Source organism: Rhizobium sp. M1, from assembly GCF_002531805.1.
GTDB classification, from domain to species: Bacteria; Pseudomonadota; Alphaproteobacteria; order Rhizobiales; family Rhizobiaceae; genus Rhizobium; species Rhizobium etli_C.
The window spans coordinates 1-111,147 of sequence record NZ_NWSW01000016.1 but is presented as its reverse complement, the minus strand read 5'-3'; the positions used below and the strand labels follow the sequence as shown (position 1 = coordinate 111,147).

The 111,147-nt window shown below is 62.1% G+C and carries 109 protein-coding genes and 1 pseudogene (1 of these 110 only partly in view); 53 read left to right on the top strand and 57 right to left on the bottom strand.

The features are described from left to right. Positions 1 to 502, top strand: partial view of a formate--tetrahydrofolate ligase gene (locus CO655_RS17155; protein WP_097604519.1) — the 3' portion only. 1,178 nt of this gene lie to the left of the window's left edge; 502 of the gene's 1,680 nt are visible here — the last part of the coding sequence; the start codon falls outside the window, past its left edge; its stop codon occupies positions 500 to 502. On the opposite strand, the gene CO655_RS17150 is transcribed toward CO655_RS17155, so the two are convergent. Next, complete coding sequence (locus CO655_RS17150; RefSeq protein ID WP_097604521.1) at positions 481 to 744, bottom strand: hypothetical protein; 264 nt, start codon at positions 742 to 744, stop codon at positions 481 to 483. The two genes, CO655_RS17155 and CO655_RS17150, sit on opposite strands and share 22 nt — an antisense overlap. Positions 745 to 942: 198 nt before the next feature. Beyond that, positions 943 to 1,956, bottom strand: coding sequence for an extensin family protein (locus tag CO655_RS17145; protein ID WP_348628170.1), 1,014 nt, complete (start codon positions 1,954 to 1,956; stop codon positions 943 to 945). Between the two features lie 8 nt (positions 1,957 to 1,964). On the opposite strand from CO655_RS17145, the gene CO655_RS33880 reads away from it, so the two are divergent. From CO655_RS33880 to queF, 7 genes are all read left to right on the top strand, one after another. Further along, positions 1,965 to 2,120, top strand: a complete 156-nt coding sequence (locus tag CO655_RS33880; protein ID WP_170964921.1) for a hypothetical protein — start codon at positions 1,965 to 1,967, stop codon at positions 2,118 to 2,120. Between the two features lie 101 nt (positions 2,121 to 2,221). After that, a complete protein-coding gene (locus tag CO655_RS17140; protein ID WP_245423848.1) occupies positions 2,222 to 4,447 on the top strand; it encodes a TonB-dependent hemoglobin/transferrin/lactoferrin family receptor in 2,226 nt (741 codons plus the stop codon). A 268-nt stretch (positions 4,448 to 4,715) separates the two neighbouring features. Next, positions 4,716 to 6,905, top strand: a complete 2,190-nt coding sequence (locus CO655_RS17135; RefSeq protein ID WP_097604528.1) for an anthranilate synthase — start codon at positions 4,716 to 4,718, stop codon at positions 6,903 to 6,905. Positions 6,906 to 7,004: 99 nt separating this feature from the next. After that, on the top strand, positions 7,005 to 7,244 hold the full coding sequence (locus CO655_RS17130; RefSeq protein ID WP_097605060.1) for a hypothetical protein: 240 nt from the start codon (positions 7,005 to 7,007) through the stop codon (positions 7,242 to 7,244). 14 nt (positions 7,245 to 7,258) lie between these two features. Continuing rightward, positions 7,259 to 7,927: a DUF2161 family putative PD-(D/E)XK-type phosphodiesterase gene (locus CO655_RS17125; RefSeq protein WP_010028176.1), complete on the top strand. Its 669-nt coding sequence runs from the start codon at positions 7,259 to 7,261 to the stop codon at positions 7,925 to 7,927. Positions 7,928 to 8,110: 183 nt separating this feature from the next. Further along, positions 8,111 to 9,025: a CDF family cation efflux transporter EmfA gene (gene emfA, locus CO655_RS17120; RefSeq protein WP_097604533.1), complete on the top strand. Its 915-nt coding sequence runs from the start codon at positions 8,111 to 8,113 to the stop codon at positions 9,023 to 9,025. Further along, on the top strand, positions 9,025 to 9,489 hold the full coding sequence (queF, locus tag CO655_RS17115) for a preQ(1) synthase (RefSeq protein WP_064684379.1): 465 nt from the start codon (positions 9,025 to 9,027) through the stop codon (positions 9,487 to 9,489). Before emfA ends, queF begins: the two co-directional genes overlap by 1 nt. 124 nt (positions 9,490 to 9,613) lie before the next feature. On the opposite strand, the gene CO655_RS17110 is transcribed toward queF, so the two are convergent. Beyond that, positions 9,614 to 10,396, bottom strand: a complete 783-nt coding sequence (locus tag CO655_RS17110) for a DUF2076 domain-containing protein (RefSeq protein WP_097665565.1) — start codon at positions 10,394 to 10,396, stop codon at positions 9,614 to 9,616. A gap of 229 nt (positions 10,397 to 10,625) precedes the next feature. Here CO655_RS17110 and CO655_RS17105 point away from each other — a divergent pair, with 229 nt between their 5' ends. The 3 genes from CO655_RS17105 to leuA all read left to right on the top strand — a co-directional run bounded on the left by CO655_RS17105 (position 10,626) and on the right by leuA (position 14,688). Beyond that, positions 10,626 to 11,210 carry an ATP-dependent Clp protease proteolytic subunit gene (locus tag CO655_RS17105; protein ID WP_010029790.1) on the top strand — a complete coding sequence of 195 codons (585 nt, stop codon included), beginning with the start codon at positions 10,626 to 10,628 and terminating at the stop codon, positions 11,208 to 11,210. Positions 11,211 to 11,348: 138 nt separating this feature from the next. Beyond that, positions 11,349 to 12,578, top strand: a complete 1,230-nt coding sequence (locus CO655_RS17100) for a benzoate/H(+) symporter BenE family transporter (RefSeq protein WP_097665564.1) — start codon at positions 11,349 to 11,351, stop codon at positions 12,576 to 12,578. A gap of 385 nt (positions 12,579 to 12,963) precedes the next feature. Then, complete coding sequence (gene leuA / locus CO655_RS17095; RefSeq protein WP_097665563.1) at positions 12,964 to 14,688, top strand: 2-isopropylmalate synthase; 1,725 nt, start codon at positions 12,964 to 12,966, stop codon at positions 14,686 to 14,688. Positions 14,689 to 15,044: 356 nt separating this feature from the next. Here the strand turns inward: leuA and CO655_RS17090 are convergent, their stop codons facing one another. The 4 genes from CO655_RS17090 to CO655_RS17075 all read right to left on the bottom strand — a co-directional run bounded on the left by CO655_RS17090 (position 15,045) and on the right by CO655_RS17075 (position 18,213). Beyond that, positions 15,045 to 15,887 carry an anti-sigma factor gene (locus CO655_RS17090; protein ID WP_097604544.1) on the bottom strand — a complete coding sequence of 281 codons (843 nt, stop codon included), beginning with the start codon at positions 15,885 to 15,887 and terminating at the stop codon, positions 15,045 to 15,047. Between the two features lies 1 nt (position 15,888). After that, positions 15,889 to 16,398, bottom strand: coding sequence for an RNA polymerase sigma factor (locus tag CO655_RS17085; RefSeq protein WP_097665562.1), 510 nt, complete (start codon positions 16,396 to 16,398; stop codon positions 15,889 to 15,891). Positions 16,399 to 16,584: 186 nt separating this feature from the next. Beyond that, entirely contained in the window at positions 16,585 to 17,145 is a 561-nt protein-coding gene (locus CO655_RS17080) for a hypothetical protein (protein WP_097665561.1), read from the bottom strand. A 159-nt stretch (positions 17,146 to 17,304) separates the two neighbouring features. Next, positions 17,305 to 18,213 (bottom strand): metallophosphoesterase, encoded by a 909-nt coding sequence (locus CO655_RS17075; protein WP_097665560.1) that lies wholly within the window; start codon positions 18,211 to 18,213, stop codon positions 17,305 to 17,307. 70 nt (positions 18,214 to 18,283) lie between these two features. Between CO655_RS17075 and CO655_RS17070 the strand changes: the two genes are divergently transcribed. Then, positions 18,284 to 18,763, top strand: coding sequence for an NUDIX domain-containing protein (locus CO655_RS17070; RefSeq protein WP_010030560.1), 480 nt, complete (start codon positions 18,284 to 18,286; stop codon positions 18,761 to 18,763). Positions 18,764 to 18,805: 42 nt separating this feature from the next. Here the strand turns inward: CO655_RS17070 and CO655_RS17065 are convergent, their stop codons facing one another. Beyond that, positions 18,806 to 19,813 carry a glutathione S-transferase family protein gene (locus CO655_RS17065; protein ID WP_097665617.1) on the bottom strand — a complete coding sequence of 336 codons (1,008 nt, stop codon included), beginning with the start codon at positions 19,811 to 19,813 and terminating at the stop codon, positions 18,806 to 18,808. A 264-nt stretch (positions 19,814 to 20,077) separates the two neighbouring features. Between CO655_RS17065 and CO655_RS17060 the strand changes: the two genes are divergently transcribed. Beyond that, complete coding sequence (locus CO655_RS17060; protein WP_097665616.1) at positions 20,078 to 20,641, top strand: N-acetyltransferase; 564 nt, start codon at positions 20,078 to 20,080, stop codon at positions 20,639 to 20,641. A 1-nt stretch (position 20,642) separates the two neighbouring features. Here the strand turns inward: CO655_RS17060 and CO655_RS34350 are convergent. The 5 genes and pseudogenes from CO655_RS34350 to CO655_RS17035 form a co-directional block, all read right to left on the bottom strand. Beyond that, positions 20,643 to 20,735 (bottom strand): annotated as a pseudogene (locus CO655_RS34350) (GNAT family N-acetyltransferase); the annotation flags it as partial. Then, positions 20,729 to 22,801, bottom strand: coding sequence for a hypothetical protein (locus CO655_RS17050; protein WP_097665559.1), 2,073 nt, complete (start codon positions 22,799 to 22,801; stop codon positions 20,729 to 20,731). The pseudogene CO655_RS34350 and the gene CO655_RS17050, both read right to left, overlap by 7 nt. Before the next feature lies 1 nt (position 22,802). Next, the gene (locus tag CO655_RS17045; protein WP_097665558.1) at positions 22,803 to 25,619 is read right to left on the bottom strand and encodes a DUF4159 domain-containing protein; all 2,817 of its coding nucleotides are present in this window, start codon (positions 25,617 to 25,619) and stop codon (positions 22,803 to 22,805) included. Continuing rightward, entirely contained in the window at positions 25,616 to 26,536 is a 921-nt protein-coding gene (locus CO655_RS17040; protein WP_097604556.1) for a DUF58 domain-containing protein, read from the bottom strand. The genes CO655_RS17045 and CO655_RS17040 overlap by 4 nt, the downstream gene beginning before the upstream one ends. 13 nt (positions 26,537 to 26,549) lie before the next feature. Beyond that, complete coding sequence (locus CO655_RS17035) at positions 26,550 to 27,560, bottom strand: MoxR family ATPase (RefSeq protein WP_097604558.1); 1,011 nt, start codon at positions 27,558 to 27,560, stop codon at positions 26,550 to 26,552. 158 nt (positions 27,561 to 27,718) lie between these two features. Here CO655_RS17035 and CO655_RS17030 point away from each other — a divergent pair, with 158 nt between their 5' ends. From CO655_RS17030 to CO655_RS17020, 3 genes are read left to right on the top strand one after another with little or no spacing between them, the layout of a single operon-like run. Then, positions 27,719 to 28,342, top strand: a complete 624-nt coding sequence (locus tag CO655_RS17030; protein WP_097665557.1) for a DUF1285 domain-containing protein — start codon at positions 27,719 to 27,721, stop codon at positions 28,340 to 28,342. Next, positions 28,339 to 28,989 (top strand): CoA pyrophosphatase, encoded by a 651-nt coding sequence (locus CO655_RS17025; RefSeq protein ID WP_010029294.1) that lies wholly within the window; start codon positions 28,339 to 28,341, stop codon positions 28,987 to 28,989. The genes CO655_RS17030 and CO655_RS17025 overlap by 4 nt, the downstream gene beginning before the upstream one ends. Continuing rightward, positions 28,986 to 30,263: a CCA tRNA nucleotidyltransferase gene (locus tag CO655_RS17020; protein ID WP_097665556.1), complete on the top strand. Its 1,278-nt coding sequence runs from the start codon at positions 28,986 to 28,988 to the stop codon at positions 30,261 to 30,263. Before CO655_RS17025 ends, CO655_RS17020 begins: the two co-directional genes overlap by 4 nt. A 71-nt stretch (positions 30,264 to 30,334) precedes the next feature. Here the strand turns inward: CO655_RS17020 and CO655_RS17015 are convergent, their stop codons facing one another. The 3 genes from CO655_RS17015 to hemF all read right to left on the bottom strand — a co-directional run bounded on the left by CO655_RS17015 (position 30,335) and on the right by hemF (position 31,912). Next, a complete protein-coding gene (locus CO655_RS17015) occupies positions 30,335 to 30,520 on the bottom strand; it encodes a DUF1059 domain-containing protein (protein WP_010029983.1) in 186 nt (61 codons plus the stop codon). Between the two features lie 113 nt (positions 30,521 to 30,633). Next, positions 30,634 to 30,897, bottom strand: a complete 264-nt coding sequence (locus CO655_RS17010; protein WP_097604564.1) for a hypothetical protein — start codon at positions 30,895 to 30,897, stop codon at positions 30,634 to 30,636. A 103-nt stretch (positions 30,898 to 31,000) separates the two neighbouring features. Continuing rightward, a complete protein-coding gene (gene hemF / locus CO655_RS17005) occupies positions 31,001 to 31,912 on the bottom strand; it encodes an oxygen-dependent coproporphyrinogen oxidase (protein WP_097604566.1) in 912 nt (303 codons plus the stop codon). A 176-nt stretch (positions 31,913 to 32,088) separates the two neighbouring features. On the opposite strand from hemF, the gene CO655_RS17000 reads away from it, so the two are divergent. Next, the gene (locus CO655_RS17000; RefSeq protein WP_010029910.1) at positions 32,089 to 32,349 is read left to right on the top strand and encodes a hypothetical protein; all 261 of its coding nucleotides are present in this window, start codon (positions 32,089 to 32,091) and stop codon (positions 32,347 to 32,349) included. Between the two features lie 3 nt (positions 32,350 to 32,352). On the opposite strand, the gene CO655_RS16995 is transcribed toward CO655_RS17000, so the two are convergent. After that, positions 32,353 to 33,999 (bottom strand): Na/Pi cotransporter family protein, encoded by a 1,647-nt coding sequence (locus CO655_RS16995; RefSeq protein ID WP_097665555.1) that lies wholly within the window; start codon positions 33,997 to 33,999, stop codon positions 32,353 to 32,355. 196 nt (positions 34,000 to 34,195) lie between these two features. After that, on the bottom strand, positions 34,196 to 34,657 hold the full coding sequence (locus tag CO655_RS16990; protein WP_097605063.1) for a tRNA (cytidine(34)-2'-O)-methyltransferase: 462 nt from the start codon (positions 34,655 to 34,657) through the stop codon (positions 34,196 to 34,198). Positions 34,658 to 35,043: 386 nt separating this feature from the next. Here CO655_RS16990 and CO655_RS16985 point away from each other — a divergent pair, with 386 nt between their 5' ends. From CO655_RS16985 to CO655_RS16975, 3 genes are all read left to right on the top strand, one after another. After that, entirely contained in the window at positions 35,044 to 36,900 is a 1,857-nt protein-coding gene (locus CO655_RS16985; protein WP_097665614.1) for an ABC transporter ATP-binding protein, read from the top strand. 99 nt (positions 36,901 to 36,999) lie between these two features. Beyond that, a complete protein-coding gene (locus CO655_RS16980) occupies positions 37,000 to 37,269 on the top strand; it encodes a type II toxin-antitoxin system ParD family antitoxin (RefSeq protein ID WP_097604574.1) in 270 nt (89 codons plus the stop codon). Continuing rightward, positions 37,266 to 37,580, top strand: a complete 315-nt coding sequence (locus CO655_RS16975; RefSeq protein ID WP_097665554.1) for a type II toxin-antitoxin system RelE/ParE family toxin — start codon at positions 37,266 to 37,268, stop codon at positions 37,578 to 37,580. Before CO655_RS16980 ends, CO655_RS16975 begins: the two co-directional genes overlap by 4 nt. Positions 37,581 to 37,616: 36 nt before the next feature. Here CO655_RS16975 and CO655_RS16970 read toward each other — a convergent pair whose 3' ends face one another. After that, positions 37,617 to 37,847 (bottom strand): CopG family transcriptional regulator, encoded by a 231-nt coding sequence (locus CO655_RS16970; RefSeq protein WP_097578977.1) that lies wholly within the window; start codon positions 37,845 to 37,847, stop codon positions 37,617 to 37,619. A 161-nt stretch (positions 37,848 to 38,008) separates the two neighbouring features. Here CO655_RS16970 and CO655_RS16965 point away from each other — a divergent pair, with 161 nt between their 5' ends. Beyond that, entirely contained in the window at positions 38,009 to 39,922 is a 1,914-nt protein-coding gene (locus CO655_RS16965) for an ABC transporter ATP-binding protein (RefSeq protein WP_097665553.1), read from the top strand. On the opposite strand, the gene CO655_RS16960 is transcribed toward CO655_RS16965, so the two are convergent. Beyond that, a complete protein-coding gene (locus tag CO655_RS16960) occupies positions 39,878 to 40,810 on the bottom strand; it encodes an endonuclease/exonuclease/phosphatase family protein (RefSeq protein ID WP_097604582.1) in 933 nt (310 codons plus the stop codon). The genes CO655_RS16965 and CO655_RS16960 overlap by 45 nt on opposite strands. A gap of 286 nt (positions 40,811 to 41,096) precedes the next feature. Here CO655_RS16960 and petA point away from each other — a divergent pair, with 286 nt between their 5' ends. The 4 genes from petA to CO655_RS16940 all read left to right on the top strand — a co-directional run bounded on the left by petA (position 41,097) and on the right by CO655_RS16940 (position 44,683). Then, the gene (petA, locus tag CO655_RS16955) at positions 41,097 to 41,675 is read left to right on the top strand and encodes a ubiquinol-cytochrome c reductase iron-sulfur subunit (RefSeq protein ID WP_010030308.1); all 579 of its coding nucleotides are present in this window, start codon (positions 41,097 to 41,099) and stop codon (positions 41,673 to 41,675) included. Positions 41,676 to 41,689: 14 nt separating this feature from the next. Then, positions 41,690 to 42,970 (top strand): cytochrome b N-terminal domain-containing protein, encoded by a 1,281-nt coding sequence (locus CO655_RS16950; RefSeq protein ID WP_097665552.1) that lies wholly within the window; start codon positions 41,690 to 41,692, stop codon positions 42,968 to 42,970. Between the two features lie 25 nt (positions 42,971 to 42,995). Next, positions 42,996 to 43,877 carry a cytochrome c1 gene (locus tag CO655_RS16945; RefSeq protein ID WP_097604585.1) on the top strand — a complete coding sequence of 294 codons (882 nt, stop codon included), beginning with the start codon at positions 42,996 to 42,998 and terminating at the stop codon, positions 43,875 to 43,877. A gap of 263 nt (positions 43,878 to 44,140) precedes the next feature. Continuing rightward, the gene (locus CO655_RS16940; protein ID WP_097578578.1) at positions 44,141 to 44,683 is read left to right on the top strand and encodes an adenine phosphoribosyltransferase; all 543 of its coding nucleotides are present in this window, start codon (positions 44,141 to 44,143) and stop codon (positions 44,681 to 44,683) included. 23 nt (positions 44,684 to 44,706) lie between these two features. On the opposite strand, the gene CO655_RS16935 is transcribed toward CO655_RS16940, so the two are convergent. Together CO655_RS16935 and CO655_RS16930 are read right to left on the bottom strand one after the other, a co-directional pair. Beyond that, entirely contained in the window at positions 44,707 to 45,174 is a 468-nt protein-coding gene (locus CO655_RS16935; protein ID WP_097604587.1) for a MaoC family dehydratase, read from the bottom strand. Beyond that, complete coding sequence (locus CO655_RS16930) at positions 45,171 to 45,659, bottom strand: MaoC family dehydratase (protein WP_097604589.1); 489 nt, start codon at positions 45,657 to 45,659, stop codon at positions 45,171 to 45,173. Before CO655_RS16930 ends, CO655_RS16935 begins: the two co-directional genes overlap by 4 nt. 194 nt (positions 45,660 to 45,853) lie before the next feature. On the opposite strand from CO655_RS16930, the gene CO655_RS16925 reads away from it, so the two are divergent. Further along, positions 45,854 to 46,933 carry a hypothetical protein gene (locus tag CO655_RS16925; RefSeq protein ID WP_097665550.1) on the top strand — a complete coding sequence of 360 codons (1,080 nt, stop codon included), beginning with the start codon at positions 45,854 to 45,856 and terminating at the stop codon, positions 46,931 to 46,933. A gap of 19 nt (positions 46,934 to 46,952) precedes the next feature. On the opposite strand, the gene ychF is transcribed toward CO655_RS16925, so the two are convergent. Continuing rightward, positions 46,953 to 48,056 (bottom strand): redox-regulated ATPase YchF, encoded by a 1,104-nt coding sequence (gene ychF / locus CO655_RS16920; RefSeq protein WP_097665613.1) that lies wholly within the window; start codon positions 48,054 to 48,056, stop codon positions 46,953 to 46,955. Between the two features lie 153 nt (positions 48,057 to 48,209). On the opposite strand from ychF, the gene CO655_RS16915 reads away from it, so the two are divergent. From CO655_RS16915 to clpS, 3 genes are all read left to right on the top strand, one after another. Continuing rightward, complete coding sequence (locus CO655_RS16915) at positions 48,210 to 48,488, top strand: AbrB/MazE/SpoVT family DNA-binding domain-containing protein (protein WP_097665612.1); 279 nt, start codon at positions 48,210 to 48,212, stop codon at positions 48,486 to 48,488. After that, on the top strand, positions 48,478 to 48,876 hold the full coding sequence (locus CO655_RS16910) for a type II toxin-antitoxin system VapC family toxin (protein ID WP_097665549.1): 399 nt from the start codon (positions 48,478 to 48,480) through the stop codon (positions 48,874 to 48,876). Before CO655_RS16915 ends, CO655_RS16910 begins: the two co-directional genes overlap by 11 nt. A 90-nt stretch (positions 48,877 to 48,966) precedes the next feature. After that, the gene (gene clpS, locus CO655_RS16905) at positions 48,967 to 49,278 is read left to right on the top strand and encodes an ATP-dependent Clp protease adapter ClpS (protein ID WP_004680128.1); all 312 of its coding nucleotides are present in this window, start codon (positions 48,967 to 48,969) and stop codon (positions 49,276 to 49,278) included. A 6-nt stretch (positions 49,279 to 49,284) separates the two neighbouring features. Here the strand turns inward: clpS and CO655_RS16900 are convergent, their stop codons facing one another. The 5 genes from CO655_RS16900 to CO655_RS16880 all read right to left on the bottom strand — a co-directional run bounded on the left by CO655_RS16900 (position 49,285) and on the right by CO655_RS16880 (position 54,485). After that, positions 49,285 to 49,746 carry a GNAT family N-acetyltransferase gene (locus CO655_RS16900; RefSeq protein ID WP_097604597.1) on the bottom strand — a complete coding sequence of 154 codons (462 nt, stop codon included), beginning with the start codon at positions 49,744 to 49,746 and terminating at the stop codon, positions 49,285 to 49,287. Continuing rightward, entirely contained in the window at positions 49,743 to 50,474 is a 732-nt protein-coding gene (pth, locus tag CO655_RS16895; RefSeq protein WP_097665548.1) for an aminoacyl-tRNA hydrolase, read from the bottom strand. Before pth ends, CO655_RS16900 begins: the two co-directional genes overlap by 4 nt. 77 nt (positions 50,475 to 50,551) lie before the next feature. After that, positions 50,552 to 51,265, bottom strand: a complete 714-nt coding sequence (locus CO655_RS16890) for a transporter substrate-binding domain-containing protein (RefSeq protein ID WP_097665546.1) — start codon at positions 51,263 to 51,265, stop codon at positions 50,552 to 50,554. A 24-nt stretch (positions 51,266 to 51,289) separates the two neighbouring features. After that, positions 51,290 to 53,641: an EAL domain-containing protein gene (locus CO655_RS16885; protein ID WP_097665545.1), complete on the bottom strand. Its 2,352-nt coding sequence runs from the start codon at positions 53,639 to 53,641 to the stop codon at positions 51,290 to 51,292. Positions 53,642 to 53,876: 235 nt separating this feature from the next. After that, positions 53,877 to 54,485: a 50S ribosomal protein L25/general stress protein Ctc gene (locus CO655_RS16880; protein WP_097604606.1), complete on the bottom strand. Its 609-nt coding sequence runs from the start codon at positions 54,483 to 54,485 to the stop codon at positions 53,877 to 53,879. Positions 54,486 to 54,892: 407 nt separating this feature from the next. On the opposite strand from CO655_RS16880, the gene CO655_RS16875 reads away from it, so the two are divergent. Next, positions 54,893 to 56,443, top strand: coding sequence for a hypothetical protein (locus tag CO655_RS16875; protein WP_097604609.1), 1,551 nt, complete (start codon positions 54,893 to 54,895; stop codon positions 56,441 to 56,443). Between the two features lie 375 nt (positions 56,444 to 56,818). On the opposite strand, the gene CO655_RS16865 is transcribed toward CO655_RS16875, so the two are convergent. From CO655_RS16865 to lgt, 6 genes are all read right to left on the bottom strand, one after another. Beyond that, a complete protein-coding gene (locus tag CO655_RS16865; protein WP_010035373.1) occupies positions 56,819 to 57,751 on the bottom strand; it encodes a ribose-phosphate pyrophosphokinase in 933 nt (310 codons plus the stop codon). Between the two features lie 105 nt (positions 57,752 to 57,856). Further along, complete coding sequence (locus tag CO655_RS16860) at positions 57,857 to 58,675, bottom strand: hypothetical protein (protein WP_097665544.1); 819 nt, start codon at positions 58,673 to 58,675, stop codon at positions 57,857 to 57,859. 102 nt (positions 58,676 to 58,777) lie between these two features. Then, positions 58,778 to 59,929 carry a Xaa-Pro peptidase family protein gene (locus CO655_RS16855; RefSeq protein ID WP_010035367.1) on the bottom strand — a complete coding sequence of 384 codons (1,152 nt, stop codon included), beginning with the start codon at positions 59,927 to 59,929 and terminating at the stop codon, positions 58,778 to 58,780. 5 nt (positions 59,930 to 59,934) lie between these two features. Continuing rightward, positions 59,935 to 60,729 carry a peptidoglycan editing factor PgeF gene (gene pgeF, locus CO655_RS16850; RefSeq protein WP_097665543.1) on the bottom strand — a complete coding sequence of 265 codons (795 nt, stop codon included), beginning with the start codon at positions 60,727 to 60,729 and terminating at the stop codon, positions 59,935 to 59,937. Positions 60,730 to 60,839: 110 nt separating this feature from the next. Continuing rightward, positions 60,840 to 61,940 carry a class I SAM-dependent methyltransferase gene (locus CO655_RS16845; protein WP_097665542.1) on the bottom strand — a complete coding sequence of 367 codons (1,101 nt, stop codon included), beginning with the start codon at positions 61,938 to 61,940 and terminating at the stop codon, positions 60,840 to 60,842. Between the two features lie 17 nt (positions 61,941 to 61,957). Next, the gene (gene lgt / locus CO655_RS16840) at positions 61,958 to 62,806 is read right to left on the bottom strand and encodes a prolipoprotein diacylglyceryl transferase (RefSeq protein WP_097665541.1); all 849 of its coding nucleotides are present in this window, start codon (positions 62,804 to 62,806) and stop codon (positions 61,958 to 61,960) included. Positions 62,807 to 63,009: 203 nt separating this feature from the next. Here lgt and CO655_RS16835 point away from each other — a divergent pair, with 203 nt between their 5' ends. The 4 genes from CO655_RS16835 (at position 63,010) to CO655_RS16820 (ending at position 65,342) form a co-directional block, all read left to right on the top strand. Continuing rightward, entirely contained in the window at positions 63,010 to 63,270 is a 261-nt protein-coding gene (locus tag CO655_RS16835; protein ID WP_064684479.1) for an accessory factor UbiK family protein, read from the top strand. Positions 63,271 to 63,659: 389 nt separating this feature from the next. Next, complete coding sequence (locus tag CO655_RS16830) at positions 63,660 to 64,160, top strand: YbjN domain-containing protein (RefSeq protein ID WP_004680153.1); 501 nt, start codon at positions 63,660 to 63,662, stop codon at positions 64,158 to 64,160. Between the two features lies 1 nt (position 64,161). Further along, positions 64,162 to 64,989 (top strand): pyrroline-5-carboxylate reductase, encoded by an 828-nt coding sequence (proC, locus tag CO655_RS16825; RefSeq protein WP_097604624.1) that lies wholly within the window; start codon positions 64,162 to 64,164, stop codon positions 64,987 to 64,989. Positions 64,990 to 65,000: 11 nt separating this feature from the next. Next, positions 65,001 to 65,342 carry a tRNA-binding protein gene (locus CO655_RS16820; RefSeq protein ID WP_097604626.1) on the top strand — a complete coding sequence of 114 codons (342 nt, stop codon included), beginning with the start codon at positions 65,001 to 65,003 and terminating at the stop codon, positions 65,340 to 65,342. 3 nt (positions 65,343 to 65,345) lie between these two features. Here the strand turns inward: CO655_RS16820 and CO655_RS16815 are convergent, their stop codons facing one another. Then, positions 65,346 to 66,041 carry an MBL fold metallo-hydrolase gene (locus CO655_RS16815; protein WP_097665540.1) on the bottom strand — a complete coding sequence of 232 codons (696 nt, stop codon included), beginning with the start codon at positions 66,039 to 66,041 and terminating at the stop codon, positions 65,346 to 65,348. 286 nt (positions 66,042 to 66,327) lie between these two features. On the opposite strand from CO655_RS16815, the gene CO655_RS16810 reads away from it, so the two are divergent. The 5 genes from CO655_RS16810 (at position 66,328) to CO655_RS16790 (ending at position 70,521) form a co-directional block, all read left to right on the top strand. Continuing rightward, positions 66,328 to 66,945 carry a DUF1236 domain-containing protein gene (locus CO655_RS16810; protein ID WP_097665538.1) on the top strand — a complete coding sequence of 206 codons (618 nt, stop codon included), beginning with the start codon at positions 66,328 to 66,330 and terminating at the stop codon, positions 66,943 to 66,945. A 293-nt stretch (positions 66,946 to 67,238) separates the two neighbouring features. Further along, complete coding sequence (locus tag CO655_RS16805) at positions 67,239 to 67,508, top strand: hypothetical protein (RefSeq protein WP_097605065.1); 270 nt, start codon at positions 67,239 to 67,241, stop codon at positions 67,506 to 67,508. Between the two features lie 363 nt (positions 67,509 to 67,871). After that, complete coding sequence (locus tag CO655_RS16800) at positions 67,872 to 68,363, top strand: MarR family transcriptional regulator (RefSeq protein ID WP_097604633.1); 492 nt, start codon at positions 67,872 to 67,874, stop codon at positions 68,361 to 68,363. Next, a complete protein-coding gene (locus CO655_RS16795; RefSeq protein ID WP_004680166.1) occupies positions 68,364 to 69,065 on the top strand; it encodes a response regulator transcription factor in 702 nt (233 codons plus the stop codon). Positions 69,066 to 69,144: 79 nt separating this feature from the next. Continuing rightward, a complete protein-coding gene (locus CO655_RS16790) occupies positions 69,145 to 70,521 on the top strand; it encodes an ATP-binding protein (RefSeq protein ID WP_097604635.1) in 1,377 nt (458 codons plus the stop codon). Here the strand turns inward: CO655_RS16790 and CO655_RS16785 are convergent. Beyond that, positions 70,518 to 70,976 (bottom strand): helix-turn-helix domain-containing protein, encoded by a 459-nt coding sequence (locus tag CO655_RS16785; protein ID WP_097665537.1) that lies wholly within the window; start codon positions 70,974 to 70,976, stop codon positions 70,518 to 70,520. The two genes, CO655_RS16790 and CO655_RS16785, sit on opposite strands and share 4 nt — an antisense overlap. 35 nt (positions 70,977 to 71,011) lie before the next feature. Between CO655_RS16785 and CO655_RS16780 the strand changes: the two genes are divergently transcribed. Continuing rightward, positions 71,012 to 71,884, top strand: coding sequence for an oxidoreductase (locus CO655_RS16780; RefSeq protein WP_097665610.1), 873 nt, complete (start codon positions 71,012 to 71,014; stop codon positions 71,882 to 71,884). Positions 71,885 to 71,947: 63 nt separating this feature from the next. On the opposite strand, the gene CO655_RS16775 is transcribed toward CO655_RS16780, so the two are convergent. The 3 genes from CO655_RS16775 to CO655_RS16765 form a co-directional block, all read right to left on the bottom strand. Beyond that, on the bottom strand, positions 71,948 to 72,409 hold the full coding sequence (locus tag CO655_RS16775) for a BA14K family protein (RefSeq protein ID WP_010028683.1): 462 nt from the start codon (positions 72,407 to 72,409) through the stop codon (positions 71,948 to 71,950). Between the two features lie 149 nt (positions 72,410 to 72,558). After that, a complete protein-coding gene (locus CO655_RS16770; RefSeq protein ID WP_003561293.1) occupies positions 72,559 to 72,774 on the bottom strand; it encodes a cold-shock protein in 216 nt (71 codons plus the stop codon). Positions 72,775 to 73,260: 486 nt separating this feature from the next. Then, positions 73,261 to 74,151, bottom strand: a complete 891-nt coding sequence (locus tag CO655_RS16765) for a DMT family transporter (RefSeq protein WP_097665609.1) — start codon at positions 74,149 to 74,151, stop codon at positions 73,261 to 73,263. 260 nt (positions 74,152 to 74,411) lie between these two features. Between CO655_RS16765 and CO655_RS16760 the strand changes: the two genes are divergently transcribed. Continuing rightward, complete coding sequence (locus tag CO655_RS16760; protein WP_245423846.1) at positions 74,412 to 74,813, top strand: hypothetical protein; 402 nt, start codon at positions 74,412 to 74,414, stop codon at positions 74,811 to 74,813. Between the two features lie 23 nt (positions 74,814 to 74,836). Here CO655_RS16760 and CO655_RS16755 read toward each other — a convergent pair whose 3' ends face one another. The 4 genes from CO655_RS16755 to CO655_RS16740 form a co-directional block, all read right to left on the bottom strand. Then, positions 74,837 to 75,979, bottom strand: coding sequence for a PQQ-dependent sugar dehydrogenase (locus CO655_RS16755; protein WP_097665535.1), 1,143 nt, complete (start codon positions 75,977 to 75,979; stop codon positions 74,837 to 74,839). Positions 75,980 to 76,037: 58 nt separating this feature from the next. Beyond that, positions 76,038 to 76,811, bottom strand: coding sequence for a class GN sortase (locus CO655_RS16750; protein ID WP_097604643.1), 774 nt, complete (start codon positions 76,809 to 76,811; stop codon positions 76,038 to 76,040). Beyond that, positions 76,801 to 79,182: a marine proteobacterial sortase target protein gene (locus tag CO655_RS16745; RefSeq protein ID WP_097665534.1), complete on the bottom strand. Its 2,382-nt coding sequence runs from the start codon at positions 79,180 to 79,182 to the stop codon at positions 76,801 to 76,803. The genes CO655_RS16750 and CO655_RS16745 overlap by 11 nt, the downstream gene beginning before the upstream one ends. Positions 79,183 to 79,428: 246 nt before the next feature. Beyond that, complete coding sequence (locus tag CO655_RS16740) at positions 79,429 to 81,102, bottom strand: glycosyltransferase family 39 protein (protein ID WP_097665533.1); 1,674 nt, start codon at positions 81,100 to 81,102, stop codon at positions 79,429 to 79,431. 237 nt (positions 81,103 to 81,339) lie between these two features. Here CO655_RS16740 and CO655_RS16735 point away from each other — a divergent pair, with 237 nt between their 5' ends. The 5 genes from CO655_RS16735 (at position 81,340) to CO655_RS16715 (ending at position 85,378) form a co-directional block, all read left to right on the top strand. Next, positions 81,340 to 82,542, top strand: coding sequence for a pyridoxal phosphate-dependent aminotransferase (locus CO655_RS16735; RefSeq protein ID WP_038690321.1), 1,203 nt, complete (start codon positions 81,340 to 81,342; stop codon positions 82,540 to 82,542). Between the two features lie 97 nt (positions 82,543 to 82,639). Next, positions 82,640 to 82,900 carry a type II toxin-antitoxin system prevent-host-death family antitoxin gene (locus tag CO655_RS16730; protein ID WP_097665607.1) on the top strand — a complete coding sequence of 87 codons (261 nt, stop codon included), beginning with the start codon at positions 82,640 to 82,642 and terminating at the stop codon, positions 82,898 to 82,900. A gap of 2 nt (positions 82,901 to 82,902) precedes the next feature. Continuing rightward, positions 82,903 to 83,289: a type II toxin-antitoxin system VapC family toxin gene (locus CO655_RS16725; protein ID WP_097665532.1), complete on the top strand. Its 387-nt coding sequence runs from the start codon at positions 82,903 to 82,905 to the stop codon at positions 83,287 to 83,289. A gap of 285 nt (positions 83,290 to 83,574) precedes the next feature. After that, positions 83,575 to 84,480, top strand: coding sequence for a glycosyltransferase family 8 protein (locus CO655_RS16720; RefSeq protein WP_097604660.1), 906 nt, complete (start codon positions 83,575 to 83,577; stop codon positions 84,478 to 84,480). A gap of 28 nt (positions 84,481 to 84,508) precedes the next feature. After that, positions 84,509 to 85,378, top strand: coding sequence for a 3-deoxy-manno-octulosonate cytidylyltransferase (locus CO655_RS16715; protein ID WP_097665531.1), 870 nt, complete (start codon positions 84,509 to 84,511; stop codon positions 85,376 to 85,378). Positions 85,379 to 85,403: 25 nt separating this feature from the next. Here the strand turns inward: CO655_RS16715 and CO655_RS16710 are convergent, their stop codons facing one another. Further along, positions 85,404 to 86,501 carry a calcium:proton antiporter gene (locus CO655_RS16710; protein WP_097665530.1) on the bottom strand — a complete coding sequence of 366 codons (1,098 nt, stop codon included), beginning with the start codon at positions 86,499 to 86,501 and terminating at the stop codon, positions 85,404 to 85,406. 231 nt (positions 86,502 to 86,732) lie between these two features. Here CO655_RS16710 and CO655_RS16705 point away from each other — a divergent pair, with 231 nt between their 5' ends. Then, on the top strand, positions 86,733 to 87,014 hold the full coding sequence (locus tag CO655_RS16705) for a DUF2188 domain-containing protein (RefSeq protein WP_004671042.1): 282 nt from the start codon (positions 86,733 to 86,735) through the stop codon (positions 87,012 to 87,014). Positions 87,015 to 87,016: 2 nt separating this feature from the next. Here CO655_RS16705 and CO655_RS16700 read toward each other — a convergent pair whose 3' ends face one another. Further along, positions 87,017 to 87,532 (bottom strand): GrpB family protein, encoded by a 516-nt coding sequence (locus CO655_RS16700; RefSeq protein ID WP_097665528.1) that lies wholly within the window; start codon positions 87,530 to 87,532, stop codon positions 87,017 to 87,019. A gap of 271 nt (positions 87,533 to 87,803) precedes the next feature. Further along, entirely contained in the window at positions 87,804 to 88,709 is a 906-nt protein-coding gene (locus CO655_RS16695) for a LysR family transcriptional regulator (RefSeq protein ID WP_097665527.1), read from the bottom strand. 93 nt (positions 88,710 to 88,802) lie between these two features. Between CO655_RS16695 and CO655_RS16690 the strand changes: the two genes are divergently transcribed. After that, positions 88,803 to 89,828, top strand: coding sequence for an NAD-dependent epimerase/dehydratase family protein (locus tag CO655_RS16690; protein ID WP_097665526.1), 1,026 nt, complete (start codon positions 88,803 to 88,805; stop codon positions 89,826 to 89,828). On the opposite strand, the gene CO655_RS16685 is transcribed toward CO655_RS16690, so the two are convergent. From CO655_RS16685 to trxB, 5 genes are all read right to left on the bottom strand, one after another. Next, positions 89,825 to 90,625 carry an aminoglycoside phosphotransferase family protein gene (locus CO655_RS16685; RefSeq protein ID WP_097665606.1) on the bottom strand — a complete coding sequence of 267 codons (801 nt, stop codon included), beginning with the start codon at positions 90,623 to 90,625 and terminating at the stop codon, positions 89,825 to 89,827. The genes CO655_RS16690 and CO655_RS16685 overlap by 4 nt on opposite strands. Before the next feature lie 77 nt (positions 90,626 to 90,702). Continuing rightward, positions 90,703 to 91,827 carry an alkene reductase gene (locus tag CO655_RS16680; protein WP_097665524.1) on the bottom strand — a complete coding sequence of 375 codons (1,125 nt, stop codon included), beginning with the start codon at positions 91,825 to 91,827 and terminating at the stop codon, positions 90,703 to 90,705. Between the two features lie 124 nt (positions 91,828 to 91,951). Then, positions 91,952 to 92,245: a metalloregulator ArsR/SmtB family transcription factor gene (locus CO655_RS16675; RefSeq protein WP_064684315.1), complete on the bottom strand. Its 294-nt coding sequence runs from the start codon at positions 92,243 to 92,245 to the stop codon at positions 91,952 to 91,954. A gap of 663 nt (positions 92,246 to 92,908) precedes the next feature. Then, the gene (locus CO655_RS16665; RefSeq protein ID WP_004671024.1) at positions 92,909 to 93,805 is read right to left on the bottom strand and encodes a LysR family transcriptional regulator VtlR; all 897 of its coding nucleotides are present in this window, start codon (positions 93,803 to 93,805) and stop codon (positions 92,909 to 92,911) included. Between the two features lie 22 nt (positions 93,806 to 93,827). After that, positions 93,828 to 94,802 (bottom strand): thioredoxin-disulfide reductase, encoded by a 975-nt coding sequence (trxB, locus tag CO655_RS16660; RefSeq protein ID WP_097665523.1) that lies wholly within the window; start codon positions 94,800 to 94,802, stop codon positions 93,828 to 93,830. Positions 94,803 to 95,033: 231 nt separating this feature from the next. Between trxB and CO655_RS16655 the strand changes: the two genes are divergently transcribed. After that, positions 95,034 to 95,501 (top strand): Lrp/AsnC family transcriptional regulator, encoded by a 468-nt coding sequence (locus CO655_RS16655; RefSeq protein WP_009992419.1) that lies wholly within the window; start codon positions 95,034 to 95,036, stop codon positions 95,499 to 95,501. A 1-nt stretch (position 95,502) separates the two neighbouring features. Here CO655_RS16655 and CO655_RS16650 read toward each other — a convergent pair whose 3' ends face one another. Beyond that, the gene (locus CO655_RS16650; protein WP_097665521.1) at positions 95,503 to 96,849 is read right to left on the bottom strand and encodes a sigma-54 dependent transcriptional regulator; all 1,347 of its coding nucleotides are present in this window, start codon (positions 96,847 to 96,849) and stop codon (positions 95,503 to 95,505) included. Positions 96,850 to 96,853: 4 nt separating this feature from the next. Next, positions 96,854 to 98,728 carry an ATP-binding protein gene (locus tag CO655_RS16645; protein WP_097665520.1) on the bottom strand — a complete coding sequence of 625 codons (1,875 nt, stop codon included), beginning with the start codon at positions 98,726 to 98,728 and terminating at the stop codon, positions 96,854 to 96,856. A 224-nt stretch (positions 98,729 to 98,952) separates the two neighbouring features. Between CO655_RS16645 and CO655_RS16640 the strand changes: the two genes are divergently transcribed. Next, on the top strand, positions 98,953 to 100,287 hold the full coding sequence (locus CO655_RS16640) for a dicarboxylate/amino acid:cation symporter (RefSeq protein WP_010032264.1): 1,335 nt from the start codon (positions 98,953 to 98,955) through the stop codon (positions 100,285 to 100,287). A gap of 232 nt (positions 100,288 to 100,519) precedes the next feature. Here CO655_RS16640 and CO655_RS16635 read toward each other — a convergent pair whose 3' ends face one another. Together CO655_RS16635 and greA are read right to left on the bottom strand one after the other, a co-directional pair. Next, the gene (locus CO655_RS16635; RefSeq protein WP_097665519.1) at positions 100,520 to 101,578 is read right to left on the bottom strand and encodes a glycosyltransferase family 4 protein; all 1,059 of its coding nucleotides are present in this window, start codon (positions 101,576 to 101,578) and stop codon (positions 100,520 to 100,522) included. Between the two features lie 27 nt (positions 101,579 to 101,605). Beyond that, entirely contained in the window at positions 101,606 to 102,082 is a 477-nt protein-coding gene (greA, locus tag CO655_RS16630) for a transcription elongation factor GreA (protein WP_010028762.1), read from the bottom strand. Positions 102,083 to 102,334: 252 nt separating this feature from the next. Between greA and CO655_RS16625 the strand changes: the two genes are divergently transcribed. Both CO655_RS16625 and CO655_RS16620 read left to right on the top strand, forming a co-directional pair. Continuing rightward, the gene (locus CO655_RS16625) at positions 102,335 to 103,567 is read left to right on the top strand and encodes a putative DNA modification/repair radical SAM protein (RefSeq protein ID WP_097665518.1); all 1,233 of its coding nucleotides are present in this window, start codon (positions 102,335 to 102,337) and stop codon (positions 103,565 to 103,567) included. Further along, positions 103,567 to 105,021 carry a UdgX family uracil-DNA binding protein gene (locus CO655_RS16620; protein WP_097665516.1) on the top strand — a complete coding sequence of 485 codons (1,455 nt, stop codon included), beginning with the start codon at positions 103,567 to 103,569 and terminating at the stop codon, positions 105,019 to 105,021. Before CO655_RS16625 ends, CO655_RS16620 begins: the two co-directional genes overlap by 1 nt. Positions 105,022 to 105,134: 113 nt before the next feature. On the opposite strand, the gene carB is transcribed toward CO655_RS16620, so the two are convergent. Continuing rightward, entirely contained in the window at positions 105,135 to 108,623 is a 3,489-nt protein-coding gene (carB, locus tag CO655_RS16615; RefSeq protein WP_097665515.1) for a carbamoyl-phosphate synthase large subunit, read from the bottom strand. Between the two features lie 171 nt (positions 108,624 to 108,794). Beyond that, positions 108,795 to 109,823, bottom strand: coding sequence for a zinc-dependent alcohol dehydrogenase family protein (locus CO655_RS16610; protein ID WP_097665514.1), 1,029 nt, complete (start codon positions 109,821 to 109,823; stop codon positions 108,795 to 108,797). Between the two features lie 234 nt (positions 109,824 to 110,057). Between CO655_RS16610 and CO655_RS16605 the strand changes: the two genes are divergently transcribed. Continuing rightward, the gene (locus CO655_RS16605; protein ID WP_097665513.1) at positions 110,058 to 110,972 is read left to right on the top strand and encodes a neutral zinc metallopeptidase; all 915 of its coding nucleotides are present in this window, start codon (positions 110,058 to 110,060) and stop codon (positions 110,970 to 110,972) included. Positions 110,973 to 111,147 lie beyond the last annotated feature (175 nt).

Here is a 111,147-nt window from a genome sequence, read left to right as displayed (position 1 = left end):
GGCGCTGAAGGAATTCGTCTCGCGGCTCGGCGCCGAGGCGATCCTTTGCCAGCACTGGGCGAAGGGTTCGGCCGGCATCGAGGAACTGGCGCACAAGGTGGTGGAACTGGCCGAATCGGGCCAGGCGAAATTCCAGCCGCTCTATGGTGACGATATTTCGCTGTTCGAGAAGATCGAGATCGTCGCCTCGAAGATCTACCATGCCGGCGAGGTGACGGCCGACAAGGCGGTGCGCGATCAGCTGCAGACATGGGAGGAGCAGGGTTACGGCAAGCTGCCGGTCTGCATGGCGAAGACGCAATATTCCTTCTCCACCGATCCAAACCTGCGCGGCGCGCCGGAAGGACATATCGTTCCCGTGCGCGAGGTGCGGCTTTCGGCCGGCGCCGGTTTCGTCGTCGCCATCACCGGCGAGATCATGACGATGCCCGGCCTGCCGAAATCACCATCGGCGGAGCGGATTTTCCTGAACGACCAGGGTTATATCGAGGGGTTGTTCTGATCGGTTGACAGATTGCCGGCGTACTTCGATAGAACGGCGGTGACCTCCTCATCGGAGGCGAAGTCGCCCTGATCGGCTTCGCAAACGGCGGCTTCGATCTCTGCGAGTTGCCATTCATCCCGTTCGATGAATTCCTCGATCGCCAAGGTCGCTGTCTCTGCTAGTGAAAGCTTTCGCTTTTCGGCAAGGCGATCCAGACGGGAAGCCATTGAATCGTTTATCTGGAAGCTCAACAACATCATGATAGGCACTCCCTGGGTCTTCAAGTGGCAATCCCCTTTGTTTGGCGTCATCCTCGGCCTTGTGCCGAGGATCTGCTGCCTATCGAACGAAGGCTGATGCTCGGGACAAGCCCGAGCATGACGAAAAGAGAGGTTGGCGAACTGCAGCGCTCTATTTCCTGGTCAACTTGATTCAAGCGAGGCTCAGCCACTCACTGATCAATGGCAGTAGCGATAGCCGCCCTTCCTTTCCATCACATCGAGATGGAAATGGGTCTCGTGGGCGGCGTCGCTTTCGGGGTCCAGCACGGTGGTGAAATAGAGGCATCCGGCGGCGCTGACGGTGCGCTGGAAGGCGCCGGTCAGCGTCGGGTCCTCGCGGCGGGAGCGGACGGCGACGTCTTCGCCTTTCTCGAAATGGAAGCTTGCAATGTCGATCGCATTGCCGCGGGCATGCTCGGAGATCTTGCCGGTTTCAGCGCCGTTGCGCAGACGGCACATATAGGACGTTGCCTGGTTGACGGTCGTGAGGCGCCCCTGTTCCGGCAGGGCAGCGGAGGCGGCCGGGATGACGCTGTCTTTCAGCCAGCGGGCGAGGGCGAGCGCCGCCGGACAGCGGATCGTCGCCTCCGGCTTGAGCGCAATGCCGGGCAGGGCTTCGGAGACGATGATCGGTTTGTCGATGCCACAGCCGTTGCCGTCGTCGATGCGCGGCGTGTCCTTGAAGACGACGCCCAAGGCTCGGAGTGCGGCGGTGCATTCTGCGTGTTCGGAGTCGCTTTCGGGTTCGATCGTCAGATGCTGCTCTTCGAGCGTCTGCTCGGCAGGCGGCTTGGTCTCTTCCGCCGGCGTCTGCGGGCCTTTTAGCCCGCCCGGCGGCAACGGCGGGCCTTGCATCGGTTCTGCCGGCTCCGGCTTTGCCTGTTCGGGCTTTGCCGGTTCGGACTTTCCTGGTTCGGTTTGGGGTGCCGCTGGCTGGTCCGGCGCCGGCGTCTCCGGCTTCACATCGAGCTTCGGCTGCGGTGCCGGCACATCCGCCGGCGCGGGTGGTTCAGTCTTGTCGGGAAGCGGAGTAGGACTGGCTGCAGCCCCGGTGTCGGGTCGAGGTTGGGGTAAAGGACCATGCAGGGGCAGGCGGGCGCCAGCAAGAAAGGCGGTAGCGGCGAGAAGGATCGCCAGTATCGAAAGTTTTCTCAACGCATCCGATTCCCTGGTGTCGATAGCGGAAGGGATAACGCATTATGGCGGGTTTCGTTGCAATTGCGCAACGTCGTGGAAGATCATTAAAACTTGAAAATAATATTCAACATAAATTGGTCGATTATGTTGACAATGTTTCTCATGTTTTTTATGCGGCAAAAAGAAGGCGGATTTCTGCTCCGTCTTATCCGCAATAGCCCAGCCAGCCCATCGAGCGTTCGACGCGCCACGACCAGCCAGCCCGGTAATCATCATGAGAGGGTAGGTTATGATCGTCCGGCATTGGCGCTCGGTTCTATTGGTCTGCACGGCAGTTGCAGCTGTTCTTCCTGTTTCGCAGTCTTTCGCGCAGAGCGCTCCGGCCACCACGCCGGAAGCGGCGGCGGATGACAGCACCGTGCTGCAGAAGATCGTCGTCAAAGGCAAACGCGTGGCGCCGGGCAGCGTCGCCGATACGCCGCTGGCGACCGAGGTCACCCAGAAGCAGCTGGAAGAGAAGCAGGTCACCAATTACGACGATATCGGCCGCAGCGTCGATGCGGGCGTGAACTATTCGCGCGCCGATGCGGGCTTCAACCTGCGCGGCCTTTCCGGTGCCCGCATCCTGACGACGATCGACGGCATTCCGATCCCTTACATCTCGAACAGTTCACGCCAGGGCGCTTTTGCGCCTGCCAACGCCAATGGCGGCGGCGACACTTTCGATTTCGATTCGCTGTCTTCGCTCGATATCGTGCGCGGCGCGGATTCGAGCAAGGGCGGCACCGGCGTGCTCGGCGGCGCCATTGTTCTCAACACGCTGGAGCCGGAGGATCTCATTCCTGAAGGCCGTGACTGGGGTGCGATCGTCAAGTCGACCTATGACAGCGAAGACAGGAGCTTTTCCGGCTCGGCTGCCGCTGCCAAGAAGATCGGCGGCATCTCGATCCTGTTCCAGGGCGGCTACCGCAAAGGCCATGAGCGGGCGAACATGGGCAACAATGACGTTTACGGTGCTCTTCGCACCGAGGCGAACCCGGCTGATTTCGACCAAAACAACCTGCTCTTCAAACTGCGCCAGGAGCTGGAAGGCGGTCATCGCATCGGCTTGACGGCGGAACGCTTCCGCCGCGACCTGGAAACCGACCTGCGCCACCTTCAGGGCGGAACCAGCCCTCGCAACTTCATGATCGACAATTATGACGGTCGCGAACAGCGTGACCGCGATCGCGTATCGCTCGACTATGATTATGAAGCGCAGTCGTCCGACGCGTTCTTCAGCAGTGCGCGCGCCACGCTTTATTGGCAGGATTTGAAGAAGGAAGCGGGCAGCGGGGGGCGTACGACCGCCAATGTTGCCTATGGCCGCAACAACGAGGTCGAAAACGAAACCTGGGGCTTCAGCGGCACCGCGACGAAGGATTTCGAATATTCCGGTCTCAGCCACTCCGTTCGCGTCGGCCTTGACGTCGGCGTCTCCAGCTGGAGCCAATATAGCTGGGCGCTTTGCCCCACATCGACAACATGCCCGGCACTGAACAATCAGGCGGAAGTGCCTGACGTCGACAGCCAGAACCTTGGGCTAGTTGTCGAAGACAAGATCGAGATCGGCAATACCGGCTTCACGCTGACGCCCGGCTTCCGCTTCGACTGGTTCAACTACAATCCCTCGACCGGCGGCGGTTTTTCCAACAATACCGGCCTTACCCGTTTCGGCGATCTTCGCGACCGGACGGAGGCCGCCATATCGCCGAAGATCCTTGCGACCTACGACCTGACGCCTGATGTAGAGCTCTATATGCAGCTGGCGGTCGGCTTCCGCGCGCCAACCGTCGACGAACTCTACAGCCGCTTCTACAACCCCACTAGCCGCTACGCCCAGCTCGGCAATCCTGATCTGGAACCGGAAATCGGCCGCGGCATCGAAATCGGCGCCAATTTCGACACCGGCGATTTTACCGGCAGGGTCGCGGCTTTCCACACGCGCTACCAAAACTTCATCGAGACGGTGACAACCACGGACGCAACCGGCTTTACTGAGTTCAATTACACGAACGTGGCAGCGGCGACGATCTCGGGCATTGAAGCCAGCGCCGTCAAGACTTTCAACAATGGCATCAATCTGCATGCTTCGCTTGCCTATGCCTATGGCAGGAATGAAGAAACCACGCAGCGGCTGCGCTCAGTGGCGCCATTCAAGGCAATTGTCGGCGGCGGCTGGAGCAATGAGACCTTCGGCTTCGATCTTTCCTCGACGCTTTCGGCCGGTATGCTGACCGACCACCTCAATACCGTCGGTACGACCCCCGATACGACCTTTGATGCGCCCGGTTATGCCATCGTCGATTTGACCGGCTGGTGGACGCCGGAACAGCTGCCGGGCTTGCGCGTTCAAGCTGGTGTCTACAACATCTTCGACCAGGAGCACTACAACGCGCTCGCCGTGCGCGACGTCAATCTCAACTCGGCGACGGCTTCGCAGCCGCGGGAGTGGTATTCCGAGCCGGGCCGCACATTCAAGGTCTCGCTCACCAAGACCTTCTGAGCCAGGCATGCCTTCAAGGCTGGGGGAAGGGGCGGCTTTCGGGCCGCCCTTTTCATTCGTGCGATCGCCTCTTGCGCGGCGGCTGATCTCAGGCTAACAATTTTCCCATGATCAAGTCTTTGAACATCGCTGTTTGGTGGTGGGCTCGCTGAGGCGGCCTCGACCAATCGTGTCCAAAGACGACGACGAGTGAGCCGCCCGAAACTTCGAGGCGGCTTTTTTGTTTTATCGCCGCCTGTTGTCCGGGCCCCGATAACGGAGTGGAATTATGGTAACGATCCTGCGGGATGATGGTGCGGAAATCTACGAGACCAAGGGCGGGATATCGGTCACGCGGCAGCGGCGGGCGATCCCCTACAGCGACGCGGTCTCCTCCTATGTCGACAAGCTCGATGAGCGCCGCGGCGCGGTGTTCTCGTCGAACTACGAATATCCGGGCCGCTATACGCGCTGGGATACCGCCGTCGTCGATCCGCCGCTCGGCATCTCCTCCTTCGGGCGCGACGTCTGGATCGAAGCCTATAATGAACGCGGCGAGGTGCTTCTCGGCTTCGTGACCGAGCGGCTGCAGACGGTGCCCGACCTTGTGCTCGGCGCTTCCTCCGCCCGCCGCCTCGACCTTTCCGTCAAGACGCCGGACCGGGTATTCACCGAGGAAGAGCGCTCGAAGATGCCGACGGTCTTTACCGTCCTGCGCGCCGTCACCGACCTCTTCTATTCGCAGGCGGATGCGAGCCTCGGGCTCTACGGCGCTTTCGGCTACGACATCGCCTTCCAGTTCGACGCGATCGATCTGAAGCTGAAGCGGCCTTCCGACCAGCGCGACATGGTGCTCTACCTGCCGGACGAGATCCTCGTCGTCGACAATTACGCTGCCAAGGCCTGGATCGACCGCTACGATTTCGAGAAAGGCGGCGTGACGACCGAGGGCAAGGCCGAGCAGATCGCGCCGGAACCCTTCAAGCAGACGGATGCCATTCCGCCGAAGAGCGACCATCGGCCGGGCGAATATGCCGAACTCGTCACCAAGGCGAAGGAAAGTTTCCGCAAGGGTGATCTTTTCGAGGTCGTTCCTGGGCAGAAGTTCATGGAGCGCTGCGAAAGCAAGCCTTCCGATATTTCCAAGCGGCTGAAGGCGATCAATCCGTCGCCCTATTCCTTCTTCATCAATCTCGGCCATCAGGAATATCTGGTCGGCGCCTCGCCCGAGATGTTCGTGCGCGTTTCGGGACGGCGCATCGAGACCTGCCCGATTTCGGGGACGATCAAGCGTGGCGACGATCCGATCGCCGACAGCGAGCAGATCCTGAAGCTTTTGAATTCCAAGAAGGACGAGTCCGAGCTGACCATGTGCTCGGACGTCGACCGCAACGACAAAAGCCGCGTGTGCGAGCCGGGTTCCGTCAAGGTGATCGGCCGCCGGCAGATCGAGATGTATTCGCGCCTCATTCATACCGTCGATCATATCGAGGGGCGGCTGCGCGACGACATGGATGCCTTCGACGGGTTCCTCAGCCACGCCTGGGCGGTGACGGTCACCGGCGCGCCGAAGCTCTGGGCGATGCGCTTCATCGAGAGCCATGAAAAGAGCCCGCGCGCATGGTATGGTGGGGCAATCGGCATGGTCGGCTTTAACGGCGACATGAACACCGGCCTGACGCTGCGCACCGTGCGCATCAAGGACGGCATCGCCGAGGTGCGCGCCGGCGCCACGCTGCTCAACGACTCCATTCCGGAGGAAGAAGAAGCCGAAACCGAATTGAAGGCCTCTGCCATGCTTTCCGCCATCCGAGACGCCAAGACCGGCAATTCCGGCAAGATCCAGCGCGACGTCGCAAGCGTCGGCAAGGGCGTCAGCATCCTGCTCATCGACCATGAGGACAGTTTCGTCCACACGCTCGCCAACTACTTCCGCCAGACGGGTGCGACGGTTTCGACCGTGCGTACGCCGGTGCCGGAGGAGATTTTCGACCGGTTGAATCCGGATCTGGTCGTGCTGTCGCCCGGGCCTGGAACGCCGAAGGATTTCGACTGCAAGGCGACGATCAAGAAGGCGCGGGCCCGCAACCTGCCGATCTTCGGCGTCTGCCTCGGCCTGCAGGCGCTCGCCGAGGCCTATGGCGGGGAACTGCGCCATCTGGCGCTGCCGATGCACGGCAAGCCCTCGCGCATCCGTGTGCTGGAGCCGGGTATCGTCTTCTCCGGCCTCGCCAGGGAGGTGACGGTCGGCCGCTACCACTCGATCTTCGCCGATCCTTCGACGCTGCCGGCTGAGTTCATCATCACGGCAGAGAGCGAGGACGGCACGATCATGGGCATCGAACATGCCAAGGAGCCGATCGCCGCGGTGCAGTTCCATCCTGAATCGATCATGACGCTCGGCGGCGATGCCGGCATGCGGATGATCGAGAATGTCGTGGCGCATCTGGCCCGCAAGGTGAAGACCAAAGCTGCTTGACGGGCCATTCTCTCCGCCCTTCCCGCCAGTGGGAAGGGCGGGTTGACTTTATCGGACAAATCAGAACATTTCCGGAACGATCAACCGGGAATTATCACCGTGGCCCAAGCTGAGAAGTTCATCGTCCTTCCTTATCGCAAGAACCGCGGCAATCTCGTGCCCGGAGAAATGCGGCAGGCATCGAATGCCGTCAGCGCGGAAAAGATTGCCTCGGCGATGGCCGAGCGTTTCGTCGGCGTTGCGGCCTATGCCGTGATCGTCGACGAGGAGACCGGCGACATGAGCTCGCCGCGACTGCTTGCCCGATATGGTGAGATTGCCGATCTCAACGCTGCCTGAGGCGCGATTTTCCGATGGAGACGTCGCTCTACCTGCCGGTCAAAGCGTTCCTGGAAGCGGCCGGTTATGTGGTCAAGGGTGAGGTCGGCGGCTGTGATCTCGTCGGGCTGAGCGATGGTGAGCCGCCGGTCGTAATCATCTGCGAACTCAAGCTCTCCTTCAATCTCGAACTGCTGCTGCAGGCGGTCGACCGGGCGGCGATGAGCGATGAAGTCTGGATCGCGGCGCGCGTTTCGGCCAAGGGGCGCGGCCGAGAGGCCGACAAACGCTACCGCGACCTCTGCCGGCGGCTCGGGATAGGCATGCTCGGCGTCTCCGATGGCGGCGAAGTCAGCGTCATCGTCAGTTCCGTCTCGCCGATGCCGCGCACCAATCCGAAGCGGCGCACGCGCCTTGTCAGGGAGCACCAGCGCCGGCGCGGCGATCCCGCTGTCGGCGGTGGCTCGCGCGCGCCGATCATGACCGCCTATCGCCAACAGGCGCTGCTCTGCGCGGCGGCGCTCGACCAGGGTGTGGCGCGGCCGCGGGATATGAAGGCGCTTACACCCAATGCCGGCCGGATCCTGCTCGACAATGTCTACGGATGGTTCGAGCGCAAGGAGAAGGGCGTCTACGCGCTGACGCAGGCCGGGCAGGCCGCTCTCCTGCGCTGGCCGCAGCCTGTCTGCGATCCCGCTCCCTAGAGCTGAAGCCGGATTCGCGTATCCGACGGCAACAGCTGTGAAGGACGCGTCATTCTCTTTGACAAATCCTGCATCATCGCCCATATCACCCTCAACTGGACCGCCTGCGCGACATTCGCGTGGGCGGTTTTGCATTTCAATGGCTTGGACCCTGCAATTCATTCGCAACCGCAGGAGGACGATATGAGCGACCACGGCGATCTTACGGTTCGGAAGCTGGCGATGTGGGGGATTCCGCTTTCGCTCGGCGTCATGGGGCTGAAGATGGTGGCCTGGTGGGTCACCGGATCGGTCGCGCTGCTGTCGGACGGGCTTGAATCGACGGTGAATGTCGTTGCCGCCTTCATTGCCTTCTTCGTCATCCGCTACGCCCAGAAGCCAGCCGATCACGACCATCCCTTCGGCCATCACAAGGCGGAATATCTGTCCGCCGTCACCGAGGGCGCGCTGATCGTGGTCGCGGCGCTGCTGATCGTCAACGAGGCGATCGGTTATCTCGCCGAACCGCGCATGCTCGATGCGCCGGTACTTGGCCTGGCGATCAATTTCGCGGCCGGCGTCATCAATGCGATCTGGGCGCGGCTGTTGATCCGGACAGGGCGCAAACATCGCTCGGCTGCCTTGGCTGCGGACGGGCAGCATATCATGTCCGACGTGGTCACCTCGATCGGCGTGCTCATCGGCCTGTTGTTGGCGCTGGCGACAGGCTATGCGATCTTCGACCCGGTGCTTGCCATTCTCGTTGCCGTCAACATCCTCTATCAAGGCTGGAAGGTGATCTCGCAATCGATCAGCGGCCTGATGGACCAGGCGGTCGATCCGCTGGAGGAGGAAGCGATCAAGCAGGCGATCGCCACCCATGCGGCGGGCTCGATCGGCGTTCATGATCTGAAGACCAGGCGGGCGGGTACCGTCACCTTCATCGATTTTCACATGGTGGTGCCGGGCACTATGTCCGTGCGGCAGGCGCACGATATATGCGACCGCCTTGAGGATGCCATCAGGACAGTGCATGAGGGCGCCAAAATAGCCATTCATGTGGAGCCGGAGGGCGAAAAGGCCCATGGCATCCGCGTCAAAGTCGTCAAGGAGGCATGATGCCGAATACCGATGTTTCCAGCCTGTCGATGCTGGGCCAGCAGACCGAAACCGCCCATTCGCCGGAGGAGGCAGTGCTTGAAAAAGTGCCGTCCAATCATGCCGGCACCGATTACGTCGTGCGCTTCACCGCGCCTGAGTTCACCTCGCTCTGCCCGATGACCGGACAGCCGGATTTCGCCCATATCGTTATCGATTACATCCCGGGTGAATGGCTGGTGGAATCGAAGTCGCTGAAGCTGTTCCTGCATTCCTTCCGCAACCACGGCGCCTTCCACGAGGACTGCTCGATCTATATCGCCAAGCGCATCGTCGAACTGCTCGATCCCAAATGGCTCCGGATCGGCGCCTACTGGTATCCGCGCGGCGGCATCCCGATCGACGTCTTCTGGCAGACGGGCAAGCCGCCGGAAGGCGTGTGGCTGCCGGAGCAGGGCGTTGCCACCTATCGTGGACGTGGGTGAGCTGCGGTCGGGCGCAGCCCGAGCAATCGATCCAGTGAATCGATTGCAGCAGCGAACGCCCTGAGCTTAAGCGAAGGGCCGGGATACGGTGCGGCAACCGCTGCCCGTCTCCAACCGCCAAGCCTCACACATCCGTGACGTCGTTGCCCGACGAGTCATCGCTGTAATCGGCGCCATCGTCGTAATCGGCCTGCTGCAGATTGCCGTCGTCGTTATTATCGGCAGCATTGTCTGAAGCCTGGCGGGTGTCGTCATTGCCGAAATAATTGTTGATGACGGTTTCCTCGGTGGGCGCGTTGGCGTTGCCGAAAGGATTGGCGCCGAAGGGCGAGCCCCAGCCGAGCGAGGACATATGGTTGCTGAAGATGCCGCTCAGCGAATTGGCAAGCAGCATGCCGCCGGCAACGCCCGCTGCCGTGCCGAGCGCGCCGCGCAGGAAGCTGCCGCCTGCCGATGGCGCATAGGCCTGCTGGCTCCAGGGGCCGGTCGGCTGCTGCGGCATTTGGCGAGTGCTGCTGTCGTAGCCGCGGGGTTCGTCATAGGCGCGGGAGGGCTGGCCCCAGGGACCGGGATTGGCCGGACTGGACGGAACCGGAGCGGGCTGCTGCGTCTGGGTATTGCCGAAGATCGAGCTCAGGAAGCCGCCGCCCTGTTCGGCCTGGCGGTGTTCGCTCGCGCCGGCTTCCAGCTGGCGGACGTGTTCCTCGAGTTCCTTGATATGGTTGGCGGCCGCCTCCAAGCCCTTTTCCTGAACGATCACGGCCTGAGCCAGATAATAGGTGGCGGAGGGCTGTTGCCGCGTCGCCTGGTCGATCAGGGCCTCGGCCTCGCTGTCGCGCGGCGTGGCCGCGGCGGTGCGCACGCGGTCGAACAGGGCGGTCAGCAATTGGCGTTCTTCGGGTGACATGTCTTGTCTCCTGTTATTTCGTACGGCATTGCCGCGTGAGGGGTGAGGTAGGAAGCGATTCAGGCTTTTCAAAGCCTTTCACCGTTACATTTCAGTAAGGCTTGCGGAACGGCGCGCGGCTTCTTAAGGATATCTCCACCGCTTCGGTGCCTTGTGTTTTTCCCGCATTGTTTTAGGCATTGAGTCGCACTATGTGCGAGGAACCCGAATTCATCTCCGAGAGGTTCGAATGAACGACGAAGAACAGGACGACAAGACGAAGGAACTGCCGCTCGGCAAGGAAACGGAGGCGAATCTTTTCAAGTCGCGTTCGATCTTCATCTATGGACCGATCAATCAGGAACTGGCGCAGAAAGTCTGCTCGCAGCTCGTGGCGCTTGCCGCAGCCAGCGACGAGGACATCCGCATCTATGTCAATTCGCCCGGCGGCCACGTCGAATCCGGCGATTCCATCCATGATATGGTCAAGTTCATCAAGCCGAAGGTCTGGATGATCGGCACGGGATGGGTCGCCTCGGCCGGCGCGCTGATCTATGTCGCGGCTCCGAAGGAGCGGCGCATCTGCCTGCCGAACACGCGCTTCCTGCTGCACCAACCCTCGGGCGGTACGCGCGGCATGGCATCCGACATCGAGATCCAGGCACGCGAGATCATCAAGATGAACGAGCGCCTGAACAAGATCATGGCGGCGGCCACCGGCCAGCCGCTCGACAAGATCGCCAAGGATACCGATCGCGACTACTGGCTTTCTGCCGAAGAGGCGAAGGACTATGGCCTCGTTTCGCGGATCGTGACGTCACAGGCCGATATCTGAGTTTTCTCAGCCAAAGCCGTCAAAACGCCCTTGCCTGCAGCAGCAGTCGAGGGCGTTTCTATTTCGCCGGCATGAGATGCGGGTGCTGGACGGAAAGGGCCTAATCCGGGCTTGCGTATACGACGGCCATCATGCTCCATGCGCCATTCCGCAGCTCGCGAGTCCGGCATGCTCAAAGATTTTTCCGTCCAGGCCCTGTTCATGGGGCTGCTGACCGCCTTCGTCGGTTCCGCCAGCTCCTTTGCCGTCGTCCTCCACGGGCTGCGGGCGGTCGGCGCGACGGAGGCACAGGCGGCCTCCGGGCTGATGGCGTTGTCGATCTCCATGGGCGTCTGCGCGATCGTCCTCAGCGCCGTGACACGATTGCCGATCAGCATCGCCTGGTCGACGCCCGGCGCCGCATTGCTGGCAAGCACCGGGGCGATCGAGGGCGGCTTCAATGCGGCGGTCGGGGCATTCCTGATTTGCGCAGTGCTGATCGTCATCGCCGGGCTGTTCAAGCCGCTTGGCCGCGCGGTCGCCGCCATTCCGGCGCCGCTCGCCAATGCGATGCTCTCCGGCGTGCTGATCGGCCTCTGCTTTGCGCCGGTAAAGGCAATCGGCTTCAATCCGCTGTTCGGCCTGCCGATCGTTCTTGCCTGGATCGTCGTCGGCGCCTTCAAGCGGCTCTGGGCGGTGCCGGCGGCATTGGCAGCCTTCGTGCTGGTTCTGGCCTTCGGCGTCGATATTCCCGATGGTGCGCTCAGTTCGCTCGAACGCTCGCTGGTGCCGGCGGCGGAAATCGTCCGGCCGGTGTTCAACCTTGCCGGTTTCATCTCGATCGCGCTGCCGCTCTTCATCGTCACCATGGCTTCGCAGAACATTCCCGGTATCGCGGTGCTGAAGGTCAACCACTACGACCCGAAGCCCGGCCCGCTCTTCGCCGTCACCGGCTTCTTTTCGCTGCTGTCGGCGCCGTTCGGCGGTCACGCCGTCAATCTGGCGGCAATCACCGCGGCCATGTGCGCCGGGCCGGATGCCCATGCCGATCCGAAGCGGCGCTATTGGGCATCGCTGATCGCCGGCGTCGGTTACATTGTCCTCGGGCTGCTTGCCGGCGCGGTGACGGCCTTCGTCGCCTTGGCGCCTCCCGTTCTGATCGAGGCGGTGGCGGGGCTTGCGCTGGTCGGCGCCTTCTCGTCCTCGGCAATGTCGGCCTTCCAGGCGCCGGAATCGCGCGAGGCGGCAGCGATCACCTTTCTCGTCACCGCATCCGGCGTTTCCTTCGGCGGCATTTCCGGCGCCTTCTGGGGCCTGGTCGCGGGCGGACTGATGCTCGCGCTGTCACAGCTGGTTAAGGCCTGGAGAGACCGAACCCAGCCAGGATAAGGCAAGGCGTCGCATTGCCGGACAAACCAACCCAGGTTCGGGAGCGACCAAAAGCCGAGACGAGGTCTTGCCAGCTCTGCCACTCAAGGTTATAAGCACGGCCATGAAGACCTCTGGCGCCAAGATTTCCGACACCATTGCAAGCGGCCGCATCGCTTTGCGTGACGTGTCGCGCGCCCTGACCTCGCTTCTTCTCCTCGGCCTTACGCGCGGTTGCCGGGTCCTTTGAGGAGCGCCCGGCGGCCGAAAGCCCGCCCGGCATCGCTCCTCGCGACTCACTTTCAAAATTGACGTAACGACCGACGAAGGTCCGCATTTGTTTATCGCCAAGCCCGATGCGATCGGCTAAGAGGCGGGACAAATGCCGGGACGAGGAGACAAGATAATGGACAACACCACCAGCCGATCCTCCGCAGGCGCCAAGGGCATGCCCGATGCCGCAGCGAAGTACCGGCCCTATCCACAGGTAAGCATCCCCGATCGCACCTGGCCAACCAAGACGATCACCAAGGCGCCTGTCTGGTGCTCGGTCGACCTGCGCGACGGCAACCAGGCGCTCGTCGATCCGATGGGCCACGACCGCAAGGCGCGCATGTTCCATCTGCTGCTGGAGATGGGCTTCAAGGAAATCGAGATCGGTTTCCCCTCGGCTTCGCAGACCGATTTCGACTTCGCCCGCTGGTGCGTCGAAGAGGGCAATGTTCCCGCCGACGTCTCGCTGCAGGTGCTGGTGCAGTGCCGGCCCGAGCTCATCACCCGCACCTTTGAAGCGCTGGAAGGGGCAAACCGGCCGATCGTGCATTTCTACAACTCGACCAGCGAGCTGCAGCGCCGCGTCGTCTTCGCCAAGGACGTCCAGGGCATCAAGCAGATTGCCGTCGATGCCGCCAAGATGATCACCGATATGGCTACCAAGGCCGGCGGCGGGTATCGTTTCGAATATTCTCCGGAGAGCTTTACGGGCACCGAGCTCGAGGTGGCGCTGGAGATCTGCAACGCCGTCATCGAGGTGGTGAAGCCGACGCCCGACAACAAGCTCATCATCAACCTGCCGTCAACCGTCGAGATGGCGACGCCGAACGTCTATGCCGACCAGATCGAATGGATGTGCCGCAACCTCGACAACCGCGAGAACCTGATCGTCTCGCTGCATCCGCACAACGACCGTGGCACTGGCATTGCCGCGGCCGAACTGGCCTTGCTGGCGGGCGCCGACCGCGTCGAAGGTACGCTCTTCGGCAATGGCGAGCGCACCGGCAATGTCGATGTCGTGACCATGGCGCTGAACATGTTCACGCAGGGCGTCGATCCCGGCATCGACTGCTCGAACATCGAGCACATCAAGGAGGTGTTCGAATATTCGAACCAGATGGCGATCAGCGAGCGTCACCCCTATGTCGGCGAGCTGGTCTATACGGCCTTTTCCGGTTCGCATCAGGATGCGATCAACAAGGGCATGAAGGCGGCGCAGGTCGCCAACCATCCGGTCTGGGAAGTGCCTTACCTGCCGATCGATCCGCGCGATGTCGGCCGCTCCTACGAGGCGATCATCCGGATTAACTCGCAGTCCGGCAAGGGCGGCATCGCCTATATCCTGCAGCAGGATTATGGGCTCAACCTGCCGCGTAATCTGCAGGTCGAGTTCCGCGAGGACATTCAGCGCATCACCGACGTCGAGGGCAAGGAGCTTCCGTCGAAGCGCATCTACGACCGCTTCATCGAGCGATACGTGACGCAGCCCGAAGCGCGTCTCAAATTCGTCGATCACCACACCTATCCCGATACGGAGCGCAGGGGTCAGCGGATCGTGGCGGCCGAGATATCAGACAATGGCGAGATCAAGCGCATCGAAGGGCGCGGCAACGGTCCGATCGACGGCTTCATCAACGCGCTGTCGCATTATCTCGGCATCGAGATGTCGGTCGAGGATTATTCCGAGCATTCTCTGCAGCACGGCTCGAACGCGGCGGCGATCTCCTACGTCGAGACCTCCTATCCCGGCGGCAAGCTCTTCGGCGCCGGCATCAATACCAACATCGTCGCGGCATCGCTGGAAGCGATCGTCTCGGCGGCCAACCGCGTGCTCGATCTGAAGGCCGGCAAGGCTTGATCAGATAGGCTTCAGGCCGCGATCGCATCGGTGCGGCGCGGCCTAATGAGGAGCTCGGCTACGTTGAGTCTTCGCTGGGCGCTGGCGAGACGCAATGAAAGGCGTGCCGGGCGGCCCGCTCATCCGCCCTGCGGGCACCTTCTCCCCGAGGGGAGAAGAGGAGAGCAAGCTTGTTGCCCTGACTTCCCACTGTAGAGGCTTCAGGAGCGAGACATTGCCGCATGTCTCTTCTCCCCTCGGGGAGAAGGTGCCGGCAGGCGGATGAGGGGGCTGCCAGTGCCGATGGCCACTTTCCATCCTGCCGCTGCCTTTCCGTCGGCGCATCACCGTCGGTAAAAGCGCGTCAATCTTATGTGTCAGATCGCCGTGGCGATCTCCATGGCGAGCTGGCCGAGTGTCGCTTCGGAGGAGGGGCCGGCAAGCACGTAGGAGGTGCCGGCATTGTGCCAGGTGACGAGGCCGATCTCGTCCCTGATCGTCTCCTTGAAGTCGTCGGTTTCCGGCGGTTGCGCGTCCTTGCGGAAGCAGATGGAGATGATGTCGCCGTCGGTGTTGGAATAGACGAGCTGGCCGACAGGGCGGTTGTCGCCGAGAATGACGCGGGCGCCCTGGAAGGTCCAGGCCTTGGCGCTCAGATCCGGCACGCGGAAGGGCACGCCGATCGCGGTCGTCAGCCAGCTGGAGATTTCCTCGGCCTGTGAGGCCGGCACTTCGACGAGGTGACGGGGCTGACGGATCAGCAGGCGCTGATAGGCGGTGACATCGCCCAGCCAGTCGCTCGTATTGGCCGGCGCCGTCGACGAGCTCGTGGTGGCGACCTCGTCGGCATCCGGTCCGATGCCGACGAAATAGCCGAGGCCGCAGCCGAGCACGAAGAGGATGAGGGCGGCAGCCAGCGCCTGCGGGCCGCTCGGCGCCAGCTTCACCTGCGGGCGCGTGGTGCGCTGGGCAATCGGCGTCTTCGGCGGCTGCGTGCTCTTGATCGAGCGGACGAGGGCGAGCGGCACCGGCTCCTTCAGGACGTCGTCGAGGCGGCGGCGTCCGAAATCGGCGCCGTGGCGCAATTTTTCATGCAGCCGGCGCGCATTCTCATCACTTGCCAGGCGCTGCTCCAATTCGTGACGCTGTTCAGGCGAGACTTCGCCATCGAGGAGGGCGGTGAGCTGGGCTTCGAGCGACAATTTCCTGAGATCGAGCAATTCAGTACCTGTGGATCGGGTGGGTGTCGGCAAGCTCGGCGAAATGCAGCCTTGCGGTGGCGAGCTGCGAGGCGACGCTCGCCGCCGGAATGCCCATGATGTCGGCCGCCTGCTGGTAGCTGTGGCCTTCGACGTCGACGAGCAGGAAGGTCGAGGAAACGCCGTCCGGCATATCGGCGATCATGCGATGGATGGCGTCGGGATCGACCGCGGCCGAGCGTTCGCGCGCGGCCTCACGAATATCGGTGACATTGCCGCGGGCCGACGCCTTCGGCTTGCGCTTGCGGCTGTCGTCGGCCCATTGCTGACGGGCAAGCGTATACATCCAGCTTTCCAGCCGGCCTTCGCCGCTCCACTGATGACCCCTGGAGATCGCCCGCTGACAGACGGCCTGGACCAGCTCGTCGGCCGCAGTCGTCTCACCCGCGAGCGTGATCGCGAAGCGACGAAGGCGAGGCAGTAGGCCGACGAGATCACGGCGGAGGTCGATGGTCGTTGCGGGCTGACGCATTGTCTATCCAGAAGCACTCACAGTGGTTTCGCGGACGGAGCTTCCGCCATCGGACGCGAATCCGGCCTTATTGTCGTCGGTGATGCATGCGCTTTATGGAACAACTCTCCTCCACTTCGCAAGCATCCGGTCGTTTCCAGTCCCCTTTCCCAGGGAATTTTCATAATCTAGCCCGCAAAGCTTGCGTCAATATGTTCTGTGGCCGTTCAAGCTTTGCAGCAGAGCGCGGTAGGCCCAGGTGCCTTCGCCGCCGCGATCACGGATTTCGACGAGCTGGACGCGGGCGCCCTGGATATCTCCCTGCTCGACCAGCGCCATGCCCATATAGGAGCGGGCGAGAATGTAGTTCTCATCGGCCTGCAGCGCCTTGCGGTAATAGGACATGCCGAGCTCCATGCGGCCGGCTTTCCGGTTGGCATGGCCGAGATAGTTCAGGATGCGAGGGTCGTTTTGATTGCGGGCGAGATTGAGCACGGTGATGGCGTTCTCATATTGGCCGGCATAGGCAAATTCGCGGGCGAAATTGTAGAGGTCGTCGTCGTTGAAGCTGCTCTTCTTCGGGGTGACGCATTCCTTCCTGGTCTTGTCCCAGACCTTGCCGCCGGTGCAGGTCTTGGTCGTCTCGGTCTTCGGCGGCGGGTTGGTGTCGTCGTTGCCGCCGCCGACCGCGAAAGCGGCCGTGGCGATGCCGAAGGCAAAGCCTGCGGCAAGCGAGATTCTGCCAAGGCGATGGAAGGAGAAGGTCATGGGCGGGCTCCGTTCTGAGGCGATGCAGTTGCGCGGATTGTACGCTTACCGCCGAAAATACCAAGAGGGTACGAAACCTCTATGGCAAATGTTGCGACGATGATCCGATGGCTTCGCAAATCGATTCAAGTGCTGGATGAAAGGAGTCCGGATACGTCGCTAAGGCGCGAAAATATCAACGCTTTCCTGAATCACCGCGTCGCCGGCCCGGTTCAGGCTGAAGCGCTCGCCACTCAGTTCCCAGGCACCGGGAGAGCCGTCGATGGAGAAGAGGTTGTAGGCTGCGGCCGGCTTGATGCTGCCCGGTCCCTGCGAGGCCGATGCGATGCCGACGACAGGCACCGGTTGCACCTGGCCGCGCAGCCAGTGCAGGGTATTCAGGTGCGTATGGCCGTGCAATACGAGTTCGGCGCCGCCGGTGGAAATTACGGCGGCGAAGCGGCGGATGCCGATCATCCGCTTGTAAAAGGTCGTGGCACCGCGGATCGGCGGATGATGGATCATGACGACACGAAAGAGACCGGCTTCGCCGGCCGCGCGCAGCATGTTCACCGTGTCGCGGGCCTGACGGGCGCCGAAGAAACCGGAGGCCGCGAAGGGAGGGGTGGCGACCGCCGTCGAGCAGCCGACGATCGCGACCTTGTCGCGGACGCGCAGATAGGGAAAGATGTGGCGGTCTTCCTGCCATTGCGGCGGGGCGAGATCGCCACGGACGTAGTCGTACCAGGCGCGCATCGATTTCTCATAGGCGCCCGGCACATAGGCGTCGTGATTGCCGGGAACGACCGATGTATCGGCGGGATCGCCGAGCGCGCGCAGCCAGGCGGCGGCGGCGCGGATCTCGATGCCGCTCGCCAGATTGACAAGATCGCCGGTGACGGCCAGATGATCGGCCTGATGGGCGCGGATGTCATCGAGCAGCAGATCGAGCGTGCTGCCGAAAAGGTGCTTGCGCCGATTTCGATGCCAGTTCACAAAGCCCGTTATGCGTTTTGAAAACAGCTCCTGGATGGAAAGACGGGGCAACGGCCCGAGATGGACGTCGGAGATATGCGCGAGCTTGAACATGCTACGAGACATAGACCAGCTTATTGACAAATCAAACACATCCGGCGCGATGAAGAGCTGAAACGGAGCGATGGTGGATAAAGAAAACCGGCCCCTTCATATCAGGGCGGCCCTGCGCCTTCTGCATGTCTATTTCTCTTTCGCCCGGAGCATGACGATGGGTGTCAGAGCCGCCTGCTTTGATGCGGAGGGGCGGATTTTTCTCGTGCGTCACAGCTATGTCGGCGGCTGGCATATGCCGGGCGGCGGGCTGGAACGCAACGAGACGGTCGAGGAAGCGCTGGCCAAGGAGTTGCGCGAGGAGGGCAACCTCAGGATCATCGGCAAGCCGCAGCTGGTCCAGGTCTATTTCAACACCTCGACCACACGGCGCGACCATGTCGTGTTCTATCGCGTAACCGTCGAGCAGACGGCACCACGTCCGCCAGACTGGGAGATTTCCGACAGCGGCTTCTTTTCGCTCGACAGCCTGCCCGCCGGCACGACCGAGGCGACGCATCGCCGTCTTGCCGAACTTCGCGGCGAACAACAACCCGACCATCGCTGGTGAGGGCAGCGCGGTTTTTTAGGCCGCGGCAAGCAATTTGAAGGCCTATAGCGTTCTCGCGTCTGAAAAGACACGCGGCGCTGTCGCACGTCCATGCGGGCTGTCGAGATCGAGCGCCGGGCCGACGGGAACGATGCCGGTCGGATTGATCGTCTTGTGGCTGCGGTAATAGTGCTGCTTGATGTGCGTGAGGTTCACCGTCTCGGCAATGCCTGGCGTCTGGTAGAGATCTCTTAGGTAACCGGAAAGGTTGCGGTAATCGGCGATGCGGCGGATGTTGCACTTGAAATGGCCGACATAGACGGGGTCGAAACGCACCAGCGTGGTGAACAGGCGCCAATCCGCTTCGGTCAGCCGGTCTCCGAAAAGGTAGCGGCCCTTGCCCAGGCGTTCGTCGAGCATGTCGAGCGTTTCGAACAGCTTGCCGACATTCTCGTCATAGGCTGCCTGGGCGGTGGCAAAGCCTGCCTTGTAGACGCCGTTGTTGACGGTGTCGTAGACGGTGGCATTCAGAGCATCGATTTCGACGCGCAGATCCTCCGGATAGAAATCTGCCTTCGACCCGGTTAGCCCGTCAAAGGCGCTGTTGAACATGCGGATGATCTCGGCGGATTCGTTGTTGACGATTGCGCCTGACTTCTTGTCCCAGAGGACGGGCACGGTCACGCGGCCGGAATAGTGTGGATCCGCCTTGACGTAGATCTGCCAGAGTGTCGCCGCGCCGAAGAGGTGATCGCCGGTGGCGCCGTCGCCGATCTTGAACTCCCAGCCGTTCTCGACCATCAGCGGATCGACGACGGAAACCGAAATCAATTCCTCCAGCTTCTTCAGCTTGCGGAAGATCAGCGTGCGGTGCGCCCAGGGACAGGCAAGCGAGACGTAGAGATGGTAACGGCCGGGTTCGGCCTTAAAGCCGCCGCTGCCGGTGGGGCCGGCTGCGCCGTCTGCCGTCACCCAATTGCGGAACTGCGAGGGCTGCCGCTTGAATTCGCCCTTGCTCTCCTTCATGTCGTACCAGACATCATTCCAGACGCCGTCCACCAGCATTCCCATGATCTTCATTCCCTGATTGCATGTCCGAGCCGAAGTTAGCTGAGATAGCGGGGCTTTGCAGGTGGTAAAGGTTGAACAGTGCGTCACGCCGTTCAGGCGCTGCATCATTCAGAGTGCTGCAGCGTCCTTTGCGCGTTCGAAAGGACGTGCGGCGCTGTGGTGTGCATTTTGCGTTGGACGGCGGAAATTTTTCCTGCTATCGGCCTTTTCACGATTTTAGGATCCCTGCGTGATGTTCATTTCCAGAAACCCGCGACGACGCTGATGCTCCCGAACGCCGAAGGCGTGTTCGAGACCCATCAATCTGTCCATCCGGTTTCTGTCATCATGTACAAGCACGATCTCGTCTACCTCACCGAAGACGCGTCCCACGACGCCGCCATCGAACACATCAACGAAGAAGCCTTCGGTCCCGGCCGCTTCACGCGGGCGGCCGCACGCATTCGCGAGCAGGGACCGCATGATCTTTCGCTTTCCTTCATCTGCGCCGACGACGGCGAGACGATCGCCTCGGTACGCATGACGCCGGTGCTGGCCGGCACGGTGAAGGGCCATCTGCTCGGCCCTCTCGCGGTTCGCCCCTCGCACAAAAATATAGGCATCGGCCGGGAGCTGGTGCGGATCGCGGTGGAGGCGGCGCGGCGCAAGGGCTCGGAAGCCGTCATCCTGGTCGGCGATCCGCCCTATTACGGCCCGCTCGGTTTCGAGAAGGTTGCCTATAACGCGCTTACCTTCCCGGGACCGGTCGACCCCGGCCGTGTGCTCGTCGTTCCGATCGCCGAGAATGTGCATGAACGGCTGAAGGGCATAATTGCCTGGCACGGATGACTTATAGTTTTTTCCGGAGGAAGCTGCGCGTGCGGCCTTGCGGAAAATCCTCCAGTTCGCCGAAGACCTCATAACCCAGGCGCAGAATTACCTGCCCTCGCGCCACCACATGGCGCCGAAGGCGAGCAGCAATATGCCGACGCCGGCAAAACCGGCAAAGAGCGGCAGCGTATTGATGCCCTTCAAAACCGTCTCGCTGGTCATGCGGATCATCATGCGGTCATTGTCGGAGACACGGACCTGGCCGCGCACCGGCAGGATCGGCGGCACGGTGATCGCGCCCTTTTCACTGGCGACGCGGGTCACGAGACCTTTGCTCCTGTCGACGACAGGTTTCAGCACATTTGTCGTCGAGATCATCGCCTTGAATTCCGGCGCGTCGACAGCGCCGATATGGACAAGGGTCGACAGTTTGCCGTTGCGGACTTCGAAGAGGCCGATCTCGTCCATCCGCTTCTCCGCCTTGTAGAGGCCGGGTTCGGATTGGGTGAGCGGCAAGGTTTCGGTCTTGCCGGAGGGGTAGCGCACGGTGGCGTTGCCCGGATTGTCGCCGATCGTCTGGCGCGTGATTTCAAGGGTCCGGCCGGAGGCGCGCGCCGTCAGCGCTTCTTCCTCGAGCGCCGGCTCCTTCATCAGCCAATGGGCGATGCGGCGATAGAGCGAAACGTTCGGACCGCCGCCTTCGAAGCCGCGGGCCCAGAGCCAGCCCTGGTCGGAGAGCAGCATGGCGACGCGGCCCTGGCCGGCGCGGTTCAGCACCAGCAGCGGGTGGTTGTCGGCGCCGAGCATGATCGTCTCGCCCTGCGGCCGCTCGACGTCGACGCTGCGGAACCAGCGCCCCCAATGCGGCGGGTCCTCGCTCGAGCCGTCCAGGCCGCGCGTAACGGGATGCTTGCGGCCCTCCTCGGAGAGGCGGGGGTAGAAGGCCTTCTCGATCATCCGGCCGGTCGGCTCTGCCGGCAGCACGGAGGCGAGCGGCGTCATCGCAATCGATTCCGGGCTTGCATGTTCCGGACCGGCGGCGATCAGCAGCGCTCCGCCGTTCTCCACATATTGGGCGATGTTGTCGTAATAGAGCATCGGCAGCACATTCGCCCGGTCCTGATAGCGGTCGAAGATGATCAGGTCGAAATCCTTGATCTTGTCGATGAACAGCTCACGTGTCGGGAAAGCGATCAGCGACAGCTCGTTGATCGGCGTGCCATCCTGCTTTTCCGGCGGGCGCAGAATGGTGAAGTGGACGAGATCGACCGAGGCGTCGGATTTCAAGAGGTTCCGCCAGGCGCGTTCGCCGGCATGCGGCTCGCCGGAGACAAGCAGCACGCGCAGATTCTGGCGGATGCCGTCGATGACGTGGACGGCGCGGTTATTGGCCGTGGTGACTTCGCCGGGAAGTGCCGCGACCGAGAATTCGAGCACGTTGCTGCCGCCCCCCGGCACCTTGAAGGAGAAAGGCGTATCCCGGCCGGGTGTCGCCTGCAGGGTGGCGATTTCATCACCGTTGATCTTCACCGTGACGTCGGCTGTGCCGCCGGGACTCGGGCCGTCGTCGAAGACGCGCAGGACGACCTGCTGCTCCTCGTTGACGATGCCGAAGCGCGGCCCCTTGACGACTTCGATGCGGCGATCGAATTCGTTGGCCTTGCCGGTGATGAGGCCATGGATCGGCGCATCGAACCCGAGCGCCTGATTGGCGGCCGGAACATCATGGACTTCGCCGTCGGTCAGCATGATGGCGCCGCCGATGCGCGACGGCGGGACATCGGCGATGTTGGCCGCCATCGCGTCGAACAGGCGCGTCGACGGCACGTCGGAATTGACGTCGCCTTCGACATCGATGAAGCGCGGCTCTATCTGCGGAAAACGGGCGAGCTGGCCCTTCAGGGCCGCCAGCGCATCGTCGGTCATCTTGACCCGGTCGGGCGTCTGCTGGCTCTGGCTCCGGTCGACGAGAACGGGGACGATCGTCGACAGCTGATCCCGGTCCTCCTGCAGCAGCACGGGATTGGCGAGCGCGGTCAGCAGGGCGAGTGCCGCCAGCGTCCTGATCCAGGCGCCGCGGATGCCGCGCCAGATCGCGAAGGCGGCGATGACCGCTCCGATGGCGGCCAGCGCGGCCAGAACCGGCCAAGGCAGAAAAGGTGAAAAGTCAAAGGTCATCTCATTGTCCTAACCGTTCAAGGAGGTCGGGAACATGAACCTGGTCGGTCTTGTAGTTGCCGGTCAGCATATACATCATGATGTTGACGCCGGAACGATAGGCATATTCGCGCTGACCTTCGTCGGAGGGCACGGTCGGCAGAATCGGCACCCCGTTGTCGTCGACCGCCCAGGCGCCGGCGAAATCATTGCCGGTGATCAGGATCGGCGAAACGCCGTCGGCCGTCGCCGCCGATTTTTCCGCCGTTTCACGGCCGCCGCCCTGCCGGGCCTCGATCCAGAGCGGGCTGCCGGCATAACGGCCGGGAAAGCTCGACAGAAGGTAGAAGGATTTCGTCAGCACGTGATCGGATGGCACCGGCTCGAGCGGCGGAATGTCGAGATTGGCGAGGATCGCCTGCAGCCTCTGGCCGTTGGCGCTGACATTGCCGCCATTGTCCAAAGCGCTGATCTGGTCGCGCGTATCGAACAGCACGGTGCCGCCGTTGCGCATATAGGCGTCGATGCGGCTGATCGCCGCCGTCGACGGCATCGGCGCGGTTGCCGAAACCGGCCAGTAGATGATCGGATAGAAGGCGAGTTCGTCCTTGGTCAGGTCGAGGCCGACAGGCGGCGCCGGCTCCAGCGTCGTGCGGAAGGTCAGGAACTGGGTGAGGCCCTCGAGACCGCGCTCGGATATATTGTCCACCTCCTGTTCGCCGGTGACGACATAGGCGAGGTGGGTGTTGTCGAGCCGCTGCAAGACGAGGTCGTCGCCGGGCTGAGAGTCGTTGGCGTGCAGCGTGCCGGGTTGCAGCAGGAAGCCGGCGCCGAGCGCTATCGCGATCACACTGATGGTGCGGACAGCGGGGCGCAAGCGCGAGAAGGCGCCGTTCATGAAGAGGACGACCAGGCTGTCGGCCAATAGCAGCAGAAAGGCAGCGAGAAAGAGCGCCGGTTTTGCCGACCAGCTTTCGCCGCCGATCAAGCCTTCGCGCGCAGCTGTCGTCCCTGCCGTGTCGATCGGCTTCAGTTCGGCGTCCTCCGGCAGCACGTTCAAAGCGTTGAAACCATCTTCCGAACCATAAAGCCCAGGCGGATTGTCGAAATTCGCGGTCGGCTCGGTTCCGGCCTTTGAAGTGAGCGGCCGCGCCGAACCGGTCTCGGAGACGAGAGTGCCCTTGGCCGTCAGCATGCGGAATGGCGGCAGGGTCTCGGCCACACGCGTATTGCCGCGAACCTCCGACGTCACGCCGCCCGAGCGCGATATCTGGAGGAGATGGCGCAGCATGTCGACGAAGGTGCCCGAAATCGGCAGATCCGACCATGTCGCTTCGGCGGTGACGTGGAACAGCACGATCTGGCCGGATGAGAGCGGCTTCATCGTCACGAGCGGCGTGCCGTCGGCGAGGCTCGCCCAGGTGCGTTCGGCAAGATCGGGGGTGGGTTCGGCAAGCACCTGCCGCTTGACGACGACGTCGGCAGGGCGTGCTATGCCCGAGAAAGGCCCGAAATTCGGAAATTCGGCCAGCGACTGCGGTTCGCTCCAGGACAATGTACCGCCCAGCGCCCGTTCTCCCTGCCGCAGGATGACGGGGATGAGAGGGTCGTCTGCCGGCGCTGCCGCCATGCGCGGGCCGGCGAAGCGCAAGAGCATACCGCCATTCGATATCCAGCGCGTCAGAGGTTCGTAGGTGTCCTCCGGCAGCCGGCCGATATCGGCCATGATGATGATCGAGGGATTGCTGGCGAGAAGTTTCGGTATGGCGACCGAAAGATCGGAATCGCCGGGCTGGATCAGATCCGCATAGGGCTGCAGCGCCCGCTGGATATAATAGAGCGGCGACAGCAGCGGCTGGAACTCATCCCCGCCGGCACCCGACAGCAGCACCACACGACGGCGCTTGAACGCGTCGTCGAGAAGATGGACCGCGCCTGCTGTCGCGCCGTTGTCGACGCTGATGCGGGCGAAATCGTTGCGCATCTCGAAAGGAGCGGTGATCGAACTCGTCGCGACGCTTTGCCCGGGGCGGAAGTCCGCCCTGCCGTTGGCGATCGAGCGGCCCTGGCTATCGACGGCGTTCAGCGCCACGGATGCGGCATGCGAAGCGTTGAGGCGCGTGACCTTGACGGTCATGGCATCAGCCGCGTTGTTGGCCGCGGTGATCGCAATCGTCCGTGCGGCGTCACCCTCGATCAGGCGCAGATCAGCGGGCTGGAGTTCGGCCAGCTGACGTACCGTGGCGTCGTCGGCCTTGGCGGCGGCGCCGTCGGTCAGAAAGGCAAGGGTGCCGGGCTTGATGCCGTTCAGGGCGGAGCGCAGCGCCTGGAAGGCGCGCTCTCGGTCCGGCACCAGCGGCCGCGGTTCGACGGCGCGCAGTTTGTCGCGGGCGGCCGCGGCGGTGCCGGGCACGGCGTCGTTGGTCGGCTCGGCGGTAAAGGCGATCGACACGGGCATGCCGGCGGATTCGGCATCGTCTATCAGCGCGTCGGCGGTCTGGATGCGGCGCTCCCAGTCGGGTGCGGCAGCCCAGCTGTTGTCGACGAAGAGGACGAGCGGGCCGCCCGATGCGAGCGAACTGGTGCGCGGATTGAAGACCGGATCGGCGATCGCGAAGATGATGGTGGCAGCGAGCAGCATGCGCAGCAGCGTCAGCCACCAGGGGCTCTGGGCCGGCGTCTCTTCGCGCTTCAGCACCGATGCGAGGATCTTCAGCGGCGGAAAGATCTCGCTCTTCGGGCGTGGCGGCATCAGTCGCAGCAGCCACCAGATCACCGGCAGGGCGATGAGGGCGCCGAGAATGGCGGGATAGGCGAAAGCGAAGGGAAGGGCGTTCACAGCTGCCCTCCATGCGTCGCCTTGGCCGGCATGCCGGACAGATACATGTGCACCGCGACCAGCGCTTCGGAGGCGAGATGATCGGTGCGGTGGGTCGTGAAGGTCCAGCCGAGATGGCGCAGCGACTGGCCGAGGCTCTCCCTGCGGGCGAGGTAGGCGTTGCGATAGACCTCGCGGATATGTTCGGCGCGACCGGAGATCAGCTTGGCCCCGGTCTCGGGATCGGTGAATTCGGTGCGGCCGCTATAAGGGAAGATTTCCTCGGCGGGGTCCGATATCTCGACCACGTGGCCGCGCAGGCCGCGGCGGGCAAGCGGGCCGAGCCGCTCCATGATCGCCGGCGCGTCGTCGAGGAAATCGCCGATGAGGACGAGGTCGCTCCAGCCGCGGATCATCCCCGTTTCCGGCAGGCCGCCGGTCAGCGGCGCGTGCATGAGCGCGGAGGCGAGGCGTTCTGCGGCAGTGCGGGTGGAGGCGGGTTCCATGATGCCGGGGCAGCCGATGCGTTCGCCGGAGCGGGAGAGGATTTCGGCCAGCGCCAGCATGACGACCAGCGCCCGGCTTTCCTTGGAGGCGCTGCCATAGCTCGACTTGTACATCATCGAAGGCGACATGTCGCACCAGAGCCAGATCGTATGCGCTGCCTCCCATTCGCGCTCGCGCACATAGGTATGGTCGTCGCGCGCGGAACGGCGCCAATCGATGCGCGACAGGCTCTCACCCTCGGCATAGGGACGAAACTGCCAGAAATTCTCGCCGATGCCGCGCTTGCGGCGGCCATGCCAGCCGGCGATGACAGTGTTGGCGATGCGCTTGGCTTCCACCAGGCAGTCCGGCATCAGGGCGGCCCGCTGCCTGGCGCGGGAAAGGGCATCGCTGCCTGACGTCGGGTTGACGATCTGTCCGATAGATGCCACGCGTCCGGCTTCCTTATCCCTTTGCCTGCTTCACCAGTCCGGCGATGACGTCGCGCACGGACATGCCTTCGGCGCGGGCGGCGAACGTCAGCGCCATGCGGTGCTGGAGAATGGGTTCGGCAAGCGCGTAGACATCGTCGAGAGATGGGGCGAGACGGCCTTGGTAGAGCGCGCGGGCGCGCGCGCAGAGCATCATCGCCTGCCCGGCGCGAGGGCCTGGGCCCCAGGCGACGTTCTTGTCGGTCGAAGCATTGCCCTGTCCGGGGCGGGCGGAGCGTACCAGCGCAAGGATGGCGTCGACGACCGTCTCGCTCACCGGCATCTGGCGCACCAGGGTCTGGATTTCGATCAGCCGCTGCGCATCGATGATCGCCTCCGGCCGGGTTTCGCCGAGGCCCGTCGTCTCGAGCAGGATCTGGCGCTCGGCGGCGAGTTCGGGATAGTTGACGTCGACCTGCAGCAGGAAACGGTCGAGCTGGGCTTCGGGCAGGGGATAGGTGCCTTCTTGCTCCAGCGGGTTCTGGGTGGCGAGCACATGGAAGGGCGCCGGCAGGTCATAGCGCTGGCCGGCAATCGTGATATGATATTCCTGCATCGCTTGCAGGAGCGCCGACTGGGTACGCGGCGAGGCGCGGTTGATCTCGTCGGCCATCAAGAGCTGGGCGAAGACCGGGCCCTTGACGAAACGGAAGGAGCGGCGGCCGCTGTCGTCCTGGTCCATGACTTCGGAGCCGAGAATATCGGAAGGCATCAGGTCGGGGGTGAACTGGATGCGGTTGGCGGCAAGGCCGAGCACTTCGCCGAGCGTCGTCACCAGCCTGGTCTTGGCAAGGCCGGGAACGCCGACGAGCAGGGCATGACCGCCGGAGAGCACGGCGAGAATGGTGTTCTCGACGACGCTTTCCTGACCGAAGATCACCTTCGAGACTTCTATGCGGATGGCGGCGATATCGGAGAGCGCCTTCTCGGCGGCGGCGACGATCGCCTTTTCATCGAGGCTGGCTTCGGTCTTCATCATACCCATGGGCATCTCCAACGGCTGAAATCATTCGGCAGCGAATCGGCGGACTTATACATCTGCCTCATACTCGATAGAGTTATGGAGATGCGACGGGCTGACAAGTTCGTTGCGAATGACTATCTCGTGACTTCACTTTGTTAAGGACAAACCGGGACGGAAGAATGGCAACCGAGGAAATCAGCGGACAGGCGGATGCGGCGGGACTTGCCGCGCTGATTTCGCGCGCGTCCGAGGAAAGCAGCGGTAAAAAACGTGGACTTCCGCCAGTCGAGCGGTGGAATCCGCCTTTCTGCGGCGATATCGACATGGAGATCAGGGCCGACGGCACCTGGTTCTACATGGGCACGCCGATCGGCCGGCCAGCTCTGGTGCGGCTGTTTTCGACGGTTTTGCGCAAGGATGAGGATGAGAAGACCTATCTCGTAACTCCTGTGGAAAAGGTCGGGATCAGGGTCGCGGACGCTCCGTTCATCGCCGTGGAGGTGAGCGTGACGGGCGGCCAAGGTCAACAGGTGCTAACATTTCGCACCAATGTCGGCGATGTCGTGGAGGCGGGAGGAGAGCATCGGCTGCGCTTTGCCATTGCGGGCGGCAATGCCGAACTGAAACCCTATCTGCATGTGCGCGGGCGGCTGGAGGCGCTGGTGTCGCGTGCGGTGATGTATGAACTGGCCGCACTCGGCGAGATCCTCGATGTGGAGGGGCGGGCGATGTTTGCGATCCGCTCCGCCGGCGAGGTCTTCCCGGTCATGCCGGCCGACGAACTGGATGCGCTTTCCCGATGAATGATGCGATCACCCAACGTTATCCGCTGTTCTCAGCAGCTGAATTCCGCCGCCGTGCGCTCAATCAGAATGGTGGTCCGGTCGACCATGCCTGGCGCGATCACGGCGACCATGTCCTCAACCCCGATATCGTCGCCGAGGTCGAGACCTTCAAGCTGCGCGATGCCGCCGTGCTCGTGCCCGTCGTCGACGGCGGCGAGGAGGCGCAGGTGATCTTCACCAAGCGCACGGCGACGCTGCGCAAACATTCCGGACAGATCGCCTTTCCCGGCGGCTCGATCGATCCCGCCGATATCTCGCCCGAAATGGCGGCGGTGCGCGAGACGGAAGAGGAGATCGGCCTTGCCGGCTCCTTCGTGGAGACCGTCGGGCGACTGCCGAACTATTTCGCCTCGACGGGCTTCCGCATCACGCCGGTGCTCGGCGTCGTGACGCCGGGCTTCGATTTAACGCTGAACCCGGCGGAGGTAGACGATGTGTTCGAAGTGCCGCTTTCCTTCCTGATGAACCCGGCCAATCACAGCCGCGACAAGCGGGTCATCGACGGCATCGACCGGCATTTCTACCGCATGCCCTATGAAACCAGGATGATCTGGGGCATTACCGCGGGCATCGTCCGCACCCTTTACGAAAGGCTTTATGCATGACCGGCATTGCCGACCAAGCATGGTTTCGCGACCCGGCGCTCGGCCGGATCCTCGCACTTCTGAATGCCGATCATGGGGGCAATGGTGGGGCCGAGGGCGGGGAAGCGCGGGTGGTCGGCGGCGCTGTGCGCAACAGCCTGATGGGCCTGCCGGTCAGCGATATCGACATTGCCACGACGCTGAGACCGGAGACGGTGATGGAGCGGGCGGCGGCGGCCGGCATCAAGGCGGTGCCGACGGGCCTGCAACATGGCACGGTGACGCTCGTCATCGACGGCAAGCCATTCGAGGTGACGACGCTGCGCACCGACGTCGAGACCGATGGGCGCCGCGCCAAGGTCGCCTTCAGCACCGACTGGAAGGCAGATGCCGAGCGGCGGGACCTGACGATCAATGCGCTCTATGCGGATGCGGAGGGCGAGGTGGTCGATCTCGTCGGCGGGCTGGCAGACATCGAGACGCGCAACATCCGCTTCATCGGCGACGCGGCAACGCGTATTGCCGAGGACCATCTGCGGATCCTGCGGTTCTTCCGTTTCTTTGCCTATTACGGTTCGGGGCGCCCGGATGCCGAAGGGCTGAAGGCCTGTGCGGCGGCGCGTTCGAAGCTGAAGACGCTGTCGGCCGAACGCGTCTGGTCGGAGCTCAGAAAACTGCTTGGCGCCGACGATCCCGGCCGGGCGCTGCTCTGGATGCGGCAGGTGGCGGTGCTGACGGAGATCCTGCCGGAATCGGAACGATGGGGGATCGATGCGATCCCTTCGCTGGTCGCCACCGAAAAGGCGCTCGGCTGGGCGCCCGACCCACTGCTGCGGCTTGCGGCGATCGTGCCGCCCGATGCGGCGCGGCTGGAAGCACTTGCGGCTCGGCTGAAGCTCTCGAATGCGGAAGCTGCGACTCTCAAGGCCTGGGCGATAACGGCACCGGTCAACGACGAATTGACGTCAGCCGCCTTCGAAAGGCTGCTTTACCGCAATGGCGCGGACGGCATCACGACGCGCCTGAAGCTGGCGCTCGGCGTCGCACGGGGGAAGGCCGAGAGCGATCTCGACGAAATGGCGCGCTCGGCGCGGCTCGGCAAGCTCCTGGATCAGGCCATGACGTGGAAGAAGCCGCAGTTTCCCGTGAATGGCGCAGACGTGATCGCAGCCGGCACCCCATCCGGCCCGCGTGTCGGCGAACTGCTTGCGGTGCTGGAAAACCAGTGGGTGGAGGAGAACTTCGCTTCCGACAGAGCAGCGTTGCTCGCCCGGCTGCAGCAACTTGTGCAATAGGTATACCGCGTCGCGTCCGGGGGACGCGGCGCAACTATCGTGGTTGGTACCAGGACTTGGCCACCGGCCCGTCAGGCGGCGGTGGCCTCGTCGCGGATGCGGGCCTTGATGTTGTCAACCATGTTTTCGCGTATGGTGGTTTCGCCGTGAGCGGTCTTCAGGTGCTCGACGGCGCGACGGACCACTTCCGCGTCATTATCCGCCCGGGTATGCCAGGCGCAGCCGGGAACAAGCGTGCCGCATTCGAAAAGTCGCATGATCTTCTCCTCTGTCTGAAACACAACGGCCATCGCGTTTGCACGCGATTGATGAAATGTGCGTGGGAAGGGAAGGTTCCGGCCGGCATAGGGTGACGACCGGAGAAGGTCTTTCAGTCGGGCATGGCCCAGGCTTTGTAGGTATCCGAGAGATGGCTGGGCGTGTTGCTGTTGGCGGCGTCGTTCTGCAGCTCTTCCGGCGACTTTCCGCCGGCCAGCTGTAGCTTGACCTGCTCGATGAAGCAGGACAACGGCAGATCCGAGCCGCTCTTGGCCCGCAGTTTCTCGGCGATGCGTATCAGGAACTCGGGCGTGTCGACTGCACGGAATGTTTCCTGGACATCCGTGGACGCAGGCGAGCCGCTTTGTGTCGTCATGACAATCCTCCTCCGATTGTTACGCACGTACATATAAAGTTAGGACTCACTGTATTTTTATGAAGGACCCTCGGCTCGAATTTATCGATGAGATCTCACAGTCTCACGGCCAGCGTACGACGGGCGGCAGCGAGGAGAGAATGGATTCGACGTTGCCGCCGGTTTTCAGGCCGAAGATCGTGCCGCGATCATACAGCAGATTGAATTCCACGTATCGGCCGCGGCGGATCAATTGTTCGTCACGATCTGCTTCCGTCCACAGCTTGTTGAAGTTGGAACGGACGATCTTCGGATAGACCATGGCGAAGGCCCGGCCGACATCGCGGGTGAAGGCGAAATCGGCGTCCCAGCCGCCGGACTCCTCGCTCGAATGCAGCCAGTCGTAGAAGATGCCGCCGATGCCGCGCGGCTCGTTGCGATGCTTCAGAAAGAAATAGTCGTCGCACCAGGCCTTGTAGGCATCGTAGTCGGCAACGGCATGATTGCGGCAGGCGATCTCCATGGCCTTGTGGAACAGCTGGCTGTCCTCGTCTTCCTGGGTGCGGCGGCGCGACAGCACCGGCGTCAGATCGGCGCCGCCGCCGAACCAGCGGCTGGTGGTGACCACCATGCGGGTGTTCATATGCACCGCCGGAACGTTGGGATTGACGGGATGGGCGATCAGCGAGATGCCGGAGGCCCAGAAGCGCGGATCGTCCTTGGCGCCGGGTATCTGTGCCCGGAATTCCGGCGAGAATTCGCCGTAGACCGTGGAGGTATGCACGCCGACCTTCTCGAAGACGCGGCCTTCCATCATCGACATCCGGCCACCGCCGCCGGCGCCGTTTTCGCGCGACCAATCCTTGGCGACGAAGCGGCCGGGCTCCTGGTCGGAGAGCGGGCCTTCCAACGCGTCTTCAAGCGCCTCGAAGGAGGCACAGATGGTATCGCGCAGCCCTTCGAACCACTTGCGGGCGGCCTCCTTCTTCTCCTCGATATCGTCAGGCAAGCCGATCGGCAGTTCGGGTCTTTCCATTTACGCCTCCAGCGGTCGGCCTCCGCTAGGGAAACGACTCGCTCATTCTTGATTGCGCCTCCGGTTTAGCAGGTGGCGCCGCATCTCGCCAAGCCGGCCGGCGCGGAGATGGGCGGCCAAGATTCGACTCGCAAATCAAGTATTTCGATACTACCTTTTCCGAAGAGGTAGGTTTGATGGCAAAAATTCCAGGACCTCCGTCCTTCGACGGTCTGAAGCGCAGAATGGCGAAACACCGGGCGGAAAATCCGACCGCCAAGAGAGACCATTTCGTGCGTCAGACATATTGCCTCGGCTTGATCGACGCACGCGCCAAGGCGCGCGAATGGTTCGACGAATATCCGAAAGCGGCCTATTGGACCGAGGTGGAGAGCTGGCGCCAGCTCGACGGCGACCGGATCGAATTCACCATGCGCCGCCTGCCTTCGGCCGATTGACCCTCACTCCGCCGCCGGCCGCACGCGGCTTTCGATCAGCAATCCGCTTTCATCCATGATCGGATGCGCCACCGAGACGATATGGGCGTTGATGCGCTTCAGATCGCGCAGCATGTCGAGATGCAGCGAGCTCGTCTGCAGACTGTCGGCGCGGCCGTCGCGCAGGCGTTCGAGATGATGTTCGGCCGACTGTTTCTCCATCCGGCGCACCTCGACCTTCGTCTCCATCATCCGACGCGCGAGATTGAAGTCGCGGGTGACGAAGATGGTCTGGGCGACACGCAGATTGTCGATCGTCAGGTCGAACAGCTTCCTTAATTCCTGATGGCCGTCCTCGGAAAATTTCAGGCCGAGCGAAATCTTCTTCGCCACCTGTTCCGCCAGGCCCTTCTCGATGATGTCGCCCATATGTTCGAGATTGATCGCATAATCGATGACGACGATCGAGCGCCGGGCATTTTCGTCGCTGAGGCCTTCGCGGCCGAGCTTGGAGAGATAAACCTTTACCGCCTGCTGAAGCCGGTCGACGCGCTCCTCGAGGGCGTCGATTTCGGCGAGCTTTGAGGCATCGGTGTGCTCCAGGGCTTCCGACACTCGGATGAGCATGCGCTCGATCAGGTCGCCGATCCCCAACACCTCACGGGTGGCGCTGGCAAGGGCGATGATGGGCGTGGAAAGTTCCTGCGCGTCCAGATATTTCGGGGCGCCATCGGGTTCCGACTGATCCGGCACCAGCCGGGCCATCAGGGTGGCGAGCGGCCGGGAGAAGGGCCAGGCCAGCACGGCCAGCAGAAGATTGAAGGCCAGATGTGCGTCGACCGGCAGCTTGGCCGGGCCGAAGGGCAACATCTGGATGAGGTCGGCGCCATAGCCGGCCAGTGGCAAGGCGATGAGGCAGCCGAGTGTCCGGACGGTCAGATTGCCAATTGTCACACGCCGCGCTGAAGCCGGGCCGCCCAATGTCGCTACGACAGGCGGGATTGCGCCGCCGAGATTGGCGCCGAGCACCAGCACGATGACGAGTTCGGCAGAGATAAGCCCGGCCGAGGCGAGCGACAGGATGAGTACCACGACGGCCAGGCTTGACGAGGAAAGGAAGGCAAGGGCCGCCGAAAACAGCAGCGCTACGGGCAGGGCGCCGTTCAGCAGGCCGATGAATGCGGCAAGGGCGGGTGAGGTCCGCATCGGTTCCGTTGCAAGGCCGAGGAGATGCAGGGACAGCAGCATCAGCCCAATGCCAATCAGCGCTGCGCCACCGCCCTGACGGGCGCTGGAGCGGCCGCGGTAGAGCGCAATGCCGGTCAGGATTAGAAGCGGGGAGAGCCATTCAATCCCCGTGGCGACGATCCAGGCAGTGATGGCGGTGCCGACATTGGCGCCGAGCAGGACGATCTGCGCCATGCGCGGCCTGATCAGATCACGCTCGACGAAGGAGGCGGTCATCAACGCCGTTGCCGTGGAGCTCTGCAGAGCGACGGTCGCAACCAGGCCTGACACGAAGGACCGAAAGCCGCCGCGCGTGCCGGTCGCAAGTCCCGTTCTGAGCCGGGCGCCGAAGGCCCTGGATACGCCGTCCTTGACCTGCGCGAGGCCGAACAGCAGCAATGCGACGGCGCCGAACAGGTTGATCATGATGACCGTGGAATCCATTTTCTTGTTTTTATTCTTCCTTCATCTGTTGGCGAGACCCAGGCCCGAGTGATGCCTCTCCAAGCTATTGAAATCGCAGCCGTCATGCGACATTTTTGATTGCCCGGCTAATAAATATAGGCCAATCTGGCGGATTGGCAATGTCAATTTCCGACACATTCCGGGGCTTCGGCCATTCCGCGAAGGCCGCTGTCGCTCAAGCCCAGACGGTCTGGCGCATCGCTTCGCCGACGATCATCGCGGCCGAGACGGCGACGTTGATCGAGCGCTGGCCTTCGACCATCGGGATCAGGATACGGGCATCGGCCCTTTCATGCACATGGTCCGGGACGCCGGCGCTTTCCCGGCCGAGAAGCAGAATATCGTCTGAACGGAAGGTGAAGTCGGTGTAGCGATCCGCCGCCTTGGTTGAAGCGAGGATCAGGCGGCGGCCGGTCGTGGCGCGCCACGCTTCGAACCGATCCCAACTGACATGGCGGGTCAGCGCGGCGGCGGCGATATAATCCATTCCCGATCTTTTCAGGTTGCGATCGGAAACGTCGAAGCCGGCGGGTTCTATCAGATCGACCGCGAAGCCGAGGCAGGCGGCAAGACGCAGGATCGTGCCGGTATTGCCGGGAATATCCGGCTGGTAGAGTGCCAGTCTGAGGTCGGTCATCATGCGCCGTTTGTTTCGTCGGGATGCGAGACACCTAAAGCAACCGGCATTTTGCCGCAACAGGGCGCATTTTGGCCCGGAAACGTTCAATTTACGCCATTATGGGGCTGGAAATTTCGCGATTTTCGCGTTATCCATGCACCGTCTTCAATCGCCAGCAGGGAGGGCCGACATGAATATTTTGCTCATTATGCGCTTTCCCGCCGTGATGCCGATCAAGGCGACATGGCGCCGTTAGCGCGCATTTCTTCCTGAAATCCCCCTTTTGATCCATTGTGCGGCTGTTTCAGCCTCGCCCCTTGAACGTTCGGTTCCCATATGTGCTTGCAGTGCGCTCAGGTGGCGCGAAGCCGGGAGCCGAGACGCTGATGTTTCGGAGCAATTTCATGTTTGGCTGGTTCGAACAGCGACTCAATCCCTTTCCGAGCGAGGAGCCTGTCGCTCCGCCCAAAGGTCTTTTCGCCTTTTGCTGGCATTACAGCAAACCGGCAGCACCCTGGCTCGGCCTGATGGCGTTGCTGACGGCGTCGATCGCCGTCGGCGAAGTGGCGCTCTTCCAGTTTCTCGGCGACATCGTCGACTGGCTGACCAATGCCGACCGCGCCACCTTCCTGCAGACGGAGGGCCACAGGCTGTTCTGGATGGCGGTGCTGGTGCTGGTCGGCTTGCCGCTAGCGGCCGGCCTCGATTCCCTCATCATGCACCAGATGCTGCTCGGCAATTATCCGATGAGCGCCCGCTGGCAGATGCACCGCTTCCTGCTGCGCCACAGCATGACGTTCTTCGCCAACGAGTTTGCCGGGCGTGTCGCGACAAAGGTGATGCAGACCTCGCTTGCCGTGCGCGAAACGGTGATGAAGATCCTCGACGTCTTCGTCTACGTCGTCAGCTATTTCCTGACGATGATCATCGTGATTGCGGCCGCCGACTGGCGGCTGATGATCCCGATCCTCGTCTGGCTCGCCGTCTATGTCAGCATCGTCTCTTATTTCGTGCCGCAGCTTCGCAAGATAGCGGCGCAACAGGCGGATGCACGCTCGATGATGACGGGACGCGTGGTCGACAGCTACACGAACATCGCCACCGTCAAGCTGTTTTCGCATGCGGGCCGCGAGGAGGTCTATGCCAAGGAGGGCATGGACGAGTTCCTGCAGACCGTGCACAGGCAGATGCGCAAGGTGACGCTGTTCCACATCAGCGTCTACCTGAACAACTGCGTCGCGCTCTTCGTCGTCTCCAGCCTGTCGATCTGGTTCTGGCTGAACGGGGCGATCTCGGTCGGCGCGATCGCCATCGCCATCGGTCTTGCCATGCGTGTCAACGGCATGTCGCAATGGATCATGTGGGAAGTCTCGGCGCTGTTCGAGAATATCGGCACGGTCTATGACGGCATGGAGATGATGAGCAAACAGCACGACATCGTCGACAAGCCGGGCGCGCCTTCGATGACGGCGAAGAAGGGTGCGATCCACTACGAGCGCATCCGCTTCCATTACGGCAAGAGCAAGGGCGTCATCGACAACCTGTCGCTCGACATCAAGGCGGGCGAGAAGGTCGGTCTCGTCGGGCGCTCCGGCGCCGGCAAGACGACGCTGATGAACCTGCTGCTGCGCTTCTACGATCTGGAGGGCGGTCGCATCACTATCGACGGCCAGGATATATCAGGCGTCTCGCAGGAAAGCCTGCGCTCGCTGATCGGGGTGGTGACGCAGGATACCTCGCTGCTGCATCGCTCGATCCGCGACAACATCGCCTATGGCCGGCCGGAGGCGACGGACTCCGAAGTGATAGAGGCTGCCAAACGCGCCAATGCCTGGGAGTTCATCGAAGGGCTTGTCGACATGCAGGGGCGCCAGGGGCTCGACGCGCAGGTCGGCGAACGCGGTGTCAAATTGTCCGGCGGCCAGCGGCAGCGCATCGCGATCGCCCGTGTCTTCCTGAAGGACGCGCCGATCCTGGTGCTCGATGAGGCGACCTCGGCGCTCGATTCAGAAGTCGAGGCGGCGATCCAGGAAAACCTCTTCGCTCTGATGGAGGGCAAGACGGTGATCGCGATCGCCCACCGGCTGTCGACGCTGACGGAAATGGACCGGCTGATCGTGCTCGACAAGGGCCGGATCATCGAGGCCGGCTCGCACGGCGAACTGATCGAGAGCGGCGGCGTCTACGCCGACCTCTGGAACCGCCAGTCCGGCGGCTTCCTCTCCGATCACACCGAGGAAGCGGAAGAGGCGGCGGAATAACGATCGGCCCTTCCCGCAAAAGCGGGGAGGGCTTCGTAACAGTTGAGAACAGTTAAGAACCTATGGTACATTTCCTGATCTCAGCTGGGAATTTTGTTTATGGCGACCGTGACGATCTCATTGCCTGACAGCCTCAAGGCTTTTGTCGAAAGCCAGATGGCCAGCAAGGGCTATGGCAATGTCAGTGAATATTTCCGGGGCCTCGTTCGGGATGCGCAGGAGCGCGAAAACGAGGCGCGCCTCGAGGCTTTGCTGCTTGAGGGCCTGGCATCGGGTGATGCGGTTGAAGCAACGCCCGCATTCTGGAGTGACCTGAGAAAAGAAGCCGCACAGTTGTTGGCAGCGCGGAGCAAGAAGAAGTCGCCATGAAGCTTGCCGTCAAACCGGCAGCTCGAGACGACATGCTGTTGCAGCTCTCCTATCTTGCGGAGCATGGCGGAGAGGAACTCGGTCTGCGGTTTCTGCAGGCCGCCGAGCAGTCTTTCGTGCGTCTTCTCGAATATCCGAATTCCGGCACGCCCAAGGCATTCGGCAATTCAAGACTGGCAGGCATAAGATCGTGGCCCGTCCCGGGTTTCGAGGATATTCGCGCTTATTATACTGTAGAAAATGAATTGGTTACGATCTTGCGCGTTCTGCACGGCCGGCGAGATATTGTCGCTATTCTCGGCGAGAATTGATGCCCACTGGCGACGATACCGCGCATGCCCTCCGTTTCAAAGGCTGTCGGCCCAGTCGATCACCCGGTCGTGTTCGACGACGACGATGGTGTTGGCGGCCGCGAGCGTGCGCAGCGTGGCGATGCGGCGGCGTTCCTCGCTGTCGAGCCATGTGGTGATGGCTTCGGCGACGATCACGTCGCGCGGCAGCGCCAGGTCGGCGGCCAGGGCATCCAACCTTGCTGCGAGCGGAAGCGGAATATGCGCATCGAGCATTTTCGTTTCCATGGCCTTCCCTCCGTTGAAGCGCGATCCTATCGTCAGATTGTGACCGATCGGCGGGCAATCAATGGCGATGCCGCCGATGTTACCGATCATTACAAAAATATAAGATTGCGTCCGCTTTTCATTCCCTTTGCCGCTCCCCACAATCCGCCTATATCGCTTCCATGTTCTTGCGACCCATCTTCCGCCTGTTCGAGACCTGGATCGATCCGTTCCGCCCGCGCGCCAACCTTCAGCCGCCGCAGACAACGCTCGGCTTCATCTGGTTCTATATCGGCCAGACGAGGATGCCGTTCGTCGCCATGCTCATACTCGGCGGCGCATCGGCGGCAATCGAAGCCGCACTTTTCTGGTTCGTCGGACGCCTCGTCGATATTCTCGCCAGCATTACGCCCGGCGCCGGCTGGAGCGGTCTTCTTGCGGCCCATGGCGGCGAGCTGTTCGGCATGCTCGCTCTCATCGGGCTCGTGCGCTTCGTCGTCGCCTTTCTGATTGCCCTCGTCGATCAGCAGGTGATCACGCCGGGCTTCTACAATCTAGCACGTTGGCAATCTTATCTCCACGTCTCAAGACAATCATTGTCCTTCTTCCAGAGCGATTTCTCCGGACGCATCGTCACCAAGGTCTGGTCAGCCGGCCAGGCAACCGGGGATCTCGTGACCTCGCTGATGGAAAGCGTCTGGTTCGTCGGAATTTACGCCGTGACGACGCTTGTACTCGTCGCCCGGCTGGATTTTTCGCTCGCCGCCGTCGTGCTGTTCTGGCTCGGCGCCTTCAGCCTGCTTGCCCGTCACTTCGTCCCGCGGATCCGCCATCATTCCCGCGAGACGGCGGAAGCCGGATCGATGCTGAACGGCCGGATGGTCGACTCCTATAGCAATATGCAGACGCTGAAGCTGTTTGCCCGCGACGAAGAGAGCGACCGCTACATGCGCCAGGGTTTCGATATCTATCAGGATACGGTGCTGCGCTTCACGCGATTCATCACCGGCGTCAGGGCCTCGATGGCGTTGCTTTCCGGCCTGATGATCGTGACGATGGCCGGCTTGAGCGTCGATCTCTGGCTGCGCGGCCTGGTCAGCGCCGGCGCGGTGGCATTCTCGCTGGCGCTGGTGCTCCGGCTGAATTTCCTGCTCGGGCGGCTGATGACGCAGTTCAACGGCATCATGCGCAATCTCGGCACCATCCAGAATGCCGCCGAGCTGATCTCCCAGCCGCTCGGGCTTGTCGATCGCGCCGATGCGCAGAGCCTGGTGATCCGCCGGCCCGGCATTCGTTTCGACAATGTTTCCTTCCGCTACGGCAAGGGGCAGGAGCCGGCCGTCGACAATTTCTCGCTGACCATCCGCCCCGGCGAGAAGGTCGGGATCGTCGGCCGTTCGGGCGCTGGAAAATCGACGCTGATGAACCTGCTGCTGCGCCTCTACGACCTCCAAGAGGGTCGCATCCTCATCGACGGCCAGGATATATCGGCCGTGACGCAGGAATCGCTCCGGACGCAGATCGGCGTCGTCAGCCAGGATACGTCGCTGCTGCATCGTTCGGTGCGCGACAATATCCTGTTCGGCCGGCCGGATGCCGGCGAGGAGCGGCTGGTCGAGGCGGCCCGGCGCGCTGAAGCCATCGACTTCATCGTCCGCCTGCAGGATCAGCAGGGCCGCAGAGGCTTCGACGCGCATGTCGGCGAGCGCGGCGTCAAATTGTCGGGCGGCCAGCGGCAGCGCATTGCCATTGCCCGGGTGATGCTGAAGGACGCTCCGATTCTGGTTCTCGACGAAGCGACGTCGGCGCTCGATTCGGAAGTGGAGGAAGCGATCCAGTCCAATCTCCATCGGATCATGGAGGGCAAGACCGTGCTTGCGATCGCCCACCGGCTGTCGACGATCGCTGCGCTCGACCGGCTGATCGTCGTCGATCGCGGCCGGATCATTGAGGAGGGCAGCCACGATGAACTGCTTCGCCAAGGCGGGCTCTATGCCGAACTCTGGGCGCGCCAGTCCGGCGGCTTCCTCGCGGCGGACGAGGATCTCGGCTCAGGGGGCGATGGCGAATTCCGCCATGAGGCCAAAATGATTTGATCCGTAGCTGTCGGCGATGCGGCGGACCGATTTCAGCCGCAGGGGCGCCCTCGCAAAGACGTGGTCGATCGGAATGCCGAAGGCGCCGGCGGCGATCGGCCAGGTTGCGGGTTCCAGCGACACGGTGGCGAAGCCTTCTCTGCGCAAAAGGTCCTGAACGCCCGGCGTCAGGATAGAGGAGTTGAAATCGCCGGCCAGCACCAGCGGTCCCGGCAGGGTGGGGGCGATCGCGGCGAGATCCTCGAGCTCCAGACCGTAGAACTCGTCATAATAGGGTTTGGTCAGATGCGCGGTCAGGAAATTGACTTTGCGACCGTCGAAATCAACCGTCGAGATCGTCAGCCGGTTGCGCCACAGCAGGCCGAGACTGCGGATGCGCGGCTCGATGAGCGGGCGCTTCGACAGGACCAGCGTATCGCATTCCTGCATGCCGATGCCGCAGCCGACATAATAGGGATAGGTTTTCAGAAGCCGCGGCAGTTCCGACAGAACCGGCTCGGCCTCGAGGATGTTGACGACATCGGCGCCTGAGGCAATCGCCATGTCGGCGATCGCGGCACCGTTTGCGAAATTATCGTTTTCGATATTGAAGGACATCAGCCGGAAAAGAACCGGGCGGTTTCCATCGACGGCGGGCTGGACAAATTCACGGGTCATCACGATGCCATGGACGGCAAGAGCCAGTGATATGCCGAGCGTCAGCAGGCCGTACCAATGGCGCTTGACAAGCAGGGCCGCGAGGGAGGCGAGCGCCGCGGCCGCTGCCAGATGGAGCTGGAAGCTGAAAAAGAAGGAAAGCAGATAAAAATCGGTGACATACCGCAATGAGACGATGGCCAGCACCAGGGTCGTGAGGACGCTGAATACGCAAAAAATCGTGTCTCTCATCCGCTTCGGTCCGGCTCGCTGGCGTGATTGCGACTGCGCCTATCACGGCGGCTTTTTTGTTGCAATGCAGCATGCCGGCAAGCTCGTATTTGACTTAAAAAATTCATCCGAAATTTCCCGCGACATTGTGCCCTCATCCCCTTGTCAAGGCTGGACATAATTTGCGATCAAGCTTAGAACGCGCCGGATTGCCGGGGAATCTATGGCCGAATTGTGTCCAGAGGGATTCGTTGGTAGAGGGGGCAGGGCGGAATTCCGCGATAATTGCGCAGAGGATGGTTAAGCCGTGAGCGAACACGAAACGACAAGCGGGGCTTCGACAGAGCCCACTCGCCGTGATTTCCTTTATCTCACCACCGGTATGGCTGGCGCTGTCGGCGCCGCTGCGGTTGCGTGGCCGTTCATCGATCAGATGCGCCCGGACGCCTCGACGCTGGCGCTGGCTTCCATCGAAGTCGATGTCGCAAGCCTCGAGCCCGGCATGTCTTTGACGGTGAAATGGCGCGGCAAGCCGATCTTCATCCGCAACCGCACGCCGGAAGAAGTAAAAGCCGCAGCCGATGTTCCGCTCGGCGATCTCAAGGATCCGGTGGCCCGCAACGCAAACCTTCCTGCCGACGCTCAGGCAACAGGCGTCGACCGCTCTGGCGGCGAAGGCAAGGAAAACTGGATCGTCATGGTCGGTACCTGCACCCATCTCGGTTGCGTTCCGCTCGGCCAGGCCGGCGAATACAATGGTTGGTTCTGTCCCTGCCATGGCTCGGTCTACGATACGGCCGGCCGCATCCGGAAGGGTCCTGCGCCCGAGAACCTGGCGATTCCGACCTTTTCATTTGTGTCCGATACCAAAATCAAGATCGGTTGAGGGGAGACTGATTCATGAGTGGCCATTCCAGCTACGAACCATCAACCGGCTTCGAAAAATGGGTCGATGCGCGCCTGCCGCTGCCGCGCATGGTCTATGACAGCTTCGTGGCATATCCGGTTCCGAGAAACCTGAACTATGCCTATACGTTCGGCGCCATGCTCTCCGTCATGCTGGTCGTGCAGATCCTGACGGGCATCGTGCTCGCCATGCATTACACCGCCGACACCGCGATCGCCTTCAATTCCGTTGAAAAGATCATGCGCGACGTCAACCACGGCTGGCTGCTGCGCTACCTGCATGCCAACGGCGCATCCTTCTTCTTCGTCGCCGTCTACCTGCATATCGCCCGCGGCCTCTATTACGGTTCCTACAAGGCGCCGCGCGAAATCCTCTGGATCCTCGGCGTGGTCATCTACCTGCTGATGATGGCGACCGGCTTCATGGGCTACGTCCTGCCCTGGGGCCAGATGTCCTTCTGGGGCGCGACCGTCATCACCGGCTTCTTCTCGGCCTTCCCGATGATCGGTGAATCGCTCCAGCAGTTCCTGCTCGGCGGCTTTGCCGTCGAACAGCCGACGCTGAACCGCTTCTTCTCGCTGCACTACCTGCTGCCCTTCATGATCGCCGGCGTCGTCGTCCTGCACATCTGGGCGCTGCACGTCACCGGCCAGACGAACCCGACGGGTGTCGAGGTCAAAACCAAGACCGATACCGTGCGCTTCACGCCCTATGCGACGATGAAGGATGCGCTCGGCGTTTCGGTCTTCCTGCTGGTCTATGCCTATTTCGTCTTCTACATGCCGAACTTCCTCGGCCATGCCGACAACTACATCCCGGCCGACCCGTTGAAGACGCCGGCGCACATCGTTCCGGAATGGTACTTCCTGCCGTTCTACGCGATGCTGCGTTCGATCACCTTCAACATCGGCCCGATCGACTCCAAGCTCGGCGGCGTGCTGGTGATGTTCGGCGCGATCATCGTGCTGTTCTTCCTGCCCTGGCTCGATACGTCGAAGGTTCGCTCGGCGGTCTACCGTCCCTGGTACAAGCTGTTCTTCTGGCTGTTTGTGATCAACGCGATCGTCCTCGGCTGGCTCGGCTCACAGCCGGCGGAAGGCAGCTTCGTGATCGTTTCGCAGATCTGCACGCTCCTCTACTTCGCCTTCTTCCTGGTTGCCATGCCGGTGCTCGGCCTCGTCGAGACGCCGCGCCGCATACCGAACTCGATCACCGAAGCGGTGCTCGAGAAGCGCAACAAGACAGCTGCCGCCAGTGCAGCGGCCAATGCGTAAGCGCGCGACGGAAGGGAACAGAAACATGAAAACGCTTGTTGCAAGCATTCTCTCGCTCGCTGTCGTTGCCGGTCTCAGCGGCGCGGCTCTGGCCGAGGAGGCGCCCGCCAACGGTGCGGCTCCGGCCCATCACGCGGAAGGTGAGACGCCGCATTATCCGCTGAAGCATCCGAAGGAGGAGGAATGGTCTTTCGCCGGTCCCTTCGGCCATTACGACAAGGGCCAGCTCCAGCGTGGCCTCAAGGTCTACACGGAAGTCTGTGCTGCCTGTCATTCGATGACGCTCGTGCCTTTCCGCACGCTCGGCGAACTCGGCTATTCCGAAGCACAGGTGAAGGCTTTCGCTGCGAATTATGAGGTTCAGGACGGTCCTGACGCGAGCGGCGAGATGTTTACCCGCAAGGCCGTGCCTTCCGATTACTTCCCGTCGCCTTTCCCGAATGCTGAAGCCGCGGCCGCTTCCAACAATGGCGCGGCTCCGCCCGATTTCTCGCTGATCGCCAAGGCCCGCGCCGTCACCCGCGGCTTTCCGCAGTTCGTTGTCGACATCTTCACGCAGTATCAGGAAAGCGGCCCCGACTATATCTATTCGTTGCTGACCGGCTATGAAGAGCCGCCGGCGGGTTTCCAGGTGCCGCAGGGTGGACATTACAACCCTTACTTCAATGCTGCCGCCGTCCTCGCCATGCCGAAGCCGCTCTCCGATGGCCAGGTCACCTATGACGACGGCGCACCGGCGACCGTCGACCAGTATGCCAAGGACGTCACCGCTTTCCTGATGTGGGCCGCCGAGCCGCATCTGGAGGAGCGCAAGCGCACCGGCTTCATGGTGATGATCTTCCTGGCGATCTTCAGCGTGCTGATCTACCTCACGAAGCGCTCGGTCTACGCCAACAAGGAGCATTGAGCCTTCCTTGTCCGAATTCGAAAGGCGGCTCACGGGCCGCCTTTTTTGTTGCCGGCGATTCCATTGGCTCGCTGACGCATCATCTCCGAAAGCCGCTTGTGCGCCCAGCCTCATGCGTCTCAGCGACGCCACGTCCTTTCTGACGCGCAAAGGGCGCGTAGCGCCTTGAACTGCCGGATAATTTTATCCCTAAATCGATTTCGATTTGAGGAATTATGCAGTAGGGTGCGGCCGTTTCATGCCCTCGCAGATATGGACTTTCCATGGACAATACGACGTCGGAGCTCGCAGCCAGCATCCGCTCCATCCCCGACTATCCGAAGCCCGGAATCATTTTCCGTGACATCACCACGCTGCTCGGCAATCCCCGCGCCTTCCGCAGGGCGGTCGATGAGCTCGTGCAGCCCTATGCGGGAACGAAGATCGACAAGATCGCCGGCATGGAGGCGCGCGGTTTCATTCTCGGCGGCGCTGTGGCGCATCAGCTTTCCTCGGGCTTCGTGCCGATCCGGAAGAAGGGCAAGCTGCCGCATGACACCGTTCGTATCGCCTACAGCCTGGAATATGGCGTGGACGAGATGGAGATGCATCGCGATGCGATCGAGCCCGGCGAAAAGGTGATCCTGGTCGACGATCTGATCGCCACCGGCGGCACGGCTGTCGGGGCTACGAAGCTGCTGCGTCAGATCGGCGCGGAGGTGGTCGGCGCCTGCTTCGTCATTGATCTGCCCGATCTCGGCGGCCGCCGGAAACTGGAGGAACTCGGCGTCAGCGTGCACACGCTGGTCGAATTTTCCGGACACTGAGCCCGCCCTCGCTGCTGGCGGCCTCAGTCGTACTCGAGGACGCCGCTTTCGAAGCGCATGACGGGATCGCCGTTCTGATTGACGCCTTCGCAGAGGATGGTGTTGAGGTGCCAGCCCGGCCGCGACGCGAGCGGCCGGCTGGAGAGGAGGGCGACGGAGTAGGTCACGACGTCGCCTGGGAAGATCGGCCGCAGCCACTGCAGTTTCTGGAAACCCGGCGAAGGGCCGAGGTTCGGTGCCGCCAGCCCTCTCTGCGCGAGGGCGACGCTCTGACGTTTCCAGAAGGCGAGGAAGGTGCGCATCCAGGCGGCGGTGGTGTGCCAGCCCGAAGCGCACAGTCCACCGAACAGGGTTTCTTTGGCGGCTTCCTTGTCGACGTGAAAACGCTGCGGATCGTAGCGCGTCGCGAAGTGGATGATGTTTTCCTCGGTGAAGATGTAGCTGCCGATCTCGGCCTTTTCGCCGACGGCGTAAAGTTCGGACATTCTCATGCTGTACTCTCCGGACTCATGCTGATGCCTGGGGCAGGGCGCATGCGGATCATGACCGAGTTCTCCGAGAGACAAACGAGTTCGCCGCGCTGATTTTCCACTTCGTGGCGGAACTTGGCAATGCCGATGCCGGGGCGCGAGCGCATCGGCCGGGCTTCAAGCACGGTCGAGTGACCCTGCAGCGTGTCGCCTGAAAGCACCGGCTTTCGCCATTCCATCAGATCGATGCCGGGCGCACCCTCGCAGAGCGCGTTCAGGATGTAGCTGTCGGCCATCATGCGCATCAGCATCGCGGACGTATGCCAGCCGGAGGCGGCAAGACCGCCGAGAATGCTGGCGCGGCCGGCAGCCTCGTCGAGATGCATCGGCTGCGGATCGAATTCGCTGGCGAATTCGACGATTTCCCCGGCGCTCACCAGCTTCGGGCCGAGGGGAAAGCGGCGACCGGGCTCAAAATCCTCGAAGGAAAGCTTTTCTGCCGACATTCGCTCCTCCGTCATATGCAGCGCCTAGAACAGGATGATTTTAGGTCGAATCGGCCTAAAAATCTGAATCCTGTTCTACATTAAAGAGTTAGAGCATGATGTCGCCCGAAAACCGTTCACACTTTTCGGCATCATGCTCTAGTGCTTACAATAGCATCCGCGCGGGCTCAATGATTCCGGGGAGATAAACCGGCATGACGGAACTGAAGTCGATACTCGACGAGGCGGCGCGCCAGGGGCTGATTTCGCCGGAGGCGGGCGGGCGGCTTCTGCCTTTCCTGACTGAGCGCGGCGTGGCGGTTGTCGAGCCGCAGCCGACAGCCGCCGACGGACCGGCTTGGTCGGACACGGAGACGCCGCGTTTCGTGCGCGGGTTTCACGACGTGCTGATCACCATCGGCGTCGTCGTGGCGCTCGGCGGCCTCTGGGGGCTTTCTGCACTTTATGCCGTGCTGCCCGCGATCATCGTCCTTTCGGAAATCCTGGTGCGCCGCCAGCGGCTCGCTCTGCCGGCCGTCAGCCTGGCGATCGCGCTGTTCTGCTGGACCTGCCTGCTGATGTCGCGATTCTTCCCGCCGTGGACACCGACCGCTACATCCTTCGGAGCGGAGGCGACGCAGTTCGTCGCCGGTTTCCCGATCATTCTCGGCGCCTATTATGCCCGCTACCGCGTACCGCTTTCGCTGGCGCTCTCTATCATGTCGGTGCTTGCCTTCGTCCTCACCCTGCTTTTGCGCGTGATACAGTGGGCAAGCGGCAATCCGGCATTTTTCCTCGATCATCCCATCGTGCTGGCGCAGGTTGCCCTCGTCTGCGCGCTCGGACTGTTTGCGATGGCGCTTTATTTCGATCTCGGCGACCGGCTGCGTCGGACGACGCGTTCGGATATTGCCTTCTGGCTGCACCTCGGCGCCGCGCCGGCACTGCTCTACAGCACCGTTTCCCTGCTGTCTTTCGGGGCAGACGTCCGCATCTTCGATGTCGCGAATATGTCGTCGCGGACACCTGTCGTCGTCGCGACGGTTGCGGCGCTGATGTTGATCGGTCTCATCATCGACCGGCGCGCCTTCGTGACTTCAGGGCTGCTGTCGCTCGGCGTCGCGATCTTCAGCGTCTTCCGGCAGGGGAGCGCCACGGTCGACACCTATATCTTCACGACGCTGATTATTGTCGGAGCGATCGTATTGATCATCGGCACCGGCTGGATGCCGCTTCGGCGGCTGGTGCTCAAGGCGCTGCCGCCGGCCATCGCAAACAGGCTGCCGCCGGGTTAAGGCGGCAGCGCTCTTTTATTTAGGTGTTGAAGCGGAAGTGGATGACGTCGCCGTCCTGGACGACGTATTCCTTGCCTTCGTCGCGCGCCTTGCCGGCATCCTTGGCACCGACTTCGCCGTTGAATTTGATGTAGTCGTCATAGGCGATGGTGTTGGCGCGAATGAAGCCGCGCTCGAAATCCGAATGGATGACGCCGGCGGCCTGCGGCGCCTTGGTGCCGCGCTCGATCGTCCAGGCGCGCGTTTCCTTCGGGCCGACGGTGAAATAGGTGATGAGGTGGAGCAGCTTGTAGCCGGCGCGGATCAGCCGGTCGAGGCCGGCCTCGTCAAGGTCGAGGGCGGAAAGGAATTCCTTGGCCTCATCCTCGGGAAGCTGGGCGACCTCAGCCTCTATCGCCGCCGAGATGACGACGGTTTCGGCACCCTGTTCCCGGGCCATGGCGGCGACGGCCTCGGTGAATTCATTGCCGGTCGAAGCCTCGGCCTCGGCGACGTTGCAGACATAGAGCACCGGCTGCGACGTCAGGAGGTTGAGGCCCTTGAGGATGGCGATCTCCTCGGCATCGAGCGTCGACAGCAGCGTGCGCACCGGCTTGCCCTCGTTGAGCAGCTTCAGCGACGCTTCCATGATCGGCAGCATCGCCATCGACTCCTTGTCCTTGCCGGTGGCGCGCTTGCGCGTCTGCTCGGTGCGGCGTTCCAGGCTTTCGAGGTCGGCGAGCATCAGCTCGGTCTCGATCGTCTCGGCATCGGCGACGGGATTGATGCGGCCTTCCACGTGGGTAATGTCGCTGTCTTCGAAGCAGCGCAGCACATGCACGATCGCGTCGACTTCGCGGATATTGGCGAGGAACTGGTTGCCGAGGCCTTCACCTTTCGAGGCGCCGCGCACCAGGCCGGCGATATCGACGAAGGAGATGCGGGTCGGGATCAATTCCTTGGACTTGGCGATGTCGGCAAGCTTGCGCATGCGCGGATCAGGTACGGCGACTTCGCCGGTATTCGGCTCGATGGTGCAGAAGGGATAATTCGCCGCCTGTGCCGCCGCCGTCTTGGTGAGCGCGTTAAAGAGGGTCGATTTGCCGACGTTCGGCAGACCGACGATGCCGCATTTGAAGCCCATGGCTTGATCCATATCTATTGGTAACTTTGCCCTGCCTATGCGGGAATGGTCGGCTCGGGTCAAGGGTTCGCGGTATGAATTGAAAAAGCAATGGCGCCCGGCTTGAAGGTAAGGCGATTTAGCCTTACCTTCAGAAAAAAGGACATATCGAACATGGCGACCCTGACAGTGACGGCAAAGGGGCAAGTCACCCTGAAAAAGGAGGTGCTTCAGCACCTCGGGATCAGGCCCGGCGACAAGATCGATGTCGATCTCCTGCCTGGTGGCAAAGTCGAGGTCGCTGCGGTAAAAACGCCGCCGGTCGCCGGCTCGATCGAAAGCTTCTTCGGAAGCCTCAGGAACAACGAGAATATCCATGCGACGCTCGAGGAGATCGACGAGGCCATAAGAGCAGGCTGGGCAGGCGAGGTCGGCAGCGGCGATGATCGTTGATACGAATGTGCTTGTGCGGGCGGCCGTGGACGACAACCCGAAGCAAACGGAACGTGCAAGGATATTGATGCGCGAGGCCGAAAGGCTGTTCGTTTCCAGCCTGACATTTTGCGAGTTCGCCTGGGTCGTCGGCCGGATTTATCGCAAGAGCGCCTCCGAGATATCAGCGACCATCCGGCTGCTGATATCGGACAGGAAGGTCGTCTACGACAGAGCAGCTATCGAGGCTGGGTTGTCCTTCCTCGATGCCGGCGGGGATTTCGCCGATGGCGTCATCGTCTTCGAAGGCCGCAGGCTTGGCGGCGAAATATTCGCGACCTTCGACAGAAAGGCCGCCGCGATCGTCGAAAGTGCCGGGCGGGCTTGCTTGCTGCTATCGGCGGAGTGATATCCGTCATTGAACTGCCGTACCGGGGGTGCAATATATTACCGCGGATATTTTTCTGCTTTCTCATGTCATCAACCGGTAGAATTTCCGATGAGTGACAACGACGTTGCCCTGAAACCGAAGACCAAGGTGAAGCCGAAGCTGGACAAGCCGAAGCTCTACAAGGTCATCCTCGTCAACGACGATTATACGCCGCGCGAATTCGTCATCGTGATCCTGAAGGTTGTCTTCCGCATGAGCGAGGAGACCGGCTATCGGGTGATGATGACGGCGCACAAGCTCGGTTCCTGCGTGGTCGTGGTCTGCGCCAAAGACATTGCCGAGACCAAGGCCAAGGAGGGCATCGATCTTGCCAAGGAGATGGGCTTTCCGTTGATGTTCACGACCGAGCCCGAGGAATAGCCGGGCTCAGGCTCGGCGGATCTGATAGCCGGTCTTGTCCTGGATGAAGCCGCAATTCTCGTAGAAGCGAAGCGTCGCAGGATTTTTGGAGCCGGTCAGCAGCATCACCTTGTAACAGCCGGCCTTCCAGGCTTGCTCCACCGCATGGCCGATGACGGCGCCGGCATAACCCTGACGACGGTGGTCGGCGTGGGTGACGACGTTTTCGATGAGCGCATAGGAGGCGCCGCCCCGCGTCAGGTTCGGCACGACGATCTGCGTGGCGGTGGCGGCGGCGACATCGCCGGCAAAGGCAATGAAGACGGTCATGCCGGGATGGGCGAGGATGGCGGAGAAGCGCTCTTCTGCCATGGCCGTGTCAAGAACGGGATCCGTCGGGTTCAAATGGCGGTAGAGGACGGCCAGTCCCGGAAGATCGCCGGCAGTTGCGGGGCGGATGGCGAAATCATGGTCCGGCACCGGCCTCATTCCCCCTTATTGCCGAACATCTTCTTCAGCATCTCGGCCATCGGCCCGGTGGCGGGGAGTTTCGGCTGATTGTTGCTGCGGGCCTGGCGGATATGCGACTGGCCGGCCGGCTTCTTTTCGCCATCCTTGCTTTCTCGGCGCGGTTTTTCCTCCTCGGCCTGGCCGCCGAGCGCCAGCGCGATCTTGTTCATCAGCTGCGAATCCTCGTTCCGCACCAGCATCTCGGCATTGTCGGCGAGCGTGTCGAGCAGCGGTTCCAGCCAGTCCCTGTCGGCCTTGGCGAAATCGCCGAGCACATGGTTCTGCACCATTTCCTTGACGCCGGGATGGCCGATGCCGAGGCGCAGGCGCCGGTATTCCTTGCCGCAATGGGCGTCCAGCGACCTGATGCCGTTGTGGCCGCCATGGCCGCCGCCGGTCTTCAGCCGCGCCTTGCCAGCGGGAAGGTCGAGCTCGTCATAGATTGCGACAAGGTCGGCGGGCTGGAGCTTGTAAAAGCGCATCGCCTCGCCGACGGCCTCGCCGGAGAGGTTCATATAGGTCTGGGGCTTGATCAGCAGCACCTTCTCGCCGGCGAGTTCGCCTTCGGCGATCTCGCCCCTGAACTTTTTCGACCAGGGCGAAAAGCTGTGGCGCCGATGGATGGCGTCAACGGCCATGAAGCCGATATTGTGACGGTTGCCGGCGTATTTGGCGCCGGGATTGCCGAGACCCGCGATGATCAGCATGGCCTGTCTTCCTCGCTTAAGCTTTCCCGCTGTTCACCACCCGGAAAACCGCGCAATGTCAAGCGGAAAGGGCAGCATCAGTCCGACAGGTTCATGCCGTATTTCAGGAAGATCTTTTGCTGGTCGCCATCGGCGATCAGCTTGTCGAGGGCGGCCTGCATCTTGGCGCGCAGATCGTCCGGAAAGCTCTTTTCGCAGGCAATGCCCATCGGCTGGGCCGAGAGAACGGTCACCATCTCCACCGGCTGATCGGCCTTCAGCTTGTCGTAATAGAGTTCGGAGATCGGCATCATGTCAATGCGGCCGCTCAGCAGCTTGCGCAGCGTCGCGTTGAAGTCGCTGGCAACATCGAGCTTGGGGAAGCCCTTCTCCTTCAGGATCGTCTCGGTGTAATCCTCCCGCTGGGTGCCGACCGTATATTTCTTCGCCTCGTCGAGATTGCCGGCGGTGACGCCCGAGCCCCTGCGGGTGATCAGGATATTGCGGTCGATCAGCAGCGGCTCGATCCATTTGAACAGCGGGTCGCGGGCGCTGTTGTGGGCGGTGGCGAAAACGCAGGTCATCGGCGCCGTGCGGGCGAGGCCGAAAGCGCGCGCCCAGGGCAAGACCTCGATCGTATAGTCGACGCCGATCGCGGCCATCACCTTTTCGACCTGCTCGACAGTCGCGCCCTTGATCTCCTTGCCTTCGCGATAGTTGAAGGGGGCGTAATCCTCGGTCGTGAAATTGATTGTCTGCGCATGGGCGGCGCAGGGCAGCGCCAGGCATGCGAGAAGCAGGAGCTTTTTCATCGGATCATCTCCTTCGTTCTTCGTTTACGAGGCGCGCGCGACGGCCGATTGCGGGGCCATCAGTTCCTCGATGAGCTTGGCTGCGTGCTGCGGGCGATGGAAGAGGTAGCCCTGGCCATAGTCCAGCCCCATCTGGTGGAGCGTGCGGCATTCCTCTTCGGTCTCGATGCCCTCGGCGATGACGGTGCAGTTCATTTTGTGGGATAGCGTGGTGATGCCTTCGATCAGCATGCGGCTCTTCTGGCGGACGTCATCGTCGCCGTCGTTGATCGCGCGGGTGAAGGACTGGTCGATCTTGATGATATCGACAGGGAAGCGGTTGAGGTAGCTGAGCGACGAATAGCCGGTGCCGAAATCGTCGAGCGCGATGCGGCAGCCGAAGCGGCGAAGCTCCGTGACGATCATGCGGATCTCAGGGTTGTCGTGCATCAGCACGGCTTCGGTGATTTCGACGACGATGCGCTCGGGGCGGATGCCGTGGCGACCGACAATGGCGGCAAGCCGGGCCGGCAGAGCCGGCTCGAACTGCAGCGGCGAGAAATTGATGGCGAGATAGGTATCCTGCATGCCGGATATGCGGGAAATCTTGGCGAGATGGGCGATCGCCCTTTCCATGATGACATTGCCGACGCGGACGATTTTTCCTGTCTCCTCGGCGACGCTGATGATCTCGGCCGGCGGCATCAAGCCCTTCTGCGGATGGTTGAGGCGCATCAGCGCTTCAAAACCGGCAATACCGCGGCCGTTCAAGTTGACGATCGGCTGCAGGAAGGCCTCGAACCAGTTCTCGGCAAGTCCGGCTTCGATATTGGCCTCGATTTCGGCGCGGCTGCGGGCGCGGTCGAGCATGGCGTTGTCGAAGAGTTGCGCGCCATTCTTGCCGTCGCGTTTCTTGGCATACATCGCCATGTCGGATTTCTGCAGCAGTTCGGATGCGGCCGCGGCATGATGCGGGTAGATGGCGATGCCGATCGAAGCGCTCAGATGCATGTCTGGGGCAAATGGCGTTTCGAAGATCGAGGCAATCTGCTCGCACATCGCCTTGGCGCGCTTTTCGGCGTCCTTCGCCGGCAGCAGGATGGCGAATTCGTCGCCGCCGAGACGAGCCGCCTCGTCGGAGGGAGCAAGATGGGTCTTCAGGCGCGCAACCAGCTCGATCAGTGCCCTGTCGCCGGCGGCATGGCCCATATTGTCGTTGATCCACTTGAAGCGGTCGAGATCGACGAAGAGGCAGGCGAGTTCCTGGCCGGCGGCGTCTGCCGCGGCGATCTTGCTGTCGAGCACGGCTTCGAAACCCTGGCGATTGAGAAGCCCGGTCAGGTGATCGGTGATTGCCTGACGATGGTTGCGATCCTCGGAGGCCTTGAGCTCGGTCACATCGGTCATGACCGACAGTGAAAGGCGATCGTGAGCGCCGGCGCCGGCTTCCGATTCCATGATAAGGACGTCCATGGTGCGGCCGTCCAGGCAGACGAACTTAACGGTAACCGCCATACCGCTTTCGGCCCGGCGGCGCTTGACGAACTTGTCGCGGGTATTTGCCGTGACGAGATCGGCGAAGTTGCGGCCGATGACGGCGGCGCGATCATAGCCGGTGGCTAGCAGCCAATAGTCGCTGACGGCAGTAATGCGGTCTTCCTCGTCGAGCGAGAAGAGCATAGCGGGGGTGAGATTGTAGATATCGGTGGCGCGGCGATGGGCGAGCTTCAGCTCCTTCTCCTCGCTTTCGAGCTTGGTCTGCATCTCGTTGAAGCTGCGGGCAAGCCGTCCCATCTCGTCGTTCGACTGCCAGTCGACGTGATGGCGGGAGCCGAGCTGGCGGGTCGCCTCGATCGCCGCCGTCAGCCGCATCAGCGGCTGGATGACGAAGAAGCGGTTGCCGATCAGCGCGGTGCCGAAAACGGTCAAAACCGCGAAGATGAAGATCGAAATGAAGACGACCTCTTCCTGCTTCAGGCCGGAAAACAGGCCGAGGGCGGGATAGTAGACGCTGATGCTGCCGAGATTCTTCGGGCCATCGATGGTGTTGTAGATGATGGCGCGCGACACCTGCACGAGCTTGCCGTCGAAGGAGCGCGGAATGGTGGACTGGCTGACGTCGAGCTGGCCTGACTGGTCGCGCACTTCGACCTTGACGATGGCGCCCTGGGAAACGACCGTCGCGCTGATCTGGGTGACGCTTTCTTCATCGAGGTCCCAGAGGGGCTTTGCCAGCGCCTGGGCATTGGCGACAAGAAGAACCGAGATATGGTCGCGTATTTCCTTGTCGGCTCGCTCCGAGGAAAGAAAAAGAAAGAGAACAAAGAGAGGAGCGACAAAAACAAGCAGCGCTCCGCAAACAATCCCAAAAAACCTGTTCTCAACGGAATTGTTCATGGTTCCGTCTACTCCCCCAGACCGGCCATATTTGCTGTCGCGCCTTCGGGCCGGCTTCTTCACAGCTGACGGGGCATGCTTTCACGAATATATTAAATTTGCAGAAACGGAGGTCTTTCCGGGCAATGAAAAGCCCGCTTTCCCAGTGAACTGGCTCCTGAAAGTTGGACGACAACCTTTCAGGGGCCACTTCACGGGAAAGCGGGCCGTATGCTTTACAACTTGGTCGAAGCGATCAGGCTTCGGCTTCGCCTTCAGCGGCGGTCTCGTCGACGCCGGCAGCCGGGGCAATGATGGTCGCGATCGTGAAGTCGCGGTCGATGACCGGGGTCACGCCCTTCGGCAGGGTGAGTTCCGAAATATGGATACTGTCGCCGATCTTCTTGCCGCTGAGGTCAACGTTGAAGAATTCCGGGATCGCGTCGGCCGGGCAATGAACTTCGACTTCGTGGCGAACGATGTTCAGAACGCCGCCGACCTTGAGCCCCTGGGACTTCTCTTCATTGATGAAGTGAACGGGGATTTCGACGCTCACCTGGGTGTTGCCGGAGACGCGCAGGAAGTCGACATGCATCGTGAAATCGCGGACCGGATCGAGCTGATAGTCCTTCGGCAGAACCTTGTACTTCTTGCCGTCGACTTCGATCGTTGCCACGGTGGTCATGAAACCACCGGCATGAATGCGCTTCGTCACCTCATTGGTGTTGAGAGCGATGGCAATGGGGGCCTGCTTGTCACCATAGATGACAGCGGGGATCAAACCGTTGCGGCGAAGTTCACGGGCGGACCCCTTACCAACCCGTTCGCGCGCCTCGGCCTTGAGCTCGTAAGTTTCCTGGCTCATGGCTATTCCTTTCGAGGTTATTTGGAGAGTTCGTCGGCGGGCAAAAGCCTTGTTCCGTCGAACCGGAGGCGGGTTTCCCCATCCTCATCCGCGTTGCCTCCAAGGGTGTCTACACGGACCGGTGGCCTATATTATAAGTCGCTCGGAAACGCAAGTTGCGGATTCAGGCTGTTTTCGAGGGTATAGACGGTCCGCCAAACCGAGGCCATGCCTTGCATCGTAGCGGTCGTCGGGCACCGAGCGGCAAGCCCTACGAGGTGTCCGAGAGCCGAACTTCGTCTTTGCGCCGAAATGAGCGGCCGGAAGCGCAACAAAATCACCGTTCCCCGTTACGGCCTAGGTTGACATCTCAGGGCTTCCCCTCTTTGGATGCCGCATTCAAAAAGCGGCTGAGGAGAAATTTGACTATGCGTCCCAAACTTGTCACGGCAACGAGCTTGCTGGCACTTTGCCTTGTCACCACCGCCCAGGGTGTCGAGATCAACCAGAACGGCGCCAATACGCTCAGAGATAATCTGACGAAGCTGCTTCCCGAGGATCTGGCAAAGAGCGGCTTGATCGCTGTCAAGCCGGCGGGCACACGCTACGAGGTCATCTACGATCTGGCGAAGCTGCTTTCCAAAGCCGATCCGTCGAAATTCGCCATCAAGGGACTGACACCGTTCTCGACATTCGTCACCCCCCTCGACAGCGGGCTCTGGAATATCGAAGGCGACAACAAGTTCGAGGTCTCAGGCCATTTCAAAGGTCCCGACCAAAAGCCGACGGATTTCTCCTACTCCATCGCTTCGCTTGTCTATACCGGCGTCTTCGATCCGGCGATCAGCTATTTGCGCTCCGGCACCTCCACGGCCAAGGACATCAAGCTCACCAGCAAGTCTGAGACCGAGGAAGTCATTGCCAGCTTCGCCAGCATGGATCAGAAGCTGAGTTCGACGGACAGCGCGGGCGGCAACGGACGCATTGACCTCGTGGGAAGCGGCTCGGCTTCGAATTTCATCGAGCGGGTTTCCGGCGCGCAAATGCCGCCTGTCGAAATCCGTGCCGATTCGATCGACGTCGAGGCCAAGGTGAATGGCCTGCCGGCCAAGCAGATCCGCGAGATAATCTTCTTCATTCTCGATCATGCCGACGAGAAGGAGTTGAGCCCCGAAAACAGCGCCAAGGTGAAGGGAATCCTCAAGGAAGCCTTTCCGCTTCTTGCCTCGTTCAGCGAGACGATCGGAGTTAGCAATCTGACCGTCAGCACCCAGGTGGGCAATGGCGGCGTCAAGCAGTTCGGCTATAACGTGGCCATGGACGGGCCGAGCGACGCCATGCGTTTCGGCTTCGGTATGAACGCGCAAGACATCAGCCTCGACACCCCGCTGATGCCGCCGAACTATTCGGCTTTCATGCCGACCAGCTTCGATCTGCAGCTCGCCGTTCCGAATCTGGACTTCGCCAGCCTTGGCGACGCCTTGATGGCGGTGGATTTCAAGGATGAAGCGCCGGAAAAGAGCGGCGAGGAAATGGCGAAGAAGCTCTTCCGTGACGGCCGGCTCGCCGTCGAATTTCCGAAGATCAGCGCCAAGTCGGGTGTCTATGACGTCGACATGACGGGCAAGATCGAAGGTCGCGTCGATACCGAGAAGGATTATTCGATGGAGGCGACGATCCTTGCCCGGGATCTCGACAAGACGATCGCCGCGGTTCAGGAACTCGCCAAGACCGATCCCGATCTCAACCAGGTTTCCTTCGGCATCATGATGGTGAAGGGTTTCGCCAAGACCGATGCGGACGGACGCTCGCGCTGGGACATCAGCATCAGCCGCGACGGCGCGATCGCCGTCAACGGACAGGTGGTCAAGGAAGCGGACGGTCTGGATCAAGATCAAGATCAGGGGCTGGAGCCAGACCAGGAGCAGGAACCGGATCAGGGCCAGGACGCGGTGCCTGCGCCGCCGCAGCAGCCTTGAGCGTTATCAATCGGGATAGGAAAGAAAAGAGGCCGGCCTTGTGCCGGCCTCAGCTTTTTGACCACAAAAAAGCCGGCACAAAGTCGGCCTCAGACTGCCGACAAAATCAGCAAACCCCTCTTTCGTCATGTTCGGGCTTGTCCCGAACATCTGCCGTCGGTCGATAGGGCAGCAGATCCTCGGCACAAGGCCGAGGAGGACGCCGAGTAGAGAACGGAATTGCGCCTTACGTGACAAGCTTCGCCAGACGATCGGAACGACGGTTTATTCTGGGCTTTCGTTTCCAGCAATTCATGCTGCTCGGTGAGCATGCGTGGTAATAGCCTGGTCCATCTGATGCAGAAATTGAAAGAGCCGGTCGAATGCCGGCTCATTTCAGTCGAACAGGCTGGAGACGGATTCTTCCTGGCTCGTACGGCTGATGGCTTCGCCGATCAGCGGAGCGGTCGTCACGACGCGGATATTATGGGCGGACTGCACGGCCGTCGTCGGCTGGATCGAGTCGGTGATAACAAGTTCGCGCAGCTTGGACGAGGTGACACGGGTGACGGCGCCGCCCGACAGCACGCCGTGGGTGATATAAGCGGTGACGCTGGAGGCGCCCTTGGCGAGCAGCGCATCGGCCGCATTGCAGAGCGTGCCGCCGGAATCGACGATATCGTCGATCAGCAGGCAGTCCTTGCCGGTGACGTCGCCGATGATGTTCATGACTTCGGATTCACCCGGCCGGTCGCGACGCTTGTCGACGATCGACAGAAGACAGTCCAGCCGCTTGGCGAGCGCGCGGGCGCGAACGACGCCGCCGACGTCAGGCGAGACGACCATGACGTTGCTGAGGTCATAGTGGCTCTTGATGTCGCGCGTCAGGACCGGCAGCGCGTAAAGATTGTCTGTCGGGATATCGAAGAAGCCCTGGATCTGACCGGCGTGGAGATCGAGCGTCATGACGCGGTCGGCGCCAGCTTCAGTGATCAGGTTCGAGACGAGCTTGGCCGAGATCGGTGTACGGCCGGAGGCGCGGCGGTCCTGGCGGGCATAGCCGAAATAGGGAAGGACGGCCGTGATGCGGCGGGCCGACGAACGACGCATGGCGTCGATCATGATCAGCAGTTCCATCAAATGGTCGTTGGCAGGATAGGACGTGGGCTGCACGAGGAAAACGTCCTCGCCGCGAACGTTTTCCTGGATTTCCACGAAGATTTCCTGATCGGCAAACCTTCGGACACTGGCTTTCCCCAAGGGAACGTTGAGATAGTTGCAGATCGCTTCGGCGAGTTGCCGGTTCGAATTGCCTGCGAAAACCTTCATGTTGGTCCGCCTGTTATGCGCTGATAGCCGCGCTTTTTAGTCAGCTTCCCCGTGAATGCAAGGGCAAAGGCGCCACAGGCTTTGATATTTGCAAAAAGTTTGTGACTAACCGCCCTGTGTCTGCCGCCAGGAGGTGAATTCCGCCATGGTTTTCGAGGCAATCTGCTGCATCACCGAAGCCGGAACGCCCGCCCAGGGATCGGCCGCGGCCGTCGGCACGCTTTCCTGCCCCTGGATGCGGTGCAGGCGGGCGCCGCCGCTGTCGAGAATGTCCCAGACATAGACCACGGTGACTTTGCCGTCGTCGCTGAAGGCGGAGAGATAGCCTTTGAGGATGTAGTCGCTGCTCGCATCGTTCGAGCTCTTGATGGAAAGGCCGTGCGCCCGCGCCTCGGCGCCGAGCTGGCGCGAAAGCGGCGTGACGGCCTGCACCGGCGCGCCGATGATCGGCAGGAAGCGCACGGTATTGCCGCGGGCGGAAGAGGCGCCGGGCGTGAGGGCGGCGGTCTGTTGCGGCTGTGCGTCGAGCGTCTGGCCGGACTGTGCCTGAGACCCGGCACCGGCGGCCGCCGGCGGCAGCGCCTGTCCCTCGATCGGGGCGGAGGCGGCGGGCGAGGTGCTGTTCCTCGACAGGGCGTCGGCCTGTTCCTGCATCGTTGTCGGCGGGGCGCCGCTGCCCGGCCGATAGGTTCCCTGCGATTGATTATAGGCCGGATGATAGCCATTCGGCTGCGAGCCTGCGGCGAAAACCGGTTGACGTGTGCCCGCCAAACCTTCGGCCTCACGCTGGGTCACCGGGCTTGACGGCGCGCCTCCGGAGGATTCGCCGATGCCGACCTGCGGCGTCAGCGCGTCGGTGGTATTGCAGGCGGTGAGCAGGGCCATGACGAACAGGAGCGTGGGCACAGTCGCAGCTCGCGTCATCCCGTGATCCGTCCTTCCCACAATCGCATCAGCCCGCCCGAATTTATGCGGGCGGGGATGGTCGTCTGTCAATTCCGGATTCTCATCCGTCAATCCCGGGCTTCAAAGGCCGATAAAATCGAGCGGATGACGAGACAGTGCGCGCGGCGCATCCGCCGTCGTCAGATAGGTCTGTCCGAGCGTCATCGCGGTTCCCGTATCGGAATCGGCAATGATCATGTGCACGAAGAGCGACATGTTCGGCTCGATCGGCTGCGGATTGCCGACATGGAACATCTGATGCTCCATCCAGGAGGGCGAGAAGCGGGCGCCGAGCGAATAACCGCAGGCATTCAGCCGGTGGCGGGCGAGGCCGCGCTCGTCGATGATCCTGGCATGCATATCGAAGACGTCGCCGAAGGTGTGGCCGGGCTTCAGCACGGTCTCGATCGCTTCGATGGTTTCGCGGCAGGCATTGTAGAGCTCGCGATGGCGTTGCAGCGGCTCGCCGATGACGATCGTGCGCATCATGGCGGCATGATAATGCGCGTAGGCGCCGGCCCATTCGAGCGTCAGCTGGTCATTGGCGTCGAGCTTGCGGCGGCCGGCCTTGTAGCGGCAGAGCAGCGCGTCGGCCGCGGAACCGATGATGAACTCGTTGGCGGGATAGTCACCGCCGCCGGAAAAAATCGCTCCCTGCATGGCGGCGAGGATGTCGGCCTCGTCGGCGCCTGGTTTCGTCAGCCGGATCGCGGCGTCGAGCGCGTCGTCGGCGAGGTCTGCAGCCCGTTCGACATAGGCGACCTCGGTCGGGCTCTTGATCAGGCGAAGACGGCTGACGAGATAGGAGGCGTCGACGATCTGGCCGAAGGTGGTCAACTGCGCGTCGAGCAGGCGGGCGACGCGGCCGGTCATACCGTGCGTATCATATTCGACGCCGATGCGGGCGCCGAGCAGATCCATCTCGACCAACAGGTTCTTCAGGTCGAGCGTCGGATCGGCATTGACCCTGTCGACCCAGATATGGATGTCCTCAAGGATCGATGTGTGCTTGGCCTGGCGAAGATCGGCCGAGCGGGTGATCAGCGCCATGGTGCCGTCGCTCTTGACGATGAGCGTCTGGAAGAAGCAGTAGCCGAAGGTGTCGTAGCCGGTCAGCCAGTACATGCTTTCCTGGGCGAAGAGCAGCAGGGCGTCGAGCTTTTCTTCCTTCATCTTCTCGGTGAGGCGCGCAAGTCGGCTTGCGAACTCGGCCTTTTCGAAGTGCAGTGCCATTCTGCTCAAGTCTCCCTGATTGATATCGCTGAAATCTGGCGGCCGTAGTCCGGCTCCTTGCGATGTGTCGTCCGGCGATAGGAAAAGAAGCGCTCGCTGTCCGGATAGGTGCAGAGGCCGAGGCCTTCGGCCCGAACGCCGGCCCGGGTCAGCCTGTCGATGGTCAGTGCCGGCAGATCGAACATAGCGTGGCCCGGCGTTGCCGAAGGCATGAAGAAGCGCTCGTAATCGGGATTTTCGGCGATGAAGCGATCGACGAATTCCGGTCCGACTTCGTAACTCTCCTGGCTGATCGAGGGGCCGAGGCAGGCCAGTATACTGCCGCGGTCGGCACCCAGGGCTTCCATGGCCGCGACAGTGTTTTCGAGCACGCCGGTCAGCGCACCCTTCCAGCCGGCATGGGCCGCGCCGATGACGCGATTTTCGGGATCGACGAAGAGGATGGGGCCGCAATCGGCGGCCAGCACGCCAAGCACAATGCCGGGGACTGCCGTCACCATCGCATCGGCATCGGGGCGAGCGCCGTCATAGTCGGCGCCGATCGTCACGACATCGGGAGAATGCACCTGATGAACGGTTGCCAGCCGCTCGATCGGCAGATCGAACCAGGCGGCGACGCGGCGGCGGTTTTCCATCACCTTGCCACGCTCGTCGCTGGAGCCGAGGCCGACATTGAGACCGCGATAGATCCCTTCGGAAACACCGCCGGCGCGGGTGAAATAACCGTGGCGGATGGCGGCGCCGGCCGCCTCGTTCAGCAGCGCGCTTTCGATCGGTGCGGGAGAGGCCGCGTCCTGCATCTGTGATTCCGGGCTTTTCGAGAGGTTTGTTATTGTCCCGAGCGCATCGCATCGGCGGCGCGCTTCAAGTTGCTGTTCGCGGGGATGTTGGCTCAGCCGCGTGCGCCCTGTCAATCCACCGGACGAAAGGGCATGAGATCGACGGCCGGGTGCGAGACGGCCATGACCTTGAAGAGTTCGCCCATCCGGCCTTCACCGGCGCCGGCAAGCCTGTCGACCGCCGTCTGGATGACCTGCTGCGTCTGTGGTTCGCGGTCGCGCCCGAGAGCGGCGGCGCGCTCGAGAATGCCGAGGCCGGTCAGAAAGTCGCCCTGGTGCAGGGCGCCGTTCAGATGCAGGCCTGATGTCAGCGCCGTTTCGGCGAGCTGCTGGAAATCGACATGGCTCGTCAGATCGGCTTCGCCGGGATGGGCAAGCGGCGGGTCGAATTCATGCATGCGCACCGCCTGCAGCGTATCGCCGAAACCGGTGACGAGATGGCCGTAGTCGATGACCAGCGCCGTGCCGCTGAAGGCGCGAAGCCGCTCGCAGATCGCCATCATCACCGCCTGGCGGGCAGGGGAAATCTCGAAGAGCGTGCCGAGTGGCAGGTTCTGCACCGGTTCGGGAAGCAGCGCGGGATCGAGGCCGGCGACACCGGCTGCGAAGGTCAGCTCGCCGTCGGCGTCGAGCCCGACCATGCGCTCGCGGAAGCCTGTCTGCGTGCGGACAAACTGGCGGATCGGGATCGCGTCGAACAATTCATTGGCGGCGATCAGGGTGAAGCCGGGCGGGACTTCGTCGAAGCCGTCGTGCCAGGCGATTCTCTCGCCATAGGCTTCGAGCGTCTGGCTCTGGACGTCGCGCAGACGCTCGCTGGTTTCGACAAGATGCACGCTCATGGTGTCGAAAAGCGGCGGGGCGATGCGAGCGATGACGCGCAGCATGTCCGCCATCATCGTACCGCGGCCGGGCCCGATCTCGACGAGGCGCACATCCGCCGGCGTGCCGTGGCGCTGCCAGGCATGGACGATGAAGACGCCGATCATTTCGCCGAAGATCTGGCTGACCTCCGGCGCGGTGACGAAGTCGCCGGAACGGCCGAAGGGCTCGCGGGTGCGGTAATAGCCATGTTCGGGATCGGCGAGGCAGAGCGAGAAATAATCGGTGACGCTGATCGGGCCGTTGGCCTGGATGATCGCCTTGATCTTTTCGCCGAGAGCGGTGTTCATGTCGTTTATCCGCCGTGTCAGAGCTGCAGCGCAGCCTGGCGACGGGCACGCAGCATCGCCCAGAGGCCGAGCAGGATCATCGGCGAGGAGAGAACCATGCCCATGGTCAGCCAGGTGGTGCCGAGGAGGTAGCCGAGCTGGGCGTCGGGCTCGCGGAAGAATTCGACGAAGATGCGCGACAGCGCATAGCCGCAGACGAAGACGCCGGTGACGAAGCCGGGGCTTTTCAGCGCGCGCATGCCGTAGACGAGGGCGGCCAGAACCAGAAGCAGGACGATGCCTTCGAGGCCGGCCTCGTAGAGCTGGCTCGGGTGACGGGCGAACGGACCGCCGGTCGGGAAGACCACGGCCCAGGGCACGTCGGTCAACCGGCCCCAGAGTTCGCCATTGATGAAATTGGCGATGCGGCCGAAGAACAGTCCGAAGGGAACGACCGTGGCGACGATGTCGAACAGGCTCCAGATCGGAATGGCGTGGCGGCGGGCAAAGAGGATCATGGCGATCGTCGTGCCGGCCAGGCCGCCATGGAACGACATGCCGCCGTTCCAGATCTGAACCGCACGCACGGGATCATGCAGGACGGCTGCGAGATCATAGAAGAAAATATAGCCGAGGCGACCGCCGAGTACGACGCCGAGGGCTGCCCAGACGATGAAATCGTCGAGCTGCACCCTTGATATCGGCGACGCGTTGCCGGGCCAGAGACTGTCGTTGGCGGCGATGCGGCGGGCATAGGCCCAGCCGAGCAGAATGCCGGCGACATAGGCGAGACCGTACCAGTGAATCGCCAGCGGACCGATCGAAAAGGCGATCGGATCGATGTCCGGGAAAGGCATGATGGCAAGGAGATCGGCGGCTATCGGCAAGGTTTTCCCATCCGTTGAAGTCGGCGGAACATGCCGCTGCGATCCCGGACGGTCAAGTCCATTGTTCGTGATCTCGCTTTCGCAGCCCGGTCCGGCGAGGACTATCCCGTGCAAAGCGCTTGCATCGCCGATGGCGAAGCCCTACCTCAATCTTCGAGGCCCGGAAGGGTCGAATTCACCGCATCCGAAGGGAGAAAAACGCCATGACGACCGGAACGAACCGCATCATGGATGAGTTCGCCAAGCTGATGACCGACGCGGCAGGTGCTGCCCAGGGAGTCCGCAAGGAGATCGAGACGGCTTTCAACGCCCAGGCCGAGCGTTGGCTGAACAGCATGGACGTCGTCAAGCGCGAGGAATTCGAGGCCGTGCGCGAGATGGCGATCAAGGCACGCGACGAAAACGAGGCGCTCGCCGCCCGCATCGCGGCGTTGGAAGCAAGGCTTGCCGGCGAAGGCCACTGAGTTCCGACAGAAAGCGAGACGCGGCATGGCCTCATTGCCCCATGCCGTGTCTGTCACAAAAAATTCAGGTGAGTTTTCCACCTGTGGACACTGCCAAAAAAGCCAATACGCAGAGTCGCTTATTCTCCCTTCTGAATTGAGTTTCGAAGTGCTTTCCACAGTGGCCGCGCCCTATTTTCCGCTCAGGGGGCTGGCAGGTGGCAAGGGTCATTATACACTGATTTTAAATGATGATTCGAAGCGACTTGGTAAGCTCCGGGCAGGTTATCTGCGTTAAGTCTGGTAGCGGTTCAACGATCATCCGGTGGTAGTTTCCGGTATTTGCGTGTGTCTTTCTTGTGTTCGTACACGAAGTTAGGTCGCATTCATTCCGGTCAAGAAGGTGCTGCATGAACCTGATGGAATTGGAAGTCGAGCGTCAGTCGAACCCGGTCGATATGATCGAGTACGTGGCCTCCAACAATGACTGGTCGTTCGAACGGTCCGGCGAGGACGAGATCGCGATGACGGTCGAGGGGCGCTGGGCGGACTATCATGTCTCCTTCTCCTGGATGGAGGAATTCGAGGCGCTGCATCTTGGCTGCGCCTTCGATATCAAGGTCCCCGACATCCGGGTCAACGAGGTGGTCAAGCTGCTCTCGGCGATCAACGGGCAGGTGTTGATGGGGCATTTCGACCTCTGGCGCCAGGAAGACGTCGTCATCTTCAGGCAGTCGCTGCTGCTTGCCGGCGGCGCCGAGCCGACCAACCGCCAGGTGGAGGTGCTGCTTTCCAGCGCGCTCGACACGTGCGAGGCCTATTTCCAGGCTTTCCAGTTCGTCGTCTGGTCCGGCATGGATGCGGCCAAGGCAATGGAAGCCGTGCTGTTCGAAACGGTCGGCGAGGCATAAGATGCCAGCCAAGGCTTTCTCCTCGAAGCATCCCGTCGTTCTGATCGGCGCCGGCAATATGGGCGGCGCGATGCTCTCCGGCTGGCTGAAGAGCGGCGTTCCGGGCTCGGCCGTCATCGTCGTCGATCCCGGCCCGTCGCCGGCGATGCTGGCGACGATCGGCGAGGCGGGAGCGACCCATGTCGCGGCGCTTCCGGCAGCGTTGAAGGCAGGAGTCTTGTTCCTTGCGGTGAAGCCGCAGGTGATGGATGCGGTGTTGCCGGCGGTGAAAAGCGCTGTCGGGCCGGAGACGGTCGTCGTCTCGGTCGCTGCCGGCAAGACGCTCGGTTTTCTCGAAAAGCATCTCGGGAAAGCCGCCATGGTACGGGCCATGCCGAACACGCCGGCCATGGTCGGCCGTGGCGTCACCGGGGCCTATGCCAATTCAGCGGTCAGCGATCAGCAGCGTGAGCGCGTCCATTCGCTTCTGCGCGTCTCCGGCCCGGTCGAATGGGTGCCTGCGGAAGCCGATATCGATGCCGTGACGGCGCTTTCCGGCAGTGGCCCGGCCTATGTCTTCTATCTCGTCGAATGTATGGCGGAGGCGGGCCGTAAGCTCGGCCTGCAGGCGGACCTCGCCATGCGTCTTGCGCGGGAAACTGTCGCGGGGGCTGGTGAACTCTTGCACCAGTCCCCCGACGATGCTTCGCGGCTGCGGCAGAACGTGACTTCTCCGGGCGGCACGACGGCGGCGGCGTTGGCGGTGCTGATGGCCGAAAACGGCATGCAGCCTTTGTTCGATAAGGCACTCGCGGCAGCGCGCAAGCGGGCCGAGGAACTGGCCGGCTGACGGAGCCCCTTATGGCCGAAGAGATCACCTACGCCGATTTCGATCGTGTCGACATCCGTGTCGGCACGGTCGTCGAGGCCAGTCCCTTTCCGGAAGCGCGCAAACCGGCGTTCAAGCTGGTCATCGATTTCGGCCCCGACATCGGCATGAAAAAATCCTCGGCGCAAATCACCGAGCATTATACGACGGAAAGGCTGATCGGCCGGCAGGTCCTTGGCGTAGTCAACTTCCCGCCACGCCAGATCGGGCCGTTCCGCTCGGAAGTGCTGACGCTGGGATTTGCGGATGAGAACGGCGCGATCGTGCTCGCCGCGGTCGAGCGGCCGGTGCCGAACGGCCAGAAGATGATGTGAGCCTTAGAGCCTTTTATCTTCCCCCGATTTGCCCGCATCCGAGCCGTCACGCGCTCTGATCTCCTGCAGAAACGGATTGCTGCGCCGTTCATCGCCGATGCGGCTGCCAGGGCCGTGGCCGCAGATGAAGCCGACCTCGTCGCCGAGCGGCAGGATTTTGTCGCGGATCGAATCCAGCAGCTGTTGATGATTGCCGCCCGGCAGGTCGGTGCGGCCGATCGAGCCGTTGAAGAGCACGTCGCCGAGATGGGCGAAGTTCTGGGCGCGATTGAAATAGATGACATGGCCGGGGGCATGGCCGGGTGCGTGATAGACCTCAAACTCGTGGGCGCCGAACGAAACCTTGTCGCCATCCTTGAGCCAACGGTCGGGCAGGACGTTGCGCAATCCTGATATGCCGTAGTTCGCCGCCTGGGTCTCGATGCGCTCTAACAGCGGCAGGTCGTCCTGGTGCGGGCCGACGATGTCGACGCCGAGGGCTTCCTTCAACTCTTTGGCGCCGCCGGCATGGTCGAGGTGGCCGTGGGTCAGCCAGATTTCCTTGATGGTCAGGCCGCTTTTCTCGATCGCCTGGAGAATGAGCGGTACGTCGCCACCCGGATCGACGACGACGCCTTCCTGGGTGTCGGGATCGAAGAAGACCGTGCAGTTCTGCTGAAAAGGTGTCACCGGAATGATGCCGGCCTGGAGCATGCCCATAAGTGCCTCGCTTGGTGTCTCGGGTGCTCAGGTATAGTTCGAAACGGCGGCAAGGACAGCCGAAATCTGCTGCTGGCGCGGGCTGTTTCACGGCAAAAAGACAAGCTGCAACACAAATTTATGGGGTTCTCCGCTATCCCCATGTAGCGGTTGAAACAGGTTTTTTCCAGATTTTTCAAATGCTTGTACGCGGCTCTCTGGGGCCGCCCATTTGTCGGGCGCAGCCGAGGGGAACATCGTGGAACGCCGCGCGTTGTCCGGCCATCGAAACCAAGGAGACGCTCACATGACCTTGAAGAGAAACATCCTACTGGCTGGAGCCGTGCTCCTGGCGACCGGCGGTCTGGCGCAGGCGGAGATGGTCGCGACCACGGTCAACGACCTCAACGTCCGCGCAGGTCCGGGTCCGCAATATCCGACAGTCGGCCTTGCTACCCGCGGCTCGACCGCAGTGCTCGATGGCTGCATCGAAGGCAGCCGCTGGTGCCGCGTCGACGTCAATGGCATGCGCGGCTGGGTCTATGCCGATTATCTGCAGATGGATTATGGCGGCAACCAGGTGATCGTCGAGCAGCACCGCGCCGAAATCGGCGTTCCCGTCGTCACTTACGAGTCGACCGCCAGCGTCGTCCCGGCTGATCCGCAGCCGGCGCCAGGCGACGAACTGCTCGGCCCGGTCGGGGCTGTCGAGACCATCGCTCCGCCGGAGACGGTGCGCACCTATATCGAAACCAATCCAACCGAGACGGTGCGGCTCGGCGGCGATGTCGTCGTCGGTGCGGAGGTGCCGGGTGATGTCACATTCCAGACCATCCCCGACTATGAATACCGCTATACCAGGATCAACGACCGTCCCGTGCTGGTCGATCCCGGCACGCGCCGGATCGTCTATGTCTATGAATGACGTGATCGGAATTTGAACGAAGGCGGCCTACGGGCCGCCTTTAGTTTGATGACACCTCGATTTCAAACGGAAGCAGATGCTCGGGACAAGCCCGAGTTGACGAAAGAAGCGTAGGCCGATTTTGTCAGCAGTCTGCAGGCCGTCGACTGATCGCTTTTGTTCGCTGTCGATCTCTCCGCCTTAATCCCGCATCGGTTGATTTTTCTCCTTTTTGTTTTTGAATATGCTAAAATACTAATATGCCGAAGGTTCGGCATATGACGGCGATCGGGGAGATCGCCAAGGAGGAAATCATGGAAGCGCTACTTCCGTTCATCGTCCAATTGATTGCCGGTGCCATCGGCGGCAACGCTGCCAGCGCCGCCTTGAAGCAGCATGCGATCAATGTCGTTGCCCGTACGATCGCCGGCGCGATCGGCGGTGTCGGCGGCGGCATGCTGCTCGGCATGGTCGGCGGGGACGTCGCAGCGACCGGGCTGATCGCCGACGGTATCGGCGGCCTGATCGGCGGCGGCATTCTCTCGACGCTCGCCGGACTGGTAATGGCGCGGGCGCATAGGTAGCCCGACCGCACCGATCACGTGAAGAGCTTATCCGGTGGCGATCGCCGCCGGATAGAATGCAGTCGGCCTGCGCCGAACCGCCCATCATCCCGCTGCCGCGCCAGGCGATCGGCCTGACACCTCCGGCGCTTCACGCGCCATGCCTGTTGATTGTTGTCCCCATTACGTTTTATCCAACAGACGCAGGGGGAAATTGCGCGTTGCGCCGGATGGGCCTTGGTTCCAAGAAAATGCCAGCAGAGAAAACTCCGTGCGGGGCTGCCGCAGAGTTCGGAAAGCCAGCAGCGACGCAAATTTAAGTCAATAAACTGACCTATCCCCGCGAAAATGTCCCGCAGTGCGGGGAAAAGAAAGGAAAGCCGAGTGTCACGACAGACCGGTTCGAAAGCGGGCAAGCCGGAGCCGCTGGCCACGCCGATGGAAGATACCGAGACGATCGATTTCGAGATCATCGAGCTGTTCTTCTTTGCTTATCGCGACTTCGTTTCCGATCCCGACGCCATCCTCGAAAAGAGCGGTTTCGGCCGGGCGCATCATCGTGTCGTGCATTTCGTCAACCGCAATCCCGGCATGACGGTGGCCGATCTTCTCGACACGCTGAAGATCACCAAGCAGAGTCTTGCAAGGGTGCTGAAACAGCTGATCGATTCAGGCTATATTCGCCAGGTGGCGGGGCCCGAGGACCGGCGGCAGCGCAAGCTTTATCCGACGAAATCGGGGCGCGAGCTGGCGCTTGCGCTTGCAGAGCCGCAATCGCGCCGCATTGAGCGGGCATTCGAAGGAGCCTCCGCGCAGGTGCGGGAGGGGGTGAAGGCCTTCCTCGGGGGCATGCGGGACAGAAAGAAGGCGGATTGAATGGCGGTCAAGACAGGTATTTCCGATGATGCGGCGCATCTGCTGGTGGTCGACGACGACTCCCGCATCCGCGCGCTGCTCAATCGTTATCTTGCGGAGAACGGTTTTCGCGTCACCGTCGCGGCCGACGGCGCCGAGGCGCAGCGCAAGCTTGCGGGTCTCGATTTCGATCTCATCATCATGGATGTGATGATGCCCGGTGAATCCGGCATCGACGTCACCCGCGGGCTTCGCGCCATCAAAAACGTGCCGATCATCATGCTGACGGCGCTGGCGGAATCGGGCAACCGCATCGAAGGCCTCGAGGCCGGCGCCGACGACTATCTCTCCAAGCCCTTCGATCCGCGCGAGCTGGTGCTGCGCATCAACAACATCCTGCGCCGCAACGCCGGCGGTGAGGGGCTGAAGATCGAACAGGTCATGTTCGGCCCCTATACTTTCTCCTTGACCCGCAAGGAGCTGAAGAAGGCCAGCGAGGTGATCCGGCTCACCGACCGCGAGCAGGAAATCATGCTGCTCTTTGCGCGGCGCGCCGGCGACACGATCCCCCGGCACGAACTGATCGGCAACGACACCGAGGTCGGCGAGCGGACGATCGACGTGCAGATCAACCGGCTCAGGCGCAAGATCGAGGAGGATCCGGCCAACCCCGTCTGGCTGCAGACAGTGCGCGGCATCGGATACCGGCTGAGCATCGATTAGATTTGAGGAAGCGGAAGATGATGCCGATGACGGTTCACACTTTCCGGCACCATGCTCCGAAAGGCCAGGACCGAGGCTGATGGCGACAATGGACAGCTTGCGGCGGGAAGACCGCGCTCCTGCTGCGGGCTGGCGCTGGATCGTCCGCTGGCTGCGGCGCCGATTGCCCACCGGGCTTTACGCACGCTCGCTGCTGATCATCATCATCCCGATGGTGCTCCTGCAATCCGTCGTCGCCGCCGTCTTCATGGAGCGCCACTGGCAGATGGTGACGGAGCGGCTGTCGCTCGCCGTCACCCGTGACATCGCCGCGATCATCGAGATCGTAGAGACCTATCCGCAGAATTCGGACTATAGCGAGATCATCCGCATCGCGCGTGATCAGCTCAACCTGCAAATCTCGATCGAGCCCGACGGCGACCTGCCGCCGCCGCGGGTCAAGCCGTTCTTCTCGATCCTTGACGGCATCCTCAGCGACGAGATCAACGACGAGATCCACCGGCCCTTCTGGATCGACACGGTCGGCAACTCGAATCTGGTCGAGATCCGCATCAAGCTGGAAAACAAGATCCTCAGGGTGCTGGCCAAACGCAGTCAGACCTATGCCTCGAATACTCATATCTTCATCGTCTGGATGGTCGGCACCTCGCTGGTGCTGATCGGTATCTCGATCCTCTTCCTGCGGGGACAGATACGCCCGATCCTGATGCTGGCGCGGGCGGCGGAAAGCTTCGGCAAGGGGCAGAAGCCTGACAATTTCTATCCGCGCGGCGCCGACGAGGTCCGGCGCGCCGGCCTTGCCTTCATTCTGATGCGCGAGCGCATCGAGCGGCAGATCGAGCAGCGCACGGCGATGCTCTCCGGCGTCAGCCACGATCTGCGCACCATCCTCACCCGCTTCAAACTGCAATTGGCGCTCGCCGGCGACAATCCCGACCTGCATGGTCTGAATGATGACGTCAATGATATGCAGACGATGCTGGAGGCTTATATGGCCTTCGCGCGCGGCGAGGTCGAAGAGGATGTCGGCGAGCTGAAGCTCAGCGAGATCTTCGCCAAACTGGAAGCCGATTTCGCCCTGCACGGCAAGACATTCGCCTATTCGATCGAAGGCGACGACGAGATATCGGTCAGGCCGAACGCCTTCATGCGTCTCGTCACCAACCTGGCCTCCAACGCGCGCCGTTATGCCAATAGGCTCGACATCGAAGCCAAGCACAACGCCAAATGGCTGACTGTTATTTTCGACGATGACGGGCCGGGCATTCCGGAGAAGAATCGCGAGGACGTGTTCAAACCGTTCTTCCGGCTGGATGCGGCGCGCAACCTCGATGCGTCGGGCACCGGGCTCGGTCTTGCGATCGCCCGCGACATTGCCCGCAGCCATGGCGGCAACGTCACGCTCGGCGACAGCCCGCTCGGAGGCTTGAGGGCGACGATCCGCATTCCGGCTTAAACACTCGTTGCCGTGAGCTTTACGGCGTTGCGCGCATCGAAATCGCCGAGGCGCTCGACGATCCATCGCCAGAGCGTTGCGACCTGCATGAGGAGCTCACGGCCGAGCGGCGTCAATTCATACTCGACCCGCGGCGGCACCTCGGGATAGAGGGTGCGGATGATGAGGCCGTCGCTTTCGAGGGTGCGCAGCGTCTGCGTCAGCACTTTCTGACTGATGCCCTCGAGCCGCTCCATCAGACGCGAGAAACGTAAAGGCGCGCCGGCATCGGAGAGCACGTGCAGTATGCGCAGCGGCCATTTCGCCGCCGCCCGCTCAATCAAGGCGCGCGCCCGCGCATCCTGTTCATCCGTCATGTTGCTGCAGAAATCGAATGTGTCGCCGGCCACCTTTGTTACCTCGAGGTGCGTATGGATCGTGTTGGTGCCTTCTTTCGATTGGAACCGATAGAACATACATGGGCCGGGAACCAATGAAGAAGAGGTTTCCGATGTCGAAAGTTTGGTTGATTACGGGGAGTTCGCGCGGCCTCGGCCGGGCGCTGGCGGAGGCAGTCCTGGCCTCCGGCGACAATCTGGTGGCGACGGCACGCAATCCCGCCCAGCTCGCCGATCTTTCCGATCGCTATGGCGGGCAGGTGCTGACGCTGGCGCTTGACGTGACGAGCGAGGCGGCAGCGGCCGCAACCGTCGAGGCAGCCGTCAAGAGGTTCGGCCGTATCGACGTGCTCGTCAACAATGCCGGCTATGGCAATGTCGGCTCGATCGAGGATACCAGCCTTGCCGATTTCCGCGCCCAGATCGAAACCAACCTGTTCGGCACGATCATCATGAGCAAGGCGGTGATCGCCTTGATGCGGGGGCAGGGGGCGGGCCATATCATTCAGTTCTCCTCCGTCGGCGGGCGTATCGGGCCTGCCGGCCGCGGCGCTTATTCGGCGGCAAAATTCGGCATCGAGGGCTTCTCCGAAGTGCTGGCGAAGGAGGTTTCGCCATTCGGCGTCAAAGTGACGGTGCTCGAGCCCGGCGGCTTCAGGACGGATTTCGCCGGCGCTTCGACGGTGCTTGCCGAGGGGCGGGCGGAATATGCGGAAACGGTCGGCACCACCGCGCGCTTTCAGCGTGAGTATGACGGCCGTCAGCCCGGCGATCCTGCCAAAGCGGCTGCGGTCATTATCCACATTGCCGGTCTCGACGAGCCGCCGTTCCGGCTGTTGCTCGGCAGCGATGCGGTGCGCAACGTCGAGAAGGCGGATGCAGCACGTATGGCAGCCGACCGGGAATGGCGCACCGTCAGCGTCTCGACCGATTTCGAGCCTGATGCCGAGGTGGGACCGATGCCTTCGGAAAAGAAAGCCGGGTGAAGGGATCCAAAAAGCAAAAGCGCCGCTGAGAAGCGGCGCTTTGTATCAGTGATAGTCGAGCATTCAGCCGGCGGTGCAGAAGTGGCTGCGGCCGTCATAACCGATATAGGTGCCCGTGCGCGGATCGAACGAGCGGTAACGATAGGAGCAGTAACGCTCCCATTGCGGCGACCAGGGCTCCACCGCCGTGCGGGCCGGCGCGTAGTATCGCGGCTGCTCGACATATCGCGGCTCTTCGACATAGACGCGGCGTGGGGCGCGATAGACTGGTGCCGGCTCATAATAATCCGGCTCGTAGGCCGGGTCGATATAACGGCGCTCTTCGTAGACGGGGCCGTTATTGGCATTGGCGATGGCGGAGCCGACGATCAGGCCGGTCGCAAGGCCGACAGCGCCGCCGACAAGCGCATCGTTGCCGCCGTGGCGGCGCCAATGGCGATCGCGAGCCGATGCCTCGCCGATGGCGGAGAGGGTAAGTGCGGCGGCCGTTGCCGTCAGCAGAAGAGTTTTTGCGAGCCTGTTCATAAGCAGAGAGTCCTAATCCCGGGAACCGAACCCCGGTTCCTTTCTCGATGATGCTAGTCCTACCGTTCGCTAGCTGAACGAAGGCTGAATGACAAAACCCGGCATTGCTGCCGGGCTTCAACTCGAAATTCGACAGCCTTGTTAAGGGTTCAGCCCGCAATCTGCAGATTGACGGCCTTGGGGCCCTTGCCGCGGCGATCCGGCTCCGTGTCGAAGCTTACCTTCTGGTTTTCCGTCAGACCGGCCAGGCCGGAAGCCTGAACGGCAGAAATGTGAACGAAGATATCGGCGCCGCCCCGGTCCGGCTTGATGAAGCCGAAGCCTTTGTCGGTATTGAAGAATTTTACAGTGCCAGTCTCGGCCATGCGTCAGGTCCTTTTCTCTCTGCCCGCCATCCACACGGGCAGCATCATAGCATTGCCTCCTTGCGGGAGGTGTTGGCAGGCAATTCTTGAAATGTGAGAAAAAGGTCCCCTCTACCTCGGCCTGCCCCAGACAGGACTTTCGCCTGCCTTTTTTGGAACCGGCTGACCGGAATATTAGCGTTTCCGGCGCGCAAATACTTAAGGACTTCCCATGCTCGCAAAATGCCCGAACGAGGCGAGAGTGCGGCGTTTCCGGGATTTTGGCAAGCAAAAGTTTTTTAACGTGTCGTTCAGGGCACACTCCCGCCAACAGCCAATTTGCGCAAAAACGCAAAATTTCCTTCGCCGAAGGAGCATGATTAACGTTTTGTATCGTCTGCAATATAAATTTCGAGCAGATTTTGCCAAAAATGCAACGTGAACGCGTCTTTCCGGTTCAGTGAATTTTTTTTCGGATTGGCCATCCACCCATATTTGGACGCGTGTTCAGGCGGCCCGCAGGCCCCGGCGGGTGAAGCTCGGCACCAGTTCGACCACAAGCATAGCGATAAACATTAGCACGCAACCTGTATAGCCCGTGGCCGACATCGACTCACCGAGCAGCAGCGCTGCGAGCGATGCGCCGAAGAGAGCTTCGGAAGAGAGGAAGATCGCCGCCTGCGAGGGCGTCGTGTAGCGCTGGCCGATCACCTGCAGCACGAAGGCCAGGCCAGAGGAGAAGATGCCGACATAGAGGATCTGCGGGGCTGCGGCCAATACCGAGGAAAGACTGATCGGTTCGGCGGCGACCGCAATTGCCAGCGCGCAGACCGCGGTGACGGCGAATTGCGTGGCGGAAAGCGCCAGCGGCCTTGCGGTCTCGGAAACCGTCGTGCCGGCAAGGGTGATCTGGATCGACCAGAAGACGGCGCAGACGACGGTCAGCAGATCGCCCGACGTCAGCGCCGAGAGATGACCGCCGGACAGCAGGTAAATGCCCGCGACGGCCATCAGTGCGCCCGGCCAGATGATCCAATGCGGGGCACGGCGCAGGAAGAACACGGCGATCAGCGGCACGAAGACGACATAGAGACCGGTGATGAAGCTGGAATTCGTCACCGTCGTCGTCTGCAGTCCCACCTGTTGCGTGGCAGCGCCGCCGAAAAGGGCAAGGCCGGTCAGCATGTAGAGTCTCGCGTGCCGCTTGCTTGTCTTCGCCTTGGCCTTGCGCGCTTCGAAAAGGACGAAAGGCAGCACGGCAAATGTGGCGACGGCAAAACGCAGGCCGATGAACCAGAACGGGCCGATCGCCTTCATCGCCGTCGACTGAGCGACGAAGCCGCCGCCCCAGATGGCAGCCGCAAGCAATAGAAGGAGATTCGCCTGAACGCGCGTCATGTCGTCCTCGAAGGTGAAGGGGAAGGTGCTTGAAGCGGTTAGCAGTTGCGTTTCCATTCGGCAAGGGTGAGGTTTTGGCGGGTCGCCGAAGATGATCGATTGCGTCTTGGGCGGACTCTACTTTGCTCTGAAACGTCTACCCGTTGGTGATCGCTCTGTTCTCCAATCGCCTTGAGATCATGTTCCTGTGGAACAAGAGATGGCTGCGGTGGCAATGCCGCCCGATTGTGTAGATGGTTAGAGCGTATCAAGTGAATGTAATGGGGGCGCTTTTCATGGGCGGAAAATATTTAAGCTTTATTGCGCTGTTGGGTCTTCTGGTCGTTGCTATGGGACCGGCTCATGCCGGCGACGCTGTGAAAAGTGGAACAATAGAGCGGAACGGATCGAAATTCAGTTATCAAGTTACCGCCCTAACTTCGAAAAATCGCAGAATTGAAGTCACTCACAGCGGGAAAAAATATACGGGCCCGCTGGCCGAAATGTCGTTTCGTGACCGCCATTTGCAGGTTTTCGAGATGGTGGCCAGACTGATCAAAACCACCTGCCAGGACGGTGTTTCCTCGCTCGGAAATATCTGGCTGAGCAAAGATCCGGAACAGGATGAGGATCCTGACGCTAGGCATCCTCAATACTTCATCTGGGAATACAGCTGCCAATAGACGCCTCGGGACTGATCGGGATCTCAGCCGTTGTTGGCCTCGGCGCGCGAGACCCTGAGCAGCGCGCCGTCGTCCTCGTCGGTCACCATCAGCAGCGCGCCGTCGGGCGCGACGACGACGTCGCGGATGCGGCCGTAGTCGCCTTCGAACAGGCGTTCCTCGGCAACGAAGGCGCCGCTCTCATCCCGCTGCATTCTCGAAAGCAGCTGGAATTTCAGCGCTGCGACGAGGAAGTCGCCGTCCCATTCAGGGAACATGGCGCCGCGATAGACTGCGAGCGCGCCGGGCGCAATTGACGGATCCCAGTACTGCAGCGGCTGCTCCAGCCCTTCCTTGGCGGTACCTTCGCCGATCTCGGCGCCGGAATAGTCGCGGCCGTAGGTGATGATCGGCCAACCGTAATTCTTGCCGGCTTCGGGCTGGTTGATTTCGTCGCCGCCGCGCGCGCCGTGCTCGACCGTATAGAGCTTGCCGTCCTTGGCGTCGAAGGTGATGCCCTGCGGGTTGCGGTGGCCCTTCGACCAGATCTCCGGCAGCGCCTTGCCGCCGTCCTTGAACGGATTGTCGGCGGGGATGCTGCCGTCGGCATTGATATGGATGATCGCGCCGGCATTGTCCTGCCAATCCTGGGAACGGTCGCGGTCGCCGCGATCCCCGACGCTGATGAACAGTGTGCCATCACGGGCAATCGCGATCCGCGAGCCATAGTGAATGTTGGTGGATGTGAAGCGCCGCATGCCGAACAGAGGCGTTACAGCCTCGAGCTTCTTCTCGTCAGCAGAAAGCTTCGCGCTGAAGGCTTCGGTGCCGGAGCCCTGGTCGTTCCTCATGGCGGCGGTGAAATAGAGCTTTCTGCTCGTGGCAAAATCCGGGGCGAGCGCCAGGTCCAGTAGGCCGCCCTGGCCACGGGCACTGACCTTGGGCACGTTAGCGATCGGTTCGGACAGTTTTCCGTCGCGGATAATGCGCATGCGGCCGGGCCGCTCGGTAACGATATAGCCGCCGCCGGGCAGTGCCTCGACCGCCCAAGGATGGTCGAGACCATCGGCGAGTTTTTCGACACGAACAGCGGGACCCTGTGTATTGACGGTATCGGCCGCGTTGGCCGATATGGCGCCTGCGAACGCTAGCGCTGCAGCGAAATGGAAGGCGGATACTCTCTTCATCTTGCTCCCCGTCGTCTCTTCATGCTGAACGTGGAGCGGGCAGGGGAAGGCTTCAACCTCATTCGCCCTGCAATAACGGCTTTGTGTTTGCCGGTTGAACGGAGCCGGTCGCCTCGCCGTCGACCAATTCCGCTTCGACGATGTAGCGCAGCGACCCCGGTTCGGTCGCATCGAAGGGCCAGCAGGTGGTCAGCGCCAGGCGGCGACCGTCGGAGGCGGGATCGATGCCGCTCGCGTCCCATGGGGCGATGCGGCCTTCGCCAGCCTTGAAAGTCAACAGCTTGCCGTCGCGGCGGGTGATTTCGATGGTATCGCCGGGCCTTACATATTGGAGCCAGCGGAAATGCGTGTCGCGATGGGCGGCGATGACGGAGGTGCCTTGCTCGCCCGGCTGCGGCGTGTTGGCGAGCCAGGCGGGACCGAAGGCGAGGGCCTCGCCGGAGGCGCCGGAGAGCACGATGGCCTCCTTGTCGAGGCGCGGCGCGCGCACCTTGGCTTCCGTCGTAAAATCGGCCCAGGGCCAGGGCTTCATCTCTTCGCCGTGCAGTTCGGCGGCGAAAGCGCGCTTCAGCAGGACCTGCGAGAGCTCCGCCTTCGCCTTCAACAGGACACCGTCGCCGATCAGCGCCAGGCCATAAAGAGCAAGACCTGAAATGGCGAAGGCGATCGTCTTTTCGATCGGCGAAAGGCGCCAGAGGAAGAAGCCCTTCTTCTGGCGCGCCTTCGGTCTGTCATGGGCCGTGGCCGCGGCCATGGCGAGTTCCAGGTAGGTCGGAAGCGGCTCGAATTCAGCCGCCCCCTCGTTCCTGTCGGCAGGACGACTAGCGGCCATTGCGTCTGCCTCCGACGGTGAAGACGCCTTTGAGGCGCCGGCGCCACACGGCGAGTCCGCTTGCCGCCGTCAGCGCCAAGAGCAGCATGGTAAGCCCGCGCATGATCTGTTCGTCGGCGCGGGTCGCCGTCTGCGGCAGGTTCACGGTCGAAGTCTTCTGCGCGATCATCGTGGCCGCCTTCGCGGTCGGAGCTGCGGCCATCAGGTTTGCGATCTCGGGCGATGCGTCGCGCCCCTGGATGACGGCGGCAGCCTGCTGCGGTCCGGAACCCTCCGTCGGCGCGGTCGAGCCGTGGTCTTGCCCGCCGCCAAGCGGCGCAGCATTTTCGCCGAACACCTTCCCGAAATCCCAACCGTCAGGCAGGTTGAGCGGCAGCTTTGCCGCGCCGAGCGGCTCGTTGGCCGGCCGCGACGGCGTGACGTCGACGGCGACGAGGCTGGTGACGCGGGAGACGAGGTGGTGGGCAAGCGCCACCGTCTCGATATCCTTGTCGAGCGCGGCAGGATCCCGGCGCTCATAGGCGCGGGCTTCGAAATCGTCGATCTTGCGCCGCGCCCAGAGCTTCGAGATGCCGTTGCCGTCCGCGGCATTGGCGATATCCATCTCGACGCGCCAGGGCTGGTCGCCCGTCTTGCCGATGATCTGCAGCTTGCCGGCGGGCTTGTCCTCAGGCAGTTCCGCCGTCAGCACGACGGGCTCGCCGCTGTAGAGGTCGGGCATCGGGTTCGGCGTGATATCCTCGGCCGCGACGCCTTCGAAATTCGCGGCGATATCGGTCATGGCGGGGTTTTGCAGCTTGGTGAAGAGCTCACCCATGCGGCTTGCCACCTGATCGGCCGAGCCGATTTGGGTGAAGGTGCCGCGGCCGATTTCGGCGGCCTTGGTCATGAAGTAAGTATTGGGCGCCGAGCCGATGCCGACGGTGAAGACGCGGGCATCACCGCGGTTTGCGGTGATTTCCTGAAAGAGCTGCTGCTCGTTGCCGATCGCGCCGTCGGTCAGGAACACGACCTGGCGCAGCGCTCCGCTTGCGACCGGCCCCTGGTTGCGCAGCGCGTCCTCGAGGGCGGGCAGCATTTCGGTGCCGCCGTCGGCGGTCAGGCCTCTGACATAAGCGATGGCCTTTTCGCGATTGTCTGGCGTGGCGGCGACGAGGCCCTTGAAATAATCGGTCATCGTGTCGTCGAAACGGATGACGTTGAAGCGGTCATCCGGATTCAGCTTGGAAATGGCAAGGGCCAGGCTCTGTCTTGCCTGCTCGATCGACTGGCCGGACATGGAGCCGGAATTGTCGATGACGAAGACCACCTCGCGCTTGGCCGGCGCTGCCGCATCCGGCGCCGTCGGCGGAGTGACGAAGGCGAGCAGATAGGTCTTGCCGTCCTTCACTTCGCGAAAGAGACCGGCGCTCGGCGTCTTGCCGGGAGCAGCCTTCCAGGTGAGCTCGAAATCCTTGTCGGCGGGGACGGAATCCCCTTTCAGGCTGATCGTCCTCACCTGGTCGCCGTCCTGTCCGATATCGACCCCATGAAAGGACGATGTGACGTCGCCGAGCGGAAAGCCGGCCTTGAGATCGACAGTCAGCGAGACAGGGTTGATTTTGGCATTCTCGCGCGGATCAAGCACTGGGGCTTCGATCTTCTCACGGTTTTCCACCGGGTCGCTCGGCGTGGCGAAGCCGGCGCCGTTGTTGAATTCGACGGTCTGGACGATCGGCGCCGGATTGTAGCGCGGCGCGACGACCATCGGGAAGCGCAGCGAGAACTCGCCGCCCGACTGGCGGACCGTCTGCTGATATTCGATCTGCACGACGATCTCTTCGCCGGGGCCGATATTGGCGACCTGATTGGTGAAAATGTTCGGCCGCTGCTGTTCGAGCAATGCCGTCTTCTTGCCCTCGGCCTTGGCCTGCTCGTAGATCTCGCGGGCTTCCTGGCGCGGCTTGATCTGGCCTTCGATGAAGCGTTCGCCGATCTGCATCTTCAGCGCGTCGACGGCGGAATTCTCCGGCAGCGGGAAGACATAGGTGCCCTCGACCCAGCCCTGGCTCGGGTTCTGGAAGCGCTGCGTCACCTTCACCCTGGCGATCGGTCCCGAGACGTCGATTGCGACGTCGGTCTTCAGCCGCGGCGCTTCGACGTAGAAGCCGGGTTCCTTCGACGGGAAGAGCAGCGAGCCGCTATTGACGTCGTTCGGCCGGACGAGGGCCGCGAGCTGACCGGATGTCTGCTGCGCCTCGGCGCGCGCGGCTGAGGCAAGCCCCAGCATGGCTGCGACGCAGGCGACAAAGGCGGTGGCGGCGACAAGAAATGAAATGGAAATCCGGCGCATGCGCATGCGCCCGATGGCGAACTCATCTTCCAGAAACATTGGCGTACCCTCAATAACCAATTTTGGATAACGCAATGATGCGGCTTCGATCTCGGCGCGCTCGCGACCGAATTGCGGCGGTGTACGGCATTTGTTGCGGCTTATTCGTGGCGAAGGGCGAATCCGACAATGCCCCTGATTTCTAAGGGCTTAGGTGACAAAACGCGACCGTTGCCGCCGCGAAAGTGCCGGACGTGATGCGGTCGAATGCGTGGCCCTGAACCGTCGAGGCTCATTCCGCGGCTCTCAGGGACGGGTGATCCTGTAGACCAGCAAATCATTTGAATCCGTAAGCTTGGTTGCGGTCCTGTCCAGATAGTCGATCAGGCCTTTATGATGCTCGACGAACAGCAGGTCCTGCTTGTCTGTGGCGTTCTTGGCCACGCCGAACAGATCCGCGCCCTGCGCGCGCAGTTCCTCGAGCTGTGCGATTGCGGTGGCGTCATCGGCGACGAATTTCGACCATTCGGAATCGCCTCCGCCAGGCGGGAATACCCAGCCGCGCGCCCTGCTGTAGTAGACTGCGACGGGATCACCGACTTCCGGCGCGATGGCGACGACGAGATCGCCCGGTTGCGTCAGCCGCGCCAGTTCCTCGCCAAGCAGCTTGCCCTTCATCGCGACCGGCTTCTTCATCGTCCTGACCAGCGGAAGGGTCGACCAGCCGAGCGCTATGGCGACGATACAGATCAAGCGAAGCATCACTGCCGGCGTTAGAAAGGTTGTCGATGCAAGCCTTGCCAGAAGAAGCGCGCCATGGCCGCAGAATATCGCAACCGGCACATGGAAGATGTGGAAGTTCCACACATTGCTGGTGATCTCGCCCGCCGCCGCCAGATAAAGAATAAACGCCGCAGCCAGCCACACATAGGGAATGGCCGAAAGGATGCGCTGCTTCGGGTCTTCGGCGGGTCTGGGCGGCATCCACATGCCGACGGCGAACAGCACCATGAACGGATAGCCATAGAACCATAAGACCGAGGTGTTCCATGCGGATTTGAAGTAGAATCTGTCCCTGACATATGTCCAGAAGCCGTAATCCCAGATATAGCCGCCGCTGCCGGCGAAATGAAACGGCGGATAGCTGCGGGCGAGATAGATCGCCCAGCTGAAATAAGCGCCGATGATGGCCAGGCTCAAAAGCCCTGACAGGAAGACCAAGCTCGCCTGCTTCCACTTCTTCTCCAGAATCCAGCGGACCATCAGATAGAAGATGACAGCGCCGGCGGCGATGCCCGGAGGCTTTGACAGCACGCCCAGCGAGAAGCTGGCCGTGGCGAGCGGCAAGAGCCAGCCGCTGCCGCCGACCCAGTATTTGGCGAACAGCCAGACACCAAGAGTGACCAAGGCCAGCATCGCGGGATCGGGAAGAAACGAGCTGTCGATCTGGATCGCCGCCGGCATCAGCGCGTAGGCCAATGCTGCCGCGTGGGCGTGCCTCTCGCCCCAGCACAGCGCCGTCAGCCTGTGCAGCGAAAACACGGTCAGCAGCCCGAACAAGGCCGCAACCACGCGGCCGAACCAGTCGTGCCAGCCGAAGAGTTGGTAGAGCAGGGCTGAGAGATAGCTGACGATCTGGAACTCGCGGCCCTGATAGCTTGGCCCGGGCCCGGTCCAGCTGACCTCGGGAAAGAAGATGTTCCAGCTGCGCTGCTGGAAGTTGTCGGCCATCATGGCGGTGCTTATCTCACGCCAACTGAAGCCGTCGACCAGCGGCAAGGTGATCTTGTGGAACCTGAAGACGATCGCAATAATCAGGATCCCCAGCAGGATTGCCGTGTCGAGGTTCAGATAGTTGCGGGCAGCCTTTTCCCGGTCGATCGTCTCCTGCGGGTATTGCCGACTTTCGGGCCGATTCAATTCCAGGTCGTCCGGCGCGAGACGCAGCGGTGGGGAGGGGTTGCGGGGCGGCTTTCTCATGCCGGCAGTTCATCAGCAGTGGCTTAAAAAGCAATTCATCCAAATTGAGTACTGACCCTCCTCCTCGTGCTAAGATGGCAAGAACCCCGGCTCGCCCTCTATGGCGAAAACGATCAATAAGAATCATTGCCCCCATCACGCCTTTGCGCTTGAAATGCCGTCATACATTGGACATAGAGCTAACCGCAGAACTCCGGTCCCGGCTTTCTGCCCGTTTCAACCATTAGGACCGATATCATGGCCTTCCTTGCCGATGCTCTTTCCCGTGTGAAGCCTTCAGCCACCATCGCCGTCTCCCAGAAAGCGCGCGAGCTGAAAGCAAAAGGACGCGACGTCATCGGCCTCGGCGCCGGCGAGCCGGATTTCGATACGCCCGAGAATATCAAGAAGGCCGCCATCGACGCGATCAACCGCGGCGAGACGAAGTACACGCCGGTTTCCGGTATTCCCGAATTGCGCAAGGCGATCGCCGCCAAGTTCAAGCGCGAGAACGGCCTGGAATATTCCTGGGAGCAGACGATCGTCGGCACGGGCGGCAAACAGATCCTGTTCAACGCCTTCATGGCGACGCTGAACCCCGGCGACGAGGTCGTCGTCCCTGCGCCCTACTGGGTTTCCTATCCCGAGATGGTGGCGCTGTGCGGCGGCACGCCGGTTTTCGTTTCTGCGACCCAGGAACACAATTTCAAGCTCCAGGCCGCCGATCTCGAAAAGGCGATCACGCCGAAGACCAAGTGGTTCATCTTCAACTCGCCGTCCAACCCGACGGGTGCTGCCTATACGCATGCCGAGCTGAAGGCGCTGACCGACGTGCTGATGAAGCATCCGCATGTCTGGGTGCTGACCGACGACATGTACGAGCACCTGACGTATGGCGACTTCAAGTTCGTCACGCCTGTCGAAGTCGAGCCCAAGCTCTACGACCGCACGCTGACGATGAACGGCGTCTCCAAGGCCTATGCGATGACCGGCTGGCGTATCGGCTATGCGGCCGGCCCGATCCAGCTCATCAAGGCGATGGACATGATCCAGGGTCAGCAGACCTCCGGCGCGACCTCGATCGCCCAGTGGGCGGCCGTCGAAGCGCTGAACGGCACGCAGGACTTCATCCCCGAGAACAAGAAGATCTTCGAAGGCCGCCGCGATCTCGTCGTGTCCATGCTGAACCAGGCCAAGGGCATCGTCTGCCCGGTTCCGGAAGGCGCCTTCTATGTATACCCGTCCTGCGCCGGCTTGATCGGCAAGACGGCGCCGTCCGGCAAGGTTATCGAGACCGACGAGGATTTCGTTTCCGAGCTTCTGGAATCGGAAGGTGTGGCCGTCGTTCACGGCTCGGCCTTCGGCCTCGGCCCGAACTTCCGCATCTCCTACGCAACCTCGGAGGATTTGCTCGAGGAAGCCTGCCGCCGCATCCAGCGCTTCTGCGCCGCCTGCAAGTAAGCCGGTTGCGCTAACATCGATCGAAGGCCCGCCGGCGACGGCGGGCCTTTTTGTTGCGGCGTTGACGATGTGGCTGCATGTGGCTACATTTGACGTCATGAAGACCGTTTCGATCCGTGACGCGAAGAACCGCCTGACCGAGCTTGCCCGCGAGGTCGAGGAAGGCGAGACCATTGTCGTGACCCGCAACGGCAAGCCGGTCTTCGATCTCGTGCCGCATCAGAAGCGCGGCGGTTTGAACCTGGAGGCTGGAGAGGCCTATCTTCGTTCCAAGGGCATCACGAGGACGGAGATGTATATCGCCGACGACTTCGACGATCCTCTGCCGGAAGATTTCCTTCTGAAGCCGCTGCCGTGACCATGCGGGTCCTGCTTGACACGCACATGGTGATCGCGATTGCGCAGAAGCAACTGACGGAACGTTTCCCGCGTGTCGAGCAGCTGCTTTCGGACCATGCCGCCAGCGGCTTCGTCAGCGTTGCCAGTCTTTGGGAAATTGCCATCAAGACGAGGCTGGGCAAATTGCAGCCGGGATTGCCGTTAGAGACCATTCCCGTCTATCTCCGGGAGGCCGGGCTGACGATCCTGCCCGTCGAGGTCCCGCACGTCATCACCGCCGCCGATCCCGAGCCGGAGACGCGCGATCCCTTCGACCGGCTGCTGCTGGCGCAGTGCAAGGTCGAGGGCTTGCAGCTTGCGACGGTCGACCGATTGGTTGTCGACCATCCGCTGGCGCTGCGCCTCTGAAGCGCGTCGCAATCTTTCAGCTTCGCTCCCAGCGCTCCGGGTTTTTGATTTCTCGCATGTCGTCATCGCAAAACCGCTGCACACTTTTGCGCGACATGCTTTAGGCTTCCATCCTGATTGAAGACCTTGCGGCATCGATTCCGCTTTGCCTCGCAAGTCGTTGAATTCCGATTCAAATCGTGAGGGGGAGCGCCGTCGGCGCGGGTGATCTCAGGTTGCGGGCGGCCGCCAAACCAACTAGATATCCGCCATCAAGTTCAAGTTGCCGCTTTGGGAGGCCGGATTTTGCAGCAGAGTGCCGTCATCGTCTGTTCCGACGTCAACATGCTGCCGGCTGCCTGCTGCACCCTGCTTTCCGTCAAGCGCAATCTGGCGAAGGCTGGTGTTGAATTCCTGCTTCTCGGCATCGACCTGAAGCCGAACGAGGTCGCCGAGGTCGAAAGCTTCGCGCGCCTGCATGGCATGACGATCAAGGTGCTGCCCTATGCGACGCCGGATACGGCGCGCCAGGCGCGGGGCCGTTGGTCCGCCGCCACGCTGGCGCGGCTCTATATGGACCTGCAAATTCCGGGGAATATCGAGCGCCTGCTTTACCTCGACGCCGATGTGCTGGCGGTAGCGCCCGTCGACGAACTCTTCACCAGGGATCTCCAGGGCAAGGCGCTTGCCGCCGTCGATGACTATGTCATGGCCTTTCCCGAGAAGGCGGGCGCGCGGCAGCGCAAGATCGGCATGGGCGAGGGCGGACGCTATTTCAATGCCGGCGTCTTGCTGTTCGACTGGTCGGTCTGCCGGGCGAAGGGGCTTTTTGCCAGGACCCGGGAGATCTTCGAGGAGCGCTCGCATCTGTTCGAAAACAACGATCAGGATGCGCTGAACGTCACATTCGACGGCGACTGGCTGGTGCTCGATCCGCGCTGGAACACGCAGACGGGACTGCTGCCTTTTGTCGCCCGGCCGGCGATCCTCCATTTCACCGGCCGCAAGAAACCGTGGCAGGCGACCGTTCCCTGGGTGCACCGTCGGATGGCCGTGCGTTATGCCGAGGATCTCCGCAACACGCCGTGGGCCTCCTTCTGCAGGCAGCCGTCGGCAGCGGGCCGGGTTGCCGGCTTCTTCTCGCATGTGGGAAAGCAGATCGGCGGGCTGACGCGGCTTGCACGGATGCGCGCCTATTTCAGCAACAGCTAGATCGTCCTTGGAAAGTGCATGTGAGCCGATGGAATCAATTCCGAGCGATATCAGGACTACGGCCGCCGAAGATGGCGGAGTGAATCTCGTGACACCGGAAGCGTGGAAGGCGCTGCTGTCGCGCTATTCCCACATCGTGCTTGTGGCAAACAGCGAGGCGGTCGATTTCGAACGGCTCAGAAGCGAGCTGCCGGAGACGGCGCTCTACGTCTTCTTCAACAATGTCTACAAGGTGCTCGACGAGCCCTTCGCCGGTCATGCGGTGCTGGTTGCCCGCAGCGGCGTGATGGGCGCCAATATCGTCCACCGGCGCGAGGTGGGCGATGTCCTGCGCTTCTTTGCCGGCGATGACTTCCTGGGTGTCATCAATATTCGCGTCTCCCCGGAGGAAAACTTCAGCGAGGAAAGCCGCTTCAATGGCGCCAAGGCCCGCCACCTCGATCTGACGCAAATGCTTGGCGATCTCTATCCCCAGGGCAAAATCGCCACGAGCGGCTTCGCGATGGCGCTCTGGCTCGCCGACCTGCAACTGCCGGGCAAGATCCTGCTTGCCGGCTTTTCGGCCAAGAGAAGCGAGAAGTGGAAGGTCTTCGACGTGCACGATTGGACGTTCGAGCAGATCTTCCTGCGCCTCTTTGCCAGAATGGGTTCGATCTCGATGGTGGGCGGCGTCGATGCCAGCCCCTATTCGGCGCTCGCCAAGCGGTTTCCACAGGTGCCGCCGATCGAGATCGCGATGACGGCGGCCGAAGTCTTGTCCGAGCGGCTCCATAATGCCAACGGCCAGATCGACAGGCTGATGTCAGTCACCAAATCCATTCGCGCCATCGAAAATTTCTTCCGGCGCTTCAAGCCGAAAACCCGTAAAGAGCGCTTCCTCGAAAAGTCGAAGGGATAAGCTGCTTCACCGCAGTGTTCTGTCTTCAAAGCCCCAGCGCCGTCAGCATGACGAAGGTGGAAAACAGGATGAAATGCGTCATGCCCTCGATGGCGTTGGTCTCGCCGTCGTTGAGATTGATTGCCGCGGCAATCAGCGTGATCGCGACCATCACCGTCTGCACCGGGGTCATCGCCATGATGAGGGGCTGGCCGGTATAGAGCGCGATCGCCTCCATGGCGGGCACCGTCAGGATCACCGTCGACAGCGAGGCGCCCATGGCGATATTGACCGTCGCCTGCATCCGGTTCCGCAACGCCGCCCTCAAGGCGGTCAGGATCTCGGGGGCGGCCGAAATCGCCGCGACGACGACGGCCGTGACGGCGATCGGGGCGCCGCTATCGCGCAGGCCCTCAGCCATAAAAGCCGACATGAACTCCGCCAGCAGGCCGATGATGACTATGCCTGCGAGGATGCTCACGATCGAGGCCGCCGCCGGTCCCTCGGTGTCGCGTTCGTCGTGACTTTCCTTCTTCCGCTCGGAGCGCGGATAGCTGTAACTGAAGAAATAGCTGTGCTGCCCGACCTGCATGCGCAGGAAGAGGCCGTAAAGCGCGATCATCGCGACGATGGTGAAGGCGGAATAATAGTGCCACTTATCGCTCGGCACGAATTCCGGCACGATCATGGAAATGCCCATGGCGGTGAGGATCATCACGCCGTAGGTCTTGCCCGAATTGTCGTTATAGGGCTGCTCGCCGTGTTTGAGGCCGCCGAGCAGGGCGGCGAGGCCGAGAATGCCGTTGATGTCGAGCATCAGGGCCGAATAGATCGTGTCGCGCACCAGCGTCGGAGAACTCTCGCCGGTCATCATGATGGCGAGGATGAGGACTTCGACGGCGAGGGCCGAAAGTGTCAGGATCATCGTGCCGTAGGGATCGCCGACCTTGACGGCGAGCAGTTCGGCATGATGGGCGACGCGGATCGAGGCAAGCACGATGGTGGCGACCAGGGCGGTGGCGGCGAGCAGCGCGACACCGCGTCCCATTTCGATCACTGCGTGTTCCAGGAGATACGCGATCATCGCGGCGGCAAGCGCGGCGACGAGATATTTTTCCGCTTTAAAGCGTGAAGCGATGCCCAAATCAAAGCTCCCGTTGCGATTCATGCCTCTTAACTAAGTCACTGATTCGGGATGGGAAGCGCGCCACGGCACTCTGCTATTTGCAGTCTTCGGCGTTTAATGGAATACTGAACGCCATCGGGGCCGGAAAGCAGATCGCGGCGTCCTCGTATTCTCGTCAAGCGGCCGCGATGATCCGGACCCTGTCCGGAGGCGTGCGAATGCGCAACATAAAGATGAGGAGACGGATGCATGATAAAGGTGGTCTACGAAGTCGTGCCGCATGACGGCGGCTGGGCCTACAGACTGGGAGGCGTCTATTCCGAAGCATTTCCGAGCCATGCCGAGGCGCTCGAAGCTGCGCGTATCGTCGCGGCCGAACAGCAGGTCGGCGGCGATTCCGCCGAGATCAGCTGGCAGGACGAAAACGGCAAGTGGCACGAGGAATACGCCGAGGGCGGAGACCGGCCGGAAACGGAAGTGGTGGACGGCCTGTGGCAGGATCGCGCGGCCGGAGCCCCGCATGGCGCGTGACGCTAAGCATTGCCCTTCAATGCCCGCGCGACGATCGCGTCGACAAAGTCGCGCTTCTGCGCGGTATAGCGATCGCCGTCCGTCCTGAACGCGGCTGCCAGTCTGCGTTTGAGCGCGGCATACTCGCTCGCCGACTTCGGATGCGCGATGAGATAATCCCGGAAAGCCAGCCTGTTTCGATGTGTGCCGTTGCCGGCCGGGCAAAGGTAGACCCGCTCCGCCGGTGCCGAACCTCTCGATAAAAATGCCCAGACCTCGTCGTCATAGCGATTGCCGCGCGGTTCATAGCCTTCCGCCAGAAGCACCGCTGTGGCATCGGCGATATGCTCGAGGCCGGGAAGAACGATGTCGATATCGATCAGAGGCTTTGCGATCATGCCCGCTATCGACGTGCTGCCGATATGATCGATGGAGAGCGCCTGCGGCAGCCAGGTGAGCAGCCGGCTGCGGATGCGCCGGAAATCCGCCGGCCATTGCGGATCGTAAGGCACCAGTTCAACCGGATTGTGAGGTGTCATCTTTATCCTGTTAGAGCAATGTCAGCAAAATGGTGATGCGATTGGTGTCAGGAATCGCAGGAAAAACAGGGGTATAAAGTGATGCGCATCCCGGTGGAGACGCGCTGACGATCCCTTGAATTGTGCATGATTCCTTTCGGAAATCGATTCCGATTTTGGGACTATCCGCCAGAGCATGATGCCGAAAAGTGTGAGCGGTTTTCGGACGACATCATGCACTAACTCTTTAATTTAGAACAGGATTCAGTTTTTAGGCCGACCGGGCCTAAAATCATCCTGTTCTAGTCGAATACCGGTAGTAATCCTGCAGGCCGTTGACCAGCGCGTCGAAAGTGACGCGGCAGCGTGGCGAGGATTTCAGGCTCTCATGCATCGCCACCCAGGTGCCGAGCGGGATGTTGAAAGCATCGGCCAGGAGATGCACGAGATCAGCATTCTCCCGTGCAAGCCCGATCTGGCAGAGACCGATGCCGACCCCGGCGCGGATCGCGGCAAGCTGGGCGAGGTTGCTGTCGGTCCTGTAGGCGAATTTGATCCCGTCCGGCACCGGATAGCGCTTCATCACCAGGCGGACATAGGCCGTCTGCCGGTCAAAGCCGATAAGCCGATGATGTGCGAGGTCAGCCACGCTTTGCGGAATGCCATATCGTTCGAGATAGCGGCGATGGGCATGGAAGCCGAGCGGAATATCGCCGATGCGGCGCACGACGAGCGCATCTTGCTGCGGTTCGGCCATGCGCACGGCAATATCGGCCTCGCGATTCACCAGATCCTCGATCGCATCGGAAGCCGAGAGTTCGATCTGCAGCTCGGGATGGGCGTCCTGTAACGGCCCGAGAATCGCAGGCAGCACTTCGACGGCGATGACCTCGCTGGCGCTGATCCTGATCGTTCCGGCGACGCGTTCGCGTTGGCTGGATGCGGTCCGCAACAGCGCAGCGGTGGTTGCCGCCAGCGTCTCGGCATAGGGCTCGAGCGCCAGTGCTGCGTCGGTCGGCAGCAGACCGTTCGGCGATCGGGTGAAGAGCTCGGCGCCGATCGCCAGTTCCAGGGCATCGACATGGCGGCCTATGGTCGGCTGCGTCAACCCCAGCTCGCGGGCGGCGGCCGACAGCGATCCGTGCTGGAGCACGGTGAGGAAACTGCGATAGAAATCCCAGCTCGGTTCGGAGTTCATATATTTTTGTATGTCGGATCCACTGATTTCGTCAATTTCGTTTATGTGAGGGCGGGAGCATATTCATTTCATGGATCGAAGGAGATGCATGTGATGAGCAGAGAGACGAAGAAGACCGCCCTTGTTCTCGGCGCGACCGGTGGGATTGGCGGCGCGGTCGCGCGAAAGCTGCTGGAGCGTGGCTGGCGGATCCGCGCGCTGAACCGTGATGCGGAACGGGCGATGGGGAAAGAGCCGGTATTCGAATGGGTCCAGGGCGATGCGATGAATGCCGGCGACGTCCTGAAGGCGGCCGAAGGCGTCGGGCTGATTGTCCATGCCGTCAATCCGCCGGGCTACCGCGACTGGGACAAGCTGGTGCTGCCGATGCTCGACAATACAATTGCCGCTGCCCGCGCTGTCGGCGCGCGCATCGTGCTGCCCGGCAACGTCTATAATTTCGGTCCCGATGCCCTGCCGATGCCGACGGAGGAGAGCCCGCAGCATCCGGTAACCAGGAAAGGTGCGATCCGGGTGGAGATGGAGGAACGGCTGAAGGCGGCGGCGCAAGCCGGCATCGGCGCCATCATCGTCCGCGCCGGCGATTTCTTCGGTCCGGGCGCCACTGCCAACAGCTGGTTCTCGTCCGGCCTGGTGACGCCGGGCAAGCCGGTCGGCACGATCAAAAACCCCGGACGGCGTGGAGTCGGTCATCAATGGACCTACTTGCCCGACATGGCGGAAACCATGGCGCAGCTCATCGAACGGGCCGATCGGCTCCCGTCCTTTGCCGTCTATCATATGGACGGCTTCTGGGATGCCGACGGCATGCAGATGGCGGAAACGATCAGGCGCGTTGCCGGCGGCAAGGCGAAGATCGGGCGTTTTCCCTGGTGGATCGTGCCGCTCGCTACGCCCTTCCTTCCCTTGATGCGGGAGATCAACGAGATGCGCTATCTGTGGAAGGTGCCGTTGCGGATGTCGAACACCAAACTGACGGCTGAACTCGGAAAAGAGCCGCGCACGCCGATCGACGAGGCCGTCAAGGCGACGCTCGTGGCGCTCGGCTGCCTGTCCGAACCGCAGCATCATCAGACAGCGTCCGCCGTTATCGGGCATTCACTGCAGGGCGGACGTTAAGCCGCAAGTTCGGAAAGGGCGAGCCGGGCGACCGTCAGAGCGGTCTCGACCTGAGGCGTGTTTGCGTCTCCGAGGAACCAGGCGGCGGAAAGTCCGGCATAGGCGGCGATCCATTGCAAAAGCCGCTTCGGCTCCAGCCTCGCTTCCATCGAGACGACGGCGAGCTGGCGGCGGAAACGGCTGGGATCGGTGATGGTTGGCAGCTCCTCGTTGGCAAAGATATTGGCGAAATCGAAGCCGCGTTCGCCGTGAAGGCGCTTCGGATCGATCGCCAGCCAGCCGCGTGTCTCGAAATCGAGAATATTGCCGTGGTGAATGTCGCCGTGGAGGATGGTGACTTCGCGCGGGTCGGAAAGAAGGGCTTTGGCGACCGTCGAGCAATCGGCAAATGTGCCGCCAACTTTATCGGCCGTCGGTTGCAGTTCACGGAACCAGCGGGTGAGGGGTATCGGATCGGGAAGCGGCTTTTGGCGCGGCGCATGCAGCCTTGCGGCCGTCCGGCAGAGGATACGGCTGGCCTCGTCGTCTTCGCCATTCATCGCCATGGCAAGCAGCGAGCGTTTGCCCGTCGCCCGTTCCAGAAGCACGGCGTCGCCCTCATGGGCGTAGACATGGGCCGCGCCATCGCCGTCCCACCATTGCATCAACAGCGCGCCATATCGTTCGTCGTTGTCTGTCGCCACCTTCAGCATGGCGGGCCTATCCTGCCAGAGGACCGGCAGCAGGCGGCTCGAATGGGTGAGGATCGGCTCGCCGTCTGATATGAGCGACCAGCGATCGAGATAGGGAGCGAACATGGCGACACCGTACAAAGATGGAGCGGAAATGGAAATCCCGCCGCTCAGCGGGATTTCGCAATTCGGATCCGAAAGGCTCAGGCGACCTTCTCGACAGCGGAATAGTCGATGTAACCCTTGGCGGTGCCGCCGTAGAAGGTCGACTGGTCCGGCGTGTTGAGCGGCAAGTTCTTTGCCAGCCGTTCGACGAGGTCGGGATTGGCGATGAAGGGCTTGCCGAAGGCGACGAGATCGGCGCGGCCGCTTTCGACGGCATCGACCGCCAGGTCGCGGTCATAGCCGTTATTGACCATCCAGTTGGCCTTGCCGCCGGCCGTTTCATAGGTCCGGCGCAGCGCCTTGTAGTCGAAGGGAGGATTGTCGCCCTGCTTGTAATCACGGTCGCCGCCCGTCTGGCCTTCGATGACGTGGAGATAAGCGAGGTCGTATTTGGCCAGTCCCTCGACGACATGGGCGAAGGTGGCCTGCGGATTGGAATCGTAGCTTTCGCCCGACGGCGTCATCGGTGAAATGCGGATCGCGGTGCGGCCGGCACCGACTTCGCTCACGACGGCATCCACGACTTCAAAGGCGAGCCGCGTGCGGTTCTCGATCGAGCCGCCATATTGGTCCGTGCGGTCATTGACGCCGTCACGAATGAACTGGTCGAGCAGATAGCCGTTGGCGCCATGGATTTCGACACCGTCAAAGCCGGCGTCGATGGCGGCGCGGGCAGCGTTGCGGTAATCCTCGACGATACCAGGGATTTCGGCGGTTTCGAGCGCGCGCGGCTCGGAGGTGTCGGCGAAGCTGCCGCTGCCGTCGGCGTTGACCAGATAGGTCTTGGCCTTGGCGACGCGATTGGTCGAGGAGACCGGCTTGCCGCCATCCGGCTGCAGCGTCGTGTGCGAAATGCGGCCGACATGCCACATCTGTACGACGATCTTGCCGCCGGCGGCGTGAACGGCGTCGGTCACACGCTTCCAGCCTTCGAGCGCTGCCTTGCTATAAAGACCGGGCACGTCGGCATAACCCTGGCCTTGATGGGTGATCGCGGTCGCTTCGGTAATGATCAGCCCTGCCGTGGCGCGCTGGCGGTAATATTCGACGTTGAGGTCGTTGGGGATCGCGCCCGGCGAGCGGTTGCGGGTGAGCGGCGCCATGACGATGCGGTTCTTGACTGATATGTCGCCAACCTTGGTGGGTTCGAAAAGCTTGGCCATGATGGTCCTTTCTTTTGCGGGAGGATCACTCGGCGGGGGCAAGGGCGGCTCGGCCCCCGGCGGAGAGATGCTCGAGCGCCGTTGCGTCAAGGCCGATCGGGCCATCAGCGCTGCGGCGGAGATTTTACAGGTCCTGCGTCAGCTGCTTGAGGAAGGCTGCGATCGTGTCTTCGTTGCGCTTGTAGAAGATCCACTGTCCGACGCGTTTGGTGGTGACGAGACCGGCGCGGTGCAGTGTCCCGAGATGGGCCGAAACCGTCGACTGCGACAGGCCGCACCGTTCGAATTGGCTGGCGCAGACCCCCATTTCGAAAGGATGCTCCTGCGTGAGGAAATGTTCCTCCGGATTTTTCAGCCAGTTCAGAATGGCCATCCGGGTGGGATGCGCGAGCGCCTTGATGATCTCGTCTCTGTCCATCGCGGTTTGTCGATCCATAAATCGTATTTTCTCGATATATGGATCGATACTCGTCGATATGCAAATCACGGAGGCGTGAGGCGGCAGCTGCCGGGGCATGCGCAAATTTTGGGCAAAAAAAGAGGGCCACTGGAAACCAGGGCCCTTATAAGTTGTGAAGGTCAAAAACCTCCAGAGGGGAACAGCTAATGCGGTGGTACTGGGAGAGAAACCACGAAATGCATCAGCTGAAAGGGATATGGTGCTTCCTTAGGCAGGTTTCAATGCTTTTTTGTGCATGCCTGCTATGCGCCGCACAAATTTTTTGCGATGCAGCATTGCCCCGATCGGCAAGGCAAAAAAAGAGGGCCGCTGGAAAACCAGGGCCCTTATAAGTGTGAAGGTCAAAAACCTCCAGAGGGGAACAGCTAATGCGGTGGAACTGGGAGGAAAAGCCACCATGTGCATCAGCTATGTGCGATATGGTGGTTTAATGGGCAAACGGCAACCCACATTTGCGCATGTCAGTCATGCGCTCTCTGCATAGTATAGAAATCATTCCATAAATCTGGCCTGGATCCGGATGATTTGAGGCCGATCCCGGCCTAAAATCATTCGGATCTAAACCAAAGAAGGTGAGCATGATGTCGACCGAAAACCGCTCACACTTTTCGGCATCATGCTCTAGAAGTTCCAGTTTCTGGCCTTGCTGACGATAAAATCGCGGAAGGCCTTCAGCTTGGCGGCGTTCTTGATCTCGTCGGGATAGCAGAAATAGGTGTCGAAGGAGGGGACGTCGGCATTGATCGCCAGCTGAATCAGGCCGGGATCGCGCCCGACGATGTAATCCGGCAGGCAGGCGACGCCGATACCGAGCAGGCAGGCGCGCTTGATCGAGGTCTGGCTGTTGATCTGCAGATGCGGGATGCGCTTGTTGTCCGACGAGCGGCCGGCGACTTCGAGCCAGTTGACGTCGAGCAGGTAGCTCGGCGCCGGCTCGCCGAAGGTGATGATGCGGTGGTTGTCGAGATCTTCGATCTTCTGCGGCTCGCCGTGGCGGTTGATGTAGGAGGGAGCGGCATAGACGTGCATGTGCACGGTGAAGAGTTTGCGCTGGATGAGGTCGGATTGCTGCGGCTGGCGCAGGCGGATCGCGCAGTCGGCATGGCGCATGTTCACATCCACTTCCTCATTGTCGAGGATCAGCTGGATCTGCACATCGGGATAAAGCTGCAGGAATTCCTGGATCTTGTCGGTCAGCCAGCCCTGGCCGAGGCCGACCGTCGTCGTCACACGCAGCTTGCCGGACGGGGTCTCGGTCGTCTCGGTGAGCTGCATCTTCACGGTTTCGAGCTTCAGCAGCACGTCATGGGCGGTGCGGTACAGCAGTTCGCCCTGTTCCGTCAGGATCAGGCCGCGTGCATGGCGGTGAAACAGCTTGGTGCCGACATCCTGCTCGAGCGCGCTCACCTGGCGGCTGATGGCCGATTGGGACAGATGCAGCTTATCGGCCGCGTGCGTGAACGAACCCGCCTCGGCAGCTGCGTGGAAAATACGCAGCTTGTCCCAATCCAATGGCATTCCCCCGCCTCTCATGCCGCTCTTACTCCGCAGCCACGGCGACGGGCATGTGGCCCGTCAGATATCGCTCGGCTTCGAGCGCTGCCATGCACCCCATGCCGGCGGCGGTGACGGCCTGGCGGAAGGTGTCGTCGGTCACGTCGCCGGCGGCATAGACACCCTCGAGGCTGGTCGCGGTCGAATCCGGCGCGGTCCAGAGATAGCCGTTGTCCTTCAGCTTCAGCTTGTCCTTGAAGAGCTCGGTTGCCGGCGCGTGGCCGATGGCGACGAAGACGCCGTCGATCGGCATCTCGGTGACAGCACCGGTTCTGACGTCACGCAGGCGGGCGCCGGAGACGGATTGCGGCATCGGGGGTTTTGCCGGCGTGCCTGTTATTTCGGCCACTTCGGTGTTCCACAGCACCTTGACGTTTTCCTTGGCGAACAGCCGTTCCTGCAGGATTTTCTCGGCGCGGAAGGTGTCGCGGCGATGTACCAATGTCACCGACTTGGCGATGTTGGAGAGATAGAGCGCCTCTTCGACGGCGCTGTTGCCGCCGCCGACGACGATCACATCCTTGTTGCGATAGAAGAAGCCGTCGCAGGTGGCGCAGGCTGAAACACCGAAGCCCTGGAAATGCTGTTCGCTTTCGATGCCGAGCCACTTGGCCTTCGCGCCGGTGGCGATGATCAGCGTATCGGCGGTCCACACCTGGCCGCTGTCGGTGCGGGCGACGAAGGGCCGCTGGTTCATGTCGACCTCGGTCACGAGGTCGTTGACGATCTCGGCGCCGACATGTTTTGCCTGCTGCAGCATCTGCTCCATCAGCCAGGGACCCTGGATCGGATCGGCAAAGCCCGGATAGTTCTCGACATCGGTGGTGATCATCAGCTGACCGCCCTGTTCGAGACCGGCGATCAAAACCGGTTTCAGCATGGCGCGCGCGGCATAGACCGCGGCGGTATAGCCCGCGGGTCCGGAACCGATGATGAGCACCTTGGTGTGGCGGGCGGGCATGTCATTTCCTTTCGACTGGCAGGAGGGCGGCGGCTAAATAGCGATTGCGGCCGTTTCGCGGTCCATGCGCCATTTATGAACGACCAATGCTTTTATTCAAGGGCAGCCTTGCGTTACCAACAAGGCAAATCACCCTGTTGTGCAAGAATCCGTCATCGGCGTGAAACTTTCTTGCGTATTCCGCGGCTTTATATAGAAGCTCGCCGCGGAGAATTAAAGAAAGGCCATGATGTGGGTCGCACCGAGCTCGATGTCATCGACATAAAGATCCTCCGCGAGCTGCAGGCCGACGGCCGCATGACCAATGTCGAGCTCGCCGATCGCGTCGGTATTTCGGCGCCGCCCTGCCTGCGCCGGGTGCGCAAGCTCGAGGAAGCCGGCATCATCGAAGGCTATCACGCCATGCTGAACAGCCCGAAGCTCGGCTTCGACCTGGTCGCCTTCTGCATGGTCGGGCTTAAGCATCAGTCGGAAGGCAATCTCAAGGCCTTCGCCGCCGCCACCACCGAATGGCCGCTGGTGCGCCAAGCCTGGATGGTTTCGGGCGACAGCGATTTCCTGCTGCATTGCGTGGCGGAAAACCTGACCCACTTCCAGGATTTCGTCATCGAGGTGCTGACGGCGAACGAACATGTCGACACCGTGCGCACCATGCTTACGATCCGGCAGGTGAAGAAGCTCGGGCTGGTGGAAGTCTGAACTATTTGCGCGAGGCATAACCGCCGCGGTTGATGCCGTGGCGCTGCAGCTTGTCGTAAAACGTCTTCCTCGGAATGCCGAGTGCCTCGATGGTGCGTCGCACGTCGCCGTCACTGGCCGCGAGCGCGTCGCGGATGATTTCCGCCTCGTAGCGTTCCAGCCGCTCGGGCAGCGTGCCGCCGCTCGGCTGCGGGGCAGGCGATGGCGCTCCGCCGCCTTCGACGCCAAGCACCACGCGTTCGGCATAATGGGAGAGTTCGCGGACGTTGCCGGGCCATGGATGCGAGGCAAGGTGGCGGCGAACCGCCTCCGAAAGCGGCGGCACATCGCGGCGGAAGCGCTCGGCGGCGCGGGCGGTAAAGTGGGAAAACAGCAGCGGAATATCGTCGCGACGTTCCCTCAGCGGCGGAATGGAAATCGTCACGACATTCAGCCGGTAATAGAGGTCCTCGCGAAAATCGCCGCGCACCTCGGGGTCGCCGAGGTCGATCTTGGCGGCTGCGACGACGCGCAGGTCGACCGGCCGCACTTCGTTGGTGCCGAGCGGGGTGATTTCGCGCATCTCCAGCACCCGCAGCATCTTGACCTGCGTGGCGACCGGCATGCTTTCGATCTCGTCGAGGAAAAGCGTGCCGCCGCTTGCATGTTCGATGCGGCCGGTGCGGCGCTTCTGGGCGCCGGTAAAGGCGCCGGCCTCGTGACCGAACAGCTCGCTTTCGATGACGGTTTCGGGCAGCGCCCCGCAGTTCAGCGCCACGAAGTTGCCTTTCCGTCGGTGGCTCCACTGATGCAGGATCTGGGCCACCACTTCCTTGCCGCTGCCGGTTTCGCCGGCGACCAGCACGTCGACATCGGTATCGGCGATATGGCGAAGGATCTTCCTGAGATTGTCCATGACCGGCGTCTGGCCGATCAGCGGCAAAGTCTCCTGCGCATCGTCGGCCGCCTTGCGCAGCATGCGGTTTTCCAGGACGAGCCGCCGTTTCTCGCTGGCGCGGCGCACGCTCTGGACGAGCCGATCGGCCGGGAAGGGTTTGGCGATGAAATCATAGGCGCCGTCCCGGATGGCCTGGACGGCCATCGGGATATCGCCGTGGCCGGTCATCAGGATGACGGGCAGGTCGGCATCCATGTCTTTAAGCGTGGCGAACAGCTGTAGGCCGTCGATCTCGGGCATGCGGATATCGGTGACGACGGGGCCGGAAAAGTCGGCCGGCAGGTCGGCCAGCGCCGCTTTGGCGCCGTCATAGGCGGAAACGGAGAAGCCGGCGAGCTCCAGCGTCTGGGCCGTGGCGCGGCGCAGATCGCCGTCATCGTCGATCAAAGCAACGGGTATGGCCATGTTCATGATCTCAAGCCTTCCTCAGATGAACGATGAACCGGCTTCCCTCGCCATCGCTCTCGACCTCCATCCGGCCGCCGTAATCGCCGACGATATCCTTGGAGATGACCAGCCCGAGGCCGAGACCTTTTTCCTTAGAGGTGTTGAACGGCGTAAACAGGCCTTTGCGGATTTCAGGCGAAATGCCAGGGCCGTTGTCGGCAACCGTCAGCGTCACCGTCTCCGCATCGGCCGATGTCCTGACCTCGACGCGCCCCTCTTCGGCCTTCGGCGCTACGGCCTCCAGCGCGTTCTGAAGCAGGTTGATCAGCACCTGCTCGAGGCGGATCCTGCTGCCCATGACCTGCAGCTCGGCCGGCGGCAGGTCGATGTCGAGCGTATCCATGCGGCCGGCAAAGCGGCTGCGCAACAGCATCACCGCCCCCTCGATGACGTCCTTCAAGCCTGTCGGCTCGGCGCTGCCGCGGCCCTTGCGGGCGAAGGTCTTCAGTTCCTCGGTGATCGAGCCTATGCGCTCCGTCAGCGCGGCGATGTTTTCGAGATTTTCACCGGCGGGCGCCGTCTGGCCGCGGTCGAGGAGGGTGCGGGCATTGTCCGCATAGGCGCGGATGGTCGCCACCGGCTGGTTGATCTCATGGGCGACGCCGGCGGCAACCTGGCCGAGGATCGCCAGCCGGTTGGCCTGCACCAGATCCTGCTGCACCGCCTGCAGCTTCTGTTCCGTGCTGCGGTGACCGGCGATCTCGGCCTGCAGCCGATCGCGCGCCTGGCTGAGATCCAAAGTCCGCTCGGTCACGCGCCGTTCCAGTTCCTCGCGCGCCTGCTGCTCCCTGAAAATCCTCAGCGTGATCGTCTGGCGGCGGCGCAACAGGAAGGCTGCGCCGGCGAGGAGCGGTAAAAGCAAGAGCAGCGCCAGCATGCGTGTTTCGCGGACCGCCGCATCGACCGACGGCCCCGATGCAACAAGATGCTGCAGATGCCAGCCGGTCGCAGGGATCGGCATCCCGACATTGAGAAAGCTGGTCTTTCCGGCGCCGCCGGGCGTGACGATCTCGACGACATCGAGCCCGTCGCCGAGGCGCCTGATGATATCGAGCGGCAGCGGCTGAAGCGGCGCGTCGCCGAATTGAAGGCTGTCGCGGATCGCGGTCAACCGATCCTCGGCGATGCGGCCGATCGTCATGAACCGCCAGGAGGGAATGCTGGTGATGAGGACGATGCCGCGATCGTCGATGACGTAGGACGGGGCGCCCGAGGCATGCCAATCCGCCTCGACATCGTCGAATTCCACCTTGACGACGACGACGCCCAGCAGGCCGTCGCTGCCTGATATCCGCTCGGAAATATAAAGACCGGGCTTCTTACTGACGGTGCCGAGGGCGAAATGCTCGGCCTGCCCTTGAGCGACGGCGCCCTGAAAATACTCGCGGAAGCGATAGTCGTTGCCGACGAAGCTCGTCGGTTCGCGCCAGTTGCTGGCCGAAACCGCGATGCCGTCCTTGTCGATGACATAGATGACGGCAGCCTTCGTACCGGCGGCCAGTGTCTCAAGCTTCCGGCTCAACTGCTCGAACGTGCCGGCGTCGCGTCCCGCCAGGGCGGCGGCGAGCGCGGTATCTTGCGACAGCACGAAGGGCAGCGCCCGGTATTTCTCGAGGACCGTGCGCAGCAGCGCCACGTTCATCCCCGCATCGGTGCGGGCCTGTTCCTCCAGGGCAGCTTCCGCCCGGCGCCGGCCAACCTCGCCGCTCACCAAGAGACTTGCGGCGACGGCCGAGAGGGCGAGCACCGCATAGGCCCACCACATTCGGCGAATGCGGTGGTGCAAGGGCAGGGAGGGCCAAAGCCTTTGCGAGACTGACAAGGACATGGCGGATTTGTGCATTTTTCCGCACGGGACGCAAATGGATTTGTGTGGGTTTTCGCATTGGTAGTCAGGCCGTTGGCCCGTCTGAAATTTTTTCTGACATAAAAACAATTGCTTACGTGGATGGCGCGAAACTGGCACGGCGATTGCGAAGAAGAGCGCAACAACGGCTGAGCTGTTGGATTGAAGCGAACGGCTCGGGAGGCCGGAGTTCGTTCCGGACGAGCCTTTAGGAGGACATCATGATCGCAGCACCACTCGATGCAGTCGCAGACAGCAAGGGCAGGAAGCCCTTCTATTCCCATCTCTACGTCCAGGTTCTCGCGGCCATCGCCGCAGGCATCCTGCTCGGCCATTTCTATCCCGAACTCGGTACCCAGCTGAAGCCGCTCGGTGATGCCTTCATCAAGCTCGTGAAGATGGTGATCGCTCCGGTCATCTTCCTGACGGTGGCCACCGGTATTGCCGGCATGAGTGACCTGAAGAAGGTCGGCCGCGTCGCCGGCAAGGCGATGCTGTACTTCCTGACCTTCTCGACGCTGGCGCTCGTCATCGGCATGATCGTCGCCAACGTCGTCCAGCCGGGCGCCGGGATGAACATCGATCCGGCATCGCTCGACCCGAAGGCCGTCGCCACCTTTGCCGATAAGGCGCATGAGCAGAGCATCGTCGGCTTCCTCAGCAATATCATCCCGACGACGATCGTCGGCGCCTTTGCCGACGGCGATATTCTGCAGGTGCTGTTCTTCTCGGTGCTCTTCGGCATCGCGCTCGCCATGGTCGGCGAAAAGGGCGAGCAGGTCGTGACTTTCCTCAACGCCCTGACGGCTCCGATCTTCAAGCTCGTCGGCATCCTGATGAAGGCCGCCCCGATCGGTGCCTTCGGCGCCATGGCCTTCACCATCGGCAAGTATGGCATCGGTTCGATCGCCAACCTCGCCATGCTGATCGGCACCTTCTACATCACCTCGCTGCTCTTCGTTCTCGTCGTGCTCGGCGCCGTCGCCCGTTATAACGGCTTCTCGATCCTGGCGCTGCTGCGCTACATCAAGGAAGAGCTGCTGCTGGTTCTCGGCACCTCGTCTTCGGAGGCAGCCCTTCCGGGTCTCATGAACAAGATGGAAAAGGCCGGCTGCAAGCGCTCGGTCGTCGGCCTCGTCATCCCGACCGGCTATTCCTTCAATCTCGACGGCACCAACATCTATATGACGCTGGCGGCCCTCTTCATCGCCCAGGCAACCGGCATCCAGCTCTCCTGGGGCGACCAGATCCTGCTGCTGCTGGTGGCGATGCTGAGCTCGAAGGGTGCCGCCGGCATCACCGGCGCCGGTTTCATCACCCTTGCCGCGACACTCTCCGTCGTGCCCTCCGTGCCGGTCGCCGGCATGGCGCTCATCCTCGGCATCGACCGCTTCATGTCGGAATGCCGCGCGCTGACCAACCTCGTCGGCAATGCGGTTGCGACGATCGTTGTGGCGCGCTGGGAAAAGGAGCTGGATACCGCGCAGCTTGCCGCGGCGCTCGGCGGCCAGACGGAAGAGACGGCTCCGGCGGCCGGGCTGCAACCGGCCGAATAAACCGGCCCGATCGTCGATAATCTTGCAGCGGCCCGTTCTACAGCGGGCCGTTTGCTGTTGATGATGTCGTTCTCTATTCGTCGTCATCCTCGGCCTTGTGCCGAGCATCTGCTGTCCTATCGAATGGCGGCAGATGCTCGGGACAAGCCCCGAGCATGACGGACGGAGGAGGGGTTGGCGGACTTCTCCAGCGGCCCGGCGGCCGATTATCCAACGGGCCGTTTCCTTTCGGCTAGCCGCGATTGCCGCCGAGAAGGCGGTCGTAAACGGCGCCGATCGCTGTTGCTTCCTTCTCCAGCGCAAAATTCGCCCGGACATGGCGCAGCGCATTCTCGCCATGCGCGATCGCCAGCGCGGGATCTGCGATATAGGGGGCGATTGCCCGCGTCAGCGCCTCACCGTCGCCGGCGGCCACGACCGAGCCAGTCTCGCCCTCGGCGATGAGTTCGGCATAGGCGCCGGCATCCGATGCCACCACCGCCGTCCGCGAAGCCATGGCTTCGAGCGGTGTCAGGCCGAAGCCCTCGTTGCGGGAGGGGGCGACATAGAGCGTCAGGCGGCGATACCAGACTTTGATGTCGGGCACTTCGCCGAGGAAGAGAATGCGGTCGCTAAGGCCTGCGGCGGCGACATCGGCCTTGAGCTTGTCGCCGAAGCCCACGTGCTCCGCCGTCACCCGGCCGGAGACGACGGCCGTCCATTCGGGGTGCTGCGGCAAGAGTTCGATCATCGCCCGAACGAAGAGATCGGTGCCCTTCTGATGGCGCACACGACCGAAACAGCCGACAAGATAGCGGCCGGGCAGACCGGTCGCGGCAATGCCGTCTTCCGCCGTTTCCGGCGGGTGGAACAAGGACAGATCGACCCCATGCTGGATGACCGTGTGCGGCACTTCGAGAAAGGAGCCGGAGCGGTCGCTGGTCGCAATCACCGCGTCCATGCGGCGGATCAGCCATTTCGTGTAGGCGGTGTGGCGGCGTTGCGCGGCGGAGGTGAAGATGAGCTTCAGCGGCATGCGCAGGAGATGGCGGAGCAGGATGCCGACGGCCATCTCATTGTTGCGGCGGGCGTGCCAGACGCGATGGCGCCGGCGCGCCGGCGGGCGCCAGAGGCTTAAAAGTTGCAGCCATCTCAGTTTCGGCAGGCCTTCCGGCAGGCCGGGGCCGAGGGTTGCGATCCCGATGCCGAGTCGGAGCTGGCACGGGATGAGCTGGACGATGGTCGACGTGACGCCGGAGAGCCGGCGCTTGAAATTGGGCGCGATGATCTCGACGTCACGCATATCAGGCAAGGGAGGGGTCTCGTCTGTGGCGGGCGATCAGCCCCAGGAAACCTGGAGGATTTCGTAGGCCTTGGAGCCGCCGGGCGCGTTGACCTCGATGGAATCGCCGACTTCCTTGCCGATCAGCGCACGGGCGATCGGGGAGGAGATGGAGATGCGGCCGGCCTTGACGTCGGCTTCCTGGTCGCCGACGATCTGGTAGGTCTTTTCTTCCTCGGTGTCCTCGTCGACGAGCTTCACCTTGGCGCCGAACTTGATCTTGTGGCCCGACATCTTCGTGAGGTCGATGACCTCGGCGCGCGCCGTCAGATCTTCCAGCTCGCTGATGCGGCCTTCATTGTGGCTCTGGGCTTCCTTGGCAGCGTGATATTCGGCGTTTTCGGAAAGGTCGCCATGGGCACGGGCTTCGGCGATCGCCTCGATGATTCGGGGGCGCTCCTCCTGCTGACGCCAGCGCAGTTCTTCCTGCAGCTTGACGAAACCACCCTGTGTCATCGGTACCTTTTCAACCATTTTTCTGTCCTTCACTCCTTGTATCGGCACGTCAGGCGCAAACACAAAAGAAAACAGGTCCCGAAGGGGAGCTTCGGAACCGTGCCACAATCCTAGTTAAGCGCTTATAGCAGATCGCCAAGGCCGATTTCCAGAAAATTCGCATAAACGCAACGCAACCCCCGCGATATCAGGTGATGCGCCAGAAAATCGGGCAGGGGCGGGATGGAGCCGGATTGACTTTGTATATTAGAACATATAGTGAACATAAGCATGAAGAAGTCGCTTGCCGAACGCTTGGCCATCCTGTCCGATGCCGCGAAATATGACGCTTCCTGCGCCTCCAGCGGCACGGTGAAACGCGATTCGAGCACAAGCGGCGGGCTCGGTTCGACCGAGGGATCCGGCATCTGCCATGCCTATGCGCCGGATGGTCGATGCATTTCGCTTTTGAAGATCCTGCTGACCAATTTCTGCATCTACGACTGCGCCTATTGCGTCAATCGCTCGTCGAGCAATGTCGAACGGGCGCGTTTTACACCCGAAGAGGTGATCTGGCTGACGCTGGAATTCTACCGCCGCAACTATATCGAAGGCCTCTTCCTTTCCTCCGGCATCATTCGTTCGTCCGATTACACGATGGAGGAGATGGTCCGCATCGTCCGCGAACTGCGGGTGACGCATGCTTTCCGCGGTTATATCCACCTGAAATCGATCCCCGAGGCGTCGCCGCGGCTGATCGAGGAGGCGGGGCTTTATGCCGACCGGCTGTCGCTCAATATCGAGCTGCCGACGGATAACGGCATCAGCCGCTTCGCGCCGGAAAAGAAGCCCGCCAGTATCCGGAGATCGATGGCTGATCTGAGACTGAAGATCGAAGCCGCCGGCGAGCCGACGCTGAAAAGCAAGAAACGCCAGCGTTTCGTCCCGGCCGGGCAGAGCACGCAGATGATCGTCGGCGCCGACGGCGCGAGTGATGCAACCATCCTTGCGACCAGCGGCCGGCTTTACAGCAGCTACGGCCTCAAGCGCGTCTATTATTCCGCCTTCAGCCCGATCCCGGATTCGTCGAAAAACCTGCCGCTGATCAAGCCGCCGCTGATGCGCGAACACCGGCTCTACCAGGCCGACTGGCTCTACCGCTTCTATGGTTTCGGCATCGACGAGATCACCGCCAATCAGGCGGGCGGCATGCTCGATCTCAATCTCGACCCCAAACTTGCCTGGGCGCTTGCCAACCGGGCCGAATTTCCCGTCGATATCAACAGGGCCGAGCGTGAACGGCTGTTGCGCGTGCCCGGCCTTGGCACCAAGACGGTCAAGGCGATCGTTTCGGCGCGCCGCTTTCGCCGCCTGCGGCTCGACGATCTCTCGCGGCTCGGCGTTTCGATCAAGAAGGTCCAGTCGTTCATCTCGGCGGAAGGATGGTCGCCGCGACGGCTGATCGATAGGCCGGATCTTCGCGCCATGTTCGAGCCGCAGCCTGAACAATTGTCGTTGCTGTGATGCGCCGGGTCGTGCTTGCAGGACGCGGAGATCTTGCCGAATGGCGTGATGCCGCACGCGCCTTGGCGGCGGCCGGCATAGTGCCTGAAGAGATCGAGTGGCGTGAAAGAAGCGCGGAGGCGGATCTTTCCTTTCAGCGCGACGCCATGCCGCCGGCGCCGGCGGCATCACGCAAGCCGATGACGGTGCCGCCCACCTTCATCGAGCTTGTCGAGACGGTGCTCTGCCATTCCGATCCGGCGCGGTTTTGCCTGCTGTACCGTCTGCTCTGGCGGCTGCAGCTGGACCGGCAGCTGCTTGAGGTGACCTCCGACGAGGATGTCGTGCGTGCCAGGCTGATGGCGAAAAACGTGCATCGCGACGCGCACAAGATGACGGCTTTCGTCCGCTTCAAGGAGGTTGGCGCGGTTTCCGCGGGGCGGCGAAAATTCATCGCCTGGTTCGAGCCGGACCACCATATCGTCAGGCGGACGGCGCCCTTCTTCCAACGACGATTCACCGATATGGACTGGCTGATCGCCACGCCCAAGGGGTCGGCCGCCTGGGACGGCGAGCGGCTGACGATCAGCGACGAACCTTGCGAGAAGCCCAATCTCAGCGATGCCACCGATGAGCTCTGGCGCACCTATTATGCCAGCATCTTCAATCCGGCGCGATTGAAGCTGAAGGCGATGCAGGCGGAGATGCCGAAGAAATACTGGAAGAACCTGCCGGAAGCCGATCTCATTCCCGGGTTGATCGCATCGGCCGAAAGCAAGGTGCGGGAGATGGCGGCAAGGGAGGCAACACAATCGCTGCCTTTTCACGACCGGCTGCAGCAGGCTGCGCGCAATGTTCCCGCCAAGCCTGAGCTTCCGGCGGGCACGCTGGAAGCACTGCGCGCGGAGGCTGCCGTCTGCACGCGCTGTCCGCTTCACGCCAATGCGACGCAGACGGTGTTCGGGGAGGGGCCGCGCGATGCGGAGGTGATGTTCGTCGGCGAGCAGCCGGGCGATCAGGAGGATATTGCAGGGCGCCCTTTTGTCGGCCCTGCGGGCAGGCTTTTCGATCAGGTGATTGCGGAGGCGGGCATCGACCGATCGACGCTCTACGTCACCAATGCCGTCAAGCATTTCAAATACGAGCCGCGCGGCAAGCGGCGCATCCACCAGAAGCCCAATATGGGCGAGGTGAAGCATTGCCGCTGGTGGCTCGATCTGGAATTGTCGCTCGTCAAGCCGAAGCTGATCGTGGCCATGGGGGCGACGGCACTTGCGGCGCTGACCGATGTGAAAGGCCGCCTGCAGGACGTCAGAGGAAAGGCGATGGCGATCGAAGCAGGGCGCACGCTCTTCGTGACGGTGCATCCGTCCTATCTGCTGCGCATCCCCGACGAACGGCTGAAGGCGGAGGAGATGGCGCGCTTTCGTCAGGATATGATGAGAATTCAGCGACTTATGAAGGCAGCCGCATAAGTTGATTCTGGTTGAACTCTGCGTCAGCGCTCAAGGAGCGCTGACGCAGTTCCAGTTCATACTCTATTCCGGACGCAAAACCGCGGTGCGGTTTTGTTGGAATTGCTCTGATCTCAGGCGAAGTAGCTCTGCAGCGGCCGCACTTCCAGATTGCCGGCCTTCAGCGCCTTGATCGCCTGGGCGGCGGCTTCGGCGCCGGCCATCGTGGTGTAATAGGGCACCTTCTGCATCAGCGTCGCGCGGCGCAGCGACTTGGAGTCCGAGATCGCCTTGTTGCCGTCGGTGGTGTTGATGACGAGCTGGACCTGACGGTTGCGGATTGCATCCTCGATGTGCGGACGGCCTTCCAGAACCTTGTTGATCTTGGTGGCGGTGATGCCGTTTTCGCCGAGGAAGCGGGCGGTGCCGCCTGTTGCCAGCACCTTGAAGCCCTGTTCGACGAGAATGCGGATCGCCGGCAGCACGCGCGGCTTGTCCTCGTCGCGCACTGAGACGAAGACCGTGCCGTCACGCGGCAGTTCGACGCCGGCGCCGAGCTGCGATTTGGCGAAGGCCAGCGCAAAATCGGTGTCGAGGCCGATGACTTCACCGGTCGAGCGCATTTCGGGCCCAAGCAGCGTGTCGACGCCGGGGAAGCGGGCGAAGGGGAAGACGGCTTCCTTGACGGCGATATGCGTGAGCTTGCGCGGATCGGGCTTCTCGCCGTAGGCGGCAAAGGTCGCGTCGAGCTTCTCGCCGGCCATGACGCGGGCGGCGATCTTGGCGATCGGCGCGCCGATGGTCTTGGCGACGAAAGGCACGGTGCGCGAAGCGCGCGGGTTGACTTCGAGCACGTAGACGGTGCCGTCCTTGATGGCGAACTGGACATTCATCAGGCCACCGACATTGAGCGCCTTGGCCATCGCCTTTGCCTGGCGCTCCAGCTCGTCGAGCAGTTCGACGGGCAGCGAGCGCGGCGGCAGCGAACAGGCGCTATCGCCGGAGTGGATGCCGGCTTCCTCGATATGCTCCATGATGCCGGCGACATAGACATCGGTGCCATCCGAGAGGCAGTCGACGTCGACTTCGATGGCGTGGGTGAGGTAGCTGTCGAAGAGCAGCGGGTTCTTGCCGAGCAGGGTGTTGATCTGGCCGGTCTTGTCGTTGGGATAACGCTGCTTGATATCCTCGGGCACCAGTTCCGGAACCGTGTCGAGCAGATAGGTCTGCAGCTGGCCTTCCGAATGCAGGATCTGCATGGCGCGGCCGCCGAGCACGTAGGATGGGCGCACGACCAGCGGGAAGCCGATTTCGGCGGCGACCAGGCGGGCCTGCTCAACCGAATAGGCGATGCCGTTGTTCGGCTGGTTGAGGTCGAGCTTCATCAGAAGCTTCTGGAAGCGGTCGCGGTCTTCGGCGAGATCGATCATGTCGGGCGCGGTTCCGAGGATCGGGATGCCGTTCTTCTCCAGCGCCTCGGCAAGCTTCAGCGGCGTCTGGCCGCCGAACTGGACGATGACGCCGACGACTTCGCCCTTTTCCTGCTCGGCGCGCAGGATCTCGATCACGTCTTCCGCCGTCAGCGGCTCGAAATAGAGACGGTCGGACGTGTCGTAGTCGGTCGAGACGGTTTCCGGGTTGCAGTTGATCATGATCGCTTCATAGCCTGCGTCCTTCAGCGCGAAGGCGGCATGGCAGCAGCAATAGTCGAACTCGATGCCCTGGCCGATGCGGTTCGGGCCGCCGCCGAGGATGACGACCTTCTTACGGTCCGAAACCTCAGCCTCCGAGCGGGCGGCGCCGACGAAGGGCGTCTCGTAGGTCGAGTACATGTAGGCGGTCGGCGAAGCGAATTCGGCCGCGCAGGTGTCGATGCGCTTGAAAACAGGGCGGACGTTGAGGCCGTTGCGCAGTTCGGCGACTTCCTTCGGGCGCTTGCCGGTCAGGGTCGCCAGACGCGCGTCGGAGAAGCCCATCGCCTTCAGCATGCGCAGATTGTCGGCATCGCCGGGCAGGCCGTGCTCGCGGATGCGGGCCTCCATGTCGACGATGTTCTTGAGCTCGGCGATGAACCAGGGGTCGATCTTGCAGCCCTCGTGCACCTCTTCGATGCTGAGACCCTGGCGCAGCGCCTGGGCAACCATGCGCAGGCGGTCCGGTGTCGGCGTGCCGATGGCGGCGCGGATGGCGTTCTGGCTGGATTCGCCTTCTTCGAAATCGGGGATCTCGATCTCGTCGAGACCGGTCAGGCCGGTTTCGAGGCCGCGCAGCGCCTTCTGCAGCGATTCGGCAAAGGTGCGGCCGATCGCCATGACTTCGCCGACCGACTTCATCGCGGTGGTCAGCACCGGCGAGGCGCCAGGGAATTTCTCGAAGGCGAAACGCGGGATCTTGGTGACGACATAGTCAATCGACGGCTCGAAGGAGGCGGGCGTGGCGCCGCCGGTGATGTCGTTTTCGAGTTCGTCGAGCGTGTAACCGATGGCGAGCTTGGCGGCGACCTTGGCGATCGGGAAGCCGGTGGCCTTGGAGGCCAGCGCCGAAGAGCGCGACACACGCGGGTTCATTTCGATGACGACGAGGCGGCCGTCCTTCGGGTTGACGGCGAACTGGACGTTCGAGCCGCCGGTCTCGACGCCGATCTCGCGCAGCACCGCGATCGAGGCGTTGCGCATGATCTGGTATTCCTTGTCGGTCAGCGTCAGCGCCGGAGCGACGGTGATCGAATCGCCGGTATGGACACCCATCGGATCGATATTCTCGATCGAGCAGATGATGATGCAGTTGTCCGCCTTGTCGCGGACGACCTCCATCTCATACTCCTTCCAGCCGAGTACGGATTCTTCGATCAGGACTTCCGTCGTCGGGGACGCATCGAGGCCGCCGCCGACGATCTCGAAGAATTCCGAGCGGTTATAGGCAATGCCGCCGCCGGTGCCGCCGAGCGTGAAGGAGGGGCGGATGATGGCGGGCAGGCCGACATGGTCGAGCGCCTGGGCGGCGATCGCCATGGCGTGGTTCAAATAACGCTGCTTGCGGTCGCTCTCGCCGAGGTTCCACTGGTTTTCCAGCTCGTCCAGCCCCTTGTCGAGGTCGGAGCCGGAAAGGCTTTCGCGCAGCTTGCTGCGCTCGGCCTCGTGGGTCTTGCGATCGAGGTCCTTGATGTCGGTGGCGTTCGCCAGCATCGAGCGCGGCGTTTCCAGGCCGATGCGGGCCATGGCCTCGCGGAACAGCGCGCGGTCCTCGGCCATGTCGATGGCGGCGGGTTTGGCGCCGATCATTTCGACATTGTAGCGGTCGAGCACGCCCATGCGCTTCAGCGACAGCGCGGTGTTCAGCGCCGTCTGGCCGCCCATGGTCGGCAGCAGCGCATCCGGGCGCTCCTTGGCGATGATCTTGGCGACGACCTCGGGGGTGATCGGCTCGACGTAAGTGGCGTCGGCCAGGCCCGGATCGGTCATGATCGTCGCCGGGTTGGAGTTGACGAGGATGACGCGGTAGCCTTCCTCCTTCAGCGCCTTGCAGGCCTGGGTGCCGGAATAATCGAACTCGCAAGCCTGGCCAATGACGATCGGTCCCGCGCCGATGATGAGGATCGATTTGATGTCTTGGCGCTTCGGCATGGGCGATATCCATTGTCTGGCTGCGCAAAAAGCCGGCCAGGGTGGGAGATCACCGGGTCGGGTCGCGCATTGAGGGTCTTTTCAGGCTAGAAGCGGCTTATAGGCAAATGTATTTGCAAACGGAACCCCATAAATCGCGGAATCGACAGGAATCCGGATATGGCGTGAAAGCTATTTCCCGTCCGGCACGACGAGCACCCGGATTTCGCCGCCGCGCGCCGGATTGGTGATCGCTTCCGGGGCCTCATCGAGCCCGATCCGCCTGGATATCAGCGGCTCGACTCTGACCCTGCCGGAGGCGATGAGATCGGCGGCGCGGCCATGGGTGAAGGGGTTGACGAAGGAGCTAATCAGCGCAACTTCGCGAAACAGCAGATCGAAGGGTTCGACCTCGATCATTGCGCCCTGCGGCATGACGCCCAAAATGACGGCAGTGCCGCCGCGCCGGGCAAGCCGGGGCGCCTGCTGCATGGTCTCGGCCACGCCGGCGCATTCGAAGACGACGTCGGCGCCGCCGGGCAGCAGTCCGTCTTCGGCAATGATGCGGGCAATGATGTCGCCGTCCCCCGGATCGGCCGTCGCGGTCGCGCCGAGGCTTTCGGCCAGCCGCCGCTTTTCGGCGCTGCGCGTCACCAGCACGATGCGGGTCGCTCCGGCGAGCCGTGCCAGCTGTAGGGTGAGCAGGCCGATGACGCCGCCGCCGAGCACGATGGCCGACGCGCCGGTTTTCAGCCCGGCGAGATCGACGCCGTGAATGCAGCAGGCCAGCGGTTCGCAGAAGGCGCCGTGGAGCGGATCGAGATCGGCCGGCAGAGCGAAAGCCTGGCTTTCAGGCATGCAGACATATTCGGCAAAGCCGCCGTCGCGGTGGATGCCGATCGCCTGCAGCTTCCGGCAGAGATTGACCCGGCCGCGCCGGCATTCCTCGCAGCCGCCGCAAGAGATGTTCGGATCGCCCGTCACGCGCATGCCGGGGGGAAAATCGGTCACGCCGCTGCCGACCGCCTCGACGATGCCGGCAAATTCATGGCCGAGCGTCACCGGCGGCTTGGAAGGAAATTCGCCATGGAAGATATGACGGTCGGTGCCGCAGATGCCGCAGGCCTCAATGCGGACCAGCAATTCGCCCGGCCCCGGCACGGGCTTGCCGATCTCGCAGAGCTGCAATTTTCCGGTTGCTTCCAGGCGTACGGCCTTCATCGGCTTGTCCTCCCGAATTCTTCTCCTGATCAGGAAGAGCCAAAGCGGGACTCCCGTCAAGCGCTTAGGGCGCCTTCTTTATCTGAAGCGGCGTGCCGATCGGCTGCGCGCTCGCCACGATCGTATGCCCCAAAAGAGCTGGCTTGTCGCCCGATGAAGTCGCTGGAATTCCGGCCATCGACGGATATATAGATTCCTGAAGTAAGAAGCATGGGCATCTCGGGGAGAACGAAGATGGAATGGAGAGGCCGGCGTCAGTCCGACAATATCGAGGATCGCCGCGGCGATCCGGGCGGCGGCGGGTTCGGCCGCGGCGGCGGCTTCAACTTTCCTTCCGGCGGCGGCGTTCGCCGCGCCGGCGGCGGCTTGAGCATCGGCACAATCATCTTCCTCGTCGTCATCTATTTCATCTTCAAGCTGATGGGCATCGACCTGCTGCAGGTGCTCGACACCGGCAGCAGCGGGCCCGGCTACGAGCAGAGCCAGTCCGAAGGAGCACGCACGCCAGCCAATGACGAGATGACCGCCTTTATGCGCACTGTGCTCGCCGAGACCGAGGATACATGGAACGGCATCTTCCAGGCACAGGGGCAGAATTACCAGGAGCCGCGCCTCGTGCTCTTCTCGGGACAAACGCAATCGGCCTGCGGCTTTGCCTCTGCCGCGACCGGTCCATTCTATTGCCCAGGCGATCACAAGGTCTATCTCGACACGGATTTCTTCCAGGAACTCTCCGACCGGTTCGGCGCTTCGGGCGATTTCGCCGAGGCCTATGTCGTCGCCCACGAGGTCGGCCACCATGTGCAGAACCTGCTCGGTATCCTGCCGAAGTTCAACGAGGCCCGGCAGCGCATGAGCGAGGACGACGCCAACAAGATGTCGGTGCGCGTCGAACTGCAGGCCGACTGCTTCGCCGGCATCTGGGGCAAATATACCCAGCAGAAGGGCCTGCTGGAATCCGGCGACCTGGAGGAAGCACTGAACGCCGCCCAGCAGATCGGTGACGATACGCTGCAGAAACGGTCGCAGGGTTACGTCGTGCCCGAGAGTTTCAACCACGGCACCTCGCAACAGCGCGTCAGATGGTTCAAGCGCGGTTTCGACAGCGGACAATTGTCGGCCTGCGATACGTTCTCGGGGCCGGTTTGAGGTTGCTTCGCCAAGGTTTGCGAGCGTCGCCCCCTCATCCGCCTGCCGGCACCTTCTCCCCGCCGGGGAGAAGAGATTCGTGGCGATGTTGCATTCCAATAGAAGCGTTTGTGGTGAGAACGGAGGCTTGCGGCTTGTCCTCTTCTCCCCTCGGGGCTATGGCATTCACACATTT

What these genes read in the sequence shown, in the direction of transcription:
- CO655_RS17150 (WP_097604521.1), bottom strand. Translation starts at nt 744, where the DNA reads ATGATGTTGTTGAGCTTCCAGATAAACGATTCAATGGCTTCCCGTCTG.
- CO655_RS33880 (WP_170964921.1), top strand. Translation starts at nt 1,965, where the DNA reads ATGGCGGGTTTCGTTGCAATTGCGCAACGTCGTGGAAGATCATTAAAA.
- CO655_RS17135 (WP_097604528.1), top strand. Translation starts at nt 4,716, where the DNA reads ATGGTAACGATCCTGCGGGATGATGGTGCGGAAATCTACGAGACCAAG.
- CO655_RS17125 (WP_010028176.1), top strand. Translation starts at nt 7,259, where the DNA reads ATGGAGACGTCGCTCTACCTGCCGGTCAAAGCGTTCCTGGAAGCGGCC.
- emfA (WP_097604533.1), top strand. Translation starts at nt 8,111, where the DNA reads ATGAGCGACCACGGCGATCTTACGGTTCGGAAGCTGGCGATGTGGGGG.
- queF (WP_064684379.1), top strand. Translation starts at nt 9,025, where the DNA reads ATGCCGAATACCGATGTTTCCAGCCTGTCGATGCTGGGCCAGCAGACC.
- CO655_RS17110 (WP_097665565.1), bottom strand. Translation starts at nt 10,396, where the DNA reads ATGTCACCCGAAGAACGCCAATTGCTGACCGCCCTGTTCGACCGCGTG.
- CO655_RS17105 (WP_010029790.1), top strand. Translation starts at nt 10,626, where the DNA reads ATGAACGACGAAGAACAGGACGACAAGACGAAGGAACTGCCGCTCGGC.
- CO655_RS17100 (WP_097665564.1), top strand. Translation starts at nt 11,349, where the DNA reads ATGCGCCATTCCGCAGCTCGCGAGTCCGGCATGCTCAAAGATTTTTCC.
- leuA (WP_097665563.1), top strand. Translation starts at nt 12,964, where the DNA reads ATGGACAACACCACCAGCCGATCCTCCGCAGGCGCCAAGGGCATGCCC.
- CO655_RS17085 (WP_097665562.1), bottom strand. Translation starts at nt 16,398, where the DNA reads ATGCGTCAGCCCGCAACGACCATCGACCTCCGCCGTGATCTCGTCGGC.
- CO655_RS17080 (WP_097665561.1), bottom strand. Translation starts at nt 17,145, where the DNA reads ATGACCTTCTCCTTCCATCGCCTTGGCAGAATCTCGCTTGCCGCAGGC.
- CO655_RS17075 (WP_097665560.1), bottom strand. Translation starts at nt 18,213, where the DNA reads ATGTTCAAGCTCGCGCATATCTCCGACGTCCATCTCGGGCCGTTGCCC.
- CO655_RS17070 (WP_010030560.1), top strand. Translation starts at nt 18,284, where the DNA reads ATGGTGGATAAAGAAAACCGGCCCCTTCATATCAGGGCGGCCCTGCGC.
- CO655_RS17065 (WP_097665617.1), bottom strand. Translation starts at nt 19,813, where the DNA reads ATGGGAATGCTGGTGGACGGCGTCTGGAATGATGTCTGGTACGACATG.
- CO655_RS17060 (WP_097665616.1), top strand. Translation starts at nt 20,078, where the DNA reads ATGCTCCCGAACGCCGAAGGCGTGTTCGAGACCCATCAATCTGTCCAT.
- CO655_RS17050 (WP_097665559.1), bottom strand. Translation starts at nt 22,801, where the DNA reads ATGACCTTTGACTTTTCACCTTTTCTGCCTTGGCCGGTTCTGGCCGCG.
- CO655_RS17035 (WP_097604558.1), bottom strand. Translation starts at nt 27,560, where the DNA reads ATGGGTATGATGAAGACCGAAGCCAGCCTCGATGAAAAGGCGATCGTC.
- CO655_RS17030 (WP_097665557.1), top strand. Translation starts at nt 27,719, where the DNA reads ATGGCAACCGAGGAAATCAGCGGACAGGCGGATGCGGCGGGACTTGCC.
- CO655_RS17025 (WP_010029294.1), top strand. Translation starts at nt 28,339, where the DNA reads ATGAATGATGCGATCACCCAACGTTATCCGCTGTTCTCAGCAGCTGAA.
- CO655_RS17020 (WP_097665556.1), top strand. Translation starts at nt 28,986, where the DNA reads ATGACCGGCATTGCCGACCAAGCATGGTTTCGCGACCCGGCGCTCGGC.
- CO655_RS17015 (WP_010029983.1), bottom strand. Translation starts at nt 30,520, where the DNA reads ATGCGACTTTTCGAATGCGGCACGCTTGTTCCCGGCTGCGCCTGGCAT.
- CO655_RS17010 (WP_097604564.1), bottom strand. Translation starts at nt 30,897, where the DNA reads ATGACGACACAAAGCGGCTCGCCTGCGTCCACGGATGTCCAGGAAACA.
- hemF (WP_097604566.1), bottom strand. Translation starts at nt 31,912, where the DNA reads ATGGAAAGACCCGAACTGCCGATCGGCTTGCCTGACGATATCGAGGAG.
- CO655_RS17000 (WP_010029910.1), top strand. Translation starts at nt 32,089, where the DNA reads ATGGCAAAAATTCCAGGACCTCCGTCCTTCGACGGTCTGAAGCGCAGA.
- CO655_RS16995 (WP_097665555.1), bottom strand. Translation starts at nt 33,999, where the DNA reads ATGGATTCCACGGTCATCATGATCAACCTGTTCGGCGCCGTCGCATTG.
- CO655_RS16990 (WP_097605063.1), bottom strand. Translation starts at nt 34,657, where the DNA reads ATGACCGACCTCAGACTGGCACTCTACCAGCCGGATATTCCCGGCAAT.
- CO655_RS16985 (WP_097665614.1), top strand. Translation starts at nt 35,044, where the DNA reads ATGTTTGGCTGGTTCGAACAGCGACTCAATCCCTTTCCGAGCGAGGAG.
- CO655_RS16980 (WP_097604574.1), top strand. Translation starts at nt 37,000, where the DNA reads ATGGCGACCGTGACGATCTCATTGCCTGACAGCCTCAAGGCTTTTGTC.
- CO655_RS16975 (WP_097665554.1), top strand. Translation starts at nt 37,266, where the DNA reads ATGAAGCTTGCCGTCAAACCGGCAGCTCGAGACGACATGCTGTTGCAG.
- CO655_RS16970 (WP_097578977.1), bottom strand. Translation starts at nt 37,847, where the DNA reads ATGGAAACGAAAATGCTCGATGCGCATATTCCGCTTCCGCTCGCAGCA.
- CO655_RS16965 (WP_097665553.1), top strand. Translation starts at nt 38,009, where the DNA reads ATGTTCTTGCGACCCATCTTCCGCCTGTTCGAGACCTGGATCGATCCG.
- CO655_RS16960 (WP_097604582.1), bottom strand. Translation starts at nt 40,810, where the DNA reads ATGAGAGACACGATTTTTTGCGTATTCAGCGTCCTCACGACCCTGGTG.
- CO655_RS16950 (WP_097665552.1), top strand. Translation starts at nt 41,690, where the DNA reads ATGAGTGGCCATTCCAGCTACGAACCATCAACCGGCTTCGAAAAATGG.
- CO655_RS16945 (WP_097604585.1), top strand. Translation starts at nt 42,996, where the DNA reads ATGAAAACGCTTGTTGCAAGCATTCTCTCGCTCGCTGTCGTTGCCGGT.
- CO655_RS16940 (WP_097578578.1), top strand. Translation starts at nt 44,141, where the DNA reads ATGGACAATACGACGTCGGAGCTCGCAGCCAGCATCCGCTCCATCCCC.
- CO655_RS16935 (WP_097604587.1), bottom strand. Translation starts at nt 45,174, where the DNA reads ATGAGAATGTCCGAACTTTACGCCGTCGGCGAAAAGGCCGAGATCGGC.
- CO655_RS16930 (WP_097604589.1), bottom strand. Translation starts at nt 45,659, where the DNA reads ATGTCGGCAGAAAAGCTTTCCTTCGAGGATTTTGAGCCCGGTCGCCGC.
- CO655_RS16925 (WP_097665550.1), top strand. Translation starts at nt 45,854, where the DNA reads ATGACGGAACTGAAGTCGATACTCGACGAGGCGGCGCGCCAGGGGCTG.
- ychF (WP_097665613.1), bottom strand. Translation starts at nt 48,056, where the DNA reads ATGGGCTTCAAATGCGGCATCGTCGGTCTGCCGAACGTCGGCAAATCG.
- CO655_RS16915 (WP_097665612.1), top strand. Translation starts at nt 48,210, where the DNA reads ATGGCGACCCTGACAGTGACGGCAAAGGGGCAAGTCACCCTGAAAAAG.
- CO655_RS16910 (WP_097665549.1), top strand. Translation starts at nt 48,478, where the DNA reads ATGATCGTTGATACGAATGTGCTTGTGCGGGCGGCCGTGGACGACAAC.
- clpS (WP_004680128.1), top strand. Translation starts at nt 48,967, where the DNA reads ATGAGTGACAACGACGTTGCCCTGAAACCGAAGACCAAGGTGAAGCCG.
- CO655_RS16900 (WP_097604597.1), bottom strand. Translation starts at nt 49,746, where the DNA reads ATGAGGCCGGTGCCGGACCATGATTTCGCCATCCGCCCCGCAACTGCC.
- pth (WP_097665548.1), bottom strand. Translation starts at nt 50,474, where the DNA reads ATGCTGATCATCGCGGGTCTCGGCAATCCCGGCGCCAAATACGCCGGC.
- CO655_RS16890 (WP_097665546.1), bottom strand. Translation starts at nt 51,265, where the DNA reads ATGAAAAAGCTCCTGCTTCTCGCATGCCTGGCGCTGCCCTGCGCCGCC.
- CO655_RS16885 (WP_097665545.1), bottom strand. Translation starts at nt 53,641, where the DNA reads ATGAACAATTCCGTTGAGAACAGGTTTTTTGGGATTGTTTGCGGAGCG.
- CO655_RS16880 (WP_097604606.1), bottom strand. Translation starts at nt 54,485, where the DNA reads ATGAGCCAGGAAACTTACGAGCTCAAGGCCGAGGCGCGCGAACGGGTT.
- CO655_RS16875 (WP_097604609.1), top strand. Translation starts at nt 54,893, where the DNA reads ATGCGTCCCAAACTTGTCACGGCAACGAGCTTGCTGGCACTTTGCCTT.
- CO655_RS16865 (WP_010035373.1), bottom strand. Translation starts at nt 57,751, where the DNA reads ATGAAGGTTTTCGCAGGCAATTCGAACCGGCAACTCGCCGAAGCGATC.
- CO655_RS16860 (WP_097665544.1), bottom strand. Translation starts at nt 58,675, where the DNA reads ATGACGCGAGCTGCGACTGTGCCCACGCTCCTGTTCGTCATGGCCCTG.
- CO655_RS16855 (WP_010035367.1), bottom strand. Translation starts at nt 59,929, where the DNA reads ATGGCACTGCACTTCGAAAAGGCCGAGTTCGCAAGCCGACTTGCGCGC.
- pgeF (WP_097665543.1), bottom strand. Translation starts at nt 60,729, where the DNA reads ATGCAGGACGCGGCCTCTCCCGCACCGATCGAAAGCGCGCTGCTGAAC.
- CO655_RS16845 (WP_097665542.1), bottom strand. Translation starts at nt 61,940, where the DNA reads ATGAACACCGCTCTCGGCGAAAAGATCAAGGCGATCATCCAGGCCAAC.
- CO655_RS16835 (WP_064684479.1), top strand. Translation starts at nt 63,010, where the DNA reads ATGACGACCGGAACGAACCGCATCATGGATGAGTTCGCCAAGCTGATG.
- CO655_RS16830 (WP_004680153.1), top strand. Translation starts at nt 63,660, where the DNA reads ATGAACCTGATGGAATTGGAAGTCGAGCGTCAGTCGAACCCGGTCGAT.
- proC (WP_097604624.1), top strand. Translation starts at nt 64,162, where the DNA reads ATGCCAGCCAAGGCTTTCTCCTCGAAGCATCCCGTCGTTCTGATCGGC.
- CO655_RS16820 (WP_097604626.1), top strand. Translation starts at nt 65,001, where the DNA reads ATGGCCGAAGAGATCACCTACGCCGATTTCGATCGTGTCGACATCCGT.
- CO655_RS16815 (WP_097665540.1), bottom strand. Translation starts at nt 66,041, where the DNA reads ATGGGCATGCTCCAGGCCGGCATCATTCCGGTGACACCTTTTCAGCAG.
- CO655_RS16810 (WP_097665538.1), top strand. Translation starts at nt 66,328, where the DNA reads ATGACCTTGAAGAGAAACATCCTACTGGCTGGAGCCGTGCTCCTGGCG.
- CO655_RS16805 (WP_097605065.1), top strand. Translation starts at nt 67,239, where the DNA reads ATGGAAGCGCTACTTCCGTTCATCGTCCAATTGATTGCCGGTGCCATC.
- CO655_RS16795 (WP_004680166.1), top strand. Translation starts at nt 68,364, where the DNA reads ATGGCGGTCAAGACAGGTATTTCCGATGATGCGGCGCATCTGCTGGTG.
- CO655_RS16790 (WP_097604635.1), top strand. Translation starts at nt 69,145, where the DNA reads ATGGCGACAATGGACAGCTTGCGGCGGGAAGACCGCGCTCCTGCTGCG.
- CO655_RS16785 (WP_097665537.1), bottom strand. Translation starts at nt 70,976, where the DNA reads ATGTTCTATCGGTTCCAATCGAAAGAAGGCACCAACACGATCCATACG.
- CO655_RS16780 (WP_097665610.1), top strand. Translation starts at nt 71,012, where the DNA reads ATGTCGAAAGTTTGGTTGATTACGGGGAGTTCGCGCGGCCTCGGCCGG.
- CO655_RS16775 (WP_010028683.1), bottom strand. Translation starts at nt 72,409, where the DNA reads ATGAACAGGCTCGCAAAAACTCTTCTGCTGACGGCAACGGCCGCCGCA.
- CO655_RS16770 (WP_003561293.1), bottom strand. Translation starts at nt 72,774, where the DNA reads ATGGCCGAGACTGGCACTGTAAAATTCTTCAATACCGACAAAGGCTTC.
- CO655_RS16765 (WP_097665609.1), bottom strand. Translation starts at nt 74,151, where the DNA reads ATGACGCGCGTTCAGGCGAATCTCCTTCTATTGCTTGCGGCTGCCATC.
- CO655_RS16760 (WP_245423846.1), top strand. Translation starts at nt 74,412, where the DNA reads ATGGGGGCGCTTTTCATGGGCGGAAAATATTTAAGCTTTATTGCGCTG.
- CO655_RS16755 (WP_097665535.1), bottom strand. Translation starts at nt 75,979, where the DNA reads ATGAAGAGAGTATCCGCCTTCCATTTCGCTGCAGCGCTAGCGTTCGCA.
- CO655_RS16750 (WP_097604643.1), bottom strand. Translation starts at nt 76,811, where the DNA reads ATGGCCGCTAGTCGTCCTGCCGACAGGAACGAGGGGGCGGCTGAATTC.
- CO655_RS16745 (WP_097665534.1), bottom strand. Translation starts at nt 79,182, where the DNA reads ATGTTTCTGGAAGATGAGTTCGCCATCGGGCGCATGCGCATGCGCCGG.
- CO655_RS16740 (WP_097665533.1), bottom strand. Translation starts at nt 81,102, where the DNA reads ATGAGAAAGCCGCCCCGCAACCCCTCCCCACCGCTGCGTCTCGCGCCG.
- CO655_RS16735 (WP_038690321.1), top strand. Translation starts at nt 81,340, where the DNA reads ATGGCCTTCCTTGCCGATGCTCTTTCCCGTGTGAAGCCTTCAGCCACC.
- CO655_RS16730 (WP_097665607.1), top strand. Translation starts at nt 82,640, where the DNA reads ATGAAGACCGTTTCGATCCGTGACGCGAAGAACCGCCTGACCGAGCTT.
- CO655_RS16725 (WP_097665532.1), top strand. Translation starts at nt 82,903, where the DNA reads ATGCGGGTCCTGCTTGACACGCACATGGTGATCGCGATTGCGCAGAAG.
- CO655_RS16715 (WP_097665531.1), top strand. Translation starts at nt 84,509, where the DNA reads ATGGAATCAATTCCGAGCGATATCAGGACTACGGCCGCCGAAGATGGC.
- CO655_RS16705 (WP_004671042.1), top strand. Translation starts at nt 86,733, where the DNA reads ATGATAAAGGTGGTCTACGAAGTCGTGCCGCATGACGGCGGCTGGGCC.
- CO655_RS16700 (WP_097665528.1), bottom strand. Translation starts at nt 87,532, where the DNA reads ATGACACCTCACAATCCGGTTGAACTGGTGCCTTACGATCCGCAATGG.
- CO655_RS16695 (WP_097665527.1), bottom strand. Translation starts at nt 88,709, where the DNA reads ATGAACTCCGAACCGAGCTGGGATTTCTATCGCAGTTTCCTCACCGTG.
- CO655_RS16690 (WP_097665526.1), top strand. Translation starts at nt 88,803, where the DNA reads ATGAGCAGAGAGACGAAGAAGACCGCCCTTGTTCTCGGCGCGACCGGT.
- CO655_RS16685 (WP_097665606.1), bottom strand. Translation starts at nt 90,625, where the DNA reads ATGTTCGCTCCCTATCTCGATCGCTGGTCGCTCATATCAGACGGCGAG.
- CO655_RS16680 (WP_097665524.1), bottom strand. Translation starts at nt 91,827, where the DNA reads ATGGCCAAGCTTTTCGAACCCACCAAGGTTGGCGACATATCAGTCAAG.
- CO655_RS16675 (WP_064684315.1), bottom strand. Translation starts at nt 92,245, where the DNA reads ATGGACAGAGACGAGATCATCAAGGCGCTCGCGCATCCCACCCGGATG.
- CO655_RS16665 (WP_004671024.1), bottom strand. Translation starts at nt 93,805, where the DNA reads ATGCCATTGGATTGGGACAAGCTGCGTATTTTCCACGCAGCTGCCGAG.
- trxB (WP_097665523.1), bottom strand. Translation starts at nt 94,802, where the DNA reads ATGCCCGCCCGCCACACCAAGGTGCTCATCATCGGTTCCGGACCCGCG.
- CO655_RS16650 (WP_097665521.1), bottom strand. Translation starts at nt 96,849, where the DNA reads ATGAACATGGCCATACCCGTTGCTTTGATCGACGATGACGGCGATCTG.
- CO655_RS16645 (WP_097665520.1), bottom strand. Translation starts at nt 98,728, where the DNA reads ATGCACAAATCCGCCATGTCCTTGTCAGTCTCGCAAAGGCTTTGGCCC.
- CO655_RS16640 (WP_010032264.1), top strand. Translation starts at nt 98,953, where the DNA reads ATGATCGCAGCACCACTCGATGCAGTCGCAGACAGCAAGGGCAGGAAG.
- greA (WP_010028762.1), bottom strand. Translation starts at nt 102,082, where the DNA reads ATGGTTGAAAAGGTACCGATGACACAGGGTGGTTTCGTCAAGCTGCAG.
- CO655_RS16625 (WP_097665518.1), top strand. Translation starts at nt 102,335, where the DNA reads ATGAAGAAGTCGCTTGCCGAACGCTTGGCCATCCTGTCCGATGCCGCG.
- CO655_RS16620 (WP_097665516.1), top strand. Translation starts at nt 103,567, where the DNA reads ATGCGCCGGGTCGTGCTTGCAGGACGCGGAGATCTTGCCGAATGGCGT.
- carB (WP_097665515.1), bottom strand. Translation starts at nt 108,623, where the DNA reads ATGCCGAAGCGCCAAGACATCAAATCGATCCTCATCATCGGCGCGGGA.
- CO655_RS16610 (WP_097665514.1), bottom strand. Translation starts at nt 109,823, where the DNA reads ATGAAGGCCGTACGCCTGGAAGCAACCGGAAAATTGCAGCTCTGCGAG.
- CO655_RS16605 (WP_097665513.1), top strand. Translation starts at nt 110,058, where the DNA reads ATGGAATGGAGAGGCCGGCGTCAGTCCGACAATATCGAGGATCGCCGC.